102 protein-coding genes and 1 tRNA gene (2 of these 103 running past the window's edge) are annotated in these 113,649 nt (G+C 59.7%); 52 read left to right on the top strand and 51 right to left on the bottom strand.

Annotated elements, in window-relative coordinates; genetic code table 11:
* From BUA94_RS11175 to BUA94_RS11150, 6 genes are all read right to left on the bottom strand, one after another.
* A protein-coding gene (locus BUA94_RS11175; RefSeq protein ID WP_208980053.1) for a coiled-coil domain-containing protein crosses the window boundary here: on the bottom strand, positions 1 to 1,135 show its 5' portion. It extends 230 nt beyond the left edge of the window; the window shows 1,135 of its 1,365 coding nt (coding positions 1–1,135); its start codon is at positions 1,133 to 1,135; the stop codon falls past the left edge of the window.
* A gap of 816 nt (positions 1,136 to 1,951) precedes the next feature.
* Positions 1,952 to 4,873: an excinuclease ABC subunit UvrB gene (gene uvrB / locus BUA94_RS11170; protein ID WP_073013068.1), complete on the bottom strand. Its 2,922-nt coding sequence runs from the start codon at positions 4,871 to 4,873 to the stop codon at positions 1,952 to 1,954.
* A 117-nt stretch (positions 4,874 to 4,990) separates the two neighbouring features.
* A complete protein-coding gene (locus tag BUA94_RS11165) occupies positions 4,991 to 5,737 on the bottom strand; it encodes an amino acid ABC transporter ATP-binding protein (RefSeq protein WP_073013067.1) in 747 nt (248 codons plus the stop codon).
* Complete coding sequence (locus BUA94_RS11160) at positions 5,734 to 6,408, bottom strand: amino acid ABC transporter permease (RefSeq protein WP_073013066.1); 675 nt, start codon at positions 6,406 to 6,408, stop codon at positions 5,734 to 5,736. Before BUA94_RS11160 ends, BUA94_RS11165 begins: the two co-directional genes overlap by 4 nt.
* Positions 6,409 to 6,417: 9 nt before the next feature.
* Positions 6,418 to 7,176: an amino acid ABC transporter substrate-binding protein gene (locus BUA94_RS11155; protein ID WP_073013065.1), complete on the bottom strand. Its 759-nt coding sequence runs from the start codon at positions 7,174 to 7,176 to the stop codon at positions 6,418 to 6,420.
* 268 nt (positions 7,177 to 7,444) lie between these two features.
* Positions 7,445 to 7,735 carry an Rdx family protein gene (locus tag BUA94_RS11150; protein WP_073013827.1) on the bottom strand — a complete coding sequence of 97 codons (291 nt, stop codon included), beginning with the start codon at positions 7,733 to 7,735 and terminating at the stop codon, positions 7,445 to 7,447.
* A 198-nt stretch (positions 7,736 to 7,933) separates the two neighbouring features.
* Here BUA94_RS11150 and BUA94_RS11145 point away from each other — a divergent pair, with 198 nt between their 5' ends.
* Positions 7,934 to 8,782 (top strand): choline/ethanolamine kinase family protein, encoded by an 849-nt coding sequence (locus BUA94_RS11145; RefSeq protein WP_073013064.1) that lies wholly within the window; start codon positions 7,934 to 7,936, stop codon positions 8,780 to 8,782.
* Between the two features lie 12 nt (positions 8,783 to 8,794).
* Here BUA94_RS11145 and BUA94_RS11140 read toward each other — a convergent pair whose 3' ends face one another.
* The 4 genes from BUA94_RS11140 to BUA94_RS11125 all read right to left on the bottom strand — a co-directional run bounded on the left by BUA94_RS11140 (position 8,795) and on the right by BUA94_RS11125 (position 11,410).
* A complete protein-coding gene (locus BUA94_RS11140) occupies positions 8,795 to 9,787 on the bottom strand; it encodes a heparan-alpha-glucosaminide N-acetyltransferase (RefSeq protein ID WP_073013063.1) in 993 nt (330 codons plus the stop codon).
* 376 nt (positions 9,788 to 10,163) lie between these two features.
* A complete protein-coding gene (locus tag BUA94_RS11135; protein WP_073013062.1) occupies positions 10,164 to 10,574 on the bottom strand; it encodes a DUF3775 domain-containing protein in 411 nt (136 codons plus the stop codon).
* A gap of 264 nt (positions 10,575 to 10,838) precedes the next feature.
* Complete coding sequence (locus BUA94_RS11130; RefSeq protein ID WP_073013061.1) at positions 10,839 to 11,135, bottom strand: hypothetical protein; 297 nt, start codon at positions 11,133 to 11,135, stop codon at positions 10,839 to 10,841.
* Positions 11,132 to 11,410, bottom strand: a complete 279-nt coding sequence (locus tag BUA94_RS11125) for a hypothetical protein (protein WP_073013059.1) — start codon at positions 11,408 to 11,410, stop codon at positions 11,132 to 11,134. Before BUA94_RS11125 ends, BUA94_RS11130 begins: the two co-directional genes overlap by 4 nt.
* A gap of 436 nt (positions 11,411 to 11,846) precedes the next feature.
* On the opposite strand from BUA94_RS11125, the gene BUA94_RS11120 reads away from it, so the two are divergent.
* The 3 genes from BUA94_RS11120 to BUA94_RS11110 all read left to right on the top strand — a co-directional run bounded on the left by BUA94_RS11120 (position 11,847) and on the right by BUA94_RS11110 (position 15,075).
* Complete coding sequence (locus BUA94_RS11120; RefSeq protein ID WP_073013056.1) at positions 11,847 to 12,974, top strand: hypothetical protein; 1,128 nt, start codon at positions 11,847 to 11,849, stop codon at positions 12,972 to 12,974.
* A 161-nt stretch (positions 12,975 to 13,135) separates the two neighbouring features.
* Positions 13,136 to 14,335, top strand: a complete 1,200-nt coding sequence (locus BUA94_RS11115) for a pyridoxal phosphate-dependent aminotransferase (protein WP_073013826.1) — start codon at positions 13,136 to 13,138, stop codon at positions 14,333 to 14,335.
* Between the two features lie 239 nt (positions 14,336 to 14,574).
* Complete coding sequence (locus BUA94_RS11110) at positions 14,575 to 15,075, top strand: DUF992 domain-containing protein (RefSeq protein WP_073013054.1); 501 nt, start codon at positions 14,575 to 14,577, stop codon at positions 15,073 to 15,075.
* A gap of 84 nt (positions 15,076 to 15,159) precedes the next feature.
* Here the strand turns inward: BUA94_RS11110 and BUA94_RS11105 are convergent, their stop codons facing one another.
* Positions 15,160 to 15,438 (bottom strand): hypothetical protein, encoded by a 279-nt coding sequence (locus tag BUA94_RS11105; protein ID WP_139251091.1) that lies wholly within the window; start codon positions 15,436 to 15,438, stop codon positions 15,160 to 15,162.
* Between the two features lie 264 nt (positions 15,439 to 15,702).
* On the opposite strand from BUA94_RS11105, the gene msrP reads away from it, so the two are divergent.
* Positions 15,703 to 16,671 (top strand): protein-methionine-sulfoxide reductase catalytic subunit MsrP, encoded by a 969-nt coding sequence (gene msrP / locus BUA94_RS11100; RefSeq protein WP_073013049.1) that lies wholly within the window; start codon positions 15,703 to 15,705, stop codon positions 16,669 to 16,671.
* Between the two features lie 482 nt (positions 16,672 to 17,153).
* On the top strand, positions 17,154 to 18,653 hold the full coding sequence (locus tag BUA94_RS11095) for a hypothetical protein (RefSeq protein ID WP_139251090.1): 1,500 nt from the start codon (positions 17,154 to 17,156) through the stop codon (positions 18,651 to 18,653).
* A gap of 645 nt (positions 18,654 to 19,298) precedes the next feature.
* Here BUA94_RS11095 and BUA94_RS11090 read toward each other — a convergent pair.
* The 3 genes from BUA94_RS11090 to BUA94_RS11080 are packed head-to-tail and all read right to left on the bottom strand — an operon-like array spanning position 19,299 to position 22,218.
* Complete coding sequence (locus BUA94_RS11090; protein ID WP_073013045.1) at positions 19,299 to 20,195, bottom strand: LysR family transcriptional regulator; 897 nt, start codon at positions 20,193 to 20,195, stop codon at positions 19,299 to 19,301.
* A 56-nt stretch (positions 20,196 to 20,251) separates the two neighbouring features.
* Positions 20,252 to 21,217, bottom strand: coding sequence for a thioredoxin-disulfide reductase (trxB, locus tag BUA94_RS11085; protein WP_073013043.1), 966 nt, complete (start codon positions 21,215 to 21,217; stop codon positions 20,252 to 20,254).
* Positions 21,214 to 22,218 carry a mitochondrial fission ELM1 family protein gene (locus tag BUA94_RS11080; protein ID WP_208980052.1) on the bottom strand — a complete coding sequence of 335 codons (1,005 nt, stop codon included), beginning with the start codon at positions 22,216 to 22,218 and terminating at the stop codon, positions 21,214 to 21,216. The genes trxB and BUA94_RS11080 overlap by 4 nt, the downstream gene beginning before the upstream one ends.
* Positions 22,219 to 22,399: 181 nt before the next feature.
* Here BUA94_RS11080 and BUA94_RS11075 point away from each other — a divergent pair, with 181 nt between their 5' ends.
* Positions 22,400 to 22,873 (top strand): Lrp/AsnC family transcriptional regulator, encoded by a 474-nt coding sequence (locus tag BUA94_RS11075; protein WP_073013824.1) that lies wholly within the window; start codon positions 22,400 to 22,402, stop codon positions 22,871 to 22,873.
* Positions 22,874 to 23,226: 353 nt separating this feature from the next.
* Here the strand turns inward: BUA94_RS11075 and BUA94_RS11070 are convergent, their stop codons facing one another.
* The 3 genes from BUA94_RS11070 to carB all read right to left on the bottom strand — a co-directional run bounded on the left by BUA94_RS11070 (position 23,227) and on the right by carB (position 27,885).
* The gene (locus tag BUA94_RS11070) at positions 23,227 to 23,736 is read right to left on the bottom strand and encodes a hypothetical protein (protein ID WP_073013041.1); all 510 of its coding nucleotides are present in this window, start codon (positions 23,734 to 23,736) and stop codon (positions 23,227 to 23,229) included.
* Between the two features lie 198 nt (positions 23,737 to 23,934).
* Positions 23,935 to 24,408 (bottom strand): transcription elongation factor GreA, encoded by a 474-nt coding sequence (greA, locus tag BUA94_RS11065; protein WP_073013039.1) that lies wholly within the window; start codon positions 24,406 to 24,408, stop codon positions 23,935 to 23,937.
* 114 nt (positions 24,409 to 24,522) lie between these two features.
* Positions 24,523 to 27,885, bottom strand: coding sequence for a carbamoyl-phosphate synthase large subunit (gene carB, locus BUA94_RS11060; RefSeq protein WP_073013037.1), 3,363 nt, complete (start codon positions 27,883 to 27,885; stop codon positions 24,523 to 24,525).
* Positions 27,886 to 28,398: 513 nt separating this feature from the next.
* Here carB and BUA94_RS11055 point away from each other — a divergent pair.
* Together BUA94_RS11055 and BUA94_RS11050 are read left to right on the top strand one after the other, a co-directional pair.
* Complete coding sequence (locus BUA94_RS11055; protein WP_073013034.1) at positions 28,399 to 29,448, top strand: helix-turn-helix transcriptional regulator; 1,050 nt, start codon at positions 28,399 to 28,401, stop codon at positions 29,446 to 29,448.
* A 474-nt stretch (positions 29,449 to 29,922) separates the two neighbouring features.
* Positions 29,923 to 30,366: a MerR family transcriptional regulator gene (locus tag BUA94_RS11050; protein ID WP_073013030.1), complete on the top strand. Its 444-nt coding sequence runs from the start codon at positions 29,923 to 29,925 to the stop codon at positions 30,364 to 30,366.
* Between the two features lie 130 nt (positions 30,367 to 30,496).
* On the opposite strand, the gene carA is transcribed toward BUA94_RS11050, so the two are convergent.
* Positions 30,497 to 31,678: a glutamine-hydrolyzing carbamoyl-phosphate synthase small subunit gene (carA, locus tag BUA94_RS11045; RefSeq protein ID WP_073013027.1), complete on the bottom strand. Its 1,182-nt coding sequence runs from the start codon at positions 31,676 to 31,678 to the stop codon at positions 30,497 to 30,499.
* A 235-nt stretch (positions 31,679 to 31,913) separates the two neighbouring features.
* Here carA and BUA94_RS11040 point away from each other — a divergent pair, with 235 nt between their 5' ends.
* The 3 genes from BUA94_RS11040 to rpoD all read left to right on the top strand — a co-directional run bounded on the left by BUA94_RS11040 (position 31,914) and on the right by rpoD (position 37,044).
* Complete coding sequence (locus BUA94_RS11040) at positions 31,914 to 32,393, top strand: GatB/YqeY domain-containing protein (protein WP_073013024.1); 480 nt, start codon at positions 31,914 to 31,916, stop codon at positions 32,391 to 32,393.
* A 212-nt stretch (positions 32,394 to 32,605) separates the two neighbouring features.
* A complete protein-coding gene (gene dnaG / locus BUA94_RS11035) occupies positions 32,606 to 34,621 on the top strand; it encodes a DNA primase (RefSeq protein WP_084081932.1) in 2,016 nt (671 codons plus the stop codon).
* A gap of 422 nt (positions 34,622 to 35,043) precedes the next feature.
* Positions 35,044 to 37,044, top strand: coding sequence for an RNA polymerase sigma factor RpoD (gene rpoD / locus BUA94_RS11030; protein ID WP_073013823.1), 2,001 nt, complete (start codon positions 35,044 to 35,046; stop codon positions 37,042 to 37,044).
* An 80-nt stretch (positions 37,045 to 37,124) separates the two neighbouring features.
* On the opposite strand, the gene BUA94_RS11025 is transcribed toward rpoD, so the two are convergent.
* Both BUA94_RS11025 and BUA94_RS11020 read right to left on the bottom strand, forming a co-directional pair.
* On the bottom strand, positions 37,125 to 37,658 hold the full coding sequence (locus BUA94_RS11025; protein ID WP_073013022.1) for an SRPBCC family protein: 534 nt from the start codon (positions 37,656 to 37,658) through the stop codon (positions 37,125 to 37,127).
* Entirely contained in the window at positions 37,655 to 38,020 is a 366-nt protein-coding gene (locus BUA94_RS11020; RefSeq protein ID WP_073013020.1) for an ArsR/SmtB family transcription factor, read from the bottom strand. The genes BUA94_RS11025 and BUA94_RS11020 overlap by 4 nt, the downstream gene beginning before the upstream one ends.
* A gap of 197 nt (positions 38,021 to 38,217) precedes the next feature.
* On the opposite strand from BUA94_RS11020, the gene BUA94_RS11015 reads away from it, so the two are divergent.
* Positions 38,218 to 39,336 carry a DUF930 domain-containing protein gene (locus tag BUA94_RS11015; protein WP_073013017.1) on the top strand — a complete coding sequence of 373 codons (1,119 nt, stop codon included), beginning with the start codon at positions 38,218 to 38,220 and terminating at the stop codon, positions 39,334 to 39,336.
* A 17-nt stretch (positions 39,337 to 39,353) separates the two neighbouring features.
* Here BUA94_RS11015 and BUA94_RS11010 read toward each other — a convergent pair whose 3' ends face one another.
* On the bottom strand, positions 39,354 to 40,502 hold the full coding sequence (locus BUA94_RS11010) for an amidohydrolase (protein ID WP_073013014.1): 1,149 nt from the start codon (positions 40,500 to 40,502) through the stop codon (positions 39,354 to 39,356).
* Positions 40,503 to 40,688: 186 nt separating this feature from the next.
* Between BUA94_RS11010 and BUA94_RS11005 the strand changes: the two genes are divergently transcribed.
* A complete protein-coding gene (locus BUA94_RS11005; RefSeq protein ID WP_073013010.1) occupies positions 40,689 to 41,078 on the top strand; it encodes a DoxX family protein in 390 nt (129 codons plus the stop codon).
* 81 nt (positions 41,079 to 41,159) lie between these two features.
* Here BUA94_RS11005 and BUA94_RS11000 read toward each other — a convergent pair whose 3' ends face one another.
* Complete coding sequence (locus BUA94_RS11000) at positions 41,160 to 41,762, bottom strand: LysE/ArgO family amino acid transporter (protein WP_073013007.1); 603 nt, start codon at positions 41,760 to 41,762, stop codon at positions 41,160 to 41,162.
* An 89-nt stretch (positions 41,763 to 41,851) separates the two neighbouring features.
* On the opposite strand from BUA94_RS11000, the gene BUA94_RS10995 reads away from it, so the two are divergent.
* The 3 genes from BUA94_RS10995 (at position 41,852) to BUA94_RS10985 (ending at position 44,438) form a co-directional block, all read left to right on the top strand.
* Positions 41,852 to 42,739 (top strand): LysR family transcriptional regulator ArgP, encoded by an 888-nt coding sequence (locus BUA94_RS10995; RefSeq protein WP_073013002.1) that lies wholly within the window; start codon positions 41,852 to 41,854, stop codon positions 42,737 to 42,739.
* A 99-nt stretch (positions 42,740 to 42,838) separates the two neighbouring features.
* Positions 42,839 to 43,249 carry a ketosteroid isomerase-related protein gene (locus tag BUA94_RS10990; protein ID WP_073012999.1) on the top strand — a complete coding sequence of 137 codons (411 nt, stop codon included), beginning with the start codon at positions 42,839 to 42,841 and terminating at the stop codon, positions 43,247 to 43,249.
* A gap of 91 nt (positions 43,250 to 43,340) precedes the next feature.
* Complete coding sequence (locus BUA94_RS10985) at positions 43,341 to 44,438, top strand: NAD(P)/FAD-dependent oxidoreductase (protein WP_073012996.1); 1,098 nt, start codon at positions 43,341 to 43,343, stop codon at positions 44,436 to 44,438.
* Between the two features lie 273 nt (positions 44,439 to 44,711).
* Here BUA94_RS10985 and BUA94_RS10980 read toward each other — a convergent pair whose 3' ends face one another.
* On the bottom strand, positions 44,712 to 45,968 hold the full coding sequence (locus tag BUA94_RS10980; protein WP_139251089.1) for a hypothetical protein: 1,257 nt from the start codon (positions 45,966 to 45,968) through the stop codon (positions 44,712 to 44,714).
* Positions 45,969 to 46,292: 324 nt separating this feature from the next.
* Positions 46,293 to 46,781, bottom strand: coding sequence for a cytochrome b (locus tag BUA94_RS10975; protein ID WP_073012989.1), 489 nt, complete (start codon positions 46,779 to 46,781; stop codon positions 46,293 to 46,295).
* Positions 46,782 to 47,018: 237 nt separating this feature from the next.
* Here BUA94_RS10975 and BUA94_RS10970 point away from each other — a divergent pair, with 237 nt between their 5' ends.
* The gene (locus BUA94_RS10970) at positions 47,019 to 47,606 is read left to right on the top strand and encodes a GNAT family N-acetyltransferase (RefSeq protein WP_073012985.1); all 588 of its coding nucleotides are present in this window, start codon (positions 47,019 to 47,021) and stop codon (positions 47,604 to 47,606) included.
* A gap of 77 nt (positions 47,607 to 47,683) precedes the next feature.
* On the opposite strand, the gene BUA94_RS10965 is transcribed toward BUA94_RS10970, so the two are convergent.
* Both BUA94_RS10965 and BUA94_RS10960 read right to left on the bottom strand, forming a co-directional pair.
* Positions 47,684 to 48,475, bottom strand: a complete 792-nt coding sequence (locus tag BUA94_RS10965) for an SIMPL domain-containing protein (protein ID WP_084081930.1) — start codon at positions 48,473 to 48,475, stop codon at positions 47,684 to 47,686.
* Positions 48,476 to 48,591: 116 nt separating this feature from the next.
* Positions 48,592 to 49,692: an AI-2E family transporter gene (locus BUA94_RS10960; RefSeq protein WP_073012979.1), complete on the bottom strand. Its 1,101-nt coding sequence runs from the start codon at positions 49,690 to 49,692 to the stop codon at positions 48,592 to 48,594.
* Between the two features lie 284 nt (positions 49,693 to 49,976).
* Between BUA94_RS10960 and BUA94_RS10955 the strand changes: the two genes are divergently transcribed.
* Both BUA94_RS10955 and BUA94_RS10950 read left to right on the top strand, forming a co-directional pair.
* A tRNA-Ile gene (locus BUA94_RS10955) sits at positions 49,977 to 50,052 on the top strand.
* Between the two features lie 323 nt (positions 50,053 to 50,375).
* On the top strand, positions 50,376 to 52,265 hold the full coding sequence (locus tag BUA94_RS10950; protein WP_139251088.1) for a hypothetical protein: 1,890 nt from the start codon (positions 50,376 to 50,378) through the stop codon (positions 52,263 to 52,265).
* 40 nt (positions 52,266 to 52,305) lie between these two features.
* On the opposite strand, the gene BUA94_RS10945 is transcribed toward BUA94_RS10950, so the two are convergent.
* From BUA94_RS10945 to BUA94_RS10930, 4 genes are all read right to left on the bottom strand, one after another.
* Complete coding sequence (locus BUA94_RS10945; protein ID WP_073012973.1) at positions 52,306 to 52,794, bottom strand: GNAT family N-acetyltransferase; 489 nt, start codon at positions 52,792 to 52,794, stop codon at positions 52,306 to 52,308.
* 154 nt (positions 52,795 to 52,948) lie between these two features.
* Positions 52,949 to 55,312, bottom strand: a complete 2,364-nt coding sequence (locus BUA94_RS10940; RefSeq protein WP_073012971.1) for a glycoside hydrolase family 31 protein — start codon at positions 55,310 to 55,312, stop codon at positions 52,949 to 52,951.
* Positions 55,309 to 56,610, bottom strand: coding sequence for a TRAP transporter large permease (locus BUA94_RS10935; RefSeq protein ID WP_073012968.1), 1,302 nt, complete (start codon positions 56,608 to 56,610; stop codon positions 55,309 to 55,311). The genes BUA94_RS10940 and BUA94_RS10935 overlap by 4 nt, the downstream gene beginning before the upstream one ends.
* 28 nt (positions 56,611 to 56,638) lie before the next feature.
* Entirely contained in the window at positions 56,639 to 57,142 is a 504-nt protein-coding gene (locus BUA94_RS10930; protein ID WP_073012965.1) for a TRAP transporter small permease, read from the bottom strand.
* Positions 57,143 to 57,403: 261 nt separating this feature from the next.
* Here BUA94_RS10930 and BUA94_RS10925 point away from each other — a divergent pair, with 261 nt between their 5' ends.
* Genes BUA94_RS10925 through uxuA form a run of 4 tightly spaced genes read left to right on the top strand, consistent with a single transcriptional unit; the run spans position 57,404 to position 62,155 of the window.
* Complete coding sequence (locus BUA94_RS10925; RefSeq protein WP_139251087.1) at positions 57,404 to 58,384, top strand: TRAP transporter substrate-binding protein; 981 nt, start codon at positions 57,404 to 57,406, stop codon at positions 58,382 to 58,384.
* Positions 58,385 to 58,430: 46 nt separating this feature from the next.
* On the top strand, positions 58,431 to 60,221 hold the full coding sequence (locus tag BUA94_RS10920) for a glycoside hydrolase family 2 protein (protein ID WP_073012961.1): 1,791 nt from the start codon (positions 58,431 to 58,433) through the stop codon (positions 60,219 to 60,221).
* Positions 60,218 to 60,949: an FCD domain-containing protein gene (locus tag BUA94_RS10915; protein WP_073012958.1), complete on the top strand. Its 732-nt coding sequence runs from the start codon at positions 60,218 to 60,220 to the stop codon at positions 60,947 to 60,949. Before BUA94_RS10920 ends, BUA94_RS10915 begins: the two co-directional genes overlap by 4 nt.
* 51 nt (positions 60,950 to 61,000) lie before the next feature.
* Positions 61,001 to 62,155: a mannonate dehydratase gene (gene uxuA / locus BUA94_RS10910; protein ID WP_073012955.1), complete on the top strand. Its 1,155-nt coding sequence runs from the start codon at positions 61,001 to 61,003 to the stop codon at positions 62,153 to 62,155.
* Between the two features lie 80 nt (positions 62,156 to 62,235).
* Here uxuA and BUA94_RS10905 read toward each other — a convergent pair whose 3' ends face one another.
* A complete protein-coding gene (locus tag BUA94_RS10905; protein ID WP_073012952.1) occupies positions 62,236 to 63,072 on the bottom strand; it encodes an amidohydrolase family protein in 837 nt (278 codons plus the stop codon).
* A 199-nt stretch (positions 63,073 to 63,271) separates the two neighbouring features.
* On the opposite strand from BUA94_RS10905, the gene BUA94_RS10900 reads away from it, so the two are divergent.
* The 13 genes from BUA94_RS10900 (at position 63,272) to BUA94_RS10840 (ending at position 75,830) form a co-directional block, all read left to right on the top strand.
* Positions 63,272 to 64,576 carry an ABC transporter substrate-binding protein gene (locus tag BUA94_RS10900; RefSeq protein ID WP_073012947.1) on the top strand — a complete coding sequence of 435 codons (1,305 nt, stop codon included), beginning with the start codon at positions 63,272 to 63,274 and terminating at the stop codon, positions 64,574 to 64,576.
* 105 nt (positions 64,577 to 64,681) lie between these two features.
* Positions 64,682 to 65,578 (top strand): carbohydrate ABC transporter permease, encoded by an 897-nt coding sequence (locus BUA94_RS10895; protein WP_073012944.1) that lies wholly within the window; start codon positions 64,682 to 64,684, stop codon positions 65,576 to 65,578.
* Between the two features lie 3 nt (positions 65,579 to 65,581).
* Positions 65,582 to 66,448: a carbohydrate ABC transporter permease gene (locus BUA94_RS10890; RefSeq protein ID WP_073012940.1), complete on the top strand. Its 867-nt coding sequence runs from the start codon at positions 65,582 to 65,584 to the stop codon at positions 66,446 to 66,448.
* Between the two features lie 4 nt (positions 66,449 to 66,452).
* Positions 66,453 to 67,538, top strand: a complete 1,086-nt coding sequence (locus BUA94_RS10885) for an ABC transporter ATP-binding protein (RefSeq protein ID WP_073012936.1) — start codon at positions 66,453 to 66,455, stop codon at positions 67,536 to 67,538.
* Between the two features lie 3 nt (positions 67,539 to 67,541).
* Positions 67,542 to 68,660, top strand: coding sequence for a mandelate racemase/muconate lactonizing enzyme family protein (locus BUA94_RS10880; protein WP_073012931.1), 1,119 nt, complete (start codon positions 67,542 to 67,544; stop codon positions 68,658 to 68,660).
* Positions 68,660 to 68,989, top strand: a complete 330-nt coding sequence (locus BUA94_RS10875; RefSeq protein WP_073012927.1) for an L-rhamnose mutarotase — start codon at positions 68,660 to 68,662, stop codon at positions 68,987 to 68,989. The genes BUA94_RS10880 and BUA94_RS10875 overlap by 1 nt, the downstream gene beginning before the upstream one ends.
* Complete coding sequence (locus BUA94_RS10870; RefSeq protein ID WP_175558041.1) at positions 68,979 to 70,052, top strand: Gfo/Idh/MocA family protein; 1,074 nt, start codon at positions 68,979 to 68,981, stop codon at positions 70,050 to 70,052. The genes BUA94_RS10875 and BUA94_RS10870 overlap by 11 nt, the downstream gene beginning before the upstream one ends.
* Positions 70,053 to 70,054: 2 nt before the next feature.
* On the top strand, positions 70,055 to 70,516 hold the full coding sequence (locus BUA94_RS10865; RefSeq protein WP_073012921.1) for a MaoC/PaaZ C-terminal domain-containing protein: 462 nt from the start codon (positions 70,055 to 70,057) through the stop codon (positions 70,514 to 70,516).
* Positions 70,513 to 70,842: a UxaA family hydrolase gene (locus BUA94_RS10860; protein ID WP_073012918.1), complete on the top strand. Its 330-nt coding sequence runs from the start codon at positions 70,513 to 70,515 to the stop codon at positions 70,840 to 70,842. The genes BUA94_RS10865 and BUA94_RS10860 overlap by 4 nt, the downstream gene beginning before the upstream one ends.
* Complete coding sequence (locus BUA94_RS10855; protein ID WP_073012915.1) at positions 70,839 to 72,044, top strand: UxaA family hydrolase; 1,206 nt, start codon at positions 70,839 to 70,841, stop codon at positions 72,042 to 72,044. The genes BUA94_RS10860 and BUA94_RS10855 overlap by 4 nt, the downstream gene beginning before the upstream one ends.
* Before the next feature lie 18 nt (positions 72,045 to 72,062).
* The gene (locus tag BUA94_RS10850; protein ID WP_073012911.1) at positions 72,063 to 72,803 is read left to right on the top strand and encodes an SDR family oxidoreductase; all 741 of its coding nucleotides are present in this window, start codon (positions 72,063 to 72,065) and stop codon (positions 72,801 to 72,803) included.
* Between the two features lie 24 nt (positions 72,804 to 72,827).
* Positions 72,828 to 73,667 carry a fumarylacetoacetate hydrolase family protein gene (locus BUA94_RS10845; protein WP_073012908.1) on the top strand — a complete coding sequence of 280 codons (840 nt, stop codon included), beginning with the start codon at positions 72,828 to 72,830 and terminating at the stop codon, positions 73,665 to 73,667.
* Between the two features lie 492 nt (positions 73,668 to 74,159).
* The gene (locus BUA94_RS10840) at positions 74,160 to 75,830 is read left to right on the top strand and encodes a BCCT family transporter (RefSeq protein WP_073012905.1); all 1,671 of its coding nucleotides are present in this window, start codon (positions 74,160 to 74,162) and stop codon (positions 75,828 to 75,830) included.
* Between the two features lie 74 nt (positions 75,831 to 75,904).
* Here BUA94_RS10840 and BUA94_RS10835 read toward each other — a convergent pair whose 3' ends face one another.
* Positions 75,905 to 77,038 carry a CaiB/BaiF CoA transferase family protein gene (locus tag BUA94_RS10835; protein ID WP_073012902.1) on the bottom strand — a complete coding sequence of 378 codons (1,134 nt, stop codon included), beginning with the start codon at positions 77,036 to 77,038 and terminating at the stop codon, positions 75,905 to 75,907.
* 1 nt (position 77,039) lies between these two features.
* Complete coding sequence (locus BUA94_RS10830) at positions 77,040 to 78,182, bottom strand: ABC transporter substrate-binding protein (protein ID WP_073012899.1); 1,143 nt, start codon at positions 78,180 to 78,182, stop codon at positions 77,040 to 77,042.
* Positions 78,183 to 78,330: 148 nt separating this feature from the next.
* Between BUA94_RS10830 and BUA94_RS10825 the strand changes: the two genes are divergently transcribed.
* Positions 78,331 to 79,110: an IclR family transcriptional regulator gene (locus BUA94_RS10825; protein ID WP_073012896.1), complete on the top strand. Its 780-nt coding sequence runs from the start codon at positions 78,331 to 78,333 to the stop codon at positions 79,108 to 79,110.
* Between the two features lie 313 nt (positions 79,111 to 79,423).
* On the opposite strand, the gene BUA94_RS10820 is transcribed toward BUA94_RS10825, so the two are convergent.
* The 7 genes from BUA94_RS10820 to BUA94_RS10790 all read right to left on the bottom strand — a co-directional run bounded on the left by BUA94_RS10820 (position 79,424) and on the right by BUA94_RS10790 (position 86,223).
* Positions 79,424 to 80,434, bottom strand: a complete 1,011-nt coding sequence (locus tag BUA94_RS10820) for a YeiH family protein (RefSeq protein WP_073012893.1) — start codon at positions 80,432 to 80,434, stop codon at positions 79,424 to 79,426.
* Positions 80,435 to 80,592: 158 nt separating this feature from the next.
* Complete coding sequence (locus BUA94_RS10815; RefSeq protein WP_073012890.1) at positions 80,593 to 81,651, bottom strand: TRAP transporter substrate-binding protein; 1,059 nt, start codon at positions 81,649 to 81,651, stop codon at positions 80,593 to 80,595.
* 25 nt (positions 81,652 to 81,676) lie between these two features.
* The gene (locus BUA94_RS10810) at positions 81,677 to 82,966 is read right to left on the bottom strand and encodes a TRAP transporter large permease (protein ID WP_073013821.1); all 1,290 of its coding nucleotides are present in this window, start codon (positions 82,964 to 82,966) and stop codon (positions 81,677 to 81,679) included.
* Positions 82,966 to 83,559, bottom strand: a complete 594-nt coding sequence (locus tag BUA94_RS10805) for a TRAP transporter small permease (protein WP_073012887.1) — start codon at positions 83,557 to 83,559, stop codon at positions 82,966 to 82,968. Before BUA94_RS10805 ends, BUA94_RS10810 begins: the two co-directional genes overlap by 1 nt.
* Positions 83,560 to 83,654: 95 nt before the next feature.
* Complete coding sequence (locus tag BUA94_RS10800) at positions 83,655 to 84,179, bottom strand: flavin reductase family protein (RefSeq protein WP_073012884.1); 525 nt, start codon at positions 84,177 to 84,179, stop codon at positions 83,655 to 83,657.
* Positions 84,179 to 85,069, bottom strand: coding sequence for an aldo/keto reductase (locus BUA94_RS10795; RefSeq protein ID WP_073012881.1), 891 nt, complete (start codon positions 85,067 to 85,069; stop codon positions 84,179 to 84,181). Before BUA94_RS10795 ends, BUA94_RS10800 begins: the two co-directional genes overlap by 1 nt.
* Positions 85,069 to 86,223, bottom strand: a complete 1,155-nt coding sequence (locus BUA94_RS10790; protein WP_073012876.1) for an LLM class flavin-dependent oxidoreductase — start codon at positions 86,221 to 86,223, stop codon at positions 85,069 to 85,071. The genes BUA94_RS10795 and BUA94_RS10790 overlap by 1 nt, the downstream gene beginning before the upstream one ends.
* A gap of 103 nt (positions 86,224 to 86,326) precedes the next feature.
* On the opposite strand from BUA94_RS10790, the gene BUA94_RS10785 reads away from it, so the two are divergent.
* The 5 genes from BUA94_RS10785 to BUA94_RS10765 all read left to right on the top strand — a co-directional run bounded on the left by BUA94_RS10785 (position 86,327) and on the right by BUA94_RS10765 (position 91,608).
* A complete protein-coding gene (locus tag BUA94_RS10785) occupies positions 86,327 to 87,037 on the top strand; it encodes a GntR family transcriptional regulator (RefSeq protein ID WP_073012873.1) in 711 nt (236 codons plus the stop codon).
* A 10-nt stretch (positions 87,038 to 87,047) separates the two neighbouring features.
* Complete coding sequence (locus BUA94_RS10780) at positions 87,048 to 88,172, top strand: Gfo/Idh/MocA family protein (protein ID WP_073012869.1); 1,125 nt, start codon at positions 87,048 to 87,050, stop codon at positions 88,170 to 88,172.
* Positions 88,173 to 88,399: 227 nt separating this feature from the next.
* Entirely contained in the window at positions 88,400 to 90,793 is a 2,394-nt protein-coding gene (locus BUA94_RS10775; protein WP_073012865.1) for a heavy metal translocating P-type ATPase, read from the top strand.
* 9 nt (positions 90,794 to 90,802) lie between these two features.
* The gene (gene cueR / locus BUA94_RS10770; RefSeq protein WP_073012862.1) at positions 90,803 to 91,198 is read left to right on the top strand and encodes a Cu(I)-responsive transcriptional regulator; all 396 of its coding nucleotides are present in this window, start codon (positions 90,803 to 90,805) and stop codon (positions 91,196 to 91,198) included.
* A complete protein-coding gene (locus BUA94_RS10765; protein ID WP_073012859.1) occupies positions 91,189 to 91,608 on the top strand; it encodes a c-type cytochrome in 420 nt (139 codons plus the stop codon). Before cueR ends, BUA94_RS10765 begins: the two co-directional genes overlap by 10 nt.
* 28 nt (positions 91,609 to 91,636) lie before the next feature.
* On the opposite strand, the gene BUA94_RS10760 is transcribed toward BUA94_RS10765, so the two are convergent.
* Entirely contained in the window at positions 91,637 to 91,855 is a 219-nt protein-coding gene (locus BUA94_RS10760; RefSeq protein WP_073012856.1) for a hypothetical protein, read from the bottom strand.
* A gap of 237 nt (positions 91,856 to 92,092) precedes the next feature.
* Here BUA94_RS10760 and BUA94_RS10755 point away from each other — a divergent pair, with 237 nt between their 5' ends.
* On the top strand, positions 92,093 to 93,415 hold the full coding sequence (locus tag BUA94_RS10755; RefSeq protein WP_073012854.1) for an NAD(P)/FAD-dependent oxidoreductase: 1,323 nt from the start codon (positions 92,093 to 92,095) through the stop codon (positions 93,413 to 93,415).
* 4 nt (positions 93,416 to 93,419) lie between these two features.
* Positions 93,420 to 94,742, top strand: coding sequence for an NAD(P)/FAD-dependent oxidoreductase (locus BUA94_RS10750; RefSeq protein ID WP_073012851.1), 1,323 nt, complete (start codon positions 93,420 to 93,422; stop codon positions 94,740 to 94,742).
* Between the two features lie 14 nt (positions 94,743 to 94,756).
* Here the strand turns inward: BUA94_RS10750 and BUA94_RS10745 are convergent, their stop codons facing one another.
* The 4 genes from BUA94_RS10745 to BUA94_RS10730 all read right to left on the bottom strand — a co-directional run bounded on the left by BUA94_RS10745 (position 94,757) and on the right by BUA94_RS10730 (position 98,910).
* Positions 94,757 to 95,452 (bottom strand): GNAT family N-acetyltransferase, encoded by a 696-nt coding sequence (locus tag BUA94_RS10745; protein WP_073012848.1) that lies wholly within the window; start codon positions 95,450 to 95,452, stop codon positions 94,757 to 94,759.
* Positions 95,449 to 95,952, bottom strand: coding sequence for a MarR family winged helix-turn-helix transcriptional regulator (locus BUA94_RS10740; RefSeq protein ID WP_073012846.1), 504 nt, complete (start codon positions 95,950 to 95,952; stop codon positions 95,449 to 95,451). Before BUA94_RS10740 ends, BUA94_RS10745 begins: the two co-directional genes overlap by 4 nt.
* A 296-nt stretch (positions 95,953 to 96,248) precedes the next feature.
* Positions 96,249 to 97,400 (bottom strand): fumarylacetoacetate hydrolase family protein, encoded by a 1,152-nt coding sequence (locus BUA94_RS10735; protein ID WP_139251086.1) that lies wholly within the window; start codon positions 97,398 to 97,400, stop codon positions 96,249 to 96,251.
* A gap of 154 nt (positions 97,401 to 97,554) precedes the next feature.
* Positions 97,555 to 98,910 carry a pilus assembly protein TadG-related protein gene (locus tag BUA94_RS10730; RefSeq protein ID WP_073012842.1) on the bottom strand — a complete coding sequence of 452 codons (1,356 nt, stop codon included), beginning with the start codon at positions 98,908 to 98,910 and terminating at the stop codon, positions 97,555 to 97,557.
* A 179-nt stretch (positions 98,911 to 99,089) separates the two neighbouring features.
* On the opposite strand from BUA94_RS10730, the gene BUA94_RS10725 reads away from it, so the two are divergent.
* From BUA94_RS10725 to BUA94_RS10715, 3 genes are all read left to right on the top strand, one after another.
* The gene (locus tag BUA94_RS10725; protein WP_073012840.1) at positions 99,090 to 100,133 is read left to right on the top strand and encodes a Gfo/Idh/MocA family protein; all 1,044 of its coding nucleotides are present in this window, start codon (positions 99,090 to 99,092) and stop codon (positions 100,131 to 100,133) included.
* 164 nt (positions 100,134 to 100,297) lie between these two features.
* Entirely contained in the window at positions 100,298 to 101,947 is a 1,650-nt protein-coding gene (gene ettA / locus BUA94_RS10720; protein WP_073012838.1) for an energy-dependent translational throttle protein EttA, read from the top strand.
* 131 nt (positions 101,948 to 102,078) lie between these two features.
* On the top strand, positions 102,079 to 102,636 hold the full coding sequence (locus tag BUA94_RS10715) for a pyridoxamine 5'-phosphate oxidase family protein (RefSeq protein WP_073012836.1): 558 nt from the start codon (positions 102,079 to 102,081) through the stop codon (positions 102,634 to 102,636).
* A 48-nt stretch (positions 102,637 to 102,684) separates the two neighbouring features.
* Here BUA94_RS10715 and BUA94_RS10710 read toward each other — a convergent pair whose 3' ends face one another.
* Entirely contained in the window at positions 102,685 to 103,458 is a 774-nt protein-coding gene (locus BUA94_RS10710) for a hypothetical protein (RefSeq protein ID WP_073013820.1), read from the bottom strand.
* Positions 103,459 to 103,753: 295 nt separating this feature from the next.
* On the opposite strand from BUA94_RS10710, the gene BUA94_RS10705 reads away from it, so the two are divergent.
* Both BUA94_RS10705 and BUA94_RS10700 read left to right on the top strand, forming a co-directional pair.
* Positions 103,754 to 104,377 carry an MOSC domain-containing protein gene (locus tag BUA94_RS10705; RefSeq protein WP_073012834.1) on the top strand — a complete coding sequence of 208 codons (624 nt, stop codon included), beginning with the start codon at positions 103,754 to 103,756 and terminating at the stop codon, positions 104,375 to 104,377.
* A 144-nt stretch (positions 104,378 to 104,521) separates the two neighbouring features.
* Complete coding sequence (locus BUA94_RS10700; RefSeq protein WP_073012832.1) at positions 104,522 to 104,764, top strand: hypothetical protein; 243 nt, start codon at positions 104,522 to 104,524, stop codon at positions 104,762 to 104,764.
* Between the two features lie 108 nt (positions 104,765 to 104,872).
* Here the strand turns inward: BUA94_RS10700 and BUA94_RS10695 are convergent, their stop codons facing one another.
* The 3 genes from BUA94_RS10695 to BUA94_RS10685 form a co-directional block, all read right to left on the bottom strand.
* Positions 104,873 to 106,120 carry an alpha/beta hydrolase family protein gene (locus BUA94_RS10695; protein ID WP_139251085.1) on the bottom strand — a complete coding sequence of 416 codons (1,248 nt, stop codon included), beginning with the start codon at positions 106,118 to 106,120 and terminating at the stop codon, positions 104,873 to 104,875.
* A 226-nt stretch (positions 106,121 to 106,346) separates the two neighbouring features.
* Positions 106,347 to 106,679: a DUF2293 domain-containing protein gene (locus BUA94_RS10690; protein WP_073012826.1), complete on the bottom strand. Its 333-nt coding sequence runs from the start codon at positions 106,677 to 106,679 to the stop codon at positions 106,347 to 106,349.
* Positions 106,680 to 106,768: 89 nt separating this feature from the next.
* Positions 106,769 to 108,751 (bottom strand): putative bifunctional diguanylate cyclase/phosphodiesterase, encoded by a 1,983-nt coding sequence (locus BUA94_RS10685; protein WP_073012822.1) that lies wholly within the window; start codon positions 108,749 to 108,751, stop codon positions 106,769 to 106,771.
* A 494-nt stretch (positions 108,752 to 109,245) separates the two neighbouring features.
* On the opposite strand from BUA94_RS10685, the gene BUA94_RS10680 reads away from it, so the two are divergent.
* The gene (locus BUA94_RS10680; RefSeq protein ID WP_073012818.1) at positions 109,246 to 109,872 is read left to right on the top strand and encodes a helix-turn-helix transcriptional regulator; all 627 of its coding nucleotides are present in this window, start codon (positions 109,246 to 109,248) and stop codon (positions 109,870 to 109,872) included.
* 242 nt (positions 109,873 to 110,114) lie between these two features.
* On the top strand, positions 110,115 to 112,583 hold the full coding sequence (locus BUA94_RS10675) for a methyl-accepting chemotaxis protein (RefSeq protein ID WP_139251084.1): 2,469 nt from the start codon (positions 110,115 to 110,117) through the stop codon (positions 112,581 to 112,583).
* 106 nt (positions 112,584 to 112,689) lie between these two features.
* On the opposite strand, the gene BUA94_RS10670 is transcribed toward BUA94_RS10675, so the two are convergent.
* Together BUA94_RS10670 and BUA94_RS10665 are read right to left on the bottom strand one after the other, a co-directional pair.
* Entirely contained in the window at positions 112,690 to 113,313 is a 624-nt protein-coding gene (locus BUA94_RS10670) for an FMN-binding negative transcriptional regulator (protein ID WP_073012812.1), read from the bottom strand.
* A 10-nt stretch (positions 113,314 to 113,323) separates the two neighbouring features.
* Positions 113,324 to 113,649 carry the final stretch of a LysR substrate-binding domain-containing protein gene (locus tag BUA94_RS10665; RefSeq protein ID WP_084081928.1) on the bottom strand. It continues 634 nt past the right edge of the window, so 326 of the gene's 960 nt are visible here — the last part of the coding sequence; the start codon falls outside the window, past its right edge — the gene reads right to left on this strand; its stop codon occupies positions 113,324 to 113,326.

Here is a 113,649-nt window from a genome sequence, read left to right as displayed (position 1 = left end):
TCTGCAGCTTCTGATTTTCCTCGATCAGCTCTTCCATCCGCTCGGCGAATTTCACGTTCTGGTTCCGCTCGTGGTTCAGGTCGGTCAGGGCCGAATTGTAGCGCAGGTTCAACTCGCGCAGCTTGGCGTTGGCGGAGACCAGCTCGTTGCGGTCGCGCTCGTGGTTCTTCTGGGCGTTGGCCAGATGCTGCTCGATCTCCTGCATGCGCCGGACCAGATCGCGCTTGCGCTCCTTCATGGTCTGGTTTTCCTGGGAGAGATCCTGCAGCGCCTGGGCGCCGATGCGCCGCTGGGAGGACAGGTTCTCGATCTCCGCATTCAGCGCATAGACCTCGTTGTCATGCTTGCGCTGTTCTTCCTCCATCCGGGACTTGCTGTAGGCCAGCTCCTGATTGGCCACATCCAGATGGGATTTCAGGTCGATGTTCTCGTTGCGGTAATCCACCAGCTGGCGCTTCAGGGCTTCCAGCTCACCGGTCACCTGGTTGTTCTTGCGGATTTCCTCTTCCAGCAGGGCTGCGCTTTCCGAGAGGTTCTGCTGCAGTTCCTTCTCCCGCTTGCGGATCTCGTCCAGATCCGCCTGCAGGCTGTCTGCTTGCTCCTGCGCGGCGGAGAACTTCGCCTTCACATTGCCCAGCGTGTCGGCCAGCTCCGTTGCCCGGCCGTTGACCAGCACCAGTTCGGCGCTCTGGGTGCGGAAGTCCTCGTTGACCTTCTTGTTGTTGTCACGAATGGAGACCAGTTCGTTGCGGGCGGTCTCCAGCGCCGTGCGGCTTTCCGTCAGCCGCTTGCGCAGGGAATGGCTTTCGGCCTGCGCCTCTTCCAGCTGGTTCGCCAGCGTGCCGAGCCGGTGGTTGGCATCCAGAAGGTCCGTGGAGATCTTGGCATTTTCCGACTTGAGACGGATTTCCGTTTCCACCTGAACCCGGGAGGCCTCAATGAACTCGGTCATCATCTGCAGGGAGTGGCGGGATTCCGCTGCCATGGCATGCATCTGCTCCACGCCCTGGCTCAGGCTGCCGAGGCGGCTCTTCAACCCGTCCAGCTGATGCATCTTTTCCTGCATCTTCAACGCAAAGGGGGAAAGATGCTGAACGTTGGAGGTTTCCGGCCCGGACGTGTCTCGGGGTTCCATCTGCCCAGCCACGTCCTCAGGCGGTGCGTCTGGGCCCTCCCTGTGATCACTTCCGCCCTTTGCCGATTTCGAAAAAATGCCCATTCCCAGCTCCTGCCCAACGCATTACGACGGCTCAACTGCAACGGCAGGTTTTCCTGCCGTAGGGGATGGTAATCCAAAATTTGCCATATTCAGAATCGAACCGGCGCAGTTCGGTTAATTTTCCGTTAAGCGCAATGAAAAAAGTGATTATGCCTGTGTTTTCATTGCAAGTTTTGCGGGTGTTAAATGTGGAAGACTCTGGAATAATGCGAGGAAAGGTCGAAACCCTGCGTAAGAATGGGCTGTGAAGGGCATCCGGCCCTCCCCGCCCACGGTCGTCATCCTCGGGCTTGACCCGAGGATCCATGCCGCTTCGTTTCCGCTCGGTAGTGACTTGCTTGAGGCAAGTTTTCGGCATGGATGCCATGGTCGAGCCATGGCATGACGGAGGAGAGGTATCATCCCCTGAGCGTCGTCCCGGGCTTGACCCGGGACCCAATCCAACGATCTGGAAACTTGAGCGTGGCAGCTTGAGAGCACCGTGGTTTTGAAGGCAAGGTGTCGCCGGGTTTGGCTGGCGTGACGGCTTGCGCCCGTTCTCTACCTTCTGGCTCAGGGTATGAGTGGGTCCCGGGTCTCGTTTCACTCGCCCGGGATGACCGATGAGAGCAGCCTCATCCGGAGGGGCGCAACTGCGGCCAAATGGCTTATGCGCAGTTCGCTCCCGCCCTCATGCTGAGGAGCAGCAAAGCTGCGTCTCGAAGCATGGGACACTTGTTCAGGAAATGGCCGCTACTGCCCCGGCCGTCCGCTCTTCTTCGGCCGTCCCCGCCGCCGCTGTTCCTCTGCCGGGTCCTCATAGGAGCCTGCGCCGATCTTGCCACGGATGACCGGGGTAGGGCTGTCGTCGGCCTGAATGACCGGCTTCTTTGGCAGAGGCTTGTTGGAGAGCGGCACTTCCGTGCGGCCAACGGTCATCTCATCAAGGGTGTTCTTGCGGACCTTTGACTTGGCAGCCCGGTCGGCCGCTGTTTCCTTTTTCTTGCCGCTGGCGCCTGCCTTTGTGCCGCCGGCGCCGAAGCTGCGGTCGCCCTTGTAGCCGCCGGACTTGTCTTCCACGGAGGACTGGCGGGCCAGCGGGTCGTCGGCGACGGCAAGTTCCGTCTCGCGCAGGCGCTTGACCTCGTCGCGCAGGCGGGCCGCCGTTTCGAAGTCCAGATCGCTGGCGGCTTCCCGCATTTGCCGTTCCAGATCCTCGATATGGGCCTTGAGATTGTGGCCGACCAGGGAGCCGGTCTCGGCAAAGCCCGCATCCACGGTGACGTGGTCCTGCTCGTAGACGCTTTCCAGAATGTCGCCGATGGAGCGGCGGACGGTTTCCGGCGTGATGCCGTGCTCGGCGTTGTAGGCGAGCTGCTTTTCCCGGCGGCGGTTGGTTTCCGCAATCGCCCGCTCCATGGAGCCGGTCATCCGGTCCGCGTAGAGCAGAACCTTGCCGTCGACGTTCCGGGCAGCGCGGCCAATGGTCTGGATCAGCGAGGTTTCCGAGCGCAGAAAGCCCTCCTTGTCCGCGTCCAGAATGGCGACCAGCGCACATTCGGGAATGTCGAGACCTTCGCGCAGCAGGTTGATGCCGACCAGCACGTCAAAGGCGCCAAGGCGCAGGTCGCGCAGGATCTCGATCCGCTCCAGTGTGTCGATGTCCGAGTGCATGTAGCGCACGCGCACGCCGTTCTCGTGGAGATATTCGGTCAGATCCTCGGCCATGCGCTTGGTCAGCGTCGTAACCAGAGTGCGGTATCCCTTGGCGGCGGTCTCGCGCACTTCGCCCAGAAGATCGTCGACCTGGGACGTGGCCGGGCGGATCTCCACCGGCGGGTCGATCAGGCCGGTGGGGCGGATCACCTGCTCGGCGAAGACGCCGCCGGACTGGTCCATTTCCCAGCTGCCGGGGGTGGCCGACACGCAGATGGACTGGGGCCGCATGGCGTTCCATTCCTCGAAGCGCAGTGGGCGGTTGTCCATGCAGGAGGGCAGGCGGAAGCCATATTCGGCCAGCGTCGCCTTCCGCCGGAAGTCGCCCCGGTACATGGCGCCGATCTGCGGAATGGTCACGTGGCTCTCGTCGGCGAAGACGATGGCATTGTCCGGCAGATATTCGAACAGGGTCGGGGGCGGTTCGCCCGGCGCACGGCCGGTCAGATAGCGGGAATAGTTCTCGATGCCCTGGCAGGAGCCGGTGGCTTCCAGCATTTCCAGATCGAACATCGTCCGCTGTTCCAGCCGCTGGGCCTCCAGCAGGCGGCCATGGGCGTTCAGTTCCTCAAGACGTTTCTTCAGCTCTTCCTTGATGGATTTCGTGGCCTGCTGAAGGGTTGGCTTGGGCGTGACATAGTGCGAGTTGGCGTAGATCTTCACCGACTTCATCTCGCCGGACTTCTTGCCGGTGAGAGGGTCGAATTCGGTGATGGCCTCGATTTCGTCGCCGAAGAGCGAGATGCGCCAGGCCCGGTCCTCATAGTGGGCGGGAAACAGCTCGATGGTGTCGCCTCGCACCCGGAAGGTGCCGCGCTGGAAGGCGGCGTCGTTGCGCTTGTATTGCAGAGCCACCAGATCGGCGAGCAGCTGGCGCTGGTCGATGCGCTCGCCCACCTCGATGGCAAAGGTCATGGCCGTATAGGTCTCGACCGAGCCGATACCGTAAATGCAGGAGACTGAGGCGACGATGATGCAGTCGTCGCGCTCCAGCAGGGAGCGGGTGGCCGAGTGGCGCATCCGGTCGATCTGCTCGTTGATCGAGGATTCCTTCTCGATATAGGTGTCCGTGCGGGGAACGTAGGCTTCCGGCTGGTAATAGTCGTAGTAGGAGACGAAATACTCGACCGCGTTGTCCGGGAAGAAGCTCTTGAACTCGCCATAGAGCTGGGCGGCCAGAGTCTTGTTCGGCGCCAGGATCAGGGCCGGGCGCTGGGTACGCTGGATCACCTGGGCCATGGTGTAGGTCTTGCCCGAGCCCGTGACGCCGAGGAGCACCTGGGTCTGTTCGCCGCTGTCGATGCCGCCCACCAGTTCGGCAATGGCCGTTGGCTGGTCGCCAGCAGGCTCATAGCCGGACTTGAGTACGATCGGCACGCCGCCTTCGGATTTTTCCGGCCGCTCGGGCCGGTGCGGCACCCAGACCTCGCCATCCTTGATCAGGGGATTGCCGCTCTCGATCAGCGCAGCCAGGGCTTCCACGGTCGCAGTCGCGCCCTGATTGCCGGAGAGCTCGCCGAACTTGCTCTCCTTCTTCTTCTTGTTGTCCTTCTGGTGCTGCTTCAGCTTCGCTTCGAGCTGTTCAGCCTCTTCCAGGGTCATGTCCAGACCGGCGACCGGATTAAGCCCGCCTGCTGCCCGTTCACGGGCGCTGTCTGCCTTGCCCATGGAGGTGCCCCGGGCCGAGCGGGCCGGTTTGGCGTCTTTGGTGGCGGGTTTCTTTGGCGCGGTTTTCCCTCTCCCTTGAGGGGAGAGGGTGGACGCTGGCGCGTCTTGCGCGCCGGTGGACGGGTGAGGGACAGCCTTCGCGGCCTCTTCCTCGATTTCCTTTGCCCAGTCGGCGATGCTGCCGGAAAGAGGCGCGCCCTCGAACGCGGCCTGCGGCGCTTCGCCGAAGCCTTCAGCGGCATCCGGATGGGTGGGGAGATCGTCGGCGGGGGAGGTCGGCTTCTTGCTCATGCCCGCAATATGGGCTGGTTCCGCTGCAGAGGAAAGGGGGTGTTGCGGGTTTGTTCCTGTTTGCCCGAAACAAAATCTTCCCCTCCTGACACAAGGCTGTCAGGAGGGGAAGTTGATCTATCCGAGACGGCGGAGGAATTCGCGGGTGCGCGGGTCTTGCGGGGCGTCGAAGATTTGCGATGGCGGCCCCTGTTCCACGATGCGGCCGCCTTCCATGAAGATCACCTTGTCGGCGATCTCTCGGGCGAACTGCATTTCATGGGTGACGATCAGCATGGTCTGGTGCTGGGCGGCGACCCGGCGCATGAGTTCCAGCACCTCGCCGACCCATTCCGGATCGAGCGCGGAGGTGGGTTCGTCGAACAGCATCAGTTCGGCTTCCAGCGCCATGGCCCGGCCGATGCCGACACGCTGCTGCTGTCCGCCCGAAAGGCTGGCGGGATAGGCATCGGCCTTGTCGGACAGGCCGATCTCGCCGAGGATGGCCAGCGCCCGCCGCTCTGCTTCCGCTTGTGGCATTTTCTTCACCACCACCAGCGCTTCCATGATGTTCTGCTTGGCGGTCTTGTTGGCAAAGAGCGCATAGTTCTGGAACACGAAGGAGGTGCGGCGGCGCAGGGCCAGGATGTCCGTCTTGCTGGCATGGGCCGCATCCACGCTCAGATCGCCGACCCGGATGGTGCCAGCTTCCGGCCGGTCGAGAAAGTTCAGGCAGCGCAGCAGGGTGGACTTGCCGGTCCCAGAAGGGCCGATGATCACGATCCGCTCGCCCGGCGCGATGGTGAGATCGATGCCGTTGAGGATGGTGGTGCCGTTGAAGGCCTTGGACAGGCCCTGGACGGATATGCCGGCGGTGCAAGTCATCGTGCGAAAGCCTTGTTGAGCCGGGCCTCAAGGCGCCGCTGCAGGAAGGACAGGATCTCCACGATCACCCAGTAGATCAGGGCGACATCCAAGAAGGCCTCGAAATAGCGGAAGCTGCCGGCGGCTTCCTTCTGGGCGGCTCCCATCATCTCCGTTACCCCGAGGGTGAAGGCGAGAGAGGTGGATTTGATCATGTCGATGAAATAGTTGACCAGGGTCGGCGCGGCGATGCGACCGGCCTGGGGCAGGATGATCCGCCGCATCATCTGGCTGCGGGTCATGCCGATGGACTCGGCTGCCTCCCACTGGCTTCGGTCCACGCCGACAATGGCAGCCCGGATGCTCTCGGCCATATAGGCGGAGAAATGCAGGGTAAGCCCCATGATCGTGGCGGTGACGCCATCGATCGCCGTCAGGAACGACATGACCTGCGGCAGGCCGTAGTAGAAGAGAAACAACTGCACCAGCAGAGGCGTGCCGCGGAAAAAGCTGATGAACACCACGACCATCTGGTCGGCCACCGGCAGGCGGACGATCCGGACGATGGCCAGAAGCGAGGCGAGGATGAGCGCGAAGCCCATCCCCACGAAAGCCATGAACAGCGTCAGCGGCAAGTTCTTCAGAAGGACCGGCAAGAGGTCCAGCATGTATTGCGTGTCGAGTCCTGGCATTTGCGCTTCTTACTGGCCGGAGCTGATGTCGGTACCGAACCACTTCTGGGAGATTTCGGTCAAGGTGCCGTTTTCGCGGAGCTTGGTCAGGGCAGCGTCGACTTCATCGCGCAGCTTCACGTCCTGCTCGTCCTTGCGGAAGGGCATGGCGTTCTCGATCCTGGAGAAAGGCTTGCCGGCAAGAGCCAGCGGCAGGCGGCTTTCCTTGATCACCTGGGCAGAAGATACGCGGTCCATGACGAAGGCGTCGGCACGGCCAAGAGCCACGTCCTGCTCAATGCCGGTGTCATAGGTCTTGATGTTGATCTCGCTTGCGTAGGGCAGGTTCTTCAGCAGCTCTTCAAAGTTGGAGCCGAGATTGACCGCAACGGTCTTGCCCTTGAGATCTTCCGGGCCCTTGATGGTCTCTTCATTGCCCTTCTTGACCACAACCTGAGCGCCATCGATCACATAGGCCTGCGTGAAGGAGAACTTCTTCTCGCGTTCCGGGGTGATGGTGATCTGGTTGGCGACCGTGTCGATGCGGCCAGCCTCAAGGGCGCCGATCAGGCCGGAAAAGGACATGGTGACGAATTCGACCTTGAGGCCGGTTTCCTTGCCGACCGCATTCAGGACGTCGACTTCAAAGCCCTGCAGTTCACCGGCCTTGGTGAAGGTGAAGGGGAAATAGCCGCCGGACATGCCGACCCGCAGGGTTTCTTCTGCCTGTGCCTGCACGCTTGCTCCGAGCGCAAGGGCTGCGGCTGCCAGAGAGAGTTTCTTGAACATGGATACGCCTTCCTCAAATGTGCGGCCATTCCGGCCGCCGGTGCAGGGAATGGTATGGCCGGTTTCCAGTCTGACAAGACAAGAGCGACCAGCCTTTGATGGGGGAGGACCCTAGAACCATTCGCCGACGGCAGCGAGACGCGGCATTCTAAATTTTCAGCACTCCTGCGAGCAGCATTCCCGCAAAGCCCGGATTTTTAGATTGGCAGAAAGAAAGGAGGAGGGGACGTCAGGTTTCTGGAACAACTCGCCTGAAGCCTCTCAGTGGTCAGGTCCTGTCCTTCCCTGCATCCGAGTGACCCAGGTCTTTTTCCGGCCAGACCAGGTTGCGCAGGCGGGTCTTTAGGGTCTTGGCGTCGGGAAAACCGCCGTCGCTCTTGCGGTCCCAGACCAGATGGCCATCACAGGTGATGGTGAAAATGCCGCCTGTGCCCGGAACCAGGGTCACTGCGCCTATATCTTCGGAGAATGTGGTCAGGATTTCCTGGGCCATCCAGGCGGTGCGCAGCAGCCAGCCGCATTGGCGGCAATAGGTGATGGTGATATGGGGTGCCTGCACCTTTTCCGGCGTCTGGGTGTTTTCGAGGCTGATCAACGGTCCCGAAGACGGGGGGACTTGCTGGTCGGGGGAACCGGTCATGGAACTCTCCATCAGGCTGAATAATGCGGCGGCGCGCGAAGATGAGGATGATCGTTCTTGGCAGATTCAACGGCATTTGTCTCTGACAGAGCAGAGGCTTCCGGAGACGGAAGTTCGTTGGAAGCCGTTCGGGCCGTGCTGGATGACCGGCCCGGGCTGATGCCGCTTATGGGAGAGGTGAGGCAGGCTGAGCGCCTTCCGGGGCTGTCAAACTCCGTGTTCGGCGTGGTTGCTGAGCATGGCGCTTTTGTCCTGCGGGTTCCCGCGGCGAAAAGTGCCGGATTGATCGACCGGCAGGGCGAGCACCATAATCTCTGTCTTGCAGCCCGGGCCGGTTTGGCTGTTGAGCCGCTCTTTTTTGATGAAGAAGATGGCCTGATGCTGATGCAGCGGAAGGCGATCGCGAAGGGAACGGTTGAACCTCTTGCGCTCGGAAAACTGATCGCTGGCCTGCATGGTTTGGACGGGACGTTTCAGGGCACGCTGGATTTGCCGGGGCTGCTGCGGTCACTGCTGAAGTCCGCCGCCAGAACGGGTTCATTTGCGTCGGAACTGACAGTCATTCGGACCGTTCTCCACGGCCTGCCGGAGATGGGAACCGCTAACCCGTCCGGTCTGGTCCGCAGCCATTGCGATCTGTCGCCTGGCAATATCCTGAAAACCACAGATGGGTTGCAGCTCATCGATTTCGAGTTTTCCGCAATGGCACCGCCGGAGTGGGATCTGGCCTATGCCCTGCTTGAAAACGAGATGGAAGGACCAGCGCAGAGCGCCTTCCTGGAAGGCTACAGGGCGTCGGGCGGCCATCTGCCGGAGGCGTCTTCCCTCCAGGAGATGATGCAGCGCTGCGATGCGGTCTCGGCTCTCTGGGCCTTGGAACAGGCAGGGCTCGGCAACACGCGGACGGATTTCCCTACCTTTGCCAAGGCGCGGATCAAGCGGATGCGCGAAAGGGCAGCCCTGTGACGCTTCCTGACGTCAGTTGCCTGATCCGGTCGCGGGCGGCGTTGACGGCGTGTCCCGCAGGCAGATGGCATAGGCATCATTGAGCTGCGCGCGCAGGCCGCTGTCATTGGGGCTGTCGACCAGATCTTTCCAGAAGCCCGCTGATTTGGCAGCGTCCAGAGTGCAGGAGCAGGACGAGTTGCAGGCTGTCTGATCGCCAAAGGTCGCGGCACAGGCGCGGCTGCAATCGCGGACGAACAGGGCTTCGCTTCTGTCCGGAGCAATGCCGAGGGCGGTGAAAGACCAGACAAGGCCATAAAGAAGCGGCTGATGAATGAGATAGACCGGCAGGGAATAGCGGCCAAAGGTTGCCAGCGCACCGATAGCGCGGTTTTGCTTCGGGGCCTCGCCAGCGGCAACTGAAGAGCGGGCTTCGAATAGACCGGGTTTCAGCTGCAGGGCAAGGCGGGAGAGACCGAGCCCCAGCAGAACAAGCCCGGTCCAGGGGGCAATCGGCACGTAATCGACGGAGCCATAGTCCGGCTGCCCCAGCCCCGTCCAGAGCAGCAACTGGCCATCAAAGGCAGTGCTGGAGGCCCACAACGGTGCTGTGCCGATCACAGCGGCCGCTGCAATCGAAAGGAAAGCGGGCGCCGGCAAAAACGGCAGGGCAATGAGACTGCTGGCGGCGATGGAATGAAGAATGCCGAAGCGGACGAAACTGTCGCCAAAGGCAAACCATGTGGCCAGGGAGACCGCGCAGGCCGCAAGGGCGACCTTTGCCTCGCGGATCCAGAATGCCCGCCAGCGGATACCGTTGCGATGGGCGAGCGCCAGCCCGATGCCTGACAGGAACAGGAAGCTTCCTGCAATGGAGGCGGCGAAGGCTTTCCAGTCCGGATCTGACGAGACGGCCCAGTCCACATGGCCAAACCAGGACAGGTCCCAGGACAAGTGATAGATCACCATGGCCACGAGCGCCGCGCCACGGGCCGCGTCCAGAACGCCTATTCTGCGGGATGTCATCTGAAACACTCTCCCAAGGGAGACCGCAGAGCCCTGGCGTTGAAAGGGAACGCGTAAAGAGCTGCTGAGCTAACTCGTGAAGGCTGCGAGCAACACGCCGAGAACCGTGCAAACCCCGCAGAAGAGGGCGCAGAGGCGCCAGGGAGAAGGCTGTTCGAGGGATAGTGGGTCACGCTTGGATTGATCCTGGAACATCGTCACAATCACTCCTCCATGGTTTCCGCCAGTGGTTTCGAACTGCAGACCGCAGGGTGGAGCACAAGAGAGGCGAGGGAAAGATGGTAAATGGTTTCTTTATGGCGTTTTCCAAAGAAACCCGAATCGCAACCGGAAATGGTGCTTGGGGGCATCCGGTCGAATTGGGCGGGCCAGGCTCTTAAAGCTCCAGAGCGTCAAGACCTGCTTCTATGTGGTCGGCCAGAAGCGGCATGCCCATGAGATATTTGGCCGTTGAGGCATTTGCCCGGTCCTTGGCATCTTCCACGGCCTGCGGAAAGTCTTCCGCTTCATAATCGCCGCGTCCCACCCAGACCACTGCAACCAGCTCTGCGGCCTCATCGACATTGAGATCGGCGATCAGTTCCCGAAGCTCTTCTTCGGTCATGTCGTCGTTTTCTTCTTCTGCCAGGCCGTCATGGGCGTGGGTGTCGGTCAGGGTGTCCTCGTCAAACTCGATCTCGCCATCATTGCTGTCGTCAAAGCCATCCTCGAGGGCGTCATTGACGGACCTGGCTTTCTGGGCAAACAGGCGGATCGTGTCGGCGGACAGGGTGAGATCGATGTCCATGGAGAACTCCCGTTTTGACTTTGAAGCTAACTATCCGCCGGGAAGCGGTGTTTCGCAATGGTCTCTTGGCCGGGGCGAATGGAGGAGGGAGGAAGGCTCCGGCTGAGACCAAGGGAAAACTCATGAGAACAAGGGAGGTTCCATGAAACACACGAACCGGCCCGGATCAGGGATCGGGCCGGTTGTGGTCTTCCGGGGAGGAGCGTGTGAGAGACCGGAAGACTGGCCGGAAAATTAGCCGTAAACTTGGGCGCCAGGAGGTCTTCACGAGGTCTTGATGGCTGGTGTTGCAGGCGCCATGGTTGCCGGAGATGGCGAGGCAGGCTGCGAAATCCGGCCGCCCTTGGCGCCGACGGTGTCCGGGGCCAGGGAGGCGGCCAGGGTCAGCGTCAGGGCGAAGATCAGCCCGAGTGCAATTGCGCTCAGAAGCGGGCGGGCTTCCGACAGCTCACGCTGCATCGGGGTGGCCTGCCGGCGTTTGGTCTTCTTCGGGGCGATGGCCGGGACCGCATCGGTGTTGATGCCGCCTTCCACCGGAGTTTCAATCTTTTCGGGGGTCATGACCAGGTCTCCAGGTTCAGGCCGCTGCGGCGTCCGACAATGTCCTTGCGGGAGGTGAAGCCCTTGGCGAGGCGGGAACCAAGGCAGGCACTGACCGTCAGCATGGCTGCGAAGGCGGCGACCAGACCGATCATCCGCGCGTCCGGCGTGCCGGAAAGCCCGATCGCGATGCCGGTCAGGGCAAGGACGGAAAAGCCCATCGCCCGGACCAGCTTGCGGTCCGTGTTCTGGCTAGAGGCTGCTGCGTAACTGCCGTAGTGCTGTTCCTGTGTCATGTTCCATCCCTCCAAGAATGTTCATGCATTCAAGATCGGCGAGGATTGGGCCGCCTGATAGACCGCATATAGGCGGTTCAGGTGTCATTTCGTGGCGCTTTTGTGGCCGAAATTTCAGACGTCAAAAACCGCTCAAATTCGTTCCAACTTGATCCTTTTTAGTGACCAATGATTAAGCATGATTTTTAACGGTTTCGGCGGGGAGGCCGTTTGCCACATGCGCAGAAGGTGAAGATCGGAGGAGGAGGGGTCTTCAGCCACGCCGATTCCCTCCGCCGGGGAGGCGGGAGCCATTGCGGGCGTGGAAAACCTGGAGAAACGGCAGAGAAACACATGGGTGTTTTCAAATTGCCGGGAATGATTCACGGCTTCTTTGCTTTTCTCGCTCAGCGTTGTTCCCGGTCCCCTCAAAAATCAAGGAAGCTTCGGTTCCCGCATGACCCTTCACTCGGCCGGCCGGAAAGCCATTGTCCCCGCTCAGGCAAATGACTCGGATGCTGAAGCTTCCAAGGATGAGGCCGGCAAGCCGCCGGCGTTAAAGTTATCCGGACTGGATTTTTTCTTCGCCGACATCAGCCGCAAGGTCATCGTCTGGCATGAGACGGGATCCCAGACCTTTGACAGTCAGATCCAGGATCTTCAGGAAGCGCCTTCCCAGGAAGCCCTGCGGCTGCTGACGCCTGAAGATCGCAAGACGATCCTTCGGCTCATCCAGGGCGCGATCCGGGATGGTGTGGCAGGGCCCTATGATGTGGGCGGGGGCGTGGATCACCGGATTCCCGGCATTCCGCTCATGGCCTATCGCTACGAGTTGCCCGATGGCCGGATGCTGGCCGTCTGCTTTCCCTCGATCGGCAAGGACGACAGCAATCCAGGCAAGGTGGCGCTGGGTCTTGGCCCGATCCTTCAGCACTTCGTGGCGAGCTCCAACCGGATCGTCCTTCTGATCGACAGCTTTGGATATATTCGATACGCCAGCGAAGGCTTCCTGCAGAGCTTTGGCGTTCAGGATGCGTCTCTGGTGATGGGGCGCAACATTGCCCATGTTCAGAAGCGTGTCGGGCGCAGCCTTGTGTCCCTTGCGGTGGAGTCCCTGACACGGCGCGCAAGCGCCACCGGACGGGCGAAGTTTTTGCTCGTGACCGGCGACACGCTGGAACTGACCTACAGTGCCATGTACTTCCGCATTGGCGGGGCTGTTGGCGGGGTGCTGTTTTCGGCCGGCCATGTGGGCGGCGACGTCGACTTTGCCAAGGTCTTCAACCTTTGCAGCGCACCGATGCTCATCGTCAACATCAAGAGCCGGATGATCCTGGCAGCCAACAACGCGGCCATGAAGACCTATCACCTGACCCAGTCCGTGATCGAGGACAAGCCGATCACGGAAACCTTGCTGCATCCGAGCAGCTTCATTCACCTGCTGAAGTCCGCCGAGGAGGGCACGGATGTGCCCCAGTCCGTAGTGGTCAACAGCCTGAATGGCCAGTCCAAGAAGAAGCGTATGAAGGTCTCTATCCTGGATGCGGACAAGGCGCCGAAGCTGGTGCTGGAGGCGCGCGCCTGAGCGCGGAAGACCTTGGAATTTCCGGCTCCGTTCAGGAGACGTTGCAAAGGGGGCGATTGGCCCCCTTTTTCTTATGCCGCCCAACAAATGGGTCTTGTTTTCAAAATCCGCCGGATCTAGGGTCCGCGCGCTGGATTTACCCCGTTCCCATGGAGGGCCTGATGGGCTTTATCGCCGACGCGCTGGCGCGTGTGAAACCATCCGCTACGATTGCTGTCACCAACAAGGCTCGCGAGCTCAAAGCTGCTGGTCGTGACGTCATTGGCCTTGGTGCCGGTGAGCCGGATTTCGATACCCCGGAAAACATCAAAGCGGCAGCGATTGCAGCCATCACCGAAGGCAAGACCAAGTACACTGCCGTTGACGGTATCCCGGAGCTGAAGACCGCGATCTGCGCCAAGTTTAAGCGTGAAAACGGCCTGAGCTACGAGCCGAACCAGATCACGGTCGGCACCGGCGGCAAGCAGGTGCTCTACAACGCCCTGATCGCAACGATCAATCCGGGCGATGAAGTGATCATCCCGACGCCGTACTGGGTCTCCTACCCGGACATGGTTCTCCTGGCGGGCGGTGAGCCGGTGATCGTCGAGGCGGACAAGTCCACCTTCAAGATCACGGCCAATGCCCTTGAAGCCGCGATCACGCCGCGCACCAAGTGGTTCATCTTCAATTCGCCGTCCAACCCGTCGGGCGCTGCTTACACGCGCGAAGAGCTGAAGGCTCTGACCGATGTTCTGGTCAAGCATCCGCACGTCTGGGTCATGTCCGACGACATGTACGAACACCTGGTCTACGACGACTTCGAGTTCACCACTCCTGCACAGGTCGAGCCGTCTCTTTATGACCGCACTCTGACCGTGAACGGTGTCTCCAAGGCCTATGCCATGACCGGCTGGCGCATTGGCTACGCTGGTGGTCCGGTTGAGCTGATCAAGGCTATGGCCAAGGTTCAGTCCCAGTCGACCTCCAACCCGTCCTCCATTGCCCAGTGGGCCGCTGTCGAAGCGCTCAATGGTCAGCAGGACTTCATCCCGGCCAACAATGAAGTGTTCAAGGCACGCCGTGACCTGGTCGTGTCCATGCTGAACCAGGCCAATGGCATCGTCTGCCCGAACCCGGAAGGCGCTTTCTATGTGTTCCCGTCCTGCGCGGGCACCATCGGCAAGACCGCTCCGTCCGGCAAGGTCATCGAGACCGACGAAGACTTCGTCACCGAGCTGCTGGAAACCGAAGGCGTTGCCGTCGTTCAAGGCTCTGCGTTCGGCCTTGGCCCGAACTTCCGCATTTCCTACGCGACTGCGACGGAAGCCCTGGAAGAGGCTTGTACCCGCATTCAGCGCTTCTGCGGCAACCTGAAATAACCGGTCCTGCAAGGGCTTTGAAAGGGCGGCTCTGGCCGCCCTTTTTTGTGTCTGGTGTCAGGCGCCTGTGCTCCATCCTGAACAGAAAAATTCCGGATTGCTGGAACCATCAGGGAGCAAAGCCGTTTTCCTTGTGATGCTGACGGGTGAGGAACCGGTCAGCCGCCAGCTTCTTCCGGGTCGGGCAAGAGGTTGACTTCACAAAGAAATTTCCGACCTGAGACTTCAGGAGAGACATCATGAACCGCACCGCAACCCTTGCCGTTTCCCTCATGGCAGCCACTGCAGCAACCTTGTCTGTATCGATGGTACCGGCCCTTGCGAACGAGCAGTCTCCGGGTGTGCAGATCGGCAAGCTGACCTGTAACGTGGAAGGTGAAAGTAATTTCATCATTGGTTCCAAGGCAACGCTTGGCTGTAACTACCAGCCCGTGAGCGGAGCTCCGGTCGAATATTATTCCGGTTCTGTCGATGAATTCGGCCTGGATATCGGCACGACCAATCAGGCGACCCTGATCTGGGGCGTGTTTGCCCTGAGTGCTGACATGAAGCCCGGTGCTCTGGCTGGCCACTATGGTGGCGTCACCGCCGGTGCGAGTGTCGGCGCCGGTCTGAAGGCCAACGTGCTCGTCGGCGGTCTCGACAAGTCCATTGCGCTCAATCCGTTGAGCGTTGAGAGCCAGACCGGAACCAACATCACGCTCGGCGTGAGCCAGCTGACGCTGAAGCCGATCCAGTAAACGGCTGGGCTGCCTCGCGATAGGATCTGGAAAAGGTCAGCCTTTGGCTGGCCTTTTCTGCGTCTGCGGTTTGAAAGCCCGCTGTTATTGCGGTTTCGCACCTGTGTAGTCGGGCCGGTCGGTGTTGCATCCGGGAGCGGCTGGATTGGCGGCGCAGCCAGCCGGGGTCTGGTTCATGCGCAGATGATCCTGGCGGCGCTGGGCCTCTGCAGCCTTCTGGCGTGCGGACAAAGACTTGAGCTGCTGGGATTGCAGGGAGCGAAGCTGCTGGCTCGGAGAGGGCAGGTTTGATCTTGGATCGCTCGGCAGTCCACGGAGCTGCTGGGTCTGGGCAAAGACGGCTGGACCGGTGAGGAGCGCCACTGCCAGGGTCACAAGAAGGGTAAGAACCAGCTTGCATAGGCCTCTAGTCTGATGGTCCGTCCAGGCCTTGGGGGCCTGCAAAGGCCGGCTCTTCCTGCAACTGGTGTGCTGTCCTCGGATAGAATGCGCAAAAGCGGGCGGGTGAAACATGGGGTAAGCCTAGCAGATTTTCTGAGCGGACTGCTTGCCTTCACTTCCGCTCACCTCAGGTTTATTTGCACTTGAAGCTGCCATGGAGTGATATGGCGCAACAGGAGGTGCCTTATGAACATCATTGGCAGGAAATCGTGGTTTATTCCGGAACGGGAAGCAACGCCTGAAGATCTTTTCTGGAACCGCCGGAAGGTTCTGGCCGGGATGGCCGGGGGGCTGGCTGCTGGAACCGCACTTCCTCTCGCAACTGCAGGCCTTGCATTGGCCGAGGATGCCGATCCCAGTGCGCATCTCTATCCGGCAAAGCGCAACGAGGCGTTCACGCTGGACCGACCGGTCACCGATGAGCGTTTCTCCGCGAATTACAACAATTTCTACGAATTCGGCACCTACAAGGAAATCGCCCGCAAGGCACAGGAGCTGCCGATCCGCCCCTGGACGGTGACCATTGACGGTTTGGTTGCCAAGGAGCAGACGCTCGACATTGACGACCTGCTTGCCAAGATGCCCCTCGAAGAACGGCTTTACCGGCACCGCTGCGTCGAAACCTGGTCAATGGCTGTGCCCTGGACCGGCTTTCCACTGGCTGAGCTTGTGAAGCTCGCGGAGCCAACCTCTGATGCCAAATATGTGCGCTTCGAGACCTTCTTGAACCTCCAGGTCGCCCCGGGACAGCGACAGGGCTGGTATCCCTGGCCCTATGTCGAAGGGCTGACCATGGCTGAAGCCACCAATGATCTCGCCTTCCTGGTGACGGGCGTCTACGGCAAGCCCTTGCCCAAGCAATTTGGTGCGCCCCTGCGTCTCGCCTTGCCGTGGAAATACGGCTTCAAGTCCATCAAGTCGCTGGTGAAGATCTCTTTCGTCAAGGAGCGGCCTATCGGCATGTGGGAAGCAATCCAGGCCAGCGAATACGGGTTCTGGGCGAATGTGAACCCGGAAGTGCCGCATCCGCGCTGGAGCCAGGCCCAGGAGACCCTTCTTGGCGGCGATGTGCGTCCCACACAGCTCTACAATGGTTATGCCGAACAGGTCGCCGGCCTCTACAAGGGCATGGAGAGCGAACAGCTTTTCATGTGAGGGGCGGTGTCTTTCAGATCGAAAGGGATCGGGCGAGGAGAACTCCTCGCTCCAGACCGCTTGCAAAGTCTCTCCGTTCCAAAAGACCTATGATCATAGGAAAAACGGTTGTCATCCCCGTGAAGGCGGGGATCCAGTAACCAATTGAAATAACTTCTCTTTTCTACGAATTTGCTCGCGGGATACTGGATCCCGGTCTTGGCACTCACGCACCAAACCGGGATGACAGGCAAACTTGGCGGGTTTGTCATTTACCTCGGGCGGGGAGAGATCCTCGCCTTTTATTTATCTACCGAAAGTTCGCAATTATTCTTTCGTGTTCGAAATGGGGTAAATATTTATCCAAAAAATTCCATATATCCGCACACTGATTTAAATGTCAGTGCGATTGAATATTTAATTTTATTGTTGATTCCGGAAATATGGCAGAAAATGACATGTCTGATTGACTTTAGTTATTTGATTTTCTTGAGGGGGAAGACATGTGTGCAAGAGCTGCAATTGCAGCCACTGCTGCTGCAGTGGCATTGTTTCTGGCTGGGCAAGAGGCCGAAGCGCAATATAATCCCGTCGCGTCCTGTTCGCTCAGTCCGGCGGAATTTCAGTCCTGGTTTCAGGATGGGGTGATCGCAACGAACGGGCAGGTCAAGTTTGCCGACAGCGTGGCCTTTCCCAAGGACAATTCCATTTGCGACTTCTACAAGTGGGCGCACCAGATGTTTCTCTGGATCACTTCGCCGAAGGGAAACCAGATCATTCTGAACTCTCCGGCCTTCTACAATGTGCTCATTGATGCGGAAGGAAACGGGCACTACGTATCCAATGCGCAAAACGGGGCATTGCTTGGCCTGCGCAGCGGCGTGAACAAGTTTTCCCTCCGCTCGTCCAAGTCTGACGAGATCCAGCCTGGCGGACAGGCGGGTGGAGGAGACAGCCTTCTGTCGCTCAATGGTTCCGTTGTCTATTTCGGCGTCCATGCAAATGATGTCTTTGCCTGGTTCAACACGGCCGTGACCAATGGCGATTTGCCTGACAGCACGCCGTTTCCAGCCTCCGCGGAGGATCTGGCTCCAATCGTTGATTATGCGCTTGAGCATGGGGCCATCCTTCCCGATTCCCAGGCGATGACCATGGAGCTCAAGACTTCCTGGATCGAGGCGGACAAGGTCAGTGGTGATATTTCCGACTACATTGTCATGGATGCGGAGGTTCCGAATTATCAGGGCAACGTGGGAGATGCGACCTGGACCATCGGAACGCCGTCGACGGTGGTGAAGACACTGGCGCTCGTCGGCATGCATGTGGTTGGTTCAGTCCAGGGGCATTCCGAGCTTGTCTGGGCGTCCTTTGAGCATCGCTCCAACGCGCCGGACAACGATTTCTACATCTCCGTGAAGCCGTCGCCGTTCGTGCCGCCGATAGCGGTCAAGGTGCCTTACAATTCTGCAGGAAACTGGAACTTCATGCAGACCAGTGGAGGTCGGGAAGGCGCGCTGGTCTCTCAAATGACGGTTGCGGCAAACGGGGATCTTGTCGCAACGCCTGGAAACAGCATCCGGCCTAATGACGTCTACAGGGTCAATCCCTGGGGTGGAGAGCCTGATGAAAGTTCGGCGGGCAACAACACCCAGCTCGTCACCCTGAATGCCAATGTGGATTTCATGCTGACAAACGCCCCAGGCGGCAAGGATGTCCGCGCGAATTATTTCCAGCTTGGCGCTGTCTGGACGAAGGATGGCTCCTTGCCGTCCAGTCCGGGAGACACAGGCCAGCAGATCGGCTCACTGCTCCTGGCCAATTCGACCATGGAAACCTATCACCAGCAGGTTGGTCCAGGCATCAAGCCCGCTTTCCAGCATGGCTGCTTCGGATGTCACAACACGGATGCCCAAAGTGGAGGAGCTGTGACGCCAACCTTTGTCAGCCATCTGTTCTCCAAATCGAACGCACCGCTGGTGCCTGCTGGTGGCAAGCAAAAGTGATGATCGTGGACTGAGGTCCGTTTACCTATGGGATAAAAAATGGGCCGGCGCCTGGGAGGATCGCGCCGGCCCTATTTGCATGCCGGGACTGGGGGGAGGATCCCGGTTTGCAGGATGATGTGCATCCACAAGACTGAGATGGGGACGGTAAAGCGCTTTTGCCAGATGGTGCGGCGAGCTGCCGCAGTGCAGCAAGCGTAGGGCGCGTTGGGAGCTGAAAACGGGGAGGTGTCACCTGGAAAAGGGCAAAAAAAATGCCGGGTCAAAAGACCCGGCAGTTTGAATCGATTCACTGAAAAATCAGTGGAATCACCTTCCAGAGGGGAACAGCTGGAATTTCAGGCGACACTGGGAGGAAGGTGTGTCGCCGAAGCACCAACAGTGATGCTTATATGCAGTGCACAAGCTGCTGAAACAAGAGGCATCCGTGCAATGCTGCTATGCGAAAAGTGTATGGCTTGGAAATACCGGCCTATGTTGTTCAAACTAAAAGGATTTTATTGTGCGCCGGGTCATTTTTGCGCATGGGACCGGACCGTCTCCTTGCGCGTGAAGCAGCCTTGAGGCAGTGCGTGCCCCCGAACTATGCATGTGGAATGTGCAGATGCTGGTCTGATTGAATTTTGGGCAGGGCTCTGCCCTGATTCAGAAGGCCCAGTTTTCCGCGCTGGAAATCAGGAAGTCGCGGAAAGCGGTGATGCGGGCCGTATTTTTCAGTTCTGCCGGATAAACGAAATAGGTGTCGAAGGAAGGAATCCTTTCTTCCATCTCGCTCAGGACCTGAACGAGGTTGGAATCCTTCTCGATGATGTAATCCGGCAGGATGGCGATGCCGACGCCAGACTGTACAGCGCGCTTGATGGCCACCAGATTGTTCAGCTTCACGGCTGACCGGCGCGGATCGAGCGGCGGCCGGTCGGCAGACTCCAGCCAGTTCATGTCGCGCAGATAGGCGGGGGCTTGTTCGCCGAAGGTGATGATCCGGTGCTTGTCGATTTCCGAAATCGCTTTGGGCGTCCCGTGGCTCTTCAGATAGGCCGGGGAGGCGAAGACGTGGAAATGCACCGTGAAGAGCTTGCGCTGGATCAGGTCGGGCTGTGTGGGCTGACGCAGGCGGATGGCGACATCTGCCTCGCGCATGCCAAGATCCAGTTCGTCATCATCCAGAAGCAAGTGCAGCTGCACATCCGGGTACATATTGACGAAATCAGCGATGCGGGACGTGAGCCAGGTGGAGCCAAGACCCACGGTCGTCGTGACCTTCAAGGTGCCTGACGGCTTTTCCCGCGTGTCCGTCAGACGGCTCTGGACGGCATCCAGCTTCATCATGACTTCCCGGGCTGTCCGGAACAGGAGTTCACCCTGTTCCGTCAGCAGCAGGCCACGGGCATGGCGGTGGAACAGCGGCACCCGCAGGTCATGCTCCAAGGCACTGACCTGACGGCTGACCGCAGACTGGCTCATGTTCAGCATGTCGCCGGCATGGGTAAAGCTCCCTGCCTGGGCGGCCGCCTGGAAGATGCGCAGTTTGTCCCAATCCATCGTTTAAGCCTCCGGCGGATCAAATCCGCTTTGCCCGTCCAACGCGGCGTCTGTTCTTATCCGGCGATCTGAGAGTTCGCGGCTTCATGTTCGGCCAGATAGCGCTCGGCTTCAAGGGCTGCCATGCAGCCCATGCCGGCGGCGGTGACCGCCTGGCGGTAGATGTCGTCGGTCACATCGCCTGCTGCGAAAACACCCGGGATGGAGGTCTTGGTGGAATCCGGGGCAGTCATCAGATAGCCGTTCGGCTTGAGTTCGAGCTGATCGCGGAAGAGATCGACAGCCGGGGCGTGGCCGATGGCGATGAACACGCCGTCGGTCTTCACTTCGCGGGTCTCGCCGCTCAACATGCTCTTCAGCCGCACGCCGGTGACAGCCTTGGGCATGCCGCCGCCCAGGATTTCGTCAACCGCGTGATCCCAGATCACTTCGATCTTCGGGTTTGAGAAGAGGCGGTCCTGCAGGATCTTTTCAGCGCGCAGGCTGTCGCGGCGGTGAACCAGCGTCACCTTGGAGGCAAGGTTTGCAAGGTAAAGCGCTTCTTCAACGGCGGTGTTGCCGCCGCCGACAACCACGACTTCGCGGTTCCGGTAGAAGAAGCCGTCGCAGGTCGCGCACGCGGAAACGCCAGCGCCCATGAAATCCTGCTCGGAAGAGATGCCGAGCCAGCGGGCCTGGGCGCCTGTGGCGATAACGACTGCGTCTGCCGTATAGACAGTGCCGCCGTCGGCCTCGAAGCGGAACGGACGGGCGGCGAGGTCAGCCTTGGTGATCGTGTCATAGACGATCTTGGTGCCGACGTTCTCTGCCTGCTTCTGCATCTGTTCCATGAGCCAGGGACCCTGGATCGGATCGGCAAAGCCCGGATAGTTTTCGACTTCATAAGTGATGGTCAGCTGACCGCCCGGCTGGATGCCGGCAATCAGGGTCGGCTGCATCATGGCACGCGCAGCATAGATCGCCGCGGTATAACCCGCCGGTCCGGATCCGATGATGAGAAGCTTGCTGTGCTCTGTGGTCATAACGCTGTGCCTTGTTCCTGTTCGTCTTGTTGCCCATCCGGTATGCCCATGGCCTTCAAGATGGCCTTGGCAATGTCTCCGGTCGGGTCCAGCGGATCGTAGGTAGTGGTTTTCATGGGGCCGGGAAAGGGGTGAATGATCCCCAAACGGTCCAAATTCCCCAAGAAGCGGTTGATTTTTGCGTGACCGCCGCCCGGATGGAACACATGAACCGGGGCACCGGTGCCCGCAGCCTCTCCAATCATGTTGGTCGAATCGGCCGTAACCACCACCGCGTCAGCTTTCGCAAGGTAACTGGCGAGGGGATTCTCTCCCTTTCCGGTCCACATCACGTGGCGTCCTTCCCGCGCAAGATCCTTCAGCTGGCTGGTCAGGAACTCGGGAGTGCGGCGGGAGGCAGTGATCATCAGATGGGCAGCGGAATGAGCGGCCCAGGCTCTGAGCCCTTCCAGAAAGGCCTCGCAATCAGACTGGGTAAAAGTGTGGTGGCGGCTGTTGCCGCCCACAAGCACGGCAACGCGCGGGGCGGGCAGATCATCCAGCGCGGGATGGGGCGCAAAGCGCAACGCATTGAGCCTCTCGGCCGGGAACCTGTGGGGAGCGGTTGGCGAGACCAGAACGTTGGGGCCACGCAGGCGGTCGTGTTCAGGCACCCAGATCAGGTCAGCCGTTCCTGTGCCCGTGCGCGGATCCTTCAGGCACACGGTAAAGGTCCGGCCCTTGCTGGCGCTCTTGACCTTGCGCAGATAGGCGATGGCCCTGCGGCCCGAGCCGATGGCGAGATCCGGATAGGGTGGGGCAATCGGGCTTCCAGGCCGGCCTGGACCTTCGCGCGGGTCGATCGGGCCCTTCGGCATGAACCAGGTGAAAGGGGCTTTGGGATGAACACGCCGCAATTCGTAGCGGCATCCGATGGCTTCCGCGACAGCGATGCATTGCATCTCGTCGCCTGCCTTGCCGTCGGTAATGATCCAGCAGTTGAGTTCGGAATGCGGCGGCACGGCTCATGCCCGGACCAGCGGGCTCCCAACGTTATCTTTCAGAATCATGCGTGAATTTGTTATAGTCTTGCACGGATGCGCAAAAAATCATACTTCCGCTGAAATGATATTAGCCGCAGCGCCCGGATGAGGGTGGTGCGGGTGAACCGCTGTCCGGCATGTGTCCGGCAAGGAGACTGTTTTGAAAGCTCGGCTTGACGCGATCGACTGGCACATCTTGAAAGAGCTGCAGGATGACGGCCGCATGACGAATGTCGAGCTGGCCCGCCGGGTCGGTATCTCGGCGCCTCCCTGTCTCCGGCGTGTCCGGGCTCTGGAAGAGGCTGGCCTCATTCATGGCTACCGCACGCTGCTGGATGAAAAGCAGCTCGGTTATGATGTCACTGCCTTTGCCATGGTCGGGCTGCACAGCCAGACCGAAGCGGATCTGATCGCTTTCGAGGAAACCGTGAAATCCTGGTCGATTGTCCGCGAGAGCTACATGCTGTCCGGGGAAGTGGATTTCCTGCTCAAGTGCGTTGCGCCGGACCTGCAGAGTTTCCAGAACTTCATCATCCGTGAGCTGACCGCAGCTCCGAATGTGGACAGCGTCCGCACCGCCCTGACCATCCGCCGCACAAAGGACGAGCCTGTCGTTCCGATCTCACTTGGCTGATCCGTCAGGAGGCTTCTGATCCCATTGCTGTCCGTTTTAAATTTCGGAGCTTCAATCAAGGCATTGAAATCAGATCTGATTTTCGGATCAAGGCTGGATGAGACATGAAAGCGGCGCGGCATACGCCCGTCTCCACCCCTGCGGGGGAGATGTCAGCGACAGCTGACAGAGGGGGGTAAGGTTTCGGCGTACTCAGAAAAAATGTGATGCTCCGAGGGGCTTATGCCCCCCTCTGCCCCCAATTTGGGGGCATCTCCCCCGCAAGGGGGGAGATTGGAGCCTGCCGCACCGTTTGTCCATCAACCGCAGGCAATCTTAACCGGACACCAGTGCTTCTGATCCGGGGATCCGGATCACACCGCTGCAGGGGAATGAGGGCTGTTGCCGTGGTCCCAGGACGTTGCCTGAGCGGCATTCCGGCGCGGCGCTGTCTTGTTGCGCAGGCGGTGGATAAGCCGCATTTCCCTGAAAGACGTGATCATCACGGTCAGTGAGACCGCAAGAATGAAGGCTGTCGACAGGATCTTCACCGGCAGCACCTGATTGGCCAGAAGCCTGCCCGTGCCTGTGCCAATGGCTTCCAGGCCTGAATTGACCTGTGCCCCGAGCCCGTCCTGCCAGGGCTGCGAATCTCCCGCGAGAAAAACGAGGCCGTGGAGCAGGGCGAAAGACAGGCCGCCCACGACGATGAAGCCGGTGAACAAGCGGCTCCCCAGACCAAGCGGCGCTTCCCGCCTGGCCATGAGCCGCCGGATAAGGCATTTTTCCCGGAAAGGCAGCGCCCAGTATGCGGAGGTTCTGAGGGCAAAGACCGGGACGGCAACAGTCAAGAAACTGATGCTGAGAGTGTCGAGAAGGTCCATTCCGCTTCTCCTGTGCCGCGGAAATCTGACGGGTATTGTAGAAGCATAATCCGCAAGGTCAAATTGTGGTGTGCATAAGGGTAAACTGCGGGGCTTCAAGGGAGTGCTTGCCGCAGGACCCCGGATGCAAAAATGCCCGCGAAAACGCGGGCATTTTCAAAATCCTGGACCTGGTGCCGGAGGACCGGCACAGAGACCTCAGAGGTAGTTCACGCCAACGATCTCATAGGAACGGGCGCCGCCAGGAGCGGCCACTTCCACGGTATCGCCAACGGTCTTGCCGATCAGCGCACGTGCGATCGGGGAAGAAATCGAGATCTTGTTCTGCTTCACGTCGGATTCGACGTCGCCAACGATCATGTATTTCTTCTCTTCCTCGGTGTCCTCGTCGATGAGGTTCACCGTGGCTCCAAACTTGATGGTGTCGCCGGACAGCTTGGTCACGTCAATGACTTCGGCGCGCGAAAGCTTGTCTTCGAGTTCCGCAATGCGGCCTTCATTGTGGCTCTGCGCTTCCTTTGCAGCGTGATATTCGGCGTTTTCCGACAAATCGCCATGAGCACGAGCTTCCGAGATCGCATCAACAATGCGCGGGCGCTCGACGGAAGTACGCTCCTTCAGCTCAGCCTGAAGCATCGCGTATCCGGCGGAGGTCATCGGAACTTTTTCCATTGGTCTCAGACCTTCAGCTTATTGGGTCCCGCCTTTTCACGGAACCGCACGTCACAAAAAAGAACCCAGCCGGGAAAGAGAATCTTTCCCGGCCGGTTCGAACCTAATCTCAGCTCAGCCGAAGTAGGATTGCAAGGGCCTGACTTCAAGGTTTCCGGCCTTGTAGGCCACAATTCCCTTTGCTGCGGCCACCGAACCTGCCAGCGTCGTGTAATACGGCACCTTCTGCAGGAGGGCTGCGCGGCGCATGGACCGGCTGTCGGAGAGAGCCTGTGCGCCTTCTGTCGTGTTGAAGACGAGCTGAACCTCACCGTTCTTGATAGCATCAACGATGTGCGGACGGCCTTCAAGCACCTTGTTGACCTTGTCACAGGCAATTCCCTGTTCCTCAAGGTACTTCTGGGTTCCACTGGTGGCGATGATCTTGAAGCCGGCTTCCGACAGGCGGCGGCAGGCATCGACCACGCCGGCCTTGTCCTGATCGCGCATGGAGACGAACACGGTGCCGGATTCGGGAACCGCCGTGTTGCTGGCGATCTGGGACTTTGCAAAGGCAATCGGGAAGGCCTTGTCGAGGCCCATGACTTCACCGGTCGAGCGCATTTCCGGGCCGAGGATCGTGTCGACACCCGGGAAGCGGGCGAAGGGGAACACGGCTTCCTTGACCGCAACGTGTGTCAGCTTCTTCTCGGTCAGGCCGAAGGAGGCGAGGCTTTCGCCCGCCATGATGCGGCTTGCGATCTTGGCAACCGGCTCACCGATGGTCTTTGCGACGAAGGGCACCGTTCGCGACGCGCGCGGGTTGACTTCGAGCACATAGATCTCGCCGCCCTTGATGGCGTACTGGACGTTCATCAGGCCGCCGACTTCCAAGGCAAGAGCCATGGCCGTGGTCTGGCGCTTCAGTTCGTCGATCATTTCGGCCGAGAGGGAGAACGGCGGCAGGGAGCAGGCGCTGTCACCGGAGTGAATGCCGGCTTCCTCGATGTGCTCCATGATACCGCAGACGAACACGTCCTTGCCGTCGCACAGGGCGTCGACGTCAACTTCGATCGCGCCTTCCAGGTAGCGGTCGAACAGCAGCGGGTTGGTGCCCAGAACGGTGTTGATCTGACCGGTCTTGTCGTTCGGATACTTGGCGCGCACTTCGGCGGGAACCAGTTCCGGCAGGGTGCCGAGCAGGTAGGAGTTGAGGGCTTCCTCATCACGGATGATCTGCATCGCGCGGCCGCCTAGAACATAGGACGGGCGGACAACGAGCGGCAGGCCCAGCTTGCCAGCAATCAGGCGGCCCTGTTCGACGGAGTAGGCGATGCCGTTTTCCGGCTGCTTCAGGCCGAGCTTGATCAGCAGTTTCTGGAACCGGTCACGATCTTCGGCCAGGTCGATCATGTCCGGCGAGGTGCCGAGGATCGGAACATTGGCGCGCACGAGAGCCTGAGCCAGCTTCAGCGGGGTCTGGCCGCCGAACTGGACGATCACGCCGTGCAGGGTGCCGTTCTTCTGTTCGGTGCGGATGATTTCCAGAACGTCTTCAACGGTCAGCGGCTCGAAATAGAGGCGGTCTGACGTGTCGTAGTCGGTGGAAACGGTTTCCGGGTTGCAGTTGACCATGATGGTCTCGTAGCCCGCTTCTTCAAGCGCGAAGGCCGCGTGACAGCAGCAATAGTCGAACTCGATGCCCTGGCCGATCCGGTTCGGGCCGCCGCCGAGGATGACGACCTTCTTCTTGTCCGTAGGATTGGACTCGCAGGCCGGAGCGCCCATGAAGGGTGCTTCGTAGGTGGAGTACATGTAGGCGGTCGGGGAGGCGAACTCTGCCGCGCAGGTGTCGATGCGCTTGTAGACCGGGTGCACGTCCAGCTCGTCGCGCAGCTTGGCAACGTCGGCAGCGTCCTTGTCGGTCAGGGAAGCCAGGCGGGCGTCGGAGAAGCCCATGGACTTCAGCTGGCGCAGGGCCTTTGCGTTCTGCGGCAGACCGTGTTCGCGCACCTTGTCTTCCATCTTCACGATGGCGTGCATCTGCTCCAGGAACCAGGGGTTGATGCCGCTGGCCGCATGAATGTCCTCAAGGCTCATGCCAAGGCGCATGGCCTGGGCAACGTTGAGGATACGGGTCGGCGTCGGCACGGAGATCGCAGCGCGGATCGCGTTGGTGTCGTCGCCCTGGCCGAGGCCCAGGATTTCAGCCTCATCGAGACCGTTCATGCCGGTTTCAAGGCCGCGCAGGGCCTTCTGCAAGCTTTCCTGGAAAGTGCGGCCAATGGCCATCACTTCACCCACCGACTTCATCGCGGTGGTCAGGGTCGGTTCAGAGCCCGGGAACTTCTCGAAGGCGAAGCGCGGGATCTTGGTGACCACATAGTCGATGGAGGGTTCGAACGAAGCCGGGGTTGCACCGCCGGTGATGTCGTTCTCCAGCTCATCGAGCGTATAGCCGCAGGCCAGCTTCGCGGCGATCTTGGCGATCGGGAAGCCGGTGGCCTTGGACGCCAGAGCCGAGGAACGGGACACGCGCGGGTTCATCTCAATGACGACGAGGCGGCCATTTTCCGGGTTCACGGCGAACTGCACGTTCGAGCCGCCGGTTTCCACGCCGATCTCGCGCAGAACCGCGATCGAGGCGTCGCGCATGATCTGGTATTCCTTGTCGGTCAGCGTCAGAGCCGGCGCGACAGTGATGGAATCTCCCGTGTGGACGCCCATCGGATCGAAGTTCTCGATCGAGCAGATGATGATGCAGTTGTCCGCCTTGTCGCGGACCACTTCCATCTCGTATTCCTTCCAGCCGAGCAGGCTTTCGTCGATCAGGATCTGACCGTTCGGCGAAGCGTCCAGGCCGGAGCGGGCAATGGTTTCGAACTCTTCCCGGTTATAGGCAACGCCGCCGCCGGTGCCGCCCATGGTGAAGGCCGGACGGATGATGGCCGGCAGGCCAATGTCGTCCAGAGCGCGCATGGCTTCCATGAAGCCGACATTGCGGTCATAGCCGATGATCTTGCCAGCTTCGTTGCGGATGGCGGGAGAGGAGGCGATCGCTGCACGCGGGTTCTCAAGCCCGATGACATCCATCGCGGCGCGGAACTTCTCGCGGTCTTCCGCCTTCTCGATCACGTCAGCCTTGGCGCCGATCATCTCGACGCCGAACTCTTCGAGCACACCCATTTCTTCCAGGGCGAGGGCGCAGTTCAGCGCCGTCTGGCCACCCATGGTCGGAAGGAGCGCGTCCGGGCGTTCCTTCTCAATGATCTTGGCAACGATTTCCGGGGTGATCGGCTCGATATAGGTCGCATCCGCCAGCTCCGGATCGGTCATGATCGTCGCCGGGTTGGAGTTCACCAGAATGATGCGGTAGCCCTCTTCTCGGAGCGCCTTGCAGGCCTGCGTGCCCGAATAGTCGAATTCACAGGCCTGGCCGATGACGATCGGGCCTGCACCAATGATGAGAATGGAGGAGATGTCTGTGCGTTTTGGCATCGGGGCTCGCAGCGGCCGTTGCCGCGCAGGTTTGCACCTGCCGGGTCGGCTCGTTCCATGATGAAAGACTATGTCGGCTGAGCGCGTCTTATAGGCAAAAGCGTCGCGGGAAGGAACCCCGCAGATGGCTTTAATTTCCATTCTGACCGGATAGTTTCCGCTGGAGAAGGGTTAAAGTGTGTCATCTACTGCGGAGAACCTTGTTCTAGGCCTTCTTTTCACTGCTGTGGGAGCGGATCTGGTCTGGTTTCAGCCGAATCGTGGTTTGTGGACGTTTCCGGTTGCCCTTCGGGCACAGGGTTGCAAGGTTTTTACCGCAGGGGAGTTGAAAACTGTCTCTTGCGTCCGATCTAAATAAATCAGTGTGTGGTCTCAGCTTCTGTTGAGCTGGGCGTACAATCCGGTTTAGGTGCGCAGGCAAAGATGTCTTGCAAAGGAAATGTGGTGGGACCGTTTCCTGGCGTTGTGCGTTTTGCAAATCTCGGCGTTTTGGCAATCCGGCCAGGTGGTAAAGTGGGCAAGCCTCTCAATTCAAATCGCATACATGCAAGCGTCATCAAGGGTCTGAGCAGCTACCTGGATCAGCTTGGGCTGGATCTTGGCAGTTTCACGGCCCGGCACGGGCCTGTGCTCGGTCCGCCCGAAAGCTGGGATCACGGTTACATCTCCCTGGAGAAGTATATAGCTCTGCTCGAGCGGGTTGCTGAACAGCAAAGAGATCCGCTTTTTGGGCTGCGGTGGAGCCTGAAGCAGGGAAACTCGGGAGGCTTTCGGCTCCTGACCCTGGCCATGCGGTTTGCGCCCACGCCACTCGTGGCTTTGCAGACGATGGTTCGCTTTTCCAGTCTTGGCCTTGACGTTCGTGACTGCTCTGTCGAGATCAGGGGCGGCAAGGTCAACTTTGACTGGGTTTTCGTTCCGACGGTTCAGGAACCGCATCAGTTTCTTGACCGCTATGCGGCGCTTGTGGTCGAGCGTTTCAGATCCAGTTTCGGTGAACCAAAAATTGATCCGCTACAGGTTGATCTGACCAGGACGCCTCCTGAAAATGTGCAACTGCACCGTCAGGTATTCGGGCCGTCGGTTTCATTCCGGGCGGAAAGAAACCGGATTGTCTATTGTCTGAGCCGCATGGAAGCTCCCAATCCAATGGCTGACCCCGAAGTCTATTCGGCCATGGTCGAGCTGTGCGAACGCCGGTTGACCGATCAGGTTAAGGCGGCAGATTTTGCGGGCCATGTCCGGGATATCATTCAGGCGGGCGTCTCATCGCCTGACCTCACTCTCGGAATGGTTGCAAAGGAAATCGGCATGAGTCCGAGAGTTTTGCAAAGGCGCCTGTTTGAGACAGGCCACAAGTTTCAGGAATTGCACGATGATGTACGTCGCGCGATTGCCTCCAATCTCTTGCGGACGACGCCTTTGCCTGTGTCCGAGATTGCCTATCGTGTCGGGTTTTCTGCCGTCGGGAACTTTACCCGCGCAGCACGGCGATGGTTTGGCATGACGCCTCGGGAATGGCGCAGGGCTGGAGCAATTCCAGTTGGAGATCTGCGTCCCTGACTTGTTCGTGGACTGGGGTGGTTGATAACAACCTTGGATTGCTGATTTCACTTCCACTAAATTAATGATGGTAAATTGTGAGAAAGGTTTCAGAAGGTCGTATTTATTGATTATCGATAATTAGTAATCTTTCCCTTCTTTTTAGCCTGGTTTCCATTTTGATATTGGCGTTCTTCGTAATGAGCCATCTGGTTGCTGCCTTGGAATTATTCTTATCTGGACTTTTCTGTCTTTTTTCTCTCATTCGGTTCAAATGAATAAAAAATGGCGCGAAATGCGAACTACAGAACATGCCATTGGTGTCATACTGAACGTTGCGTGATGGGTGGTTATCCTCTCCGGAAATTCATCTGAAAACCGGCTTGGAAGTTACGGGCCGTGCGAGTGTCTGGCTGATCGAAGGTGGGTCGAGAAGCAAGGCGGGCACGTAGCAGGATCACATTGCGCTAATGAAAACAAATATCGGGCAATAAAATGAACAGTGTAGCTACCAAGATGGTTGTCCTGCCAGATCTCGCAGGGCCACTGGTTGAGGATGTTGCGGAAGCGCAGCCTCTTGCTATCTCCGAAATGTCGGAGCTTTTTGATGTGACCCTGCGAACCCTCCGTTTCTATGAGGAAAAGGGCCTGCTGAACCCCGTCCGCCGCGGGGCTCGCCGTTTCTACGGTACGCAGGACGTCAGCCGCATGCGGGTGATCCTGCAGGCAAAGAAAATCGGTCTGACTCTCGTCGAGATCCGGCGGGTCATCAAGCTTGTGGAAGGCGATACGCCGCGCCAGGAGCAGTTTGCAGAACTTCGCGACATTTGCGAAAGCCAGCAGAAGATGCTGCGCGAACAAAAGGCCATGCTCGACGAGCAGGTCGCCGAAGTGGACAACGTCTTGTCCTCTTTGAACCAGCTCGTCGCTGGTGCCTGATTTCTTCTGACTTGTCCGGTGGCCTTCCTCCCAAGGCCATCGGTCTTTCTGCTGAAGGACTCTTGTCCAAAATAAAAGCCCCGCGACCTGATGGTTCGGGGCTTTTGTTTTTGGTGTCTTTGGCCTTCGGTCAGGCGGACTTGGCGTCACGCATGAAATCGGTGAAGCGCTTGAACAGATAGTGGCTGTCGCGCGGGCCGGGGGATGCTTCCGGGTGATACTGCACGGAGAACACCGGCTTGCCCTTCAGTCGGATGCCGCAGTTGGAGCCGTCGAAGAGCGAAACATGGGTTTCCTCGACCGTTTCCGGCAGGCTTGCGGTGTCCACGGCAAAGCCATGGTTCATGGAGGTGATCTCCACCTTGCCGGTGGTGTGATCGTGAACCGGGTGGTTTGCGCCATGGTGACCCTGGTGCATCTTCATGGTCTTGCCGCCGAGCGCCAGCGCCAGCATCTGATGTCCGAGGCAGATCCCGAAGGTCGGAATGCCCTTTTCGACAACAGCCTTGATGGTGCTGGCTGCGTATTCGCCGGTCGCGGCCGGGTCGCCCGGTCCGTTGGAAAGGAACACGCCGTCCGGATTATAGGCAAGCACATCTTCAGCGGTGGCATTTGCCGGCAGAACGGTGACCTTGCAGCCGGCATCGGTCAGAAGGCGCAGAATGTTGCGCTTGATGCCGAAGTCGAGGGCAACAACGTTGAACTCTGCTTCCTTGGTGTGGCCATAGCCCTTGTCCCATTCCCACGACGTTTCGTCCCAGGGATGAGTCTGCGTGGTGGTCACGTCCTTGGCGAGGTCCATGCCTTCGAGGCCCGGCCATTCGGCAGCCATCTTCTTGAGCGCGTCCAGGTTGAACTGGCCGTCCGGATGATAGGCGATGACCCCGTTCGGAACGCCCTTTTCACGGATCAGGGCGGTCAGGGCGCGGGTGTCGACACCGGAAATGCCGATCAGGCCACGGGCCTTGAGCCACTGGTCCAGATGACGCGAGGCTCGGTAGTTGGACGGATCGGTGATCGAGGCATTCAGCACGCAGCCGCGGATGCCGCTCTCAGCCGCCATGTTGACGGTCTCGATATCCTCGTCGTTGGTACCGACGTTGCCAATATGGGGAAAAGTGAAAGTGATGATCTGGCCAGCGTAGGACGGATCGGTCAGGATTTCCTGGTAACCGGTCATGGCTGTGTTGAAGCAGATTTCGCCAACAGCTTCGCCTGTGGCGCCGAGGCCTTCGCCTTCGATCACGCTGCCATCGGCAAGGACAAGGAGGGCGGTCGCAGGTTTAGTGGACCATGCGTCGGCAGTCGTCATGTCTTGTTTCCAGATTTTGTTGGTGACATCATGCGCTGCAGAGAAGGCGAAAGCGCGCGGGCGAACCCAACATTAATGCCGTCTGCATTAAGCGCCGGACTCTATGGGAAGCGGGCCGGATCGTCAACATTGATCATCTGAAAAATATACTATATAGATCAACGCTTTAACGGTTCTAGTTGCGTAAACGCAGACGCGCACCGGTGCTGTGCGTGTTCTGGGGCGGGGGAAAGCCATGCGCGAGAAGATCAATTCGGCTCTGAAAGCCGCAGAAACTGCCAATGACAAGGGGCGCATTGCGACCCTGCGGCTGATTCTGGCTGCGATCAAGGACCGGGACACCATTGTCCGTCAGACCGGCCGGGATGGCGTGGGTGACGAAGAGGTGCTGGATATCCTTCAGAAAATGGTCCGTCAGCGTGACGTTTCGACCAAGGAGTATGAAGAGACCGGTCAGCTCGAGCTCGCTGCCCAGGAGCAACGCGAAGGCGATATCATCCGCGAGTTCCTTCCGGGGCAGATCGACACGGAAAAGATGCGTGTCCTGTGCGAGAAGACCGTCCGTGATCTGGGGGCTCATGGCCTCAGGGACATCGGCCGCTGCATGAATGAGCTCAAGGCCCGCTATCCGGGCCAGATGGACTTTGTTCAGGCGTCCTGCGTGGTGCGCGATTTGCTGCGTGTGGAAAACAATGGATCGGCCGGCACGGCCTGATCTTTTCAGGCGCGTTCCGCGCCTGCGGATTTTGCTATTCCCAGCGGTCTGATATAAGCCGCCTCAGGCGAGGGGCCCGGGACCGGCGCTCCCGCTTATCTCCAAATGCAAAGAATGCGCTTCCGTCACGGGCTGATTGCCAACTCGTGCGGAGGCTATCATCTTTGCAGGATGCCGGACGGAGGTCCGGAAGACGATAACCGGCGAGTTCAATGCGTTTCGACAATCGACTTCTCGATGAGATACGGGCCCGTATCAATCTGTCCGACATCGTCGGGCGGAAGGTGTCGTGGGACCGGCGCAAGACCCAGCCGGGCAAGGGAGACTTCTGGGCCTGTTGCCCGTTCCATCAGGAAAAGAGCCCGAGCTTTCACGTCGAGGACCGGCGGAACCGGTATCATTGCTTTGGCTGCGGAGCCTCGGGAGATCATTTCCGGTTCCTGATGGAAACCGAGGGATTGAGCTTCCCGGAGGCGGTGGAGCGGCTGGCCGATCAGGCGGGCGTCGCCCTTCCTGCGCCTGATCCTCAGGCTGCCCGCCGGGAGAAGCAACGGGCAAGCCTTGCCGACGTTTGCGAGATGGCGGCCAAGTTCTTTCAGATGGAATATGGCGGCCCGCGCGGCACGGCTGCCCGTGCCTATGCCCAGAAGCGCGGCCTTTCTGCCGAAACCCTGTCCGAGTTTCGCTTCGGCTTCGCCCCTGAAAGCCGGGATGCGCTGAAGCAGCATCTGATTGCACGGGACGTGCCTGAAAGCATGATGATCGAGGCGGGGCTGCTGATTAAGCCGGAGGACGGCCGTCCGGCCTATGACCGGTTCCGCGGCCGCCTGATGATCCCGATCCATGATGATCGCGGCCGCGTGGTGGCTTTCGGTGGCCGTACTCTCTCGCCGGAAGGTCAGCCGAAATACCTGAACTCTCCGGAAACGCCTCTCTTTCACAAGGGCATCATGCTTTTCAACGCCCATAGGGCGCGCGAGCCTGCCTACAAGGCCGGTCAGGCGGTCGTGGTGGAAGGCTATCTGGATGCGATTGCTTTATGGCAGGCAGGCGTGCGCCATGTGGTGGCGACCCTGGGGACGGCCTTCACTGAGGATCAGGTCACGCGCCTTTGGAAGTTTGCTGCCGAGCCGGTGGTCTGCTTCGATGGGGACGCGGCTGGCGTGTCTGCGGCCCATAGGGCGATCGACCGGATCTTTCCGGTGCTTCACAGTGGATATTCTTTCCAGTTCTCCTTCCTGCCGGACGGCATGGATCCGGATGATCTGATCAAGCAGCGCGGCCTTGCAGGCTTCGAGGCTGAGGTGGAGAAGGCTCAGCCGCTGATTGATGTTGTCTGGGACCGGGAGACCTCGGTCTCGCGCATCGACACGCCTGAGCGCAAGGCGGCTCTGGAAAAGCGCTTCGAGGATCTCGTCGAGACGATCCGTGATCCGCGGGTCAAGCGCCGCTACCAGATGGATCTCAAGTTCAAGCTCTCCAACCTGTTCTATGAACAGTCCCGGCAGCGGGGCGGGGAAGGGCGCAGGCCGGGCGGCAAGGGCAACTTCCAGCCTGGCGGCGGGTTCCAGCCAGCCCCTGAGCCCGGCAGTCTGCTTGCGGTCCGCACCGGTCTGCCGGAGACGCCACATTACGGCATGGAGCGCCTCATCTGCGGCCTTTGCGTCCATTATCCGCAATTGCTCGACCGGCATCTGGAGCGTCTCGTTGCGGTTCGGTTCTCAGACAGTCTTCACGGCCGGTTCCGGGATGCGCTTTGCCGATTTGCCCAAAGGGTTGACGGCAGCAGGGCAGCCGCCACCGATGTTGCCGCCGGCCTGGACGACAGTCTTCAGGCGCTGATGCGCGAAATGATGGAGGATGCCCGTCCGGGGTCTGCGCGTGGCGGTTCGTTCTCGGCCCTGACGCAGCGGTTCCCGCTTTTGCGCAGTGCGCCTCCGGAGGACTTCCTGGAAGCTGTCTTCATGCATTTCCTCGACATGCTGGAACTCAATACGCTTGAGGCGGAACTCGAGGCGGAAATGACCGCTGCCGAGCAGGATCTCAATGAGGAAAGCTGGATGCGGGTTCAGGCCATGAGCAAGGACCTCAACAGGCGCCGGGAGGAGTGCATGCGGGACGAGGCGGAACTGGCGGAACGTGCCAAGAAGATCCGTACGGCGCCGCAGCGGACCGAGCCTTCCCTAGCGGAGCTGCCGGACGCTGGCGGGGCCGAGGTGCCATTTTAAGGCTGTGAAAGCCATTTGAGGCAAAAAACTTGGCCGAACCAATTGGTGATTCGCGAATCACACTTGCGAATCGGCTGCGTCGAGCTAAATAGAAGCTTTGCAGCGATAAAGAGCCGCGAAAGGTCAAGGCACCTGCGGCGAGAAGTCTTGTCACCGCTGTTGACCCGAACTTGAAAACTCTACGGATTGCGCGATCTTTCCGAGAGAGGGGAAACCTGTGGGAAGAATGCGCGGAGAAAATCGGCGCCGGTCATTTTTTTCACGGTTAATTGGGACTTAAGGGACACGGCTTACAAATCATCTCGCGATTCTTGACGATCACACGGCTGCGCAGCCTGGGGGCTTGCGCGCTGGGGATGGTGCGGAAGTAAGCAAATTCAGGCGCGCCGCGAATGGGCTCATTCGCGATTGTGGAGCAGAATATGGTATCGAAGGCGACACAGGCAGACGACACACAGGACAACAATGCAGAAGGTCCGGATGGCCCTCTGCTTGATCTGTCGGATGCTGCTGTCAAAAAGATGATCAAAACCGCCAAGAAGCGCGGTTATGTCACTTATGACGAGCTGAACGAGGTGCTTCCCTCGGATCAGAACACGTCCGAAAAAATCGAAGACATCATGTCCATGCTCTCCGATATGGGCATCAATGTGATCGATGCCGAGGAAGCGGACGAAGCCAACACCGACGATGATGTCGATGGCGGTGATCTGGTCGCGAGCGGTGGAACGGCGGTCGCCAAGTCCACCTCCGCCAAGGAACCGACCGACCGTACCGATGACCCGGTGCGCATGTACCTGCGCGAAATGGGTTCGGTCGAGCTGCTGTCGCGCGAAGGCGAAATCGCCATTGCGAAGCGCATCGAGGCTGGCCGCGAGGCGATGATTGCCGGGCTGTGCGAAAGCCCGCTGACCTTTCAGGCCATTATCATCTGGCGTGATGAGCTGAACGAAGGCACCGTTCTGCTGCGCGACATCATCGATCTGGAAGCAACCTATGCAGGTCCGGACGCCAAGGGTGGCCCGGCTGTGGCCAATGACGACGACGAGGAAGCAGCCCCTGGCGGCCCGCGTGCTGCCAATGATGCAGGTCCCGGCGGTGAAGGGGAAGGCGAGAGCGAAGAAGACGGTGACGACGAGGACGAATTCGAGTCCAACGTTTCCCTGTCCGCGATGGAAGCCGAACTGAAGCCGCAGGTTCTGGAAACCTTCGACCGCGTTGCCGAAAGCTACAAGAAGCTGCGCAAGCTGCAGGACCAGCTGGTTGAAAACAAGCTGGCCAACAAGACGCTCAGCCCGTCCCAGGAACGCCGCTACAAGAAGATTCAGGAAGAGCTGGTCGTCGACGTCAAAAGCTTGTCCCTGAACCAGAACCGTATCGACGCCCTGGTTGCCCAGCTCTACGACATCAACAAGCGCCTGATGGGCTATGAAGGCCGTCTGCTGCGCCTGGCCGACAGCTACAATGTCGACCGGACCGACTTCCTCAAGCAGTATCAGGGGGCCGAACTCGACCCGAACTGGCTGCGCAAGGTTGCGAATCTGTCCACCCGCGGGTGGAAGAACTTCGTTGCCAAGGAAAAGGACAACATCCGCGATCTGCGTCAGGAAATTCAGACGCTTGCGACCGAAACCGGTCTCGAGATCACGGAATTCCGCCGCATCGTTGCCATGGTGCAGAAGGGTGAGCGCGAAGCGCGTATCGCCAAGAAGGAAATGGTCGAGGCCAACCTGCGTCTCGTGATTTCCATCGCCAAGAAGTACACGAACCGCGGTCTGCAGTTCCTGGATCTCATTCAGGAAGGCAACATCGGCCTGATGAAGGCCGTGGACAAGTTCGAGTACCGCCGCGGCTACAAGTTCTCGACCTACGCGACCTGGTGGATCCGTCAGGCGATCACCCGTTCGATCGCAGACCAGGCCCGCACGATCCGTATTCCGGTGCACATGATCGAGACGATCAACAAGATCGTCCGCACCTCGCGCCAGATGCTGCACGAGATCGGCCGCGAGCCGACCCCGGAAGAGCTGGCCGAAAAGCTGCAGATGCCGCTGGAAAAGGTTCGCAAGGTTCTGAAGATTGCCAAGGAGCCGATCTCTCTGGAAACCCCGATCGGGGACGAGGAAGATTCGCACCTGGGAGATTTCATCGAGGACAAGAACGCCGTTCTTCCCATCGATGCGGCCATTCAGTCGAACCTGCGTGAAACCACGACCCGCGTTCTCGCCTCGCTCACCCCGCGTGAAGAGCGCGTGCTGCGCATGCGTTTCGGTATCGGCATGAACACCGACCACACGCTGGAAGAAGTTGGCCAGCAGTTCTCGGTGACCCGCGAACGTATCCGTCAGATCGAGGCGAAGGCGCTGCGCAAGCTGAAGCATCCGTCCCGGTCCCGCAAGCTGCGCTCGTTCCTGGACAGCTGATCCTGCAGCAAGCAGAGTTGAAATGAAAAGAGCCCGGCGGATCATCCGCCGGGCTCTTTGCTTTGCCGGGATATCCCGGATCAGGCCGGAAGCCGCTGGTCGTATTCTGCCCTGAGCTTGAGCCAGCCAGCCCAGAAGGTGTCCGGCTCGCGCCCATCCAGCCGGTCGGCGAGCACTTCCAGATGGCGGTGCCAGCCCGCACCAATCATCACGGTGTTGGCCCGGTCGGAGATGCGCTTGTGCACCACGGTCAGAAGCACCTTGCCGTCCTGTTCTTCGAGATCAAAACAGACCTCTCCGCGTTCGCCCCATGTGAAAATCAGACGGTAAGGCGCATGAACCTCGAGGATGCGGCTGTCCATGCTGTGTTCTTCCGGAAAACCATCCGGCCGCTGGGCTGGCGACTTACTCAGATTGTCATTGCGCCAGGTGAGCGTGAAAGCTGCGTCCTTTTCAAGCGTCATCGGGCCGGCGGCCAACCATGTGGCGCGGAGGCGATCATCGGTCAGGTAATTCCACACCCGCTCAAGCGGACCTGGAAGAAGGCGCTGGATCTTTAGCGTGGCAGGTTCGGTGAGCATGCCGTAATCGCCGGCAACTGCAGTGTCGGTCATTCCTCGTCTCCCATTGGTGTCTTCGGTTTGATGTCGTCTTCCTGAAGCAGGAGTTGCTCGAGCACATCCAGCCTGGAGGCCCAGAAGTGCTCGTAGAAGCCGAGCCATTCATGGGCGCTGGCGAGAGGCCCGGGCGCCAGGCGGCAGATGTGGGTGCGTCCGCTGATCTGTCTGGCAATCAGTCCGGAAGCTTCCAGAACCTTGATGTGCTTGGAGGCGGCAGCAAGCGAGATCTGGAACGGCTCTGCCAATTGGCTCACGGTCCGTTCTCCGTCAGACAGATCCCGCAACATCTGCCGCCGGGTACCGTCGCTGAGCGCGTGAAAGATCGCATTGAGCTGGAGTGTGTTATGTTCAACCATGTGGTTGAATGTATATGGTGTTGTTCAAATAGTCAACCGAATGGTTTAATGTTTTTGAAGGACGGTAAAATTCCCGAGTGCAACGGTCATTCCGCTCCTATTTCGACGCATTTGCGACTATTCATGGTCCCATGGATGAACGCAGACCGATGATGGACAGGGACCCGGCAAACTGGGTGCGGATAGGTGGGGGAGTGATGATCTCCCTTGTCCTTCATGGTCTTGTCGCTGCTGCACTGCTGACCAAGGTTGACTGGCAGCTTCCCGATATGCGGGAGGAACAGCAGACGGTGGACGTGGTTCTTGTGCCTGAACCAGAGCCAGAACCTCAGCCGCAGCCGGAAGAAGAAGCCGCACCCGAGCCCGAGCCTCAGCCGGAACCAGAGCCTGAACCGGAGCAGCCGCAGGCCGAAGAGGAAGCAGCCCCGCAGCCCGAACCTGAACCCGAGCCCGCCCCCCAGGCAGAAGAGATGCAGGAGCCGGAAGCGCAGCAAGTAGAGCCGCAGCAGCCTTTGCCCGTTCTTCAGCCCGTCTATGAATATGCGGACAAGGACAATGGTTCCGAGCAGGCGCAGGACGGGGCGGAGGAACCAAGCGAGCAGGAAACCGAGGTTGCTCAGGAGCCTGAGGAACAGGCCGAGCCCAAGGGGGAGGAGACCGCAGAGGCTGAGCAATCTGAAACCCCTGAGGTGACCGAGACCCCGGAAGAGCCTGAGACCGCAGAGGCCGAAAACGTGCCCGAGGTTCAGGAAGAGGTGCAGGAGGCTGAAGGCCTTGCTGCCGGTCCCGAGGCGCAGGCAGAAGCCTCGCCTGAGGAGCAAGCCATTCCTGCAGGACCGGAACCGTCAGACGTTGCGCCGAGTGACTTTGGCACTGTCGGCCCAATTGCGAGCCTGAGTGCCCCGCCACCGAAGCCTGCAAAGCCCAAGGGGGTGCCAGGTGGAACCTCCGGCAATCTGATCAAGGCGCGGAAGATCTTTTCGGATTCCCTGTCGGATGATCCGCGTGCCTGGACGGCGATGGCGGGAATGGGCCGGAATGAGCGGGCCAACATGCTCTGCATGACCGAGTTGCGTGATCAGCTGCGCAGAGCCAGCCCGCCTTGGCAGCCGGAGGTATTGCCCATTTTGCACCTGGGCTCAGGCACTGTGGTGCAAAACGACAGGGTCGCCTTTTTCGCCGCCGGGCAGTGGTACGATCTTTCCGTCCGGTGCGAAGTCAACAACAGTGTGACCCGTGTCCTCGACTTCGGTTACCGGGTAGGTGCTCCCGTGCCCCGCAGCCAGTGGCGGCAGCGCAAGTTCCCGGAACTCTGACGGGAGGCTGATCGGGCTCAACCCAGTTGGTTCCGGATCGCTCTGAGAAAGACTTTTGCTCCGATCGGGATCAGTTCCTCCGGAAAGTCGTAGTCCGGATTGTGAAGGGCCGGGTGGTCTTCCCCTGATCCCAGAAAGAACATGGCCGCAGGGCAAAGCTTGCGGAACCGTCCAAAGTCCTCTGATGCCCGCATCGGTAGGTTTGCTGGGCCAAAGGGGACGCCTTCATCCGCGAGGGCCTGTTCGAGCACCGCAACGGCTTCCGGTGCATTTTCGCAATGGTCAAAGACGTCGTGATAGGAAAAGGAGAGGTGCAGACCGCGGGTCTTTGCAGCTTCTTGAGACAGCCTTTCGGCAGTCTCGCAAAGGCTTGCCATTCCATCATCGGTGAGGGTTCGCAAAGTGGCCCAGATCTCTCCGTCGCCCGGTGCGATCCCGAAGGCCTCTTCGCCGAGCCAGGCGTGGGTAATCGTGACGAGGGTGAAGTCCGGGTCAGCCTGAGTTCCTTTGGAAAGGCCAGAAAGCACCGGCATCAGGGCCGCCATGGCTGGCATTGGCGAGACGCCGGTTTCAGGTTGGGAGGCATGGGCCGTCTTGCCTTCAAAACGCAACTTGATACCGCGTGAGGCGCAATTGACCGGTCCAGCTTTCAACCCGGCAAAGCCGAGGGGAAGACCGGGAAGGTTGTGCAAGGAAAAGGCAAGGTCGGGGGACAGATCTGCAAAGGCCGGATCGGAGACAACGGCTGCTGCGCCGGATCCATCCTCTTCCGCAGGCTGGAACAGAAGCACCACCCGGCCTCTGCCAGGACGCTGACGGTGCAGGGCCAGTGCAGTGGCTGCCAGAATGGTCATGTGGCCATCATGGCCGCATAGATGCCCCTTGCCGGGAATTTCGGAGCTATAGGCGAGGCCTGTCTTTTCCTCGATCGGCAAGGCATCGAGTTCGCAGCGGACCAGCAGCGTCGGGCCTTGCTCATTCCCCTGAAAGACGGCTGCCACGCCATGGCCACCAAGGCCTTTGACGATCCGATCGGGCTGGCAGCGTGCCAACACGTCTTCGATCTTCGCCGCCGTCCATTGTTCCTGGCCGGACACTTCGGGATGGCGGTGAAGGCTCCGTCTGAGCGCAACGAGCTGGTCGAGATCTTCTTGAGAAAAAGGCATGACACCGTCTCTTTTGGCAGGATGTCCAGTTATCCGGAAACGGCTGATGGGCACAAGACCTGCCTTGACGGACAAGCAACTGTCATTGGGTATTGCGATTTTCCGCTTGGAGCGGCTTCTACTGCCCGCTAAATTTGGCGGTAGACGCGAACTTGTTCAAAATACAACCGTGAAAGACTGTTCCTCATGACCTTTCTTGCTCCCCTTTCCCCGTTCTTGCTGAGCGCGCTGCGCATTGCGTCAGGCCTTTTGTTCCTTCAGCACGGCACCACCAAGTATCTCAGCATTCCGGCAACCAAGATGTCCGGCATCTCGCCGACCACAATGGCTGGCGCTGCCGGTCTCGTCGAACTGATCTGCGGTGCCCTGATCGTGATCGGGTTGTTCACCCGTCCTGCTGCTTTCCTTGCCTCTGGCACGATGGCGGTCGCTTATTTCATGGCTCATGCGCCGAGCAGCTTCTACCCGATCCTCAATGGCGGCGAACTGGCGGCTCTCTACTGCTTCGTGTTCGTCTATCTGGCTGCTGCCGGACCCGGTCCGATCAGCGTCGACAAGGCTATCGGCCGCGCCTGATCAGGGGATGTATTGAAAAATGAAAGCCCTCGCTCCGGTATGCCGGGGCGTGGGCTTTTTCCTTTTTGTGGCTGCTATTCGTTAGTCTGCAAGAAGCAGGCTGGCTGAAAGGCTCATCATCATGATGGCGATGAGGACATCCAGCACCTGCCAGGCCTGTGGACGGGCGAAAACGGGCCGAAGAAGCCGGGCGCCATAGCCGAGGGTGAAGAAGAACACAAAAGACCCGAGCGCAGCGCCTATCGCGAAGAGTGCTTCTTCCCCCGGATAGCGGCTTGCGATGGAGCCAAGCAGAAGCACCGTGTCGAGATAGACATGGGGGTTCAGATAGGTCAGGGAGAGAACCACAAGAAGCGTCGAACCCAGACTTGAAACCGCAGCGCCATTTGGGTCGAGCTTTTCGCCTCCCTTGATTGCGGCCCTGAGGCTGCGCAGGCCGTAGACCAGTAGAAATGCGGCCCCGCCAATGCGTAGGACCGGCTCTATCCACGGCAGAAGGCGTGAGATTGCGGCCAGACTTGTCACTCCCAGCGTGATGAGCAGCGCATCACTGAGGGCGCATGTCAGGCACACCCAGAAGACATGTTCACCGCGCAGCCCCTGACGCAACACGAATGCATTCTGCGCGCCGATGGCGACAATCAGGCTGAGCGACAGAAGAAATCCGGAAAGGGCAGTGGTCACGTGAAGGCTCCTGAAAAGGGATGCCTTTGACTAGTGGAGATAGCTGGATTAGAAAAATTCAAAATTCTTCTCTTTAATTAGAAATTCTAATGAAATTGGATCCTGGTCAGTTAAAGGCATTTTCTGCGGTGCTCCGAACCGGCGGCTTTGACAAGGCTGCGCAGGCTCTCGGTGTGACTCAGTCGGCCATCTCCCAGCGGATCCGGCTGCTTGAGGAACGGCTCGGCTGCAGTCTTATCATCCGGGGGCAACCTTGCTTGCCGACTGGTGCCGGCAAACGTCTGCAAAGGCATGCGGAAGATCTGGAACTGCTGGAACAGTCGCTCAAGGCGGATATCGGGCTGGAGGATCTCTCAGGACCCTGGCCCACAATCCGGATTGCCGTGAATGCGGACAGTCTAGCCACCTGGTTCATTGAGGCACTGGCTCAATGCGAGGGGCTCCTGTTTGACATCATCATAGATGATCAGGACCACAGTGCTGATCTCCTGCGCCGGGGCGAAGTGAGGGCTGCCGTCAGTTCGGACCCGTCGCCCGTGCAGGGGTGCGATTGCAGCGCCCTCGGTGCCCTGCGTTACAGGGCAACGGCAAGTCCAACCTATATGGCCAAATGGTTCGGTGAAGGCGTTAAGCCGGATGCAATCCTGAAAGCGCCGATGCTGACCTACAGCGCGAAGGATGGTCTTCAGGGGAACTGGATCCGGCAGGTGTTCGGGGTGGACCTTGTACCACCAACCCATTGGATGGCCTCGACACACGCTTTCGTTGATGCAGCTTCTGCAGGGCTTGGGTGGGGCATGAACCCGGAACCGCTGGTTCGGCGTCACCTGGAGGAGGGAACTCTCGTCGAGCTTTGTCCGGAGCAGCCGTATGATGTCTCCCTCTTCTGGCACGTGAGCCGGTCCGCGGACAGGTTTCTGGCACCGCTGACCCAGGCTGTGCGCTCCTGCGCGGCAAGTGTGCTGGTCAGGCCTTGATGCCCGAATATGCAGACCTTTGAGGGACTTGCGGAGACGATAAGAAGGCGGCAAATTCCGCCGCAAGTATCTTTGCCGTTCACGCTGACAGGATCACATATGTCCCAGACTTCAACGCTTGCTCTTCTCGAGCGCTATTACGCTGCCTTCAACGCTGGCGACACGGCCGCCATGGAGGCGCTGGTCAGCGATGACATCGCGCATGATGTGAACCAGGGCGGGCGGCGCAACGGCAAGGCACTGTTCGCGCAATTCAACGCGCACATGACCCGTTGCTACAAGGAACAGCTGACCGACATGGTGCTCTTTGCCAATGAAGACGGCACGCGTGCAGCTGCCGAGTTCATCGTCAACGGCACTTACCTTGCCACCGACGAGGGACTGCCAGAGGCGGCCGGTCAGACCTACCGCCTGCCGGCAGGGACCTTTTTCGATGTGAAGGACGGCAAGATCGCTCGCATCACCACTTACTATAATCTTGAAGACTGGATTGCGCAGGTCGGAGCCTGAGCAATAGATCCTTCCGGGGGCGTGGTGGCTTGTATCCGCTGCGCCTCCCGTTAGACTGGTGGAAGTATTCCTCTGCTTCTCCCGGTTTCTCATGAAAATTATCATCGTCGGTGCCGGCATCGCCGGTTTGTCTACTGCCTGGGCCCTGACCCGCAGGGGCATTGAAGTGACCCTGCTTGAGCAGGGACCTATCCCGAACCCCTTGTCCGCGTCAGGCGATCAACACCGGATCATCCGCCGTGCCTATGGCGCACAAGGCGGCTACCAGAGGCGCATCGGCGAAGCCTATGCTGCCTGGGACCGGATGTGGGATGACCTGGGCGCCCGCCATCTGGTCGATACCGGCTTTCTGCTTCTTTGCCGTGTGACGGGCGACGAAGCCGATGGCATGCGCGATGGATTGGTTGCCGGAGGCTACGCCTTTGAGGACTTCAGCGCTGCCGAGGCAGAACAGCGCTATCCGTTCCTCGATGGAGGCAGCCTGCGCTATGGCACCTATAGTCCGGAAGGTGGCGTGCTTCTTTGCCAGAAGATTGCGGGTGGCCTTCGGGATTGGCTGAAGGCTCGCAATGTCGATGTGCGCGCAAATACCCGCGTTGCGTCGGTGGACGCTGCTGCAGGCTCGGTCTGCCTTGAGGATGGGGAAGTGCTTTCGGCGGACCGGATTGTGGTGACGGCGGGAGCCTGGGCGCTGGGGCTTTTACCAGCCTTGTCCGAACGTCTCACGACCTACCGCACTGCCGTTGCCTATCTGACGCCGCCACATGACCTTCAGGCGCATTGGGAGGCGGCACCGGTCATTCTGTCGACCGGTGGTCCGGTCGAAGGATATGTCATTCCGCCTGTCGCCGGCACGGGGCTGAAAGTGGGGGCGGGCGTTCACAAGCGCCTTGGTGAACCGGATCAGAACCGGGTGCCTGAACCTGGAGAAGGTCTCTCACTTCGCAATCTGATGGCTCCGCCCTTTTCCCGGATCGATGAGTATGGTGTCGCAGACGTCGTGACCTGTGCCTATACGTTCACATCGGATGAGCACTTCTTTCTCGAGGAAACCGGCAAGGCGGTGGTCGTGTCGGCCTGTTCTGGCCACGGCTACAAATTTGGCGCCGTTGTTGGCGAGAAGATCGCGGAAGGTCTGGTGGAGGATACCATGCAGTCGCAGCGTCTTTGGCTGGAAGCGCGCGACTAGAGAGGGCTGAGGCCCTAGAAACCAAAAACCCGGCGGATCGCTCCGCCGGGTTTGGACAAATTCGGTGTCCGGACATGAAAAGATTTGCAAAAAAGATCTAGAAAATAAGTTTTTGAGTTCGAGAAAGCCTCTCATCAATGCAAGCGGTGCGAGATGAGAAACAAACCCTTCAATGAGAGAGAGCATAGCCAGACATGTCGGGAAACAGCATGGCAAAAAACTGGCAAAAATCCGATGGAGCGATTTGCCTCTGAATTGAGCAAATTGCCAGTGTCAGAAGTGTCCTGACCGGTCCCGGAAAGATTGGCGGCTTTCCTTGAGTTTCCGTACCAGAATCTCGTTTCCACAGCGCTGCGCACAGTGGATGGAATCTGTGAAAAAGCCATCGACGGTTTCTGCATCGTCCATCGACTGACCTCCCAGGAAGAATTCCCGCTCAGCCACTTTCGCCTGCATCTCGCGCACTTTGCAGCGCGCCCAGTCCATCTGTCCGAGCTTGCGGTCGAGTTCGCGCATGCAGTGTTCGAGAATGAAGTGGGCTTGTGCAATGTCACCATTTTTCATGTGCCACTGGGCGATGCCCACGCGGAATAGAATCCGATGTTCAAGTGCCCCTCGGGTGTCGACGCGGTTCACATGGACATTCATCGCGTGTAGGTCGGATGCCAGCGTTACGCCCATCTCGACATTCAGCCGAACCTTGTTGAGTTCGATCATGACACTGAGAGGTAGTGTACTTGAGGGGGCGTTGTCAAAAGCCTGGGTAATTTGAAGTGCGGTGTTCTGAATGTCGACCAACTGAACAGGCGGGGCGCCGAGAAACTCTTCCTGATAGCGGCGCAGCAGATGAAAGCGGGCTGCTTCGGTCATGCTCGGACCGCCGTGGGAAAGCTCCGGAGCAATGATGTTCTCAAGGACGTATTTGTAGCTTTGCTTGTTGCCAGATTGATAGGCGGAATAGGCTGTTACTGACAGCAGGGCGGTGGTGTCAGCATCTGCTGAAGCCTCGTTCAACTTGATCATGCCGGTGTTCACCGCCGTGATCAGCAACTGGCCATTGGCATCTGCCTTGGATGCATTGCCTCTGATACGCTCCCGGCTGATGGCGTTGTTCAAAAGCGCGTGGAAGGCTTCTGAATCATTCAGATCGGACAAGCGGAGGCCGTTGGCTGCAGCAAGCTCTTCAAGCTTTTCCTGTCTCGTCGCCTTTGAATGCTTGAGAATAGGGGCGGTTGGATTTTTGCGCCGCTCTTTCCGGTACTCATTGAACAGCTCGATCAGACGCGCGGTTTCTTCCTTTGACCGGCTCAGGATCTTGCAAAGCAGGCGGAACTTGGCGTCGGACAGACCGGCCTTGCCATTCAGGATCTTGTTCCAGTGGCTGCTGTCGATTTCTGTAAGGGACTGGATATATTCCCAGCGGCCCAGGCCGCTCTCATATGCACGTTCATTGATGAGTGTATCGATCGCAGAAACGACATCGGTAGCTAAATCAAGATCTGTACCCGCATTTGCGAAAATCTTGTTCACCATCGCCCCCTGGCAGCCTTGGCATTTCCGAGGCCATTGCCAAGTTTATCGCGTCCTATGAAGATGCGCTCGGGAAGGGCCAGGTTTTGTGCCTTGACCAGCTGCTCATAGTCACCGTTCTGTCTGTTCCTCTGCCCTGCTCGACGGTTGGTCTGGCGGGGGGCGGGACGGCATGATTCTTCGCAGCTAGCTAGTTTTCACTAGAGCGAATGTCGATGCTCGTCAAGATGGTGCAGGTTCGTAGTCTTTGAAACTCAGGGCTGCCTAGTTGCAATCCGAAGGTGTAATCTGTTCCGGAAATGTGTTCCGGAGAAATTTTTCTTCTTACATCATGCGCTTGAGAAGACCGTCTTTCAGGACAACTTGGTGCCAGAGTGCGGCGGCGACATGAAGCGCAATCAATAGGATGAACACTGGCTTCATCAGTTCGTGGACCTCACCGGCCAGATGAATTCCAAGAAACCAGGCAGCAAGCCCAGTTAACGGTGTCACCAGCAGCAACACATAGAACAGGCCGTGTGTCCATTTTGCAGCCTGCTCTTGCCAACGAGGGGAGGGAAGGGGAGGCGGGGTTCCATGCGTCATGCGCAAGATGAGCCGGAGGACCGACAGAAGCAGGATTGCGATGCCAACATAGATATGCGCATTGCCCATAAAACTGTCGAGGGTGGACAGATCCCGTCCGTCGCGCAATGCCCGCCCCATCTGGCCGATTGCTTCGCCGAAGATGAGCTGGAACACCACGAAGACGGCGACGGTCCAGTGCAGCAACACATGGAGGCGGCTATAGGAGGCTGGCTGTGTCTGCGACATGGCTGGGCGTTCCTTATCTATAGATCCGGTGACTCAAGTTTCTGAGCTCTAGGTCAGTTTATACTGACCTCATCGCAGAATGATGTCGACCGCGGAAACCTGCGCAGGATCGTTGATGCGATCCTTTGAAGGTATGCGGAAAGCACATATCTGGTAGCTGCTGTTCAGACACCCGGAGAGGTTGATTTTTAACCCTCACCCCATGATGCTACACGCGGGCAGGAGTGGGAGTGACATATGCCAATAAATATCAAGGTTCTCAAAGACGAGGACCTGAGAAAGGCTTTGCCGGATCTGGCACGCCTGCGCATCGATGTATTCAAGAGCTGGCCATACATCTACGATGGGTCGATGGAGTATGAGCAGCGCTATCTGCAGCGTTATGCCCATACCGATGGGGCTGTGATTGTCGGTGCTTTTGATGGCGACGCGCTCGTCGGAGCGGCCACGGGTGAGCCGCTCGAAAAGGAAGTCATTCAGTTCCGCCGTCCGTTCGAGGAAAACCGGCTCGATCCGAAGAAGATCTTCTACATGGCCGAATCCGTTCTCTATCCTGCTTATCGAGGCAGAGGGATCGGTCACGAGTTCTTTGATCTGCGCGAGGCCCATGCCCGTAGCCTGGGATATCAAACGGCGGCCTTTTGCGCAGTCGTCCGCCCGGATGTGCATCCCCTGAAGCCTGTCGATTATCAGCCATTGGATCCCTTCTGGGTCAAACGCGGATACAGCAAGCTGGAAAACGGGATCGTCTATTTCCCCTGGCAGGATGTGGGGGAAAACGAGGAGACGGAAAAGCCAATGCAGGTCTGGATCCGCCAGCTTTGACGCGGATCTGACTGACTACAAACAAGAAAGCCGCCGGAAGATTCCGGCGGCTTTTGCATTTGAGGCTTGGGAGGAGGTTATTCCGCCAGTTCCCAGACGATGTTCACAGACGCGGAGAGGGTTTCCTGGCCCGCTTCCATTGGCACGGGCGCGTCGCTGGCGAAGGCCATCTTCTCAGCCCGCATATAGATCGGCTGAGGCATCGCACCACCGGATTCTGAAATGGACAGGATCTTGCCCAGCTTCACACCGGCCGCTTCCGCATAAAGGCTGGCGCGGGCCTTGGCGTTTTCCACGGCGGCCTTGCGCGCGTCGTCCATTTTCACGTCGGCATCACTGATCTGGAAGGAAATGCCGTTCACTTCATTGGCTCCGGATTGAACCACCGTGTTCAGGATCGTGCCGAGCTTTGCCAGATCGCGGATATTGACCGTGACCCCATTGGCAACTTCGTAACCGGCGATTGCCGGAGGTTCATTGCTCCGTTCTTTCTGCTGCTCATAGCGCGGAAATATGGAAAAGCCGCTGGTCTGGATGTCCTTCGGTTCGATGCCTGCTTCCTTGATCTTGGCAATCACGTCAGACATGGCCTTGGTGTTGAGGTCGAGAGCTTCAGGGGCGGTCTTGGCCGGCGTTACCACACGGGTTGTGACCACAGCCATGTCCGGTGCCATCGAGACCTTGCCTTGACCAGTGATCGAAATCGTTGCGACCGGTCCCTTGTCAGCAGTCTCTGCGCGGGCGGCATGGGAGGCTCCAAAGGGCAGGGCAAGTGTTCCGAGCAGCATCAGGGCCATTGGCAGGCGCCGCAGTCTGGAAGACTGCAGGGTGCGAACTGGGACAGTGCGGGTTTCGATCAAGTGGCTCATGTTTCCTCCAGCGGGAATGCAAGGTCTGATTGTGCAATCCTGAAATGTGATTGCGGCGCGGCCATGACGTTTTCATTCATCCGGCGTTCAGGCGGGCGGGAATTTTTCCTGACCCGTCAGACCTTTGTTTGAAGGTCTGGATTCAGGAAGCCGGATTGCGGATCAGAAACCGCTTCCATCTCGCCGATGTCGCCATTGGCTGAAAGCAGCACTGCAACTGGCCGCGTTCTTTCAAACTTCGAACAGATGATCAGCAGGACGACGGTCAAGGGCACGCAGATCACCATGCCAACCACACCCCAGATCGCGCCCCAGAAGGACAGGCTGAGCATGATGACCAGTCCTGAAAGGTTCAGGCTGGAGCCCATCAGACGTGGCTCAACCAGATTGCCGAGGATGAATTGTGCGGAACCGAGGCCAAGCGCAATCAGGATGAAGGGGCCGAGCGTGTCGTAATAGACAAGGGCGAGCAGGCTTGGGAACACGACACTGATCAGCGACCCGATGGTCGGAATGAAGTTCAGCAGAAAGGCAATAAAGCCGAAGAGCGGCGCATAGGGCAGGCCGGCGGCCGTCAGCAGGCCGCTCGTGAACAGCCCGGTGAACAGGCTGACAGCGGTCTTGATGCCGAAGTAATGCATGATGGACCGGTTGATTTCAGCGCGGACGGCAAAGGCTGTGGCGGCTTTTTTCTGGTTTGTAAAAAGGCGCTGAAGTTTCTTGTCGAACGTCGACTGCTCAAGCAGCAGAAACAGGACGTAGATGAAGACAAGGGACGCTGATCCCGCGATCGTGGTCAGGAAGGTGGCGCCGGCCGTCACCATTTTCGGCACGATCGCGTCCGGCAGCAGGTCACGCAGTTCGATCGGGTCTTCCAGCTTCAGCGGACGGGTCGCATCCGAGAACACCTGTTCGAGGCGGGATTGATAGGTGGGGGCGTCACGGGCAAGCTGGGCCAGGTTCACCGTCACCATGTCGAAGACGAGGGTTGCCGCCAGAAAGATGGCGATGAGCGACAGGGGCAGGGCAACCCAGCCCGGCAGGCGCCAGCCGCCGAATGGAATTTTGCGGAAGAGACCTGAGAGCGCGTTGATCAGATACCAGACGATCAGGGCGATGACGAAGGGCAGGATCAGGGTGCGACCCGCCACGAGCAGCCAGCCGCTGAGGCAGATCAGGAACAGGCTGAGCGTGATGGTGAGCAGTGTCGAGCGCATGTCCGGGTCCCCTCGGGTTTCCGCCTTTTATAACAGAGACCTCGGAGTGTGCCGCAAGTGCTCTTGCGCGTGAAAAGTGACCTTCCGGTTTTCCTGCTTTTCGCTGACTTGGCGGCCATGCGCGTTCGAAACGGAAGGTCCTTATCTTTGGAGACTGTTGGGCTGGCCTGGAAGATTTGGAAGGTGCGGATAGTTGCTGCCTTGCCCCTTGCTCCTTGGCTCTTCCTTGGTGTACCAAGCAACCCTGCGCGGAAACGGCTTCTTTGCTGATTGACCCGTGCAAAGGGCCTGTAGCTCAATGGTTAGAGCCGTCCGCTCATAACGGATTGGTTGGGGGTTCGAGTCCCTCCGGGCCCACCATTTTCCTTTTCGCTATTTCTTGATTTTGTAGCGGTCCGGTTCTTTTGCGATGATCTGATCGGCGCCGAAGGGGGATCATGCTTTGAGGTCCTCAAGCCTCAGGATGTGCTCTTTTGCTTGAAGAAAAGTTCTGACGCCTCGGGAGCTTTTCAAATCTCGTTCTTCACGCGTGAAATTTATCTCAATGCAACCGTGCCTTCAGCCGGATAAGGGCATGACTTCCGCATATGGGGTAAAGATGAGCAAAGTGCTTGTGGCAGGTTTACAGCCCTTTTCCGTAGCTGCTAAGTCTTGGGCAATATTCAATAATAGAATTGTATTTCATGCCCAACTTCAAGATCTCGACCCCATCGGACGCTGCCCTTTATCCTCTGCGCGTACATGACACGCCGCATTCTGGGGATGCTGAAATTGGCAAGGGAGATACATTGGCCACGCTCGAGCTGGCCGATGGCCGCAAGGTTCGGATGCCGTGTCCCCTGGAAGGTATCTTGCGGGAAGTTCCCGAAGTGGGGCGGATCTATACGGAGCGTGGTCCGATTGCCCTGATCGAGCAGCTGGAAGATATCGTCTTTTCGCCGGACGATGTTACCGAGGCCGCTCCGGACAGTTCCTCGGCGTCGGAAAAGGCCAAGTCCCCGGGTGCAAAAGCCGGTCCTGCTGAAACGGTGAGTGCCGGTGGAGATCCGGAGGCCGCGGAGCCGGTGAAGAAACGGCGCACCCGTGTGCTTGTAACGGGTGCCATCTTTGGTGTTGCTGCGCTCGCAGGCCTTTATTTCCTGCAGTCTCCCTCGAATGATTTCTCCTCCCTGACAGCAGACATTGGCAAAACGATCACGGGGGCGGCACATTGGCAAGATGCCCGGGAACTCGGTGCAGGTGAAACCTTCCGGCTTCTGTCGCCAGATGGAGCGGAGTTTTACAGTGTGGACGTCGATAGTCAGGGCAATGCCCTGATCGCTGGGCGAATTGGGCAAAAGGGGCTTATTTGCTCTTACAGTTTCAACAGCAAGCAGAAGGGCTGTGGACCGCAAATCGCCATGCGGACGAAAGTGAACCCGGGACTGGATGATCCGAGGTTGGGTTTTACTGAAGCGGAACGCGCCAAGAACCTGAAACGCCTGAAGGAAGAAATGTCAAAACAGCCTGGAGGCAAGCTCTATTTTGATGAGCTCTATTCCAGCGAGACCTATCCCGGGTCTGGCTTCATCTTCCAGAAGGCATTTTCCGGCGGCGATGCACTCGCTGGATTTACGCCTCTCTCAACCAATGAGCCGACCGCCTTTTACCGGTATGATCCGGCAAACCAGAAGGCGACAAGGATCGAGCCCGTTGAGCTTGAGGGGCATTTCACCGCAATAGCCCGCAGCCCGAATTACCTCGCCCTGCTGGAGCAGGAGCCCCTGGATAAGGACAAGCAGGTATCGGCGGTTTTCGGCCTTGGCGGGAAAAATGAAAGTTTTTCGACCACAAGGGATTGGAACCCGAACGGCAAGAATAATACCGACCCCCTCGTGCGAGATCAGTCCAGAACCTTCGCTCAAATCGCGATCCGCGAACTTGATGGCGGTGCGCCTCAGGTCGACCTGACAGGCAGGATCCAGACAGAATATCGTATCAATCGCGGCATTCACACCCGCGTTCCCCTTGAGTTTCGTGGGGATGCGCTGCGCGTGAACCCGAAGGTCACGACCAAGTTCCATGATGCCGAAACAGAACTGCCCGAGAAGGATCGCAAGCCTTACCTGAATAATGATTTCACTTTGACGGCACGTGCCTTCAATCCATCTACCGGAACAACCGCGATTTCGGCCAAAATGCTCACTTGGGTCGAGGGCGCGCAGGGACAGAGCGGGTCCCAGAAGCGCCGCCAGGACCATTTGGTCCGTATTCAGTCTTCCGGGGACAAGACGCTCGGGCAGCTCGTGATTTCGGGCGATGATTTTCCCGGTCTTGTCGAGGTTTCCAGGATCCTGCCGCTCTCGAAGGGGCGTTTCCTGTTGCTGATTGCGGATCTGAAAAGCAGCAAGAAAAATTCCGCGATCCTGATCATCGATGAAAGTGGCCGGCCCTTGCGTCAGGAATGGTCCAGTTCCGCTATCATTCGGGATGTTGTCATGGGCGGTGACGGTAATGTCTATGCCGTTGGGTCCGGCAAGGAAGATGGCAAGACCCTCGGGATCCTGAAGCGTTACCGTCCGGGCGACCTTTGACCTGCCCTTTGCCTCCTGGCATTTCGCATTAAAATGCCGGTCAATTCTGCCGCATTTCGAAATAGGTCTTTGTGCCTGTCCTGAAGCCCGCGGTTTCGTAGAAGCGGAGGGTGCTTTCCTTTTTCGAGCCGGTGGCCAGCAGCAGCTTGTAGCAGCCTTCCTGCCAGGCCAGATCGCGTGCGGCATGCAGGACGGCATGGCCGAGGCCCTTGCGCCGGTGGGCCGCGTCCGTGATGACATTCTCGATGACCCCATAGGGCCTTGCTCCGCGTGACAGGTTTGGAATGATCGCGAGCGTGCAGCAGGCCGCAGGCAGGCCATCTATTTCTGTAACGAACACCGTGGTGAAACCGCTCGAAAGAAGCCTTGCCCAGGTTGTCCGGGCTGTTTCCGGATCCAGAACCGGGTCGTCCGGAATGAGCTGGCGGAAGAGGGCAAGAACGCCGTCCAGATCCTCCACACGTGCGGGGCGGACAATCGGTTTGAGATTCGAGGGCGGGGACGTGACCGTCAAGACGATGTCCTTCATGCTGGGCGGGGCCTGTCTGGCATCAAGATGATCCCGCCAGAGGCTGCGAGAAGAGGGGCCGGGCGAGTGAAGCCTATCGCATCGGACAAAAAAGCCCCGCGCACAAATTTCGTTGTGCGCGGGGCTTCTGCGTTTTGAAAAGTCCTGAGCGGACTTAGAGCGAGATCGACGCGCCCTGGCCGAGGGCCGTGCCACGGGCGCTGAGTGTCCGGGTTTCGCCTTTCGGGAGAACCAGGGTTGCTTCGCTCAGAACCGGGGTGCCGCTGCCGTCCTTCGTCCAGTCGAGGTCGAGGGCGCCGCCTGCTTCCTTCAAGGAGAAGGAGAGGTGGCTGAACGGCGCATCAACGCTGATGCCGTCATCTTCGAAGAGTTCGCCCGTCGCTTCGCCCGTTGCCGGAACCGGGAAGAGGGCCAGGATACGGCCGGTCTCCGCTTCCGGAGCCGCGCGGCTGCTGCCTTCTGCGAGCGGCAGGATGGCGCCGGCGCGGACGAACAGCGGCATGGAGCCGAGGTCGACGGAGAGGTCCAGTTCCTGGCCGCCTTTGTGCCAGGTGCCTGCGTGGAAGTCCCACCAGCCGGTGCCGTTCTCGGGCAGATAGACCTTGCGGGTTGCAACACCCTTGTCGACCACATTGGCAACGAGCAGATCCGGGCCGAGCATGAAGTCGTCCGTATCGTCCCAGCAGCGCTGGTCATCGGGGAATTCCACGAAGGTCGGACGCATCATGGCTTCGTCGAAACGGGCCATGCGCCACAGCAGCGTATAGAGATACGGCATCAGCTTGTAGCGCAGCTTGATGGCATCGCGGATGTGATGGGTCACTTCCGGATACATCCAGGGCTCGTTGACCGTGTGGTCGTCGTTCCAGCTGTGGATGGTGAAGCGCGGATGGAAGATTCCGTTCTGAACCCAGCGGACGAAGAGTTCCGGTTCCGGCTTCAGACCAGCGAAGCCGCCAACATCGTGGCCGATGTTGAAGAAGCCGGACATGGACAGTCCGAGGCCCATACGGATGTTCCAGCGGATCGTCTTCCAGTCGGTCCGGTTGTCACCGGTCCAGGTCTGGGCATAGCGCTGCAGACCCGGCGCGCCGGAGCGGCTGATCAGGTAGGGGCGCAGATGTGGAGCATGGGCCTTCTGGGCGGTTTCTGACGCTCGGGTCATCAGGATCGGCTGGATCGGGCGGATCAGCTTGACCGGGATCTCGCTGCCAAAGCCTTCGCACAAGGCCAGATCGTCCCAGATCTCATACTCGTTGTTGTCGTTCCAGGTGGAGCCGATGCCCTTTTCCAGCAGCTGCCGGGTCACATTCTCCTGCCACCAGCGCTGGGTTTCCGGCTTGGTGAAATCGAGATGAGAGCCTTCGTCGTCCCAGAAGATCGACCGTTCCGGCTTGCCGGTCTCGCTGTCGCGGACGAAGAGACCTGCGTCTTCCGCCTCGCCATAGCGTGGGTGATCCTGCAGCAGGCACGGCTTGATGTTGGCGATCAGGTGGACGCCGGCATCGCGGAACTTGGCGGTCATGGACAGGACGTCCGGCACCTTGTCCGTGTTCCAGTTGAAGACGTAGCGCTTCGGACCGATGGACGTGTAGCCTGAGGACATCTGGAAGCTGTCGCAGGGAATGTCGTGTTCGGCGATCTTGGACAGGAAGCCTTCCAGCTGAACCTGTGCGTCCGGTGCGTCCGTATAGGACATGGTCGAGCCGGAATAGCCAAGGGTCCAGCGCGGCGGGAAGGCCGTGCCGCCGGTCATTTTGGCCTGTGCGGTCGACAGTTCGCCCAGATTGTCCGCCCAGCGCATGTAGTAATCGAGATCACCATCTTCTGCGCGGTAGCTGCGGTAGGGCTTGTGGTAGTTGTCGAGCTCGTTGCCGAGATCGAACCAGGTGCCGGCCAGGTTGTCGTAGAAGATCGACCAGCAGCCTGCGTCCGCCGTCTTGGTCAGCGTGAAGGGAACGTGCTTGTAGAGCGGGTCGGTCGTCTCGGCGTCATAGCCCATGGCGTCCAGGTTGCGCATTTCATAGCGGCGGCCGGAACGCTCCAGCAGACCGGCCTTCTCGCCCAGGCCATAGACCTTGTCGAGACGGGAGCGGCTGAGGAAATGACTGTGGCGATGATCGCGCACGCCCAGCATCAGGGCACCGGTGCTGCGCTCTTCTGCAAAGACTTTCCAGCCCTCTGCGGTCCTGGCTTCCCAGGAGAGGTGCAGCGGGGTCGAAACGGTCAGGCGCATCGTGTCCGTGGCCAGAACGATCTGGCCTTCGCTCTCGGACAGGGTGAAGGCAGGGCAGGCAAAGCCGTCATTGCGGTCGCGGTTGCGGCCTTCCAGCGGCGCGTCGCCGTTGGGGGCAATGGTCCAGCTCCGGTCCAGCCGCCAGACGCCGTCCTTCAGCAGGGATACGCGGAACAGACGGTCTTCCAGAACGGCGATGCGAAGAAGGTGACGCCCTTCGACTTCCAGTTCCGCACCGGTTGCCGTTGCGGACTTGATGCGCCAGATGTTCAGAGTTTTCATTTGTATCCCAGAAGCAGTTGCGGCAGGGCCAGGCTGATTTCAGGCACGAAGGTGACCAGCATCAGCAGGACGAAGAGCACGGCGTAGAAGGGCAGCAGCGGACGGATCACGGAGCCGATGCTGGTGTTGCCGACCGAGCAGCCGATGAAGAGGGCAGAGCCAACCGGCGGGGTGCAGATGCCGATGCACAGGTTCAGGGTCATCATGACACCGAAATGCACCGGATCCATGCCGAGATCCTGCACCACCGGCATGAAGATCGGAGTGAAGATCAGAAGCGCCGGGGTCATGTCCATGAAGGTGCCGACGATCAGCAGAGCGATGTTGATGGCAAGCAGGATGACAATCGGATTGTCGGAGAGACCCAGCAGGGCATCGGACAGGGCGAAGGGAATGTCGCCGAAAGCCATCACGCGGCTCATGCCGATGCTGGCGCCGATCATCAGAAGGACGATGGCTGTGGTGACCGCCGATTCCAGAATGATGGCGGGGACGTCCTTGAGGCCGATTTCCCGGTACCAGACGAGGGCGAGGAACAGGGTGTAGACGACGGCGATCGCAGACGCTTCGGTGGCGGTGAAGATGCCGAAGATGATTCCGCCCATGACGATCAGGACGAGGCTGAGCGGCAGGATCGCATCTGCGGTGACGCGAAGCACTTCCTTCCAGGTCGAGCGGGGCGCAACCGGATAGCCGCGCTTCTTTGCGATGATACCGGCGACCACCATGAGGCCGAGGCCCATCAGAATGCCCGGAACATAGCCTGCGACGAACAGGGCGGCGATCGAGGTGCCGCCGGTGATCAGCGAGTAGACGATGAAGGTGGTGGAGGGCGGGATCAGCAGGCCGGTCGGCGAGGACGCAATGTTGACGGCGGCGGAGAAGGCCGGGTCATAGCCTTCCTTCTTCTGCAAGGGCGCCATCACGCCGCCAACTGCGGCAGCGGCAGCCACGGCAGAGCCGGAGATCGAGCCGAACATCATGTTGGCCAGAACGTTGCAGTGGGCGAGGGAGCCGGGAAGGCGGCCGCCCAGAACCTTGGCGAAGGAAATCAGACGCAGGGCAATGCCGCCGCGGTTCATGATGTTGCCGGCCAGGATGAAGAACGGAATGGCCAGCAGGGTGAAGCTGTCGAGGCCTGAGGCCATCTGCTGGGCAACGATGAACATGGACTGGTCGAAGCCCATGAACAGAAGGAAGGAAACGGCGGCGGACAGGCCGATGGCGAAGGCGATCGGAACGCCAAGCAGGGTCAGGACGCCAAAGGTGCCGAAAAGCAGGAGTGCTGCAAGGGCCATGGTAATCTCCGGAATGGGCTGGCAGGTATCAGGACAGGGGGCCGGCAGACACGGTGTCTGTTTCGGTAGCCTTTCCTGACAGCAGATCTCCCGCGAAGGTCAGGCAGTAGAAGATCATCACCGCTCCGGAGAACGGGATGGCTCCATAGACATAGCCCATCGGGATCTGCAGGCTCGGGGTCATCTGACCGGAGGCCAGGGTCTTGAGCACCAGCGACGTGCCGCCGTAGATCATTACGAGACCCGCAAAGGCCATGATCAGGGCGAGGATCAGAAGTTCCAGAAGCAGCTTGCGCGTTCCGGTGAGCAGCATCGGCAGAAGGTCGATCGCCAGATGGCGGCCCTGGCCGAGCGTATAGGCGCCGCCAATCAGGGCGACCCACATGAACAGAAAGCGGGCAAGTTCATCCGTAACGGTGCTCGGAACGCCGAAAATGAATCGGCTGGCGACCTGCCAGACCACACAGGCCACAAGAACAGTGAAAATGGCGATGATCGCCCAGCGCAAGATTGCGTCGACCGATTTTCGCATCGGCGTACCTCCTCGTACTGCCCGGGAGTGTCCATGGTCTCACACCTGGCTCCCGCCGCAGGCATCTTTATAGGTTTCTTGGCGGCCAACTTCTACGACCGGGCTAAATTGGTCAACCAATTTCGGTAGACTGGTTGACTCATTTTTTGAAATTGGCAAATGTGTCGCCGCAATTGGTCGACCGCTCCTCTGGCGGAGGCCCAAATATTCTTAAGAGCAGGCCGCGATCCTGCGGCTCTGTTACCTAGGGAGGTAGTACTTATGATGAAGCTGTCCCGTCTTGGTGCGCTTGCTGCCACAGCTTTCCTGACTGCAACCGTGTCCGCTCAGGCTGTCACGCTGAAGCTGAACCACAACAATCCGCCGGATCACCCGGTTCACATCGCCATGCAGATGATGGCTGACCGTCTGGCTGAACTGACCAACGGTGAAGTCAAGATCCGCATCTACCCGAACGGCCAGCTCGGTACCCAGCGCGAATCGATGGAACTGGTTCAGAACTGCTCCCTGGAAATGGCTCGCTCCAACGCTTCCGAACTCGAAGCCTTTGAAGAAAGCTATTCGGCTCTGAACCTGCCGTACATCTTCCAGTCGGAAGAGCATTTCAACAAGGTTGTGTCCGGCCCGATCGGCGAAGAAATCCTGAACTCTTCCGTTGCTCAGGGCTTCCGCGGCGTGGCTTTCTACACCGAAGGCGCTCGTTCCTTCTACGGCAGCAAGGCGATCAACTCTCCGGCCGACCTGAAGGGCATGAAGATCCGCGTTCAGCCGAGCCCGTCTGCAATCCGCATGGTTGAGCTGCTCGGCGGCAACCCGACCCCGATCGCTTGGGGCGAGCTCTACAGCGCCCTGCAGCAGGGTGTTGTCGATGGCGCAGAAAACAACCCGACGGCTCTGACCACTGCCCGTCATGGCGAAGTTGCCAAGCACTTCTCCTTGGACGAGCACACCATGATCCCGTCTGTCGTTGTGATCTCCAACTGCGCTTATGACGGTCTGAGCGACGATCAGAAGAAAGCTCTGCGTCAGGCCGCTCTTGAGTCCATGGAAGCGCAGCGCGTTGCCTGGAACGAAGCTTCCGACGCCGCCATTGCGACTGCAAAGTCTGAAATGGGCGTTGAAGTGAACACCGTCGACAAGGCTCCGTTCGTGGAAGCTGTCATGCCGATGCATGCCGAAGTTGCTGCCAAGTCCGAGAAGCTGGGCAAGCTGATCGCCGAGATCAAGGCTGCAGCCAACTAATAGCGGCACGACGCGAAGTTTTCAGACTACCAACGGGAGGAATACCATGCTTGAGCGTTCGGACTTGGCGGACAACGCCCTTCAGTGCCTGCACGATGAGGACTATGACCGTCCTTACAATCTGCAGAACCTGAATGCGGACACGCTGATCTTCACGAGCGGCCGGGATGGTGTTTCTCTCGACGGTGACTGGAACTTCTGTGTCGACCTGCTCGACACTGGCTTGCGGCAGAAATGGTTCTCCATGCTGCCGCAAGCTCATGAAGACAAGACGGAACCCTGGGACTATGACCCCTATGAGGGGGAAACTGTTCCGGTGCCGTCCTGCTGGCAGATGCTGAAGGAGAAGTGGTACTTCTTCGAGGGCTCAGCCTGGTACACCCGTGCAGTGGATGCCGAACCTCTGGCCGCCGGACGGCGCCGGTTCCTGCGCATCGGTGCGGCGCAGTATGACTGCAAGGTTTTTATCAACGGCCAGTTTCTCGGCAACCACTATGGCGGGTCTACGCCGTTCTGCGTGGAAGTGACCGAAGCGCTTCAGCCCGGCCGCAACTGGCTGATGCTGTGTGTGAACAACACCCGCACGCTCGACCGCGTCCCGATGCGCAACACCGACTGGTTCAATTATGGCGGCGTCTACCGTGAGGTTGCGCTGTACGAGACGCCGTCCACTGTCATCAAGGGTGTCTTTGCCCGTCTGGATGGTGAGGGGATCGCCGTGGACGTCGAGACCGATGGTCCGGCCTCCGTCGCACGCATCCGGTTGCCCGAACTGGGTATTGATCAGGAAGTGGTTCTGGCCGGTGGCAAGGGCCGCCTGGATCTGGCTGTCCGTCCCGAGCTCTGGTCACCCGAGAGCCCAAAGCTCTACAAGCTGACCGTGGAAGCCGGTGGTGATGCTATTTGCGACAAGGTCGGGTTCCGCCGGATCGAACGGCGCGGAACAGATCTCTTCCTCAATGGCGAGCCGCTGTTCCTGCGCGGTATTTCCGTTCATGAGGACGACGAGACCAAGGGCAAGTGCACCAGCGAAGAGGATCTGCGCCGCAGGTTTGCCGATGCCCGGGATCTTGGCTGCAACTTCCTGCGTCTTGCTCATTACCCGCACCATGAACGGGCAGCTGAAATCGCCGATGAGCTGGGCTTCCTGCTTTGGGAAGAGATACCGGTCTACTGGGCCATCGACTTCGCCAATCCGGCAACCCGCCGGGATGCAGAGAACCAGCTGCGTGAACTGATCCGCCGTGACCGCAACCGCGCCAGCGTGATCATCTGGTCCGTCGGTAATGAGAACCCGGACACGGATGCCCGTCTCGAGTTCATGCGCGGCCTGACGGAAGTGGCCCGGGCGGAAGACCCAACCCGTCTGCTGTCTGCAGCCTGCCTGGTCAATCATGCCAAGCTCAAGATCGAGGACCGGCTGGCCGCTCACATCGATATCATCGGTCTGAACGAATATTACGGCTGGTATGAAGAGGAATTCGAGGAGCTGGTCGCCATCGGCCGCAACTCCAATCCGGACCGGCCGGTGGTGATTTCGGAAACCGGCGCGGATGGTGATCACACGCAGCACGGTCCTGAAAAAGGATTGTTCAGCATCGATTATCAACGTGAAGTTTACGAAAAGCAGATCGAAATCCTTAGTCGTCTATCCTATATTCGCGGCATCTCGCCCTGGATTCTCTACGATTTCCGTGTCGAGCGGAGGCAGAACGTGTTTCAGCGCGGGTTCAACCGCAAGGGGCTGATCGCGGCTGACAAGAGGACCCGCAAACCGGCATTCGAAGTTCTGCAGGGATTTTATGAGGCTCAGAAAAGGGAGGTTGAGCCGGCATGAGTGGAACGAGGCGCTATCAGGATGTTGCCATAGAGCTGCGGGAACTTATCCGCAGCCGTGGCATGGCCATTGGTGAGCGCCTTATATCGGAGCGTCAGATATCCGAGGAACTCCACGTTTCCCGGTCGCTGGTCCGCGAAGCCCTGATCATGCTCGAAATCGAAGGTCTTGTGGAGGTCCGGCAGGGGTCGGGCATCTATCTGAGCGCCAGCCCGGATGAAAAGGCCCCGATGATGCGGGACGACATTGGTCCCTTTGAATTGCTTCAGGCGCGCCAGCTTCTCGAGAGCAACATTGCGGCCTTTGCCGCGGAAATGGTGACCAAGAACGACATCCTGCGCATGCGCGAGGCCCTAGAGGTCGAGCGCAAGGGCATCGAGACCAGCGACCCGAATTACAACGGTGACGAGATGTTCCATCTTCTCATTGCCGAGGCGACGCAGAACTCGGTCCTGGTCGACATGGTGCGTGAACTCTGGCGCAAGCGGGAGCAGAGCCCCATGTGGGCCCGGCTGCACGAGCGCATCTTCAATGCCGATTACCGCACCGCTTGGCTGGACGACCACCGGGTCATCCTGACAGCTCTGCAAAGCAAGGATCCTGCCGCGGCCCGCCGGTCCATGTGGCAGCATCTGGAGAATGTCCGGGAGACGCTCATGGAGCTCTCCGATGTCGAGGATCCTGCCTTCGACGGTTATCTGTTTCAGCCAATCGCCCAGATCAATTGATCCTGCGTCTGTCTGAAACCTGAATTTACCCTTGTCTTCCTGGAGACCAGAATGATTGAAAGTTGGCGGTGGTTTGGGCCGCAAGATGCGGTGACCCTTGCAGATGTCCGTCAAACCGGTGCCACGGGCATCGTGACCGCATTGCATGACATTCCGAACGGTGTTGTCTGGACTGTCGAGCAGATCCGCGAACGTCAGGAGATGATCCGGGCGGCTGGTCTGGAGTGGGTTGTCGTCGAAAGCATTCCGGTTCACGAGGATATCAAGACCGGGGCTGCCGGCTGGCAGACCTATGCGGACAATTGGGCGCAGACCTTCGAGAATCTGGCCGAATGCGGCATCAAGACGATCTGCTACAACTTCATGCCTGTGCTCGATTGGACCCGTACGGATCTCTACTACGAGCTGGAAAACGGCGCGCGCTGCCTGCGCTATGACGCCGTTGACCTTGCGATGTTCGACATTCACATCCTGAAGCGTCCGGGGGCGGAAGCCGATCACCTGCCGGAGATCTGCGAAGCCGCCAAGGCCCGCTTTGCGGTGGTGGACGTGGCCGAGCACGAACGCCTGATGCGCACGATCATTGCCGGCCTGCCGGGCTCGGAGGAAAGCTACACGCTGGAGACCTTCGCCAAGCGTCTGGAAACCTACAATGGCATCGGTCCGGATGAGCTGCGCGGCAATCTGGCGGCGTTCCTGCGCCATGTTCTGCCCCGTGCGGAAGCCGCTGGCGTCGTTCTGGCGATCCATCCGGATGATCCGCCCCGGTCGATGTTCGGCCTGCCGCGCGTGGTCTCCACCGCTGCGGACATGGATGCGCTGGTTGCGGCGAACCCGAGTCCGTCCAACGGCTTCACCTTCTGCACCGGTTCCTATGGCGTTCGTGCGGACAATGATCTGCCTGCCATGATCCGGGCGCACCGGGACCGGATCTATTTCGTGCATCTGCGTGCCACCAAGCGCGAAGCCGATGGGGCAAGCTTCCATGAGGCTGACCATCTGGAAGGCGATGTGGACATGGTGGCCGTGGTGCGTGAGCTGCTGGCGATGGAAAAGGCAACCGGTCTGACCGTGCCGTTCCGTCCGGATCACGGCCATGCCATGCGAGACGACATGGCCCGCAAGACAGCTCCGGGCTATCCGCTGATCGGCCGTCTGCGCGGCCTTGCGGAAATCCGCGGCATTGCGAAGGCTCTTTCTGCCTGAGCGGCAGAGCGCTCTAGCTCGGACAAATTGAACCCGGCAGCATCGAGAGACGCTGCCGGGTTTTGTCGTTTTATCGCCTGTCAGTCCAGCTGCCAGATGCGGCGGGCGTTTTCGCTGAAGAAAGCGGCACGCTCATCCTTGCTGCAGCCGAGGGTCAGCGCATAGGTTGCCGCGACCCAGGTCTCCAGATTTGCGCCGCCCAGGGTGCAGACCGGGCTGTCTGATCCCCAGACCACCCTGTTCCAGCCGAATGCGCCGATGGCATGCTCGACATAGGGGCGCAGGCGCTCCAGCGTGAAGTCTCCTCCCGTATAGGCGACGATGCCAGAGATCTTGATGTTGAGGTTGGGACGCTTGGCGAGTTCGGAGATCTTTTCCTTCCAGTCGCCGAAGCTCTCCGCGCTCATGTCCGGCACACCGCAATGGTCCAGCACGAAGATCACATCCGGCGCCGCATCGGCTAGGGTTGCTGCCAGCGGCAATTGCCGCTGCAGCATGCAGATATCGAAGGTCAGGGCCCTGGTGGCGAGCCTGCGAATATTCTCCCGGAAGAGAGGCGCCTGGGATACTTCGTCCGGCACCACATGGAGAACCCGGCGCAGGCCCTTGACCACGTTGCCATCCAGATTTTCCAGATAGGCCGCAAAGTCGGCCGCTTCCGGACGTCCGCTCGCAATGGCTCCCCTGATCAGGCTTCCCGGCCGGCTCATCAACTGCTCGACCATGTTGGTTTCCTGACCGATGCAGCCTTCTTCCACGTCCACTTCCATATGAAGTGTTCCGGAAATCCCCACCCGCCGGGCCACCGTGTCATAGGCTTCATAGGACCAGTCCCGATCGAGCGCGGGAACATCTGCCAGCCAAGGGTAGGACAGCTGGCCCCGGTCAACCAGATGCAGGTGGGTGTCGATCAGCATGTCTCTAGTTCCTCCCTCGAACCGTGCGCAGGTTCATTTGCGTTTGACCGGGAGTTGAGCTTGACACTGGGGAAGTGTCAAGTTTAGATATAAAAGCTCGTTCCGAATATGAAATTTATCAGGCGCGGCGCTGACAGGGATGGAGAGATCATCGTCAGGGCCGGGTGTTGGGGCGGCAGACGGACACTGGGAGGACTTCATGAACAAATTTGCTTCCGGCGCCTCGGCGCTGGTGCTTGCTGCTGTTTGCGCGTCTTTCGCGCAGGCTGGCGAATTCGACGGGATCACCCTCGAAGCCAAGCTGATCGGCGGCCAGCAGTATGAAGCGCTCTATGCGCGCATTCCTGAATGGGAAAAGGCGACTGGCGCCAAGGTCAACATCATCTCGAAGAAGAACCACTTCGAGCTGGACAAGGAATTCAAGTCGGACATCGCTGCTGGCACGACGAGCTGGTGCGTAGGCTCCAACCATTCGTCCTTTGCGTCCCAGTATCCGACGCTCTACACCGATCTGACCGGTCTGATCCCGGCCGAGACCGTTGCTCAGTTCGTTGGCGCCAACATCAAGGCTGCAACGCTGGACGGCAAGCTGGTTATGCTGCCGCGCGCCCAGTTCGACGTTTCCGCGCTTTACTATCAGAAGGACCTCTACGAGGACGCGGACAACAAGGCCAAGTTCAAGGAGAAGTTCGGCTACGATCTGGCTGTGCCGGAAACCTGGCAGCAGGTGAGCGATCAGGCCGTGTTCTTCTCCGATCCGCCGAACCGTTATGGCACTCAGTTTGCGGGTAAAGACGAGGCAATCGTCGGCCGTTACTATGAAATGGTCGTGGCTGAGGGCGGCAAGCTCTTCAACGACGATTTCTCCCCGGCCTTTAATTCGCCGGAAGGTGTGAAGGCTTTGAACTGGTTCGTGAACCTCTACAAGGCGAGCGCCGTTCCGCCGGGTACGACCAACTATCTCTGGGATGATCTGGGCAACGGTTTTGCGTCCGGCACCATCGCGCTGAACCTGGATTGGCCGGGCTGGGCTGGCTTCTTCAACGACAAGGCCGCTTCCAAGGTGGCGGGCAATGTCGGTGTTGCTCCGGCTCCCAAGGGCTCTGCAGGTGCGCGCACCGGCTGGTCCGGGTTCCATGGCTTCTCCGTCACGGAAGATTGCGCCAACAAGGAAGCGGCCGCTTCTCTGGTCGACTTCCTGACCAACGAGGACAGCCAGAAGCTGGAAAGCGCAGCAGGTCCCCTGCCGAGCCGTACAGCCGTCTGGGACTATGTCACCGAACAGGCCAAGTCCGATCCGTACCGGTCTGAAGTCCTTGCGGCCTTCAAGGAAACCGCAAAGACCGCCTTCGCGGTTCCGGCAACGCCCTACTGGATCGAGGCAACCAACCTCATCTATCCGGAACTGCAGGCCGCCATCCTGGGCGACAAGACCCCGGAAGAGGCACTGGAAGCGGCATCTGAAGCCGTGAACGACATGATGCGGGAAAACGGCGTCTACTAAGACGCCGCCAGGTAAAGACCGGCAGCTTGAGGGCTGCCGGTTGATCTGAGCATCCGGAACGCGCCGCCTTGCCTGCGTCTCCGGATCGCCCACCGGAACATAACCATGCTTCGATATAAACTGCCGCCTTGGCTGCTGCTGTTGCTGCCGGCAATCGTCGTCCTATTGGCCGTCGTCATGCTGCCCCTGCTGCTGTCGCTCTATTCCAGCTTTACGTCCTACCGGCTCACCCGGCCGGACAGCATCACCAACTGGATTGGCCTCTACAATTACGAGAAGGCGTTGACGGACGCCAAGTTCTGGGCTGCCTTTGGCCGCACGGTGCTTCTGCTGACGGTCGCGCTCAATCTGGAAATGCTGCTGGGTCTTGGCCTTGCGCTGCTGGTGTCCAAGGTGACTCATGGCCAGCGGGCATTGCGGACCATGATGATGTTCCCGATGATGTTCTCGCCAGTTCTGGTCGGGTTCCAGTTCAAGTTCATCTTCAATGACAACGTCGGGCTGGTGAACAACGCTCTGCAGAGCCTGGGCATCACCCAGACTGCCATTCCCTGGCTGGTGGACGGCAATCTGGCGATGTTCTCGATCATCTTCGCGGAAGTCTGGACCTCGACCAGTGTCTTCGCGATCCTGATCCTCGCTGGCCTCTATGCCATTCCGAAGGATCCGCTGGAAGCTGCCAAGGTCGATGGCTGCACCAGCTGGCAGACCTTCCGGCACATCACGCTGCCGTTCGTCATGCCCTTTATCTACATCGCAATGGCCATCCGGTCGCTGGATGTGGCGCGTGCCTATGACATCGTCCAGATCATGACCAACGGCGGTCCGGCGCGGCGCACGGAGTTGCTTTGGACCCTGATCGGCCGGACCGGCTATGTGGATGCCAAGATGGGCTACGCCAATGCCATGGGCTACACGTCCATCTTCCTGGCGATCTTCTTCACCGTCTATTTCTTCCGCAAGCTGACCACGGCGCGGACCGAACTTGGCATGGGAGGCTGAGCCATGGATAGCAATCTCTCCCACCGGCTCAAGGCACGGGCCTTGAAGCTTGCCCATCTGGCGACCTTGTTCGTGGCCATGTCGATCATCTGCCTTCCGGGCCTCTGGATCGTGCTGAACTCGTTCCGTCCCACGGTCGAGATCATGGCCAAGCCGCCGGTCTGGATTCCGAACGAGCTGAACCTGGATCACTACCGGTCCATGTTCGGTGGCATCGGCGAGGGCGGTGTGCCCGTTCTGACCTATTTCATGAACTCGCTGGTGATCTCGGTCACCTCCACGGTGATCGCCCTACTCGTCGGCATGGCGGGTGGCTATGCCTTTGCCCGCTACAAGTTCAAGGGCAAGGCTGCGCTGTTCGTCGGCCTGATGGTCACCCGCGCAGTTCCGGGCGTGGCGCTCTCCCTGCCGCTCTTCATAGTCTATGCCCGCATCGGCATCATCGATACCCATTTCGGCATGATCCTGACCTATGTGGCCATGAACGTGCCCTTCACGGTCTGGCTGATCGACGGTTTCTTCCGTCAGGTGCCGAAAGAACTGGCGGAGGCTGCGGAGATCGATGGCTGCACCCGTTGGCAGGCGTTCTGGCGCGTGGAATTTCCCGTGGCCAAGGCTGGCATCGCCAGCGCCGGCATCTTCGCTTTCCTGACCTCATGGAACGAATATGCGCTGGCCTCGCAGCTCACCCGTTCGGTGACGTCCAAGACCATGCCCGTGGGGCTGCTCGACTTCACCTCGGAATTCACGCTCAACTGGGGCGGCATGTGCGCCCTGGCCGTTCTCATGATCATTCCCGCTCTGGTTCTGACCTTCCTGGTTCAGAAGCATCTGATCGCGGGGCTGACCTTTGGCGGCGTAAAGGGATAAGAAAATGGCAGAGGTTCACCTCGAAAAGGTCGTCAAGAAATATGGCTCGTTCCAGGTGGTGCATGGCATCGATCTGGAGATCGCCCATAACGAGTTCGTGGTTTTCGTCGGCCCGTCCGGCTGCGGCAAGTCAACCACCTTGCGCATGATCGCAGGTCTTGAAAGCATTAGCGGCGGCAACATCCGGATCGGCGACCGGGTGGTCAATGATCTGCCGCCGCGTTCGCGCAACATCTCCATGGTGTTCCAGAACTATGCGCTCTATCCGCATATGACCGTGCGCGAAAACCTGGGCTTTTCGCTCAAGATAGCCAACAAGCCGCAGGCTGAGATCGAGGCGGCGGTGAATGAGGCGGCGGAAATCCTGTCGCTCACCCCGCTCATGGACCGGCGTCCAGCGGAACTGTCGGGTGGCCAGCGCCAGCGTGTTGCCATGGGCCGCGCCATCGTGCGTCATCCCGATGTCTTCCTCTTCGACGAGCCGCTGTCGAACCTGGACGCCAAGCTGCGCAACCAGATGCGTGTCGAGATCAAGAAGCTGCACGCCAAGATCAAGACCACGATCATCTATGTGACCCACGACCAGGTGGAGGCGATGACACTCGCCGACCGGATCGTGATCATGCGCAACGGTCATATCGAGCAGCAGGGCACGCCACTGGATGTGTTCACCAATCCGGTGAACACCTTTGTCGCGACCTTCATCGGCTCGCCGCCGATGAACCTGATCGATGGCACGGTCGAGGCGGGCCATGTGGTCTTCTCTGACGGCAGCCGCTTGCCGGTGCCGCCGCGCTACGCGGCAAGCGAGGGCCAGAAGGTCCAGTTTGGGGTGCGGGCAGACAACATCATGCCGATTGGTCATGCCCTGCCGCCTGAAGAGCACATGGCCGAACTCGACATGACTGTCAGCCTGTCCGAGCCGCTGGGTACCGAGACAATCCTCTTCGGGGAGATCTCCGGCACCGAGGTGCAGGCCAAGATGTTCAATCCGCGTCCCGTTGTTCCCGGCGAGCGCATGCGCTTCCAGGTGACCCTCGACAAGTGCCACCTGTTCGACGCTGAAAGCGGTCACAATCTGAGGGTCTGAACCATGGCGACAATCGAACGCGTCGAGATCTTCATGCTGGACCTCGTTCCAAAGGTGAAGCGGACCGACGCCATCCAGTCGTTCAACAGTCAGGAAACGCCCTTCGTCCGGATTACGGACAAGGACGGGGCTGTCGGCACGGGCTACAGCTACACCATCGGTGACGGCGGACCCGCGGTCATGTCGCTTCTGGAGCGAACGTTCATTCCGAGGCTTCTGGGCCGTGAGGCGGAAGAGATCGAGGCCATCTGGCGCGATCTTCTCTTTGCCAGCCATGCCACCTCCGTGGGGCCGATCATGTCCCTGGCCCTTGCCGCCATCGACACGGCGCTCTGGGACCTGCGGGGCAAGAAGGCCGGGCTTCCCTTGTCTCGGCTGGCAGGCGGGGCAAAGCGGAAGGTGCCGCTCTACACCACCGAAGGCGGCTGGCTGCACATCGAACCACAGGCGCTGGCGGAGGATGCGCTGGCGGCGCAGGCAAACGGATTTGCCGGTTCGAAGGTCAAGATCGGCAAGCCGACCCTCGCGGGCGACAGGGAGCGCCTGCAGACCGTGCGCGAGGCGGTCGGCCCGGACTATGAGATCATGACCGATGCCAACCAGTCGATGACCTCGGCAAAGGCGCTGCGCTATGCCTCCATGCTGGAAGAGCTGAACATCGCCTGGTTCGAGGAACCGCTGCCCGCCGACGATATCGCCGGTCATGCGCGGCTGGCTGGTCAGTGCCGGGTGCCGGTCGCCGTTGGCGAGAGCCTTTATTCGCCTGGCCAGTTTGCGGATTATATCGCCGCCGGGGCCTGCGGCATCGTTCAGGCGGATGTGGCGCGCATTGGCGGCATCACGCCCTGGCTGAAGGTGGCGCACATGGCCGAGGCCCATAACCTTGCCATTTGTCCGCACTTCCTCATGGAGCTGCATGTGAGCCTGGTTTGCGCCGTGCCCAATGCGCCCTGGCTGGAATACATCCCGCAGCTTGATGAGATTGCCGCCCCCATGACCATCGAGAACGGTCAGGCGGTTGCCCCGCTGTCGCCCGGATTGGGCATAGAGTGGGATGAGCAGGCCTTGACCAGCCGCCGGGTGGACGGTTTGAGCAAGACTTTCACGGGAGGAGGAAACTGATGGAACGCAAGGGCGCGGTGATCGGTCTCGATGGAGCCGGTATCGAGGAGTACAAGCGGCTGCATGCTGCTGCCTGGCCGGGAGTTCTGGCCAAGATCTCCGATTGCAACATCCGCAATTACTCGATCTTTCTCAAGGAGCCGGAGAACCTGCTGTTCTCCTATTTCGAATACCACGGCACCGACTATGCCGCCGACATGGCCAGGATGGCGGACGATCCGGAAACCCAGCGCTGGTGGGCAATCTGCGGACCGCTGCAGCGTCCGCTTGAGACGCGCCGGGATGGCGAGTGGTGGGCCGAGATGGAGGAGGTCTTCCATCATGAGTGAGTTTGATCCGAAGGATCTGAAGCAGCATATCGCGCCACCTCGCACCAGCCGGCCCATCGTCACCTTCGGGGCGGGTTCGATCGTCACGGATGCGCATCTGCCAGCCTATCGGCAGGCCGGGTTCACTGTGGCCGGCATCTATGATCCTGACTTTGCCAAGGCCTCGGAAGTCGCGGCCAGGTTTAGCACCCACGCCTTTGCCTCCATTGAGGAGGCTGTTGCAGTTGAAGGGGCGGTCTTCGACCTGGCCGTGCCGCCGGTCGCCATTCCCGGCATTCTGGAACGTCTGCCGGAAGGCTCGGTCGCGCTGATCCAGAAACCGATGGGATCGGACCTTGCCGAGGCGAGCCGTATCCTGGACCTCTGCGAGGCGCGCAATATCAAGGCGGCGGTGAATTTCCAGCTTCGCTTTGCTCCGATGACCCTGGCGCTCAAGGATGCCATCGCCAAGGGCTGGCTGGGCGAGGTGGTCGACTTCGATGCTTGGCTGGCGCTCGATACGCCCTGGCATCTGTGGCAGTTCCTCATGGATCTGCCGCGGGTGGAGATCCTGCTGCACTCGATCCACTATCTCGACACGATCCGGGACATTCTTGGCGACCCCTTCGGGGTTCATGCCAAGACCCTCGGGCATCCCTCCTCGAAGATCTCGCAGAGCCGGACCTCGGCCATCCTTGACTATGGCGATACGGTTCGTTGCAGCCTGTCCATCAATCACAATCACAGCTTCGGCCGGAAATATCAGGCTTGCGAGTTCCGCATCTGCGGAACGGAGGGCGCCGCCTACATGAAGCTCGGTGTCAATCTCGACTACCCCAAGGGCGAGCCGGACGAGCTGTGGATCCATCCCAAGGGTGGAACGGACTGGGTGGAAGTGCCGCTGGAAGGCAGCTGGTTCATCGAGGCCTTCGTCGGCCGGATGACCCAGGTCCAGCGGTTTGCGACCGGTGAGGATGCGGTTCTGGAAGGATCGGCCGCAGATGCCTGGAACACGATGGCCCTGGTTGAGGCTGCTTATGAAAGCAGCGCCGCACCGGCCACTCCTTTGGCCAAGAGAAGCTGAACATGCTTGAAGAAACAAAATACTATGAGGATTTCCAGGTTGGGGAAGGGCGCAAGACCATCGGGCGCACCATCACCGAAACGGATTTCGTTGTGCATGCCGGACACTCCGGTGACTTCTTTCCCCATCATCTGGATGCCGAGTTCTGCAAGACGCTGCCGTTCGGTCAGCGGATCGCCCATGGCACGATGGTGTTCACCATCGGCGTCGGCCTCACCGCGACAGTGATCAATCCGGTTGCCTTTTCCTATGGCTATGACCGCCTGCGTTTCGTCAAGCCGGTGTTCATTGGCGACACGATCCATTCCCGGGTCGAGATCATTGCTCTGGAAGTGATGGAAAAGCGTCCCGGCTACGGACGGGTGACCGAGCGTCTCAGCGTCATCAACCAGTCTGGTGATACGGTGCTCGTCGCCGATCATATCTACATGGTGGAGATGAAGGCCAAGGGAGTTGCTGCATGACAACTCCCTTCCTCCTCTTGTCCGACGAGGACAATGTGCTTGTCGCCATGCGCCATGTGAAGGCCGGGTCTTCGATCGATATCGAAGGCATCACGGTCAGTCTCGCGCTCGATATCCCGCTGGCGCACAAGATCGCGCGCCGGGACATTGCGGAAGGCGAGACCGTTCGCAAATACGGCATGCCGATCGGGGTCGCCACAGCCGCGATTGCCCAGGGCGAGCATGTCCATGTCCACAATATCCGCTCGGCCTATACGCCGACCTATGCGCTGCAGGACGCGGATGGCCGTGACAGCGCGGTAAATGCAAAGGTAGGTGCAGCATGACCGGGATCATGGGTTATCTGCGCCAGGACGGGCGCAAGGGCATTCGCAACACCGTGGTCGTGGCCTATCTGGTCGAATGCGCGAATTTCGTGGCCACGAAGATCGTCGCGGGCTTTCCGGATGACGATGTGCAACTGATCGGATTTCCGGGCTGTTTTCCGAACGAATATGCCCAGGCGATGATGGAGAAGATCTGCACCCATCCGAATGTGGGCGCAGCGCTGTTCATTTCTTTAGGGTGCGAGAGCTTCGACAAGGTGCGGGCCACCAAGGCGGTTGCAGACAGCGGCCGTCCGGTGAAAACCATGGTGATCCAGAAATCCGGCGGCACCCGATCCACTGTGGACATGGGTCGGGACTGGGTTCGCGGAGCCCTGGCAGAGGTTGCCGGGACAAAGCGCGTGCCGATGGCTGTCTCTGAACTGATCATCGGCACCATCTGCGGCGGTTCGGATGGCACCTCCGGCATTTCCGGCAACCCGGCAGCAGGCAAGGCCTTCGATCTGCTTGTGGCAGAGGGTGCGGCCTGCATCTTCGAGGAAACCGGTGAGCTGATCGGTTGCGAGGAGATCATGGCCGAGCGGGCAGCGACCCCGGAACTTGCCGATGAACTGAGAGCATCCGTTGCCAAGGCTGCGCGCTATTACGACACGCTGGGCTACGGGTCATTTGCGGCGGGCAATGCCACGGGCGGTCTGTCGACCATCGAGGAAAAGTCGCTCGGGGCCTATGTGAAGTCGGGAGACAGCAAGATCTCCGGTTTGATCAAGCCGGGCGATGTGCCGCCGAGCGGCGGGCTCTATCTGATGGATGTGGTGCCGGATGGGGAAGTCCGGTTCGGCTTCCCGAATATCTCGGACAATGCAGAGATCGTGGAGATGATTGCCTCCGGTGCGCATCTGACACTTTTCGTCACCGGACGCGGATCAGTTGTGGGATCTGCCATTTCACCCGTGATCAAGATTTGCGCTAACCCTGACACTTATCGCAATCTGTCTGACGATATGGATGTGAATGCGGGAGCGATCATCGAAGGGACGGCAAGCCTCATGGAGGTGGGTCAGGAGATCCATGATCTCGTGATCGCAGTGGCTGCCGGACAGCAGACAAAATCGGAGGCTCTCGGTCATCGGGAGTTCATTCTCACCTACAAGACCTTTGATCCGATCGGACCGGCCTGTCTGCCGCGTTCGGCGGCGTAAGGTTCAGCCAAGGAAGACATGATGAAACGACTGGAAGGCAAGACGGCGCTGGTGACAGCGGCGGGGCAGGGGATTGGCCGGGCATCGGTTCAGCGCATGGCCTCTGAAGGCGCGCGCGTGATTGCCACGGACGTGAATGGAGACTTCCTCAAGGAGATCGAGGATATTGCGGGGATCGAAACCCGGGTGCTCAACGTTCTGGACAAAGCCGCGATTGCTGATCTTGTCAGTGACATCGGGCCGGTCGATATCCTGTTCAACTGTGCCGGTGTCGTTCATGCGGGCACGATCGAACAGGCCAATGATACGGACTGGGACTTTGCTTTCAATCTCAACGTGAAGGCTCAGTTCCACATGATCCAGGCTGTTCTGCCGGGCATGCTCGGCAAGGGCGGCGGCTCGATCATCAACATGTCGTCGGTAGCAGGTCCCATCACCGGTCCTGTGAACCGTTGCATCTATTCCGCCTCCAAGGCGGCCGTGGTCGGTCTTACCCGTTCGGTTGCCGCTGACTATGTGACCAAGGGCATCCGCTGTAATTCCATCTGTCCGGGTACAGTGGAAAGCCCGAGCCTGCATCAGCGCCTGCGCGATACGGGCGATTATGAAGGGGCGTTGCAGCAGTTCAAAGCGCGTCAGCCCATGGGACGTCTTGGCCGGGTCGAGGAAATCGCGGCGCTCGTCGCCTATCTTGCATCCGACGAAAGCAGCTTCACCACCGGTGTCGAACATATTATCGATGGCGGCTGGACCACTTGAGTTTGATCTGAAGGGAAGAAATCCATGAAACTTTTGCGTTATGGCGAAAAGGGTGCGGAAAAGCCGGGCCTTCTTGATGATGAAGGCAAGATCCGCGACCTGTCCGGCGTTGTGCCGGATATCGCCGGTGATGTTCTGACCCGTCTGGACGAACTGAAGTCGGTCGATGTCTCCAAGCTGCCGGTGGTGGAAGGCAATCCGCGCCTCGGCCCTTGTATTGGCGGCACGGGCAAGTTCATCTGCATCGGCCTCAACTATTCCGACCACGCGGCCGAAAGCGGCATGGAAGTGCCGCCGGAGCCGGTGATCTTCGCGAAATATACCTCGGCGATCTGCGGCCCGAATGATCCGATCATTATTCCGCGCGGCTCTGAGAAGACCGACTGGGAAGTCGAACTCGGCTTCGTCATCGGTAAGGCCGCGAAATATGTGAGCGAAGAAAACGCTCTGGACCACGTCGCCGGTTACTGCGTGATCAATGACGTTTCCGAGCGTGCCTACCAGATCGAGCGCTCTGGTCAGTGGTCCAAGGGCAAGTCCTCGGACAACTTCGGACCGACCGGCCCCTGGCTGGTAACGCCTGATGAGGCTGGCGATCCGCAGGACATGCATATGTGGCTCGAAGTCAACGGCAAGCGCTATCAGGATGGCTCGACCAACACGATGGTCTATGGCGTCAAGTTCCTGATTTCCTATCTGTCGCAGTTCTTTACCCTGCATCCGGGCGACATCATCTCCACCGGCACGCCTCCGGGTGTGGGCCTCGGCATGAAGCCGCCGGTCTACCTCAAGGAAGGCGATGTGGTCGAACTGGGGATCCAGAACCTCGGCACCCAGAAGCAGGTTTGCATCAAGGACGTCTGATCGTCCCAAGGTGATTGCTGCGTGTCGAAAGCCCGGCGGAGACGCCGGGCTTTTGTATTTTTACTGATGTCCTTTTTTCCTTTGCCAATAGGCAAAATAAAAAAATCAGCCAAAAGGGTTGATCTGAGATCTCGGTGCTTTAGGTATCCGACACGATGGTTCTGTGTGAGATCATCGGAATTGGAAGTGATTTAATTCGAGCTGACGCCATTCAGGCGGTCTTTCAAGGTGGTCAGATATAGTTTCTGGACACGTTCCTTGCGCTTGAAATTCATCACTTTCCTGGCTGTGGGGGCCGGTATTTCAAAACGAAATCTGTTTTGACTTGGCAAGTCCTCTTTCCGGCGCCGATCTGCGCCTCCTGGCACTCCGATGATGGTCTGTTTTTTGCGTGAGCGCGGAGTGCCGAGCCATCGCACAGACGAGGCCCTTGTGGCCGGCCGGTGCGCCGTGATGGCAGCGCCAAGCACTGGATCTTGCAAAGGAGTTTTCATGAGCGTTGACGATACGCCAGCACACGGCATTCCCGAACCGGAGGGAGCTGCGAGCGTCATTGATACCGAATATGAAATCGGTCAGGACAATATCGATTCATCCATCGGGCCGTTCGGTTACGATGTGCACAATCCGGTCTTCGCGATCTCCAGCCTGTCGATCGTGGCATTCGTTCTGATCGCGCTTGCGCTGCACGATCAGGCAGAACTTGTCTTCAATGGCTTGCGGAACTGGCTGACCGCAGCACTGGACTGGTTCTTCCTGAGTGCAGCGAATGTTTTCGTCCTCTTCTGCCTGTTCCTGATCGTTTCGCCGCTTGGCAAGGTTCGTATCGGCGGGCGCGACGCCGTTCCCGATTATTCCTACGTAGGCTGGTTTGCGATGCTCTTTGCTGCCGGCATGGGCATCGGTCTGATGTTTTTCGGCGTCAGTGAGCCGATCTCCCACTTCAGCTCTTCCCTTGGCGGACCTGTCCTTGAGAACGGCATCAGGACCGACTGGGCGCCACTGAACGGTGCGGCAGGCGATGAATTGGCTGCTGCCCGCCTCGGCATGGCCGCCACGATCTTCCATTGGGCACTGCATCCCTGGGCGATCTATGCGGTTGTCGCCCTGTCTCTGGCGCTGTTCTCCTTCAACAAGGGGCTGCCGCTGACCATGCGTTCGGTTTTCTACCCGATCTTCGGCGAGAGGGTCTGGGGCTGGCCGGGTCACATCATCGACATCCTGGCCGTGTTCGCGACACTGTTCGGTCTGGCAACCTCGCTCGGGTTTGGCGCAGAACAGGCGAATGCCGGCCTGACCTACCTCTTTGGTTTCCCGGATTCGGACTATTCCAAGGTGCTGCTGATTGCCGGCATCACGGCCATTGCCATCTTCTCGGTCTATCGCGGGCTTGATGGCGGGGTGAAGCTGCTGAGTGAGATCAACATGGGGCTGGCAGCCTTGCTGCTGCTGTTTGTCATCATCGCCGGTCCCACGGTCGCGATCCTGACCGGTTTCCTGGACAATCTCTGGTCCTATGTCACGCTGCTGCCGTCGCTGTCCAATCCGGCAGGCCGGACAGACCTGAACTTCTCCCAAGGCTGGACTGCCTTCTATTGGGCCTGGTGGATTTCCTGGTCGCCGTTCGTCGGCATGTTCATCGCAAGGGTCAGCCGTGGCCGCACGGTGCGGGAGTTCATCGTCTGTGTTCTGCTGGTACCGTCCTTCGTGTGCGTTTTGTGGATGACTGCCTTTGGCGGAACGGCGATTTCCCAGCTCATTCAGGACGGTCTGACCGCCGTCTCCGACGCGCCGCTTGAACTGAAGCTGTTCGTCATGCTGGAGAACCTGCCATTGAACGTCATCACCTCGGTGCTCGGCATCGTTCTGGTGATCGTGTTCTTCGTCACCTCGTCGGACTCCGGTTCTCTGGTGATCGACACGATCACAGCCGGCGGGAAGGTGGATGCTCCGCTGCCTCAGCGGATGTTCTGGTGCACCTTCGAGGGGCTGGTGGCGATCGTGTTGCTGCTGGGGGGCGGGCTCGGAGCCTTGCAGGCCATGTCGGTCTCGACCGGGTTCCCCTTCGCCATCATTCTTCTTCTGGCCTGTTATACGACCTACAAGGGCCTGACGGATGAAGCGGAAGCCGTCTCCGAAGAGATTGCCAGCGCGGAAGCTTAAAAAAGAAGGCGGCCGGTTTCCGGCCGCCTTTTCAGTTTCGGGCAATGCCCGTGGGTACCTCGATAAGGCTTGTCTCAGCTCCAGCCGGTCTTCAGCAGGCTGTTGGCGCTGCCAAGCTCGGGAGCTGCAAGAGAGGACGCTGGCCGTGTTCCATCGATGCGCAGCGGCAATCTTGTGGTCGTCATCTCCAGACCATTGCGATGGATCTCCTGGGTCATGTCCAGGGTCTGAAGGACGCCGCTGTCACGCAGGCCTTCCCAATCCAGCACCGGTGCGGCCCAGATGTCGGCAGCTTCAAACCTTGCCTGCCAGTTCGCAGTAGGTTCGGTGACCAGACGGTCGGCCAAGCCCTTCTTGATTGCGTCGCGCTCGGTAAAGGCATCAAGGGCGGCAATTTCGGGGGCAAGGCCAGTGATGCAGGCCAGAAGTTCCAATTTGCCCATGGCAATGGCCATATAGCCGTCGCTGGTCTTGTAGACGCCGTAGGGGGCTGCAAGATAAGCGTGAGCCGGGTTCTGCGCGGAGCGTTTTGGCCGGCGGTTGCCGTCATTGAACCAGGTGGTGAGGACTTCAAACTGCAGGTCGGCCAGAACCTCCACCAAGGAGGTTTCGGTATGGCCGCCGATGCCATGGCGCTCCCGGCGGAACAGGAGGGCCAGAATGCCCTGCGCCAGGGAGGCCCCGGCCAGAACGTCGGCGATGGGCAGCCCCACAGCCACGGGACCATCCTCGGCACCGCCAGTCAGCCACATGACACCGGAACGAGCCTGAGCCAGAAGGTCCTGACCGGGCAGATCGATCCAGGGGCCTTCGCTGCCATATCCGGTGACCGAGCCATAGACGATCTTCGGATTGAGTTCCTTGACCTGTTCATAGCCGAAGCCCAGACGCTCGATGACGCCGGGACGGAAGTTCTGCAACATCACGTCGGCGCCCTTGATCAGCTCGCGCAGCGCGTCCTTGTCGGTTTCCGACTTCAGGTCGACCGCAATGCTCTTCTTGTTGCGGTTGATCGCGTGGAAGATCGTGCTCTCCCCGTTGATCTTGACGTCTGTCAGATAGAGATAGCGGGAGAGGTCGCCGGTTCCGGCCTTTTCGACCTTTACCACTTCTGCGCCAAGGTCTGCCAGTTTCAGGGCGGCATAGGGACCTGCAAGAAATTGGCTGAAGTCCAGAACCTTGAGGCCGGTGAGAGGTAGCACTGTCATGTCATGACCTGTCGAAACTATCGTTGAAGCGGGCCGTCAGCGCAGCAAATCCGGCCTTGATGGTGGTGGTGCCCTTCTGGATGTCGGTCAGGATGTGCGACCCTTCCTCCTGAAAGCCCATGTAGCCCTGATGGCGGGGTCGCAGCCAGGCTGCCTCGTGGGTCATGCGGGTGTTGTAATAGGCTCCCGCCACTGGCGCATTCACTGCTTCGCTGTTCCAGGCGGCGGTATTGCCGGGCTGGCCGTTGGAACTGGTGTAGAGCCCGGATTGGACTTCTGCGCTGGCCACCCAGAAACAGAAGGCCTTGCAAAATTCCGGGTGTTTGGTTTTCGCAGAGATCGCGAGCCCCGTGCCGCCGAGCGCCGAGCCAAGAGGCCCTGCCTTGCCGAGTGCCGGAATGTCGTGAAACGCTACCCGGTGGGGCCGGTAGCCCTCATTGGCATAGCCTTTATAGAGATAGGTGTGCGGGGCCATCGCCAGCGTCTGGCTGGATGTGAGCGCATCCATTGCCGCGATCGGGTCCATGCCATGGCAGGCCGGATCGACCAGAGCGGCCAGCGCCTTTAGCGCCTCAAGAACCCGCTCTGCGGCAGCTTCCTCCGCAAACTGTCCGGGCCGGACAGAGCATGGCGCGCCGATATTGGCCATTAATGTAAAGAAGGACATGAGATTGTGCGGCGGGCGCAAGGGCCAGATGACCTTTCCCACGCGGGCGAGACTGATGACGTCCGCCCAGGTCTTCACCGGCTGATCCAGACGGTCCGGACGGATGGCCTGAACCTGGGCGGCGGCGTCGACGGGCAGGGCCCACTGACGTCCTGCATAGCGGTAGCTCTCGAAGCTCTTTCCAAGGGTCTGGCTTGCCAGAACAGCGAGTTCTTCCTCGTGCTCTTCCGTGTCGAAAGGCAGAAGGCAGGCTTCTTCCACCACGGCACCCACATGGGGGTGGTCGATGATCATCAGGTCGTAAGCTGCGGCCAGTTCCTCCACCGGCGTGCTCTCGAAACCCTGAAGCGAGCGTTTGTCCCAGGTGATGGTGACGCCGGGATGAAGGCTTGAAAAGGCGGAAGCGGCGGCCGCAAGCGGGTCGTAGCCGCGCGGGTCCGACCAGGTCATGCCGCGCAGGGTAATGTCCGGTTTCATGGGTGTCCTCCTGAAGGGCACTCTAAAACTGGAAATTCAAAAATGAAAGATCATTTTATATATTAAAACACCATTTCACTTTTGATGGGCCTGTTTCATATTGGGTGGAGTGAGATATATTGCTCCTTCGCGCAAAAGCTGGTGGCACATGACCGATAAACTGGACGACGAAAAGTACCGCGCCCCCGCCCTGTCAAAGGGGCTGGATATTCTGGAGCTTCTGGCAGGCGAGTCCCGTGGCAAGACCCAGGTCGAGATTGCGAAGACCCTGGGGCGGACCACGTCTGAAATTTTCCGCATGCTGATGGTCCTGCGCCAGCGTGGCTATGTGGAGCTGAGCGAAGACGGTGATCGCTATGCGATGACCACCAAGATGTTCGAGATCGCTCACAAGCATCCCCCGATCCGCCGCCTGACCGCTATTGCGGGCGAAGAAATGCAGCGGTTGGCGGATGCGATCAATCAGTCCCTGCATCTTGCCATTCTTCATTCCGGCAAGGTGCTGGTGATTGCCCAGGTCGATTGCCAGGACAACAACATCACCTCGGTGCGGCTTGGCGCGCAGATCCCTCTGTTCGATACGGCGTCTGGCCGGGTGCTGGCAGCCTGGATGGAAGAGCGGGCTCTGGCATCGCTTCTCGAAGTGGCACAAGGCTCCGAGGAGCGACGGCAGGACTTTGTCGATGGCTTGGCCGAGGTGCGCGAGAAGGGCTATTGCGGCAATGCCTCGCTCACCATTGAAGGGGTTCAGAACATTTCAGCGCCGATCCGGGACTTTTCGGGAAAGGTGATCGCGGCTCTGACCATCCCCTTCGTCAAGCGGCTGTCCGGCACGTCGATCAAATCGGCGGATGAAAGCCGTGAGGCTTTGCTCGAAGTCTGCCGCAGCATTTCCCGGCAATTGGGCGCTTCCGTTCATTCCGATTGAGGAAACCGCCAGCTCATGGTCAAGCGGTCGCGATACCGCTTGACAGGCGGGAAGAAAATGGAACATATAGTGAACATTGAGTTGCGGTGAGTGGTTTTCTGTTTTGGAAAGCCGCCGCATCTCCTGGAATTCTTGCAGAGCTGCGCCGCCACGCCTGACGGCCCTCGAGGGATGCCTCCCCTTCAGCCTGCAAACTGTCCGGTCCCTGCACCTACAATCCCCCCCCCGCCAGGGAGCAGGGACCGGTTTTTTCTTCAGACGCGCCCCGGTTCCATCGGCTGGTGTTCCGTGCTCTTGGAACCTGCCGGACGGCTCAGCCCATCAGGTAAAGGCCACCCAGGATGAAGCCCATCAAGAACAGGGTTTCGGTCACGATCAGGGCTATGGCCGAGCCGCCGACTTTGAGCAGGCCGGGAATGGAGGTGCGCATGCCAACGGCGGCAATTGCGGTCAGAAGGGCCCAGCGGGACAGGACGTTTGCCAGATCCCGCAGGGTGTCCGGAATGAGATGAGCCGAATTCAGACCGGCAATGATCAGGAAGGCGATGACAAATCCGGGCAGTAGCGGCGGACGCTTGCCACTGTCCTTACCGCCCTCCTGGCTGCTCTGACGGCGCAGGGCGAGGGAGGCACCCAGAACGACCAGGCCGAGCATGGAGACCCGGATCAGCTTGATCACGGTTGCAAGGTCTCCCGTGTCCTCCGACACCGAATAGCCAGCGCCGACCACCTGGGCCACGTCGTGAATGGTTGCTCCGAGGAAGATGCCTGTCTGGTGCCCGGTCAATCCAAGGCCGCCTGCAATCATCGGATAGACGATCATGGCCAGTGTCGACATGACGGTGATGCACATGACCGTGAAGGAGAGGTCCCGGTCACTGTCTGTTCTGCGCGGTAGGACGGAGGCAATTGCCATCGCCGCCGAGGCGCCGCAAATGGCAACCGAGCCGCCGGAGAGAAGTGCAAAGCCGAAGGAGCGTCCAAAGAAGCGGCCGATGGCAAGCGCAAAGCCGATGGTGACGAAGACGCCTGCGATGGTCAGAAGCAGTGTCTGGGCCCCAAGGGCCAGAACCACGTCCAGGCTGATGCGTACGCCCAGAAGGGCGACACCGATCCGCAGGATGGACCGGGAGGCCATGCCGATGCCGGGGGCGGTGCGCGGTTCCTCGGACAGGAACTGGAAGGCGATGCCGAGCAGGATCGCCATCAGCATCGCAGGCGCGCCATAGTGGTCTGACAAGAATTGTGCGGCCATGGCGACAAGACCTGCCATGGCGAGACCCGGGAAGATCCGCCGGGTTTCCGTTTTCAAGGGCGTCAGCATGTGTCGTGCCTTCAGGGAGAAGGAGTAAGGTGCCCCGTCCCTGAGGACGGAGCAAGGTGCGGTCACCAGGAGGGCTGACCGGTGAAGGGCCGGGGGATGCCGGTCCTCGACGGGGCAGCCGGGACGCGGAGAACCGCGTCCCGTCCGGGATTGAAGGATTACTTCAGATCCAGCTCACGCTCTGCGTCTACCTTTGCCTGGGCTTCGGCAACCGCAGCGTTGAACATGTCGAACACCTCGGTGCCACCGGGGACTTCGGACTTGAACCAGTCGAAGACCGGTGCAACGGCTTTCTTGAAGACGGCCTTTTCCTCAGGTGTCGGCACATAGATTTCGCCGCCGGCCTTCAGGAACTCCTGATAAGCAGCAATTTCCTTGCGCTTGGGTGAAGCGAAAGTTGCCTGCTGGAGGGCTGCAAAGCCGTCGACGACGATCTTGCGCTGCTCCGGGGTCAGTTCCTGGAACCGGTCTTCGGACATCCACCAGAACGCGCCCATGTAGCTGTGGCCGTCGAGGGTCAGATACTTGAGGCCTGCGTCGGTGAACTTCATGTTCATGATGTCGGTGATGCCGTTGGCTGTGCCTTCCACAACGCCGGTCTGCAGGGCGGTGAAAAGTTCCGGCCACGGCACCGGGGTCGGGGCTGCGCCCACTGCGGTGGCCACCTGCTGTGGCAGTGCGGCAGGAACGGTGCGCATCTTCAGACCCTTGAGGTCATCGGGAGACTTGATCGTCTTCTTGGTGTTGGCGTAGTTGCGCCAGCCGCCGGTGTTGCCGATGGTCATCAGGCGGATCTTGTTGTCGCTGTCGGCAAGGGCCTTGGTACGCAGTTCGCGGGTAAATTCACCCTGCAGAACCTCTTCGGCCACCCGGTCGTCGCTCATCAGATAGGGCAGATCCAGAACCTGGATATAGGGGAAGATCCCTGCTGCGCCGCCGGATGTGGAGATGTAGATGTCGATGCTGCCGCCTGCGACGCCCTGAAGGCATTCCTCACCGGTCGCACACAGCTGGGTGCCGATGAAAAGCTCCACGGCAATGGCGCCGTTGGAGGCGTTCTCGATGTAGTTCTTGAAGACGACGAGGCCGTCATAGTCTTCATCATTCTCGTTGGAATTGGCTGTTGCGCGCAGGGTGATATCCGCTGCGTGGGCCGCGACACCGGTCACGACCAGCGTGCTTGCTAGCAACAGGGTCTTCATCAAGGTCTTGAGCATTCTATTCCTCCCTAAGTTACTCAAGTCAGTCCACAAATCCTGCAAGGCGCGGGATGGTAAGGCTGAGGGCCGGGAAGTAGGTGATCAGGAAGATCACCGCGATTTCGGCCATCAGGAATGGGAAGGTCGCGCGGGCGACCGTCTCGACCCGCAAGCGGGATACGGATGATGTGACGAACAGCACCAGCCCCATGGGCGGTGTCAGAAGGCCGACGGTCAGGTTCACTGCCATGACGATGGCGAAATGGACCGGGTCGATGCCCATGGACAGGAAGATCGGTCCGAGGATCGGGCCAAGGATGATGATGGCCGGGCCTGCATCCAGGAACATGCCGACGATGAACAGCAGGATGTTGATCAGGAACAGCAGGACCAGCGGGTTGTCCGACAGGCCGAGAATGATCTCGGCCAGAAGCTCCGGGGTGTGCGACAGGCTGGCGACCGTCTTGAAGGCCATGGCCGCACCGACCAGCAGCAGAACCACGGCGGAGGTCATGCCCGAGCGGATCAGCACATCGGGAATGTCCTTCAGCTTGAGGCTGCGCAGCACGAAAAGGCCGATGATCAGGGCATAGCCGGCGGCAACCGCCGAGGCTTCGGTCGGCGTAAAGACCCCGCCCAGAATGCCGCCCATGATGATGACTGGCGTCATCAGCGGCCAGAAGGCATTGAGGCTGGCCTTGCCCCGTTCGCCCCAGGTGGCGCGCCGGGTTGCGGCTGGCAGGTTTTCCTTGTCGGCCATGAGCCAGACGATGAGCATCAGGCTGCCGCCGATCAGGATGCCCGGCACGATCCCTGCAAGGAACAGGGCCGCAACGCTTTCACCCATGACATAGGCATAGATGATCATGATGCCGGACGGCGGAATGATCGGGCCGATGATCGAGGAGGCCGCGGTGACGGCTGCGGCGAAGCGTGTGCTGTAGCCCTGTTTCTCCATGGCGGGAATGAGCATCGAACCAAGGGCAGATACGTCTGCGACCGCCGAGCCGGAAAGTCCGGCAAACAGCATGGACGAGAGAATGTTCACATGGGCAAGCCCGCCGCGCAGATGGCCGATGACAGCCTGGGCAAATTCCACCAGCCGCAAGGTGATGCCCGACCGGTTCATCAGCTCGCCTGCCAGCATGAAGAACGGGATCGCCATCAGCGGAAAGCTGTCCATGCCGTTGTAGATGTTGCGGTAGAGCAGGACGATGTCCCGCTCCTGACCGTTCCACCACAGAAGCAGGGCGGGGGCCGTCACCAGGCCGAAAACAATCGGCAGGCCGAGCAGCAGGAACACCAGAAACAGCGGAAGAAACAGGCTCAGCATCATTCCGCTCCCAGGGTGGTGTGGGCCATTGGGATGGCCGGAAGGCGCTCGCGACCGCCAAAAAGAGTGATGAGAGACCGCAAGATCAGTTCAAGGCAGACGGAGAACATGGCGCTGACGCCGATTGCGAGGGAGGCCAGCATCCAGCTGCGCGGAATGGACATCCACTTGCTGAAGTCGAAACTGGCCGGAACCTTGATTGCAGCCATGGTGAAGCGGCCGCCAAAACCGGTCACTTCGCTCCAGCCAATCAAGAGCCCTTTCCAGAGCACGATGGCGGTCAGAACCAGCAGCAGAAGGGAGACGAGACCAGCAAGCGCGCGGGGCAGGACGGAGACCACCATGTCGACGCTGACGAAGCCGCCGCGGCGGAACGCTGTCGGGGCCATCAGTCCGGTCATCCAGAGCATGAGGAAACGGGCAGCTTCCTCGGTCCAGGGCAGGGCGTTGCCCAGACCATAGCGGAAGATCACCTGGACGATGATGATGATGACCATGGCGCCAATGCAGGCCGCGCCCAGCCAGCGGCCAAGCGCCAGGGCTGCGGCGTTAAATGCGCCAAGGGTCCTGGCAAGCGCCAAGAGCACTGTCATTCCGTTCCTCCCTTGCGCGGTCCGGCTCCTCCCGGTCCGCGGCCAATTCCAAGTCTCCCGCCGGCGCGTCCGCCGGCGGGAGGAAATTTCAGCCCTCAGTTCTCGACGCGCAGCGGCACCTGGCCAAGCTTGCCGGCAAAGAAGGTCAATGCGTCTCCGTCCCGCATTTCCGCCTTCACCACACGGCCCAGAACAATGAGGTGGTCGCCGCCCTCATAGGCGGCAAACCGGGCGCATTCGAACCGGGCCAGACAGTTGTGGATCAGCGGCACGCCATGGGCGTTCAGGCTGAAGTCCAGCGCCTCGAAGGCGTGGGCGTTGCGGGCAAAACCCTGGCACAGGGCTGCCTGCTCATGGCTGAGCACATGGATCGCGTAATGCTCTGCCGCTTCAAAATACTGGAAGCGGCGGGAGCCCTTGTCGGGCGCCCACAGAACCAGTGGCGGGTCCAGCGAGACGGAGGAAAAGCTGTTTGCTGTGATCCCCACGGGTCCGTCCTGAGAGGGGGCAGTCACGACGGTCACCCCGGTTGCAAACCGGCCGAAGGCGTCGCGCAGCAAGCGTGTGTTTTCCTGATCCGGAGCAAAGGAAACCGGGAGATCGTGTGTCTGCATTGTCATCAGGGAACCTTTTTTCCAAGGGCCGCTTCGTAGAGCTGATACCAGGCTTCCCGGTCGAGCTTGACCTTGAGGGCCTCGGAGATCTTGCCGATGCGTTCCAGATTGTTGGTGCCGAGGACCGGGAGCATCCCGGCCGGATGAGCCAGAAGGAAGGCGATGGCAACCGCGGAGCGGTCGACGCCGAAGCCGGAGGCGATCTCGTCCATGACCGCGCCAAGCTTGCCGTCATTCTTCATCAGGGAGCCGCCGCCAAGGGGTGACCAGGCCATCAGCTTGGTGCCGAGGCGCTGATGGAAGGCGAGGTCGCCATTGGTGAAGGGCCGGATTTCGGCAAGGCTGATCTCGATCTGGTTGGTCGCCAGCTTCGAGGTCATGGCTGACTGCAGCAGTTTCCAATCCCAGGGGCGGAAGTTGGAAACGCCAACCGACCGCACCTTGCCCGACTTCACCAGATCGTCGAGGGCAGCGCCCGTCTCATGGTGATCCATGAAAGGATCCGGCCGGTGGATCAACAGGAGGTCGATGTGCTCAATGCCCATCTCCGAAAGGGATGTGTCGACAGCGCTCTCGATATGGGCGCGAGAGGTGTTGTAATGGGTCACGCGGGCGCCGGAATGCCGGCCAGCCTGGGCGATGATGCCGCATTTGGTGACGATTTCCATGCGCTGGCGCAGGGCGGGATTTGCCTTGAGCGCACCGCCCAGAATGGCTTCCGCCTGATAGCCGCCGTAGATGTCGGCCTGGTCGAAAGTGGTGATGCCTTGATCCAGACAGGACTGGATCTTGGCTTCCACATGGGCCGGGGAGGTGTTCGTGTCATCGCCCAGGCGCCACATGCCATAGACCAGTCGGCTGAACTCCAGATCGGGTGTCAGTTTGATGCGGTCCATTAGCGGCGGTCTCCAGTTCCAAGCGGTGTTGCAGGTGTTTCAGCCGGTACCCGGCCATAGGCATGGGGCAGCGAGCAGGTCTTCAGGTTGGGCAGCACGCGGCGGCCAAAGTGACGGGCTTCGTCCAGATGCGGATAGCCGGAAAAGATGAAGGCCCGGATGCCCATCTTCTGGTATTCCTCGATCTTCGACATGACCTGATCGGTCGAGCCGACAAGGGCCGCGCCGCAGCCCGAACGGGCACGGCCAACGCCGGTCCAAAGGTTCGGCTCGATATAGCCGTACTGGTCGGCGATCTCGCGGTTCTTGGCCTGGTGGCTCACCCCGAGGGAGCCAGCATCAAGCGCCCGCTCGCGAATGGCGCGGCCATACTCGTCATCCAGCTTGGAGACGATGTAATCGGCGTATTCACGCGCTTCCTGCTCGGTGTCGCGGACGATCATGTGAACGCGCAGGCCGTAGTCGAGGGTGCGGCCATAGCGCTCTGCAACGGCGTTGACCGCCTGCATGCGCCCTGCCAGCTCTTCCTTCTTTTCCGGCCACATCAGATAGACGTCACAATGCTGGCCGCACAGTTCCAGCGCGTCCGGTGAGTAGCCACCGAAATAGAGCAGGGGGCCGCCGGTCTGATAGGGGCGGGCCGGATCGGTGGTCAGTCCGCTGAAATTGTAGACCTCGCCCTGGTAATTGATTTCGTCCTGGGTCCAGGCTTGCTTCAGGATCTCCACGACCTCGCGGGACCGCTGATAGCGGAAGGCGCTGTCGGCCTTTTCGCCGGGAAAGTCCGAGCTGATGATGTTGACGGTCAACCGGCCCTTCAGCATGTGATCGAGGGTCGCGATGGTGCGCGCCAGCATGATCGGCTGCATCTCGCCGCAGCGGACTGCAGCCAGCATGTTGATGCGGTTGGTGATCGGTGCGCAACCGGCAACGAAAGAGAGGGTGTCCTGGCCGACCTGGTAGGAAGACGGGCACAGGATATTGCGGAAACCCTGTTCCTCGGCGGTCTTCACAATGGTCGAGCAATGCTCCCAGGACGAGCGCAGGTTTCCGTCCGGAACGCCCAGGAACTGGTAGTCATCCGAGCACAGGGCGGCGAACCACGACACCTCTGCTGCATCAAGATCCGCGGATGTTACCGGGACGATCGTCATTCCTTCCCCCCAACGTTTTTGTTGCGATTTCCACTTGCGTAGCATCCGCCTTGATGTAAATCAATAGTGTATCAATTTTCTTCGCGACAGGTTGCCGCAGTCCATGACAGGCCGAGTTCAGAACCCGAATGCACTGCCGATCTATGTCCAGATCAGCGAATTGCTGATCCGCGACATAGCGGCTGGACGTCTTATTGACGGGGAGCGCCTGCCACCCGAAAGGGACATGGCGGCAAGCCTTGGCATCTCTGTCGGAACCCTGCGCAAGGCCTTGGCGGAGTTGACGAAAAAAGGGCTTCTGGAGCGGGTTCAGGGCTCGGGAAACTACATCCGCCAGCAACCGCAGACGGACAGTGTGTACGGGATGTTCCGGCTTGAGCTTCTGGAGGGCGGGGGCTTGCCGCGCGCGGACAATCTGGATGTGCAGTCCATGGAAAAGACCCCTGAGCTGCCTGCGTTCGGCACATCCACGCAAGGCTCACGGGTGCGCCGCCTGCGCTATCTGAATGACACAATCATCGCGGTGGAAGAGATCTGGCTGGATGCGGGAGCAGGGGAGGTGCGGGCCGATCTGCTCTCCGATTCCCTCTATCATTATTACCGCAAGCAGCTCGGCTTCTGGATTACCCGCGCGGAAGACAGGGTTGGTATCGGCAGCGTGCCTGACTGGGCGCCCGAGGCCTTTGGCAAGAAGCCCGGCACCATCACCGGCTATATCGAGCGGTTGAGCTGGGCGGAGGGCGACAAGCCCGTCGAGTTTTCCAAAACATGGTTCGACACGGACAAGGCGCTCTATGTACAGCGCCTGAAATGAGGAGTGAAAAATGTCCGGACTGACTAACTACGGCATCATCGGCTGCGGCATGATGGGGCAGGAGCATCTGCGCAATATTGCGCTGTTGCCGGGAACCCGCGTTGCCGCGATCTTTGAGCCGGATGCCGGGATGGCGGCGGCTGCCCGTGAGCTTGCGCCCGAGGCGGTCTTCACGACCTCAATTGCCGAACTGCTGCAAGTCGAGGAGCTGGACTGTCTTCTGATTGCCAGCCCCAACTTCCGCCATGCCGAGCAGCTTGAGGAAATCCGGGTCACGCGTCCGCTGCCGGTGCTGGTGGAAAAGCCGCTCTTCACTGATCCGGCGGATCTGGACAGGATTGATGCCTTCCGCGCCAGCTATCCGGCCCCGGTCTGGGTGGCGATGGAATACCGCTACATGCCGCCCGTGGCCGCGCTTGTTGAACAGGCAGAGCAGGCAACCGGCGGGATCAGGATGCTGACCATCCGCGAGCACCGGTTTCCCTTCCTTGAAAAGGTCGGCAACTGGAACCGGTTCAACCGTAATACGGGCGGAACCTTCGTCGAGAAATGCTGCCATTTCTTCGACTTGATGCGTTTCATCCTGAAGTCGGATCCGGTGCGGGTGATGGCTTCTGCCGGGCAGAATGCCAACCATCTTGATGAACGCTATGACGGCGAGACGCCCGATATCCTCGACAATGGCTATGTGATCGTGGACTTCGAAAACGGCGCGAGGGCACTTCTGGAACTGTGCATGTTCGCGGAAGGTGCCAGGTATCAGGAAGAAATCTCTGCTGTCGGTCCCGTGGGCAAGATCGAAGCGCTTGTGCCGGGGCCGGGCCGGTTCTGGCCGGAGCATCTGGGCGAGCCGCCCGTGCCGCAGGTTATTGTCAGCCCCCGCGATCCCAAGGGGCCCCGCATGGTTGAAATCCCGGTTGATCCCAAGTTGCTGGCAGCGGGAGATCACAACGGGTCCACCTTCTATCAGCATGAAGGCTTCCTGGCGGTGGTCCGCGGCGAGAAGTCTGCGCCGGAAGTCACGGTTCATGACGGCAGCATGGCCGTTCTGATGGGCATGGCGGCGCAGGAATCCGCACGCACCGGTCAGGCTGTTCTGCTGAAGGATCTTGCAGCCCGCGCCACGGCTGCCTGATCTTTAAAAGTCTCTCTTGGTTCCAGACGCCGCATCCGATTGGCTGAAAAGCCCGGGTGCGGCGTTTTTGCGTTTCCGGCGATGGCAGGGGCGGATCAGGAATTCTACGCCTTGACCTTCCAGTTGCTGGAACCTCTATCTCTGCCAATATGAGTAGAGAAAGGCAGGCGTAGAGATCGCGCATTGAGCGTGTTTCGCCGTCTTGACCCCAAACCCCGGAGCGCGACATGAGCGGCCATTCCCACGATCACACCCATTCCCATGGATCTTCCTGCTGCGGCGGGGGAGGGGCGAAATCTGATGCGGGCGCTCCCGCCGCTGAGAGCGCCGGAACCGTGATCGATCCGGTGTGCGGCATGACCGTGACCCTTGGAAAGGGCAAGCCAAACCTGACCTACAAGGGCAAGGACTATCATTTCTGCAATCCGAAGTGTCACGACAAGTTCGACGCCGATCCCTGGTTCTATCTGTCGGGGAACAACAAGAAGAAGCCGAAGAAGGCAGCGGCCAACGCGCTCTTCACCTGCCCGATGGACCCGGAGATTGTCCAGGAAGGTCCGGGCACCTGCCCGATCTGCGGCATGGCGCTTGAGCCGATGAGCGGCAGTTCGGATGAGCCCAATCATGAGCTGATCGACTTCACCCGCCGGCTCTGGGTCAGTGCCGGTGCTGCCATTCCCCTGCTGCTCCTGACCATGGGGCCGATGATCGGACTTCCCTTCCGGTCCATGCTTGGCGAAACCCTGTCCGTCTATCTGGAGTTTCTTCTGGCGACGCCTGTGGTGCTTTGGGCAGCCAAGCCGTTCTTCGAACGGGGCTGGATGTCTCTGAAGACGCGAAACTTCAACATGTGGACGCTGATCATGCTCGGCGTTGGCGCAGGCTATCTCTACAGCACCGTTGCCGCATTCCTGCCGGGGCTCTTCCCGGCGGCCCTGCAGCATGAAGGCGGGCACGTACCGGTCTATTTCGAAGCAGCGGTGGTGATTGTCGCCCTGGTGTTTGTTGGGCAGGTGCTGGAACTCAAGGCGCGCGAAAAGACCGGGGACGCGATCCGCGCCTTGATGAAGCTTGCACCCAAGACAGCCCGGCGGATCACGCCGGAAGGGGATGAGTATGACGCGCCGCTCGAGAACATCCTGGCTGGCGACACGCTGCGGGTCCGCCCCGGTGAAAGCGTGCCGGTGGATGGTGCTGTCCTTGAAGGCAGGTCTTCCGTTGATGAGAGCCTGATCACCGGTGAGCCGGTGCCGGTGGAAAAGACCGCAGGTGACAAGCTGACCGGCGGCACCTTGAACAAGAATGGCTCGCTGGTGATGGAAGCCCAGAAGGTCGGGGATGACACGGTGCTATCCCAGATTGTCGCCATGGTTTCCTCGGCCCAGCGGTCGAAGGCGCCGATCCAGGGGCTGGCGGACCGGGTTGCCGCCTATTTCGTGCCGGCGGTCGTGGTCGCGGCGCTTGCAGCCTTTGCTATCTGGTGGCTGGTCGGTCCGGAGCCCGCTTTCGTTCATGCGGTTGTTGCCGCGGTGTCCGTGCTCGTGATCGCCTGTCCCTGTGCGCTGGGTCTGGCAACGCCCATGTCCATCATGACCGCCACGGGCCGCGGAGCCCAGGCCGGTGTCCTGGTCAAGGACGCGGGCGCTCTGGAGCGCATGAGCCGGGTGGACACGCTTGTGGTTGACAAGACAGGCACCTTGACCGAGGGCAAGCCGGTCCTTAGCGACGTCATCCCGGCCGATGGCATGAGCGAGACGGGGCTTCTCGAATTGGCTGCAAGTCTCGAATCCGGATCCGAACATCCGCTGGCCGAGGCCATTCTCGCGGGGGCTTCCGAACGCGGTGTGAAGGCTGCCAAAGTTGAGGATTTCGAGGCGGTCTCCGGCAAGGGCGTCACCGGCAGCCTCAATGGCTCTTCCGTGGCGTTGGGCAATGCGGCGCTGATGCAGGACATCGGCGTGGACCTTTCAAAGGTGCAAGCCGAGGCCGAACGCCTGTCAGGTGACGGCAAGACGGTGATGTTCCTCGCCAGCAACGGCAAGCTTGCGGGCTATGTCGCGGTCTCCGACCGGATCAAGGCCAACGCAGCCGAGACGATCAAGGCGCTTCATGGTGAGGGCCTGAAAATCATCATGGCCACCGGCGACAACAAGCGGACGGCGGAAGCTGTTGCCAAGGCTCTGGGCATTGATGAAGTGCGTGCCGGTGTGCTGCCGGAAGGCAAGCAGGCCCTGATCCGTGAGCTTCAGGCAAAGGGCAGTAAGGTCGCGATGGCCGGGGACGGCGTCAATGACGCTCCGGCACTCGCTGCCAGCGATGTCGGCATTGCCATGGGAACGGGAGCGGATGTTGCGGTGGAAAGCGCCGGCATCACCCTTTTGAAGGGAGATCTTGCAGGCATTCTGCGGGCCCGGCGCCTTGCCAAGGCAACATTGGGCAATATCCGCCAGAACCTGTTCTTCGCCTTCATCTACAACACGGCAGGCGTACCGGTGGCAGCCGGCATTCTCTATCCGGTCTTCGGTCTGCTCCTGTCGCCCATGCTGGCGGCGGCAGCCATGAGCCTGTCGTCCGTGTCGGTGATCGCAAACGCCCTGCGGTTGCGGGCGATCAAACTCTGAGGTGCGGTCATGAATATTGGTGAAGCCGCGGAGCAGGCAAACCTGCCCCGCAAGACCATCCGCTACTATGAGGAAATCGGGCTGATCACTCCGGTCCGCTCCGAAAATGGCTACCGGGACTATTCCGAGATGGAGGTTCACCGCCTGCGGTTCCTGCAAAGGTCGCGCAGTCTGGGGTTCACGATCGAGGAGTGCCGGCTGCTGCTGTCTCTTTACGACGACAAGCACAGGGCCAGTGCTGACGTGAAGGCCATAGCCGAGGCAAAGGTTGTCGAGATCGACAAGAAGATCAAGGAACTGACCGAGCTGAAGGCGACCCTGAGCGCTCTGGCCCATAGCTGTCACGGCGACCGCCGCCCTGACTGTCCGATCATCAGTGACCTTGCGGGGGAACCATGCGTTTGAACTGGATAAGTGCAGGTCTGGCTGCGGTCGTTGTTGCCGCCGGTGCCTGGTATCTCTTGAAGCCGGACACGTCCGGGAAAGCCGCATCGGGCGCACCGATCGTGGCGGTCAATGTTCCGGCACTGACGGGTCTTGCGGCTGAAGGCGAGGTGGCCTTCAACGGCAACTGTGCGGTCTGCCATGGCGCGAATGCGGCTGGCCAGGATGGAGTGGCACCGCCACTGGTCCACAAGATCTACGAGCCGAACCACCATGGTGACATGGCCTTTGTCATGGCCGCCCGCCGGGGTGTGCGGGCACATCATTGGCCCTTTGGCGACATGCCGCCAGTGCCGGATGTCACTGATGATCAGCTTGTCCAGATCGTCAGCTACGTGCGGACCCTGCAGAAAGCCAACGGCATTTTCTGAAGGTTGAAATTGACTGTGGGTGGCGGGGTTAGTTTTCCCCGCCGCCGCTTTTGCTTTCCTGATCCGGCTCCTTCCAGTCGATCAGGTAGGCCCATGCGGCATAGGCGCTGATACCGGCAACAATCATGGCCCAGGTGCCATTGCCCATGTAGGCCTCGAAACCTGCCCAGCCTGCACATACTGCAACAAGTGCCACCCTCCGCCAGAGCGGGCGGAAAAATGGATGGTAAGTGTTGCTCCTGGCCATGACTTGTCTCCTGTTCCCGCAAGGCTTTTGTGAAGCTGTACTCCATTGGCAACCGGCTTGCATCTTTCTCGCGCAAACCTGCCCGAAATCAGGACAAAACCGCAGGTGGGTCTGCCAATCCTTTTGGAAATTCCGGCAATCTTGCCGCAACTTGTCCTTACTGCTTGCAAAATTGGGTCGGGCGTTTGAAGGTCTGGGGATAGTCTGCCCTGTCCCGATTCAAGCTCTGCAACCATCATGTCCCGATCGCTTGACCTTCTGACCGCCAACGACACCGTCGGACAGCATGCGCCTTCCTACTATGCGGCGACGGCGAACCGGCGAGGGCAATATCCGCAATTCGCCGGGGAGATCCGGTGCGACGTCTGTGTCATCGGGGGCGGCTATACGGGCCTGTCCGCCGCGCTCCATCTGGTCGAGCGGGGCCTGTCGGTGGTGCTGCTGGAAGCCAACAGGGTCGGATGGGGTGCTTCGGGCCGCAATGGCGGCCAGGTGGGATCCGGGCAGCGTACGGATCAGATGACGCTGGAAAGCCGTCACGGACTGGACCATGCCCGCCGCCTCTGGGCGCTGGGCGAAGAATCCAAGGCGATCGTCCGGGAGCTGATCGAGCGTCATTCCATTGAATGCGACTACGGGCATGGCATCATCGAAGCGGTTCACCGTCCGGGGCTGGTACCTGAGACCCGTGAGTATGTGGACCACCTTCTGGAGGCCTATGGCTATGACAAGATCAAGTTTCTAGATGAAGAGAAGATGCGCCATGCCGTCGCCAGCCCGGCCTATTTCGGCGGTGCCATCGACATGGGCGCTGGGCATCTTCATCCGCTGAACTTTGCCCTGGGGCTTGCGGCGGCTGCTGCCCGCTCCGGTGCCCAGATCTTCGAGCTTTCCAAGGCCGAAAGCTATCAGGAAACCGGCACCGGCGTTGACATCACCACCGCCGAGGGAAGGGTGCGGGCCAAACATCTTGTGCTTGGCTGCAACGGCTATCTTGGCCGGCTTGACCGGACAACCGCGTCTCATGTCATGCCGATCAACAATTTCATCATTGCTACAGAGCCCTTTTCCGAGAGCGAAGCGGAAGACCTGATCCGGAACAATGCGGCGGTGGCCGACAGCAAGTTCGTGATCAACTATTTCCGGCTTTCCGCCGACCGGCGTCTGCTGTTCGGCGGTGGAGAAAACTACGGCTATCGCTTTCCTGAGGACATCAAGAGTTTCGTCCGCAAGCCGATGCTGGAGATCTTTCCTCAGCTCAGGGATGCGAGGATCGACTATGGCTGGGGCGGGACGCTGGCGATCACCACCAAGCGCATGCCCTATTTTGCAAGGGTCGCGCCGAATGTGCTGACGGCCACAGGCTATTCCGGCCATGGGGTCGCCATGGGCACACTCGCCGGGCGGATCGTGGCGGAAGCCATCTGCGGGCGTGAGGAGCGGTTCGATATTTTCGAGAGCCTGCGCATTCCCGCTTTCCCGGGCGGTGACAGGCTCCGTTTCCCCCTTCTGGTGCTGGCGATGACCTGGTTCTCCCTGCGCGACAAGCTGGGGATCTGAAACGATGGGGCAGGTTGGCGAGAAGGAACCGATGGCAGCGGGCAGTTACTGGGAAGCCACTGCCGGTCCCATCAAGGAAGATCGCCAGCTTGTCGGAGACGCCCGATTCGACGTCGCGATCATCGGGGCGGGATACACCGGCCTTTCTGCCGCGCTGAAGCTCGCCAGTTCCGGCGTGTCCGTCTGCCTGCTGGATGCGCGCCGCGCTGGTTGGGGTGCCTCCGGCCGGAATGGCGGTTTCTGCTGTTTTGGCGGTACCAAGCGCAGCTATCCGGACCTCGTGCGGCATTATGGTTTGGAAGAGACCAAGCGCTTTGTTGCCTATCAATGCGAAGCCATGGAACTGGTCGGGGAGAGGCTGCAAAGCTGGCAGGTGGATGCCGCCCGGCATTCGCGCGGTGAAGTCTATCTCGCCCACCGTCCGAAGGATTTCGAAGGGTTCAAGGCGGAAGCGGAATATCTGAACAGCTCCTTTGGTCTTGGAGCACGGGTCCTGAACAAGGAAGAGGCTGCCAAGCGTGGTCTTGCCGGGCCGGAGTTCCATGGCGCCATGCATGTGCCCCAGGGCTTTGCCCTGCATCCCTTGCGCTATGTTCAGGCCCTGGCCGACAAGGTTCGCAGCCTTGGGGCGCGGGTCTTCGCCCATTCCGAAGTGACGGGCATGAAACGGGAGGGGGCGGACTGGCGTCTTGTAACCCGGCTCGGCAGTGTCCGTGCGCCGCGCGTGCTTCTGGCAGGCAATGCCTATAGCCGCGAAGGGGCGCCTGCCTGGCTTTCCGGCCGGCTGCTGCCGGTCATGTCGTCGATCATGGTCACCCGTCCCCTGACTGACGATGAATTGTCGGAGCAGGGCTGGACCTCCGGCCTCATGGCGTCCGATACAAGGACTTTGCTGCATTATTTCCGGTTGATGCCTGACCGGCGCTTTCTCTTCGGAACCCGTGGCGGGGTGTTTGAAAGCGCGGAGGCCCTCAAAGCCATGTACGCGCGTGGAAGGGCCGATTTCGAGCGCATGTTCCCGGCCTGGACGCTTGTGGACACGGAATATGCCTGGCACGGGCATGTTGCCCTGAGCCGGAGCCGGGCCGCCTTCACGGGGCCGGTGCCCGGAATGGAGGGCGTTTTTGCTTCGCTCGCCTATCATGGCAGCGGCGTTGCGATGGCGTCCTTGTGCGGAGAAAAGGCCGGCGGCATGATCCTGGGAGAGGTGAAACCTCAGGATCTGCCTGCTGTCATCGGAACCGTTCCCCGGCGGTTTCCCTTGGCAGGATTGCGCCAACTCTACCTTCTTGGGGCCTATGGCTGGTACGGCCTGAAGGACCGTTGAACTTCGCCCTGTGATCAGGCGGTCAATCCGGCAATGGCTGCGTGGACCGGGTGGCGGATGGTGAACCCCAGCTTGTCATAGAGTTTCAGGGCGCCCTGGTTGTTGGCATAGGAATGGAGAAATGGTGTGTCACCCCGTGCTTCGATGCGCCGGGCCACCTGGTCCGACAGGGCGCCTGCCAGCCCCAGGCCCCGGAAGTCCGGATGGGTGCAGACCCCGCTGACTTCCGTATGGCCTTCAAGGTTCATGCGCTCGCCAGCCATGGCGGCCAGTCGCCCGTCGATGCGCACGCCAATGAAACTGCCGAGCTCCGGTGTTCTCAGCTTGAATGGGCCCGGCTTGGTCAGGGTTGCAAGGTCCAGCATGTCCTGGGCGTCTGCTGCGCCAAGATCCAGAACCGGATGGCTGCACTTGACCTGAGGAATTTGCCTGTCTTTTACCAGCAGGAGGCCATCGGCCTTCATCCGCAGTTCCATGGTGGCGGGCAGGGCGACCGGGCGGACCTGAAGCAGGAAAACCTCATCCTGCGGGCCAGCCAGAAGGGAAGCAAGCGCCGAGAGGCTTTCCGGCGTGTCATCGGGCGTCGCCGCAAAGGGAGAGATGTCCGGATTGAAGCGCCGGGCCATGTCTGTGCTCAGGGCGAAGCGGGCGTGCCGGGTCGTCAGGGAGTTCCAGACGACCTTCTCTAGAGGATCACCGGTCCGGGTCATGGCTTGGTCTCGGGTTCTTGCGCTTCAAGCACGCGCTGCTTCAGGGATTTTTCGGTCAACAGGGTTTCTAGGGCGCTCAGTTGATCCAGCAGGCTGCCGTCAATCTGTCCGCAGAGGTCTGCCACTGCAGCTTCGACCGCAGGCCAATGCAGGGCTTCCAGTTCGGTGATCCGGGCCGTGCCTTCTTTCGTCAGGTGGATGGTGCTGACCCGCTTGTCAGTGGGGGCGGTCTCAGCCGTGACCAGGCCTGCCGCCTTCATCTTGCCGATCATGCGGGTGACCCCCGGCTGGCTCTGGCCGAGGCTGGCGGCAAGGTCACCGATGTTCAGCGGTCCGTTCCGGTTGAGAGCTGCCAGAACCGTGTGATGCGGCGAGGGCAGGTCCTTGCCGGTCAGGATGCCTGTCAGGTCCTGTGCGTCGGCCTGGAGCCGTTCCCCGAGCCGCCGTAACCGGCTGCCAAGCGTTGCATGTCCAAGGGCGCGGACAACATCTTCCAGCATTCTTGTCTCCGTTTGATAACGAGATATATAACTTGGTATTTAAATGTAGGCAAGAGACGTGATCGTTGTTCGGAAGTTCTGCGTCTTGGGGGGGGAAAGGCAAATCTGACTTGCGGAGGTTGATGACAAAGGGTGCCTCTTTCCCGTTCGTCATGGTCGGGCTTGACCCGGCCATCTGCAAGCCATTGACTTGTGAAGGTCCTCGGCTCAAGGCCGAGGATGACGGTGGAGAGGTGGCAGCTTTGCCACCAGTCTGAGGCAAGTCCGAATTGCCTCAGACTGGTGGGGGTATCCGGTCAGAGCAAACCACGCCGGGCGAGGTTGCTCATCAGGGCTGTGAGGCCGAAGGTCCAGGGTTCGATCCGGTCGGTGCGGTCGACCCAGTTGATCAGGCTGCCAAGGCGGGGCGAGGAAATCTCTACACGGTCGCCGGTCTCGTGCGTGAAGCCCTGTCCTGCCCCGCGCCGGTCCTTGGTCGGGGCGAACATGGTGCCGAGGAACAGCATGGCGCCATCAGGGTATTGATGGTTGGCATTCAATGTCTGCGCAGCAAGGTTTTCCGGTGAGCGGCTGATGGCGGCCATGTGGGAGACGCCGGACATTTCAAAGCCATCGTCGCCAGTGACAGTCAGCGAGACATCCAGTGTGCCGATGTCTTCGACCTCGAATCCTGTTCCCGTCAGACGGATGAAAGGGCCGATCGAGCAAGACGCATTGTTGTCCTTGGCCTTGCCCAGCAACAGGGCGGAGCGGCCTTCAACATCTCGCAGATTGACGTCATTGCCGAGGGTGGCGCCAACGATCCTGCCATCGGAGCGGATGGCAAGAACCACTTCCGGCTCCGGGTTGTTCCAGTCGGAAATGGGATGGATGCCGACCTTTGCGCCGCAGCCGACCGATGCCATCGCAGGGGCCTTGGTGAAGATCTCTGCGTCCGGACCTATGCCGACTTCCAGATACTGGGACCACAGGTTCATTTCCTGCAGCAGCTTCTTCACCTCGGCGGCCTTTTCAGAGCCGGCCTTCACGCCCTTGAGGTTTTCGCCGATCACAGGTGCCAGTCTGGCCCGGATCTCGTCAGCCCGCTTGGGGTCGCCCTTGGCCTGTTCTTCGATCACCCGCTCCAGCATGCTGTCCGCAAAGGTGACCCCGGCAGCCTTCACCGCCTGAAGATCGCAAGGGGCAAGCAGCTTGCCCGACTTGCCGGAGAGATAGTCCTCCAGCTTGCCCAGAAGCGGAAAGGCGGTCTTGTCCTCCAGGGATTTGACCAGATCCTGCAGTTCGAGCAGCTGGGCGCAGGTTGGAGCAAGGCTGGACAGATCACGCAGATGTTCTCCATCCACCAGAACCGGTGTGGGTCCTCCGGCCTTTTCATCCCAAACCCGCCCTACGAGAAGCGCATTTGCCTCCTCCGGCAGAATGTCCCGTGCGGTCAAAGCGGTTCCCATCAAGTCCTCCCAGGTCGCCTGCCTCCAATCTGGAAGCCTTTGTCGGGCGCAACTCTAGGAGGGGGAGACGGCAGAGGGCAAGACCGGCGGCGACAAAGCCGGTACGGTTTGGCGCTTCCGGTTTTGCCTCTCTCGTATGTTGCTTGGTTTGAGGTTACTTGATCAGCCGGATGGCCTGGATGGTCTTGGCGATGTTGCCGAAAGCGCTGATCAATTCGGTGCTGGACGATGCCTGATAGAAATTGTCTGAACTGCTGGCGCAGCTGCTCATGTTCTTGGCGCCGGCGGAAGAGCTGCTCGTGCCGAAATAGACGCCGTATATGGTGATTCCGGCGTCTTTCATGGCGTCGCACAGGGTTCTCGCCCGTGTCGAGGATGTATTGTTGTAGCCTTCGGATTCGCTATAGGCGGTCCATTTTGTCGATGTGGTGCAGGTGTAGGTTTTCGTGCCACCAAACTTGCCGGAGGTGCCTGTCTGAGTGCAGGTCTGGGTTTCTTTCAGGTCGTAATAGGCGTTGTTGTCGCCGTCGGTCATGATGACCGCAAATTTGAGGACGTCATCATCGCTATAGGCAGAAGGTTGGCTGTCTGTTGGCCAGAGATTGGACCAGTTCGGCGAGAGCGTGTACCAACCCCAGGCGATTCCGGTCTGGCCTGCTGTTCCGCCGCCATCGTCCAGATCATCGATCTTGTCCATCAGGTCGTCCCGGTCGCTGGTAAGCGGCAGAAGCTTCATGTCGCTGTCGGGGCAGCTGCTGCTGCCGCCGCCGAAATAGGTGTCCTTGACCGCGCTGGCGTCGTCTGGCGTGTAGTTGTAGGCATCGTCGGTGTATTGCGCCTCGCCAACTCTTTCGGTCACGCAATTGCTGGACGAATTGCCATTGCTGACGGTGGTCGCATAGCTGCCAAGATTGACCCCCTGGCTGTAGGGGACGATCGAGATCTTGACCTTGCTGGTGTCTTCCGTTGATGTGGAGGGGATCAGCGTATCGACCAGATCTTCCGTTGCTTCCTGCAAGGTGTCGATGTCGTTCTTCATCGAGCCTGTGACGTCCAGCACCAGAGCGAGTTCGACTTCATACTGGGAATAGGCAACTTCGGTGTTCACATCGACGGTCAAGGTATCCGGCCCGATGCCGCCAAGTGCGATGAAGCTAGTGCCCACGGCAGCCTTGGTGCTGATGGCAATTGTGCCTTCCGAAGTGTTGAGCGAGTAGCTCAGATTGGAAAGTGCCGTGCTCAGATAGGTGCTGTCGTCAAAGTTGGCCGTAAAGACTTCGGAAAGCGCAGAGGCAATTTGCGCGTCTGTGAGAGTGCTGGAGGAAAGCTCTACAGCCAGGGAGAGTGCGGATGCATCAAGGGCAACTGAAAGTTTTTCCCGCAGATTTACTGCGCGGGCAAAATCAATTCTCGATCCCGCAATGACAGTTACCAATAGAAACATTAAGGCGACGATAGGAAGAATTGATCCGTTATCTTCGTGTCTAAAATTTATAAGTCTTGGAAACATTTGGAAACAATTTCTGATCTAGTTAAAAATGACAGTCATTTTTACTTCAAGAGTCGTATATAAATTCTGTATTTTCAACGATGTATCGTTACGGTCCAACTTGCGGCGTACCGTCGCGGGTCTTTCAAGCCTTGCGTGTCTCCTTGCCTTGGTCTCAGTTGAGGCTGGGAGGAACTGACATGACACAAGCAGCAGGAATTGCCGTTGCCGGTGCTGGCCTGATCGGCCGCAAGCACATTTCAGCCATCGGGCAGACGGAGGGCGCGGCAAGACTGACGGCCATCGCAGATCCGGGGGACCCGGCACGGGAATTGGCCGCAGAACTTGGCGTTCCCTGGTTTGCGGATATTTCTTCCTTGCTGGAAAAAGCCCGTCCTGACGGGTTGGTCATCGCGACCCCCAATCAGTCTCATGTCGAAAACGGGCTGGAGGCGATTGCGGCTGGCGTGCCCGCGCTCATCGAAAAGCCTGTGGCCATCGGCTCAGAGGAAGGCGAGCGACTGGTTCTGGCGGGTGAGGCTGCTGGCGTGCCTTTGCTGGCTGGCCATCACCGCCGCTATAATCCCCTGATTGAGAAAGCAAAAGCGCTGGTGAGCGAGGGGCGGCTAGGGCAGGTGGTCTCGGTCAGTGTCATGGGCTGGCTGTTCAAGCCCGCAGACTATTTCGCGCCAGAATGGCGCCGCCAGCCGGGAGCGGGGCCGGTCTACACCAATCTCATTCACGATATCGACCTGATGCAGCATCTCTGTGGTCCGGTCGAGCGAGTGAGCTGTTTTTCCAGCAACCGCACCCGTGGCCATGCGGTAGAAGACAGCGCTGTCATCAGCTTTGCCTTTGCCAACGGGGCGCTGGGCACGGCCAATGTGTCCGATACGGCTGTCGCCCCCTGGAGCTGGGAACTGACCGCCCGGGAAAATCCGGTTTATCCGCCGACAGGCGAGGCCTGCTACCTGATTGGCGGAACCCACGGCTCCCTTGAGTTGCCCTCCCTGAAGCTCTGGCATCAGGCCGGAACCCGCAGCTGGTGGGAACCGATCGATGCCTCGCAGCAGGCTTATTCCTTTGAAGATCCGCTTGTCCGCCAGATGCGCCATTTTGCCGGAGTGATCCGGGGAACCGAAGCGCCGCGCGTCACCGCCCGCGATGGCCTGCAGGCTCTGCGGGTGATCGAGGCCATTCTCCAGTCTGCAAGGGACGGGGTGCCGGTTATGGTCTCAGGCTGACGGGTGCAGTGGTGCGAAGCAGAAAATGGGGCAGGAAACCGTCTGTCCGGGGAGATGATGGGACTGTGGGGAAGGCCCCCATTGCCCCCGCATCCAATCTCCCGTAAAAGACCGGCAAAAGATCCCCGGATTCCATCATTCTAAACGCGGAGATGCGGAGCCCCATGGCGCGCCAGTTCATCTATCATATGCATGGCCTCTCCAAGGCCTATAACGGCAAGAAGGTGCTCGACAACATCCATCTGTCGTTCTACCCGGACGCCAAGATCGGTATTCTCGGCCCGAACGGCGCCGGTAAGTCGACCCTGCTGAAGATCATGGCCGGTCTCGACAAGGAATATTCCGGTGAGGCCTGGGCTGCAGAAGGGGCCAAGGTCGGCTACCTGCCGCAGGAGCCGAAGCTGGACGAGACCAAAACGGTCAAGGAAAACTGCATGGAGGGCGTTGCCCACAAGCAGGCCATCGTCGAGCGCTACAACGAACTGATGATGAACTACTCGGACGAAACGGCCGAGGAAGGTGCGAAGCTTCAGGACATCATCGACGCTGAAGATCTCTGGAACCTCGACAGCAAGGTCGAGATGGCGATGGAAGCCCTGCGCTGCCCGCCGTCCGACAGCCCGGTCGACAACCTGTCTGGTGGTGAGCGCCGCCGCGTAGCCCTGTGCCAGCTGCTGCTCAGCGAGCCGGATCTGCTGCTCCTCGATGAACCGACCAACCACCTGGACGCTGAAACCGTTCACTGGCTGGAGCGTCATCTGCGCGAGTTCAAGGGCTCCGTGCTGATCATCACCCACGACCGCTACTTCCTCGACAACGTCACGGGCTGGATTCTCGAGCTCGACCGCGGTCAGGGCATTCCCTACGAAGGCAACTACTCCGCCTATCTGGAGAAGAAGGCCAAGCGTATGGTGCAGGAAGGCCGCGAGAACATGGCCCGCTCCAAGGCCATCGACCGCGAGCGCGAATGGATGGGCATGTCGCCGAAAGGCCGTCAGACCAAGTCCAAAGCGCGTATCAAGGCCTATGAAGATCTGCTGTCGATGCAGGAGGAGCGCATGCCCTCCATCGAACAGATCCTCATCCCGGTTGGCGAGCGTCTGGGCAACAACGTCATCGAAGTGAAGAACGTGTCCAAGGGCTTTGGCGACCGCCTGCTCATTGAAGACCTGTCCTTCAAGCTTCCGCGCGGCGGCATCGTCGGCATCATTGGCCCGAACGGTGCCGGTAAGTCGACCCTGTTCAAGATGCTCACCGGTCAGGAAAAGCCGGACAATGGGGACGTCATCATCGGTGACAGCGTGCATCTGGGCTACGTTGACCAGTCCCGCGACAAGCTGGACCCGAACAAGACGGTCTGGGAAGAAATCTCCGACGGCAACGAGATCATCTATCTCGATGGCAAGGAAATCAATTCCCGCGCCTATTGCTCGTCCTTCAACTTCAAGGGCCCGGCTCAGCAGGCCAAGGTGGGCGACCTCTCCGGTGGTCAGCGCAACCGCGTGCATCTGGCAAAGGTGCTGAAGCGGGGCGCCAACGTTCTTCTGCTCGATGAGCCGACCAACGATCTGGACACCGAAACCCTGGCCGCACTCGAAGACGCGCTGGAAAACTACGCCGGTTGCGCCGTGGTCATCTCGCACGATCGTATGTTCCTCGACCGTCTGGCCACGCATATGCTCGCCTTTGAAGGCGACAGCCATGTGGAGTGGTTCGAAGGCAACTTCGAAGACTACGAAAAGGACAAGGTCCGCCGTCTCGGTGCCCATGCCGCAGACCCGAGCCGCATCAAGTACAAGCCGCTGACCCGTTAAACGGCAAGGTGAGCTGAACTCAAGGAACCCCGGAGACTTTCTCCGGGGTTTTTTGTTGCTCCGTTGAGTTCAACTAAATTGACCAAGCGGGCGGTCTGGAGTTTCCTTGATGGGTAATCGGGAGAGGACCCATGGCCAAGCAGTTTCCATCCATCGACGACCGGTTGTCGGACTTCCTTGCCCGGCAGCACATTTTCTTTACCGGCTCTGCCGCTCCGGACGGGCGTGTGAACGTGTCGCCAAAGCCAGCGTCGGCGCTGCGGATCCTTGGGCCGAACCAGGCCGTCTATCTCGACCAGACCGGATCCAGCAACGAGACGGCCGCGCATCTTGGCCAGTCGAACCGGCTGACCATCATGTTCTGTGCTGTTGAAGGGCCGCCGCAGATCCTGCGTCTGTTCGGCAGCGGCCGCGTCATCCGGCGAGACAGCTCCGAATATGCCGACCTTCTGGCCGGACCTTTCGAGGGCCATGAGCCGCCAGGGGCACGCCAGATGATCCTGATCGACATCGATCTGGTTCAGACCTCCTGCGGCTTCGGCGTGCCGCTGTTCGACTACAAGGCTGAGCGTCAGTCGCTTGACCGCTGGGCTGCAGCCAAGTCTTCCGAAGAACTGGAAGCCTATCAGCGCGAAAAGAACCAGATCAGTCTCGACGGTTTCCCGACCGGCCTTTTTGCTGGAGAGTAAGGGGAGGCAGCGGCGGATCCTGAGACCCGCCGCTCTCGGGAGGGTTGCTCAGTTGCCGGGATTTTCAGCGGCGGACCAGACGTTGGGAGAAATGTCGCAACTGAGCGGGGGCAGTTTGTTCAGCCGTAAGCCGACCTGATAGGGCCCGTTGTAGATCGGGCATTTGCAGGTGGTCTCGCCGTTCGCTGCCGTCGTGCAAGGGGCAGTCATGCAGCCGGCATAGGGGCCAGGTGTGGCGCTGCAGTCGGTGGAGCCGAAGGGGTGGTCTCCTGCATAGGCAAAGCTGAACGTGGAAATCAGTTCTGCCTTCGTATTCGGATAGAGCGTCGGCGGCGTTTTGTTTGCGATGGAGCCCAGATGGCTGCAAACCGGTGCAACGGTGCAGCCCGGCATGTTCTTGGAGATGTTGCAGATGGCCAGGTTCTTCATGTTCCGGCAGTTTTCTCCTTCTGCACCGCAGGTCTTGATCGTCTCCTCGCGGATTTTCGGATCAAGGATCGAGCCGATCAGAACGAAGTTGTAGGTCTGGTTCACCTGATCTTCCTTGGTCACCGCATAGCAGGTGCAGTCCGCACTCTTGCCATCCGGTGAGACGACACACGGCATGGACGGGGACCCGTTTCGAACCTGGGTCGCCTGCTCCGGACCGGAATAGTAGCAAAGGGCGTAAGGGTTTCCCTTGCAGGCAAGAAAATTGGTCATCTGCCCGATTTCGTCTGCCCAGGGCGGGACTTCATCCTGGCTTCGGGCTGCGCTGGTGAAACCGGCCACGCTGGTCAAGACAATCAGAAGCACTGCAAGAAAACGAGATTTAAAAATCATTTTGGGTCCTCCGCGCCAGGACGAAGCCAGATCGTTGGACGTGGCCATTTCCCTAACGTAAATCACTCTAAGGTTGTTCTTTAGTGTTCCGCAATCTGTTTCTTGGGTAAGCCTTGCGAAGGCGTCAGAACTTTCGGGCCGGGTTTCTGGCAAAGGTGCATCAGATTGAAGAGCTTCAGAAAAGTGCGGGAACGAGGTTTGACATTCTGTCTGCTGCGGGTGCAGGTAGTGGTGACATGCAGCTTTCGCTGCGGGAGACTGTTCCGCGGTTCCCTCTTTTTCCGGAGACCTTTCCTTGACCGATGCTTCTGCTCTGACCTCGGCCCTTGATGCCTTGACGGTGATCCGTGGACGCAAGCTCAAGGGGAGGGTTGAGGAGGTCCTGAAGACCGCAACGACCGAGGATTTCAACACATTTGCCTGTGCGGAATTGCAGCTCGAGATGGCGGGCATCCCGGGTGGCCGGCACAGCGGCTTCAGCCGTCGCTCGGGTGGGCGGGAACCCTGGTATCCGCGTGGCACGGAAATGTGCAATGAACGGCAGATCTCTATTTTGAGCCTCGAAGAGCTGTCTGTGGTTGCCGGACGCATGGAGCTTCCGGAACTGAAGGCCGGGTGGATCGGCGGCAATCTTGCGCTCAGCGGCTTGCCGAACCTGTCCCTGATCCCGCCGCGCACCCGTCTGGTTTTTGCTGGCGGTGCAGTGATCCGTGTCGATGGCGATAACGCTCCCTGCCGCTTTGCCGGCCAGTCCATCGCCCAGCATTTCCCGGAGCGGGAAGGCCTGGATCTCTTGTTTCCGCAGGTGGCAAAGCGCCTCAGAGGTCTTGTCGGTTTTGTCGAGCGGTCGGGTGTGATCAGGGCTGGAGAAGAAGTGACAGCGCATATCCCGGAGCAATGGCTTTATCAGCCAGACTGAACTTGTCTGAGCCCGGCCCGGGTACACTTTGCCGCATTGGCGTGGGGGTCTTCACTTCATAAGTAGTTTCACGAATCTGCTGCCCTTTGGCGGCAGGGATGCTCCGCGTCTGCGGGTGTCCTTCCCCGAGACGTGAGAATGTGAATGGCTTCTTCCAACACTGCCGGTCTTCCGCTTGTCGTGCGGATCCTGCTCCGGGTTCCGGTCCTCAATCTGTTCCTCAAGGATGCCATCCATGGGGAAGAGAGCGCGAAATACTGGTTCATCGGCAACCTGTTCATGATCTGGATGCTGTGCATCTATCTCATCGGCTATCCGGCAATCATCATTCCGGCATTGTTCATGGTTGTCGTCGCCTTCCTCTGGATTCTTGAGACCTGTCGCTAATACCAGCGTGCACTTGCAGGTGTGCGCCTTTCAAGAAGATTGGCCCGAACTGGATCAGTCCGGGCCCATCTTGCCATTTTGGCTGACAGAATCCGCGCGCAGGTCTTGCTAGTCGACCAGTGGTTCCAAGTGCTCGAACGTCAGACCCATCGCGGTGCGCGCCGGAAAGCCGCGCCAGTAGGTGTGCTCCGGCTTGGGATGGCCATTCTCGTCCAGGGCGGAAACACCATCTCCAGCGTTCGGGATCAGATCCAGATAGGTGCCCATCTCGTCGTTCTGCTTCAGGTGCAGGCCCAGGAATGCGGTCGAGAAATGCTGCAGCACGTTGTTCATGCGCACCGTGTCCCAAACCGGATCTGCATAGTGGTTGAACGGGGCAAATCCCAATTCCTCGTTGAAGGCATAACTCTCCTCGGGAGCGGGCATTGGCGCTGCCGCATTGTGGTTTGCATATTCGAAGGTCAGCAGGAACCGGTCGCTATGGACGCTTTCCTCCCAGATCTTGCGCACGCCTTTCTCATAGCCTGAAATGTCGTCATGACTTCCGGCAACAAAGAGCGCCGGAGCCTCCAGGCCGGAGAGGCTTTCGGTGCTGAAGTAACCGGCATTGCGGCCCCAGGGGGCAATTGCGATGACGGCTTTCAGCCGGTCATCGACCAGTTCCTCGTGTTCGGCGCTGCCCGTCCTGTGCTGGGTCAGCAGGTTGCCGAGCTGTTCTCTTTTGGCGGCAACGGCCTCTTCGGTCAGGCTGCCTCCTGAAGAGATAACGGCGCCATAGGCCCCCATGGAGAAGCCGATAAGACCGGTGCGCTCGGCCGAGAGCAGTCCGCCCAGGAGTGTGCCTTCTTCGCGGGACAGGCGATCCATTTCCTCAAGCACAAATTTCTGATCAAGCGGCCGGTTGACCAGTTGAACCTCGAAGGCGCCCTTGTTGTCATAGGTGCTGTCGGTGTGATCGATGGAGGCTACCACATAGCCTTTGGTCGCCAGGTTCTCGGCGAGATGGCTCAAAAGGAAGCGGTTCCCGGGATAGCCGTGGGAGATGATTACCAGCGGATATGGGGCGCCGGAGCGGTCCGGAGCGACATCTGGCGCAGAGCGGCCGTGCAGCTTGATCATCGAGCCGTCACGAAGCATGGCGTCAATGGCAACGGGTGTGACATTGGCTGCCGGATAGAAGACTTCCACCGCCAGCGGGCGGTCGCGGCGGGCGTTCTTGTCGCCGGTCAGGACCGCGGGAACATCCGCCTGGTCCGGATTGGTCAACTCAAGGGTTGTCCGGCCGACGCCATATGTGCCGTGGGCGGCGAGCGCTGGTGCATCGGGGCGGACGATATCGATACGGTTTTCAGCCATGGACAGACTCGGCAAGAGGAGCAGGAGACCCGCAGAGAGGGCCATTCGGCCAATAGCGGTCGCAAGAAGACGTGACGAATGAGCAGGACTATGCAACGGGGCCTCGCTTCGGAAAAGCTCTGACAAATCAGCAATACACATGATTTGGTTGTGTGACTTGCTGTCTTACACGTGTCTTTATAGGGCGAGCCTGCAAGAACCGCCTCCCTTGGAAAAGGGGGAGAGATCACATTTCGTCTTCGCTGCTGGTGTCGATCCGCCTGGCGCAGCCCCAATCCTCAAGGATTTCGTTCATCGCATCGGCAACGAAAAATCGGGCGGCGTCCCGGTCATACCCATCGTCCAGCAGGGCGTCATAATCGGTGTGGGCATGGCGGACGCGGGAAGACAGAGTTTGCCACAGGGCGATGGACCCTGGCAGGTGGCGCAGGTGTGGTGATCCGGCCCGTTCCAGGACTTCTTCCGCGTCGGCCATGGGAATGCGTGGCGCAAGACTTCTGAGGGCCTTGCGCAGATCCTTTTGCCTGCGGGTGCCCCCGGTTCTGGCTGGTCCCGTCATAGTCACGAGCCCTCACGGTTCTGGAGGACTTCAACTGCCAAGGACTGCCGGGCAATGAGCTGGAATGCGGAGTGGCGCAAGGGCTGCCTTTACTGGTTCGCCCCCAGGATCACCAAGGGCTTAGGTTCCTCCTTGCGAAGATACCCGCTTCTTTCCAGCCAGTCCGGAATTTCCGCAGCCCGCATTGGCTGGGCGATGAGGTGGCCCTGAAGATAGCGGCAGCCCAGGTTTTTCAGGCTCTGCTTCTGCGCTTCCGTTTCGATGCCCTCCACCACACAGTCGATTGCCATGGACCTGCACAGGGCAATGATTGAGGTGATGACTTTCCAGCTCGACTTCGTGCCTTTTTCGGCGATGAAGCTCTTGTCGATCTTCACCCGGTCGATCGGAAGACGGTGCAGATAGCCCAGACTGGAATAGCCGGTGCCAAAGTCATCGAGCGCAATCATCGTACCGGCGCCGCGCAGAAGCCGGATGGACTGTTCTGCAATCTCGTAGCTGTTCATGACCGATGTCTCGGTGATTTCGAACACGATCCGGGACGGTGCCACCTTCATCCGGGCAATGGCGCCCAACAGCATCATGACGGTTTCGCTGCAGGTGATGTCATGGGCGGACAGATTGAAGGAGAGCGTGTGCTTTGGGGGCAGAAAGGTGATGCTTTCAAGTGCCTTGTTGAACAGCGACTGGGTCAGCTGGCGCATCAGGCCGCTGCGTTCCGCCAGAGGAATAAACTGGTCGGGCGGCACAACACCAAGATGGGGACTTGTCCAGCGGGCAAGGGCCTCATAGCCGGAGATTTCGCCATGTTGCAGGTCAAAAATCGGCTGAAGGAAGACTTCGAATTCCTGGTCGAGGTCTGCGGCCTGGAGCGCACTTTCGATGGCGCGGTCCGAACGGATCTGCTGCTCGTGCTGCGAGGAATAGAGCGTGGTCTGACCCCGGCTCTCGGTCTTGGAATTGTAGAGGGCGTAGTCTGACCGGTCGAACAGTTCATGGGCCGTCCGACCCGCATCCGGAAAGCTCGCAAGCCCGATTGAGCAGCCGATCGCCACCTGAATGCCCTCAATCGAATAAGGAGCGGAAACAAGGTCATTGATGGCATTGCCAAGAGCAAGAAGCCGGTTCTGGTGGTCCCGCACGATCAGGCCGAATTCATCGCCGCCAAGCCGGCTGATTTCAAGACCAGTTTCCTTTGCCGCAAACTCGCTGAGCCGTGTTCCGACATGATGCAGGAGCAGGTCGCCGTAATGGTGACCATAAGTGTCGTTGACGGCCTTGAACCGGTCGAGGTCGATGACGCCGATTGTGAAGGCTTCTTTGTCGGCACTCGCTGTCTCGAGCGTGGCTTCCAGCCTGGAGAAGAAGTGCCGGCGGTTTGGCAGGCCGGTCAAGGCATCGGTATGAGCGAGCCGCGCATTTTCCTCGCTCAAACGTTCGGTCTCTTTCTGCTTTTCGGTCAAGGCCATTCGGGAAAAGATCACATCCCGGAATGCGGAATATCCGTTGAGCAGAACCTGAACGAGCACCAGGCTGACCAGGAAGATGTTCAGCGCAATCGCGTGAAAGACGTTCTGGTCGATGCTGATGTAATAGACGATGTAGGGGACCGTCACGACGCTCATGACCAGAAGGGCCGCTTGCGGCAGGTTGATCAGGCAGAAAATGCAGCCGATCACCGTGATGGCAATGAAGAGGGCGACGTGGCCGCGTTCCATGTCGCCGCCGTAACTGTCCAGGGCCAGGGACCAGGCAATGAAGCCGCCAGCGAGGAGACCGGAGAGCAGAACGGTGTGACGCAGTTGAGCAAGGGCGCGGGTGGGCGTGATGCCGTCCATCGAAAGACGCAGCCACGTGAAGATGCGGATGCAGCAGATTGTGACCAGCGGCCACAAAAGCCAGATGGTGAGATAGTCCGGTGCGAGGTTGTAATGTGTGTAGGCCACCGCAATGGCATTCACCATCAGCAATGCATACAGGAGCGGAACCTGCCGCTTGAGCTCCTTGAACTGAGCAAGAATGAGTTCAGGATGCTGGTTCGTAAGGGTTAACCAGTTCCAGAGCCGGCGCATTGAAGTCACTGTGCACTCCTTTAGGAGCTTTCACAGTACAGACAAAACGATAACTTGGCCTTAATCGAAACACCTGATTTTTCAAAAGCTCTTCAGTTTATATTGTTACAATTTACATGTATCGAGCTGCTCGGGACTCGATTGTCCATGCCTCAGCCAGAACTAGCGTCCTTCGTGTCGTTCTCTCCTGAGAGCCTCCATTGCCCTGCCTCTTGGGCTCAGGTGTACGTCTGTCAGGAGTGACAACGGGATTTCCTGAAGGCTGCGTCGTCTTGAACGCAGGACACGCCAATAGCAGAATCCGGCAAGAAGACATTGCAGCAGGCTGGCTTGCGCGGACAGGCCGTGAAACTGGACCGGGAGGGATATTGGACGGGGCATGGCTAATACCTAATAAGGAAAGATATTCCTTTCTTTATATGGTGGGCGACAGGTGCCTGCAATATAAAAAGGGAAAACTTTTTTTAAGCCCTGTGCTGTGCTACAAATCCGGAATGTCTGACCGAACCCGAACACGATTGCTCCATGCGTTGAAACTCTCCGGCCCTCAAACGGCGGCAGAGCTGGCCAGCGCCCAGTCGGTGACCCCGGTGGCTGTGAGGCAGCATCTGGACGGGTTGCTGGCTGATGGCCTTGTTCTCTTTGAGGATGTGAAAGGCACCGTCGGACGTCCCAAGCGCCAGTGGAGCCTGACTGAAGCAGGCCACAGGCAATTTCCCGACAATCATTCCGGTCTGATCCTCAATTTGCTGGATGGATTGAAGGAGATCTATGGGGAAAGTGGTGTCGAGCAGCTGATTTCCCATCGCGAGCAATCGTCACGCCGGACCTATGGCGAGGCTCTTCGCGGCAAGGAAACCCTCAAGGAGCGTCTTGAGGCGCTGGCAGAGCTGCGCTCGCGCGAAGGCTATATGGCCAGCGTTGAGCAGCAGGGCAACGGCTTCCTTCTGATCGAAAATCATTGCTCGATCTGTGCTGCAGCCACTGCCTGCCAGGGCTTTTGCCGGTCCGAAATGCGGTTGTTTCAGGATGTGCTGGGGGAAGGTGTTTCCCTGTCTCGGGAAGAGCATCTTCTGTCCGGCGGAAGGCGCTGCGTCTATCGTATTCAGGAAGCGGCCTGAGCGCTCTCACATTCCAATTTCACTCCAGTGCTGAGTAAAACGCCTTTGCAGAAGGGCGTTTATTTATTTCGCCAGCTTGAAGTGTGAGGCGCAAGCATCGGCCAACCCTCTGTTTTTCAACACTGTAAAGATCACCAATTAATTCGGTCATTTTGAACCGGCGAAAATCCGCAGGACTTCACTCTTTCTTCATGTCCGGAGCCGCTTTCTGAAGGCGGGAGACAAGTGTTGGGGGATGTGTGGTGGACTGGTTGACCAAGCCGTTGGGGAACGTGCGTTTCTCCGTCAAAGTCGGTGGTGGCTTCGCTGCGATGGTCGTGCTGACCGCAGCGATCGGAGGGCTCGGAACCTTGAGCATTCAGGAGCTCAGGGATCAGTCGGCTGTAAATGCCAGCGCAGCTGCCGCAGTGGCACAGCTTCAGGAAGTGTCCGCAAAGCGGGAGGCCTATCTTCAGACCCGCGAAACTGCCGACGCTGAGGCGACCGTTGCTGAAGTCGCGCGTCTGAAGCAGGCGCTTGAGAGCCTGGAAGCCCAGTTGCCCGATCTTGCGGAGACGCGGTCCGCGGTTTCCCGATCGGAGGAAGCGGTTGACCAGCTTTCTGTCGAGTTTCAGGCTGTTCTCGATGCCATCGCCAGCCAGCAGGCCGCATCGTCCCGCATGCTGAAGTCTGTCAGCAAGTTGGAAGCGCTTGGGACCAGCATCTCCGATCAGATGTTCACCATCGAGCAGGACGCCAAGGGCGGTGCAAAATCCGCTGACAGCAAACGGACGAGAGCGGACAAGATCAGCCGTCAGGTCGCGGAGATCCAGGATCTTTCCATGGATCTGGACCGTCTGTCCCGTCAGGTTCGCGCCGCTGATCTGGCCATCGACGGCCGGATAGCCACGCCGGAAACGGATCCCGCCGAGGCCGCTGCTGCCAGCGCGGAGGCCTTGCTCGCCGCCGTGGAAAAGGCCGGCAAGATCAAGGTCGATGGCGTCGACCCTGCCCTTCTCGCCAGCATCGGCACTTCGGTTGAGGCTTTCAAGCGGCTGCAGGTTCAATCTGCGGACATGTCCGCCGCGCCTTCCAGCCGGTTCCTCAGCCGCAAGCAGGCTTCAGAAGTGGCGTCCAGATTGCTGGACCAGTCCGCCGCTCTTCGGGATGCGGTGTTTGAGGCAGCGGACGCGGCCCGGAAGGAAGCTGCGGGCAGCCAGTCCAAGCTGACAATTTCCGGCCTCATCTCGGTGAATGCGAACAAGTATCTCAAGGAAGCCCTGAGCCTGCGCGGGACAGCCATGGAGCTGTTTGCGAATATGAGCACGCTGACTGATGCAGATGTGCTCACCAGAAGCTCGATCCTTCAGAACATCGCCAATACGCTGGGGGCGGACGCGGCAGCTTTCCCTCAGATCAAGGGACCGGTCGATGCCATTCTGGCGGAGGTGGATCAGTTCACCAGGGAATTCACGGCAGTGGCCGAGGCGCGGGGCCAGTATGATGAGGCGCTGGTCAGACTTGCCCGTCTGTCTGCAGAAGTGCGCGGTCAGATTTCCGGGATTGCTGCCGAACAGTCCCAATCTGCCTATGCACAGGCGCAGACAGCTCTCCTGCTGATCGGGGCAGTGGTGCTTGGATCCGTTGCGCTCGGAACGCTGATTGCCCTGGCTCTCTCGCTGGTGGTGACCCGCCCGATCCGCCGCCTGACGTCCGTCATGGGCACGCTGGCAAAGGGGGATACCAATGTGGACATTCCTTCCACCGGCCAGAAGGATGAGATCGGTGACATGAGCCGGACGGTTCAGGTGTTCCGGGACAATGCCATCGCGCGTCAGCGTCTTGAGGAGGAAACCCGGGCGGACCATAGCCGCCGGCAAGCGCGGGAACAGGAAGTCTCTTCCCTGATCAGTGGCTTCCGCGACCGGGTGCAGGATCTGCTTGGTACGCTGGACAGCACGGCCCGTTCCATGGATGGCACGGCCCACTCTCTGACCAACATTGCAGATCAGAGCGCTGCCCAGGCCGATGACACTGCCCGTGTCAGTGAGGAAGCAACCTTGAGCGTCGAGAATGTCGCGGGTGCTGCGGAAGAACTGTCTGCCTCCATCGCTGAGATCGGCGAGCAGGTGCGCCGGACCACGGAAATCGTTTCCAGCGCAACCGGAGCTGTGCGCAACACCAATGGCAAGGTTCAGTCTCTCGCCGTTGCCGCCTCGAAGATCGGGGAAGTGGTGACGCTGATCCAGGCAATCGCTGAACAGACCAATCTTCTTGCGTTGAATGCGACAATCGAAGCTGCCCGCGCAGGAGAGGCTGGCCGTGGCTTTGCGGTTGTCGCGGCCGAAGTCAAGGAACTGGCAACCCAGACGTCCAAGGCCACTGAGGAAATCGCCAGCCAGATTTCGACAATCCAGGGCTCGACCGAGGACGCGGTCAGCGCGATCTCTGCAATCTCGTCGACCATGGAAGAGGTGGACGGCTACACACAGGCCATCGCTTCGGCCGTCACCCAGCAGGGGGCTGCGACCAACGAGATCTCGGGCAACGTGCAACGCGCATCCGAAGGAACCCGAGCCGTGCAGACCAACATGGGCCGCCTGGCGGACACCGTTGATCAGACCCAGAGCGCGTCTTCTTCCGTTCTCGCGGCAGCAGGGGAACTGGGCCAGCGCAGTCAGGCGTTGAAGTCCGAGATCGAGGCGTTCCTGACCCGCGTGGCCGCGGCCTGAGACATTGTTTTGTCAAACCATCGGAACCCGGCCTGGAGTTTGGCACCAGGCCGGGTTCCTGCATGTTTGGCGCTGTTCAGCTGTACCGGCCAACGACAGAAAATCCTCAGACCGGGATGATGGATGCCATCGCGCGAGCACTCGGGTTGTCCTCTTTCGCAAGTCCTTCGGCAACGCCCTGCCTGTCTTGTAGCTGGCGGTTCTGGCTGAACTTCTTCTTGGCTTCGATCCGGCTGATCTCGATACGCACACCGATGATGCCGCGCAACTGAGCGGCGACGAAGGCCTCTGGCGCATCTGTCACGGCCCAGGTCTCCGGACGGTTCTGCTCGTGCTTTTCCGTCTGGCGCGAAACAACCTGATGCAGCCTGTCCGCATCCTCGAAGAACTCCAAGTCTCCATAGACATGAACGGCGCTGTAGTTCCAGGTTGGAACCACCTTGCCATGTTCTGCCTTGGACGGATACCAGCCGGGCGAGACATAGGCATCAAGGCCGGGAAAGATCACCAGTGCCTCGCCTTGCGGTTCATGTTTCCATTGCGGATTGGCGCGGGCGATGTGGCCATAAAGAACGCCGCTTGTGCCCTCGTCTGACTTCAGGAAGAGAGGCAGCGGCGTGGCCATCAGTCCATCGCTGGTCATGGTGACAAGTGTTGCCAGTCCGGCGGCCTCGATCATCTTCCGGATTTCGGCTGCGTCGTTCTCGGCAAAGGCAGGGGGCGTGTACATAAGGCCTCATTTAATGAGCTGAGAGGGAGTGGGCGTCTGCCCGATCAGTCATTCGGGCTGCGGGCCGTTCCGGTATCAAGGTCTCGCCAACTGTGCTGCGAAGCGTGTCGGCGAGGGCTTCGAAGTCCTGTTGCCTGGGAGAGGAACGGCGCCAGACCAGACCGACAGTGCGGGCAGGTTGCGGATCTTCGAAGCGCTGCAGCAGGACCCGGTCGTCTCGTACTTCCACATCCGCGCAGATCTCCGGAAGCAGCGTTACCCCGAACCCGGCTGCGACCATCTGCATGACCGTTGCCAGCGACGTTGCGCCAAGGGCGTTTCGGCCGGGTGCCGGCA

The organism is Roseibium suaedae (assembly GCF_900142725.1).
Taxonomy (GTDB): domain Bacteria; phylum Pseudomonadota; class Alphaproteobacteria; order Rhizobiales; family Stappiaceae; genus Roseibium; species Roseibium suaedae.
The sequence above is the reverse complement of the archived record's forward strand: the minus strand, read 5'-3'. Positions and strand labels throughout refer to the sequence as shown.

Coding starts and splice junctions, on each gene's coding strand:
- BUA94_RS10760 (WP_073012856.1), bottom strand. CDS start 91,855: ATGGCCAGGAGCAACACTTACCATCCATTTTTCCGCCCGCTCTGGCGG.
- BUA94_RS10780 (WP_073012869.1), top strand. CDS start 87,048: ATGTCCGGACTGACTAACTACGGCATCATCGGCTGCGGCATGATGGGG.
- carA (WP_073013027.1), bottom strand. CDS start 31,678: ATGACGACTGCCGACGCATGGTCCACTAAACCTGCGACCGCCCTCCTT.
- BUA94_RS10795 (WP_073012881.1), bottom strand. CDS start 85,069: ATGGACCGCATCAAACTGACACCCGATCTGGAGTTCAGCCGACTGGTC.
- greA (WP_073013039.1), bottom strand. CDS start 24,408: ATGGAAAAAGTTCCGATGACCTCCGCCGGATACGCGATGCTTCAGGCT.
- BUA94_RS10775 (WP_073012865.1), top strand. CDS start 88,400: ATGAGCGGCCATTCCCACGATCACACCCATTCCCATGGATCTTCCTGC.
- BUA94_RS11015 (WP_073013017.1), top strand. CDS start 38,218: ATGATCTCCCTTGTCCTTCATGGTCTTGTCGCTGCTGCACTGCTGACC.
- BUA94_RS10965 (WP_084081930.1), bottom strand. CDS start 48,475: ATGAGCCACTTGATCGAAACCCGCACTGTCCCAGTTCGCACCCTGCAG.
- BUA94_RS11165 (WP_073013067.1), bottom strand. CDS start 5,737: ATGACTTGCACCGCCGGCATATCCGTCCAGGGCCTGTCCAAGGCCTTC.
- BUA94_RS10745 (WP_073012848.1), bottom strand. CDS start 95,452: ATGACCCGGACCGGTGATCCTCTAGAGAAGGTCGTCTGGAACTCCCTG.
- BUA94_RS10735 (WP_139251086.1), bottom strand. CDS start 97,400: ATGGGAACCGCTTTGACCGCACGGGACATTCTGCCGGAGGAGGCAAAT.
- BUA94_RS10850 (WP_073012911.1), top strand. CDS start 72,063: ATGATGAAACGACTGGAAGGCAAGACGGCGCTGGTGACAGCGGCGGGG.
- BUA94_RS10865 (WP_073012921.1), top strand. CDS start 70,055: ATGCTTGAAGAAACAAAATACTATGAGGATTTCCAGGTTGGGGAAGGG.
- BUA94_RS11090 (WP_073013045.1), bottom strand. CDS start 20,195: ATGGATTGGGACAAACTGCGCATCTTCCAGGCGGCCGCCCAGGCAGGG.
- BUA94_RS10925 (WP_139251087.1), top strand. CDS start 57,404: ATGATGAAGCTGTCCCGTCTTGGTGCGCTTGCTGCCACAGCTTTCCTG.
- BUA94_RS11010 (WP_073013014.1), bottom strand. CDS start 40,502: ATGCCTTTTTCTCAAGAAGATCTCGACCAGCTCGTTGCGCTCAGACGG.
- BUA94_RS11130 (WP_073013061.1), bottom strand. CDS start 11,135: ATGACCCCCGAAAAGATTGAAACTCCGGTGGAAGGCGGCATCAACACC.
- BUA94_RS11070 (WP_073013041.1), bottom strand. CDS start 23,736: ATGGACCTTCTCGACACTCTCAGCATCAGTTTCTTGACTGTTGCCGTC.
- cueR (WP_073012862.1), top strand. CDS start 90,803: ATGAATATTGGTGAAGCCGCGGAGCAGGCAAACCTGCCCCGCAAGACC.
- BUA94_RS10880 (WP_073012931.1), top strand. CDS start 67,542: ATGGCGACAATCGAACGCGTCGAGATCTTCATGCTGGACCTCGTTCCA.
- BUA94_RS10715 (WP_073012836.1), top strand. CDS start 102,079: ATGGCCAAGCAGTTTCCATCCATCGACGACCGGTTGTCGGACTTCCTT.
- BUA94_RS10995 (WP_073013002.1), top strand. CDS start 41,852: ATGAAATTGGATCCTGGTCAGTTAAAGGCATTTTCTGCGGTGCTCCGA.
- BUA94_RS10815 (WP_073012890.1), bottom strand. CDS start 81,651: ATGCTCAAGACCTTGATGAAGACCCTGTTGCTAGCAAGCACGCTGGTC.
- BUA94_RS11110 (WP_073013054.1), top strand. CDS start 14,575: ATGAACCGCACCGCAACCCTTGCCGTTTCCCTCATGGCAGCCACTGCA.
- BUA94_RS10750 (WP_073012851.1), top strand. CDS start 93,420: ATGGGGCAGGTTGGCGAGAAGGAACCGATGGCAGCGGGCAGTTACTGG.
- BUA94_RS10710 (WP_073013820.1), bottom strand. CDS start 103,458: ATGATTTTTAAATCTCGTTTTCTTGCAGTGCTTCTGATTGTCTTGACC.
- BUA94_RS11040 (WP_073013024.1), top strand. CDS start 31,914: ATGCGCGAGAAGATCAATTCGGCTCTGAAAGCCGCAGAAACTGCCAAT.
- BUA94_RS10945 (WP_073012973.1), bottom strand. CDS start 52,794: ATGAAGGACATCGTCTTGACGGTCACGTCCCCGCCCTCGAATCTCAAA.
- BUA94_RS10900 (WP_073012947.1), top strand. CDS start 63,272: ATGAACAAATTTGCTTCCGGCGCCTCGGCGCTGGTGCTTGCTGCTGTT.
- BUA94_RS10975 (WP_073012989.1), bottom strand. CDS start 46,781: ATGTCGCAGACACAGCCAGCCTCCTATAGCCGCCTCCATGTGTTGCTG.
- BUA94_RS10730 (WP_073012842.1), bottom strand. CDS start 98,910: ATGTTTCCAAGACTTATAAATTTTAGACACGAAGATAACGGATCAATT.
- BUA94_RS10930 (WP_073012965.1), bottom strand. CDS start 57,142: ATGCGAAAATCGGTCGACGCAATCTTGCGCTGGGCGATCATCGCCATT.
- BUA94_RS10840 (WP_073012905.1), top strand. CDS start 74,160: ATGAGCGTTGACGATACGCCAGCACACGGCATTCCCGAACCGGAGGGA.
- BUA94_RS10725 (WP_073012840.1), top strand. CDS start 99,090: ATGACACAAGCAGCAGGAATTGCCGTTGCCGGTGCTGGCCTGATCGGC.
- BUA94_RS10935 (WP_073012968.1), bottom strand. CDS start 56,610: ATGGCCCTTGCAGCACTCCTGCTTTTCGGCACCTTTGGCGTCCTGACC.
- BUA94_RS10970 (WP_073012985.1), top strand. CDS start 47,019: ATGCCAATAAATATCAAGGTTCTCAAAGACGAGGACCTGAGAAAGGCT.
- BUA94_RS10845 (WP_073012908.1), top strand. CDS start 72,828: ATGAAACTTTTGCGTTATGGCGAAAAGGGTGCGGAAAAGCCGGGCCTT.
- uxuA (WP_073012955.1), top strand. CDS start 61,001: ATGATTGAAAGTTGGCGGTGGTTTGGGCCGCAAGATGCGGTGACCCTT.
- BUA94_RS10835 (WP_073012902.1), bottom strand. CDS start 77,038: ATGACAGTGCTACCTCTCACCGGCCTCAAGGTTCTGGACTTCAGCCAA.
- BUA94_RS10990 (WP_073012999.1), top strand. CDS start 42,839: ATGTCCCAGACTTCAACGCTTGCTCTTCTCGAGCGCTATTACGCTGCC.
- trxB (WP_073013043.1), bottom strand. CDS start 21,217: ATGACCACAGAGCACAGCAAGCTTCTCATCATCGGATCCGGACCGGCG.
- BUA94_RS10920 (WP_073012961.1), top strand. CDS start 58,431: ATGCTTGAGCGTTCGGACTTGGCGGACAACGCCCTTCAGTGCCTGCAC.
- BUA94_RS10690 (WP_073012826.1), bottom strand. CDS start 106,679: ATGACGGGACCAGCCAGAACCGGGGGCACCCGCAGGCAAAAGGATCTG.
- BUA94_RS11095 (WP_139251090.1), top strand. CDS start 17,154: ATGTGTGCAAGAGCTGCAATTGCAGCCACTGCTGCTGCAGTGGCATTG.
- rpoD (WP_073013823.1), top strand. CDS start 35,044: ATGGTATCGAAGGCGACACAGGCAGACGACACACAGGACAACAATGCA.
- BUA94_RS10950 (WP_139251088.1), top strand. CDS start 50,376: ATGCCCAACTTCAAGATCTCGACCCCATCGGACGCTGCCCTTTATCCT.
- dnaG (WP_084081932.1), top strand. CDS start 32,606: ATGCGTTTCGACAATCGACTTCTCGATGAGATACGGGCCCGTATCAAT.
- BUA94_RS10825 (WP_073012896.1), top strand. CDS start 78,331: ATGACCGATAAACTGGACGACGAAAAGTACCGCGCCCCCGCCCTGTCA.
- BUA94_RS11025 (WP_073013022.1), bottom strand. CDS start 37,658: ATGACCGACACTGCAGTTGCCGGCGATTACGGCATGCTCACCGAACCT.
- BUA94_RS10895 (WP_073012944.1), top strand. CDS start 64,682: ATGCTTCGATATAAACTGCCGCCTTGGCTGCTGCTGTTGCTGCCGGCA.
- BUA94_RS10820 (WP_073012893.1), bottom strand. CDS start 80,434: ATGCTGACGCCCTTGAAAACGGAAACCCGGCGGATCTTCCCGGGTCTC.
- BUA94_RS10985 (WP_073012996.1), top strand. CDS start 43,341: ATGAAAATTATCATCGTCGGTGCCGGCATCGCCGGTTTGTCTACTGCC.
- BUA94_RS10670 (WP_073012812.1), bottom strand. CDS start 113,313: ATGTACACGCCCCCTGCCTTTGCCGAGAACGACGCAGCCGAAATCCGG.
- BUA94_RS11135 (WP_073013062.1), bottom strand. CDS start 10,574: ATGGACATCGATCTCACCCTGTCCGCCGACACGATCCGCCTGTTTGCC.
- BUA94_RS10905 (WP_073012952.1), bottom strand. CDS start 63,072: ATGCTGATCGACACCCACCTGCATCTGGTTGACCGGGGCCAGCTGTCC.
- BUA94_RS10680 (WP_073012818.1), top strand. CDS start 109,246: ATGTCTGACCGAACCCGAACACGATTGCTCCATGCGTTGAAACTCTCC.
- BUA94_RS10700 (WP_073012832.1), top strand. CDS start 104,522: ATGGCTTCTTCCAACACTGCCGGTCTTCCGCTTGTCGTGCGGATCCTG.
- BUA94_RS10915 (WP_073012958.1), top strand. CDS start 60,218: ATGAGTGGAACGAGGCGCTATCAGGATGTTGCCATAGAGCTGCGGGAA.
- BUA94_RS10790 (WP_073012876.1), bottom strand. CDS start 86,223: ATGACGATCGTCCCGGTAACATCCGCGGATCTTGATGCAGCAGAGGTG.
- BUA94_RS11120 (WP_073013056.1), top strand. CDS start 11,847: ATGACCCTTCACTCGGCCGGCCGGAAAGCCATTGTCCCCGCTCAGGCA.
- BUA94_RS10960 (WP_073012979.1), bottom strand. CDS start 49,692: ATGCGCTCGACACTGCTCACCATCACGCTCAGCCTGTTCCTGATCTGC.
- BUA94_RS10800 (WP_073012884.1), bottom strand. CDS start 84,179: ATGACAATGCAGACACACGATCTCCCGGTTTCCTTTGCTCCGGATCAG.
- BUA94_RS11005 (WP_073013010.1), top strand. CDS start 40,689: ATGACCTTTCTTGCTCCCCTTTCCCCGTTCTTGCTGAGCGCGCTGCGC.
- BUA94_RS10765 (WP_073012859.1), top strand. CDS start 91,189: ATGCGTTTGAACTGGATAAGTGCAGGTCTGGCTGCGGTCGTTGTTGCC.
- uvrB (WP_073013068.1), bottom strand. CDS start 4,873: ATGAGCAAGAAGCCGACCTCCCCCGCCGACGATCTCCCCACCCATCCG.
- BUA94_RS10830 (WP_073012899.1), bottom strand. CDS start 78,182: ATGAAACCGGACATTACCCTGCGCGGCATGACCTGGTCGGACCCGCGC.
- BUA94_RS11155 (WP_073013065.1), bottom strand. CDS start 7,176: ATGTTCAAGAAACTCTCTCTGGCAGCCGCAGCCCTTGCGCTCGGAGCA.
- BUA94_RS10685 (WP_073012822.1), bottom strand. CDS start 108,751: ATGCGCCGGCTCTGGAACTGGTTAACCCTTACGAACCAGCATCCTGAA.
- BUA94_RS11140 (WP_073013063.1), bottom strand. CDS start 9,787: ATGACATCCCGCAGAATAGGCGTTCTGGACGCGGCCCGTGGCGCGGCG.
- BUA94_RS10695 (WP_139251085.1), bottom strand. CDS start 106,120: ATGGCTGAAAACCGTATCGATATCGTCCGCCCCGATGCACCAGCGCTC.
- BUA94_RS11020 (WP_073013020.1), bottom strand. CDS start 38,020: ATGGTTGAACATAACACACTCCAGCTCAATGCGATCTTTCACGCGCTC.
- BUA94_RS10875 (WP_073012927.1), top strand. CDS start 68,660: ATGGAACGCAAGGGCGCGGTGATCGGTCTCGATGGAGCCGGTATCGAG.
- BUA94_RS10940 (WP_073012971.1), bottom strand. CDS start 55,312: ATGAAAACTCTGAACATCTGGCGCATCAAGTCCGCAACGGCAACCGGT.
- BUA94_RS10805 (WP_073012887.1), bottom strand. CDS start 83,559: ATGACAGTGCTCTTGGCGCTTGCCAGGACCCTTGGCGCATTTAACGCC.
- BUA94_RS10740 (WP_073012846.1), bottom strand. CDS start 95,952: ATGCTGGAAGATGTTGTCCGCGCCCTTGGACATGCAACGCTTGGCAGC.
- BUA94_RS10855 (WP_073012915.1), top strand. CDS start 70,839: ATGACCGGGATCATGGGTTATCTGCGCCAGGACGGGCGCAAGGGCATT.
- BUA94_RS10890 (WP_073012940.1), top strand. CDS start 65,582: ATGGATAGCAATCTCTCCCACCGGCTCAAGGCACGGGCCTTGAAGCTT.
- BUA94_RS10810 (WP_073013821.1), bottom strand. CDS start 82,966: ATGCTGAGCCTGTTTCTTCCGCTGTTTCTGGTGTTCCTGCTGCTCGGC.
- BUA94_RS11115 (WP_073013826.1), top strand. CDS start 13,136: ATGGGCTTTATCGCCGACGCGCTGGCGCGTGTGAAACCATCCGCTACG.
- BUA94_RS10755 (WP_073012854.1), top strand. CDS start 92,093: ATGTCCCGATCGCTTGACCTTCTGACCGCCAACGACACCGTCGGACAG.
- carB (WP_073013037.1), bottom strand. CDS start 27,885: ATGCCAAAACGCACAGACATCTCCTCCATTCTCATCATTGGTGCAGGC.
- BUA94_RS11125 (WP_073013059.1), bottom strand. CDS start 11,410: ATGACACAGGAACAGCACTACGGCAGTTACGCAGCAGCCTCTAGCCAG.
- BUA94_RS11160 (WP_073013066.1), bottom strand. CDS start 6,408: ATGCCAGGACTCGACACGCAATACATGCTGGACCTCTTGCCGGTCCTT.
- BUA94_RS11050 (WP_073013030.1), top strand. CDS start 29,923: ATGAACAGTGTAGCTACCAAGATGGTTGTCCTGCCAGATCTCGCAGGG.
- msrP (WP_073013049.1), top strand. CDS start 15,703: ATGAACATCATTGGCAGGAAATCGTGGTTTATTCCGGAACGGGAAGCA.
- ettA (WP_073012838.1), top strand. CDS start 100,298: ATGGCGCGCCAGTTCATCTATCATATGCATGGCCTCTCCAAGGCCTAT.
- BUA94_RS10885 (WP_073012936.1), top strand. CDS start 66,453: ATGGCAGAGGTTCACCTCGAAAAGGTCGTCAAGAAATATGGCTCGTTC.
- BUA94_RS10860 (WP_073012918.1), top strand. CDS start 70,513: ATGACAACTCCCTTCCTCCTCTTGTCCGACGAGGACAATGTGCTTGTC.
- BUA94_RS10785 (WP_073012873.1), top strand. CDS start 86,327: ATGACAGGCCGAGTTCAGAACCCGAATGCACTGCCGATCTATGTCCAG.